This window comes from Pseudomonas kitaguniensis, assembly GCF_049199985.1.
In the GTDB taxonomy this organism is placed as follows: Bacteria; Pseudomonadota; Gammaproteobacteria; order Pseudomonadales; family Pseudomonadaceae; genus Aquipseudomonas; species Aquipseudomonas kitaguniensis.
This window is the reverse complement of the sequence record NZ_JBLZPT010000004.1, coordinates 225841-338367: the sequence shown is the minus strand read 5'-3', so window position 1 is coordinate 338367 and position 112527 is coordinate 225841. Positions and strand designations below refer to the sequence as shown.

107 protein-coding genes and 3 pseudogenes (2 of these 110 cut by a window edge) are annotated in these 112527 nt (G+C 58.4%); 65 read left to right on the top strand and 45 right to left on the bottom strand.

All coding sequences use genetic code 11. The features are described from left to right. On the bottom strand, positions 1 to 27 hold the 5' end (the start) of the coding sequence (locus tag ACOZK9_RS08760) for a TRZ/ATZ family hydrolase (protein ID WP_152751137.1). Its footprint begins 1305 nt before the window's first position; 27 of the gene's 1332 nt are visible here — the first part of the coding sequence; the start codon lies at positions 25 to 27; the stop codon falls past the left edge of the window. 109 nt (positions 28 to 136) lie between these two features. Between ACOZK9_RS08760 and mtnA the strand changes: the two genes are divergently transcribed. The 27 genes from mtnA to ACOZK9_RS08625 all read left to right on the top strand — a co-directional run bounded on the left by mtnA (position 137) and on the right by ACOZK9_RS08625 (position 32989). Beyond that, on the top strand, positions 137 to 1207 hold the full coding sequence (gene mtnA / locus ACOZK9_RS08755; protein ID WP_421555619.1) for an S-methyl-5-thioribose-1-phosphate isomerase: 1071 nt from the start codon (positions 137 to 139) through the stop codon (positions 1205 to 1207). A gap of 422 nt (positions 1208 to 1629) precedes the next feature. Next, positions 1630 to 4287 (top strand): DNA gyrase subunit A, encoded by a 2658-nt coding sequence (gene gyrA, locus ACOZK9_RS08750; RefSeq protein WP_122250455.1) that lies wholly within the window; start codon positions 1630 to 1632, stop codon positions 4285 to 4287. Positions 4288 to 4396: 109 nt separating this feature from the next. Further along, positions 4397 to 5482 (top strand): 3-phosphoserine/phosphohydroxythreonine transaminase, encoded by a 1086-nt coding sequence (gene serC, locus ACOZK9_RS08745; RefSeq protein ID WP_058412953.1) that lies wholly within the window; start codon positions 4397 to 4399, stop codon positions 5480 to 5482. Further along, complete coding sequence (gene pheA / locus ACOZK9_RS08740) at positions 5482 to 6576, top strand: prephenate dehydratase (protein ID WP_058412934.1); 1095 nt, start codon at positions 5482 to 5484, stop codon at positions 6574 to 6576. The genes serC and pheA overlap by 1 nt, the downstream gene beginning before the upstream one ends. 9 nt (positions 6577 to 6585) lie before the next feature. Beyond that, positions 6586 to 7698, top strand: a complete 1113-nt coding sequence (gene hisC, locus ACOZK9_RS08735; RefSeq protein WP_058412933.1) for a histidinol-phosphate transaminase — start codon at positions 6586 to 6588, stop codon at positions 7696 to 7698. Between the two features lie 28 nt (positions 7699 to 7726). Further along, positions 7727 to 9937, top strand: a complete 2211-nt coding sequence (locus ACOZK9_RS08730; RefSeq protein ID WP_259642492.1) for a bifunctional prephenate dehydrogenase/3-phosphoshikimate 1-carboxyvinyltransferase — start codon at positions 7727 to 7729, stop codon at positions 9935 to 9937. Continuing rightward, positions 9934 to 10623: a (d)CMP kinase gene (gene cmk / locus ACOZK9_RS08725; RefSeq protein WP_003172653.1), complete on the top strand. Its 690-nt coding sequence runs from the start codon at positions 9934 to 9936 to the stop codon at positions 10621 to 10623. Before ACOZK9_RS08730 ends, cmk begins: the two co-directional genes overlap by 4 nt. A gap of 119 nt (positions 10624 to 10742) precedes the next feature. Then, on the top strand, positions 10743 to 12437 hold the full coding sequence (gene rpsA, locus ACOZK9_RS08720) for a 30S ribosomal protein S1 (protein WP_017136102.1): 1695 nt from the start codon (positions 10743 to 10745) through the stop codon (positions 12435 to 12437). Positions 12438 to 12774: 337 nt separating this feature from the next. Continuing rightward, entirely contained in the window at positions 12775 to 13071 is a 297-nt protein-coding gene (gene ihfB / locus ACOZK9_RS08715) for an integration host factor subunit beta (RefSeq protein WP_017848846.1), read from the top strand. A 29-nt stretch (positions 13072 to 13100) separates the two neighbouring features. After that, positions 13101 to 13340: a lipopolysaccharide assembly protein LapA domain-containing protein gene (locus tag ACOZK9_RS08710; RefSeq protein WP_058412951.1), complete on the top strand. Its 240-nt coding sequence runs from the start codon at positions 13101 to 13103 to the stop codon at positions 13338 to 13340. 360 nt (positions 13341 to 13700) lie between these two features. Then, the gene (locus ACOZK9_RS08705) at positions 13701 to 15032 is read left to right on the top strand and encodes a Wzz/FepE/Etk N-terminal domain-containing protein (protein ID WP_172979941.1); all 1332 of its coding nucleotides are present in this window, start codon (positions 13701 to 13703) and stop codon (positions 15030 to 15032) included. A 304-nt stretch (positions 15033 to 15336) separates the two neighbouring features. Further along, entirely contained in the window at positions 15337 to 16152 is an 816-nt protein-coding gene (locus ACOZK9_RS08700) for a GNAT family N-acetyltransferase (protein WP_172979943.1), read from the top strand. A 45-nt stretch (positions 16153 to 16197) separates the two neighbouring features. Then, the gene (locus ACOZK9_RS08695; RefSeq protein ID WP_206670055.1) at positions 16198 to 17259 is read left to right on the top strand and encodes a DegT/DnrJ/EryC1/StrS family aminotransferase; all 1062 of its coding nucleotides are present in this window, start codon (positions 16198 to 16200) and stop codon (positions 17257 to 17259) included. 14 nt (positions 17260 to 17273) lie between these two features. Then, the gene (locus ACOZK9_RS08690; protein WP_421555618.1) at positions 17274 to 18422 is read left to right on the top strand and encodes a DegT/DnrJ/EryC1/StrS family aminotransferase; all 1149 of its coding nucleotides are present in this window, start codon (positions 17274 to 17276) and stop codon (positions 18420 to 18422) included. Next, on the top strand, positions 18419 to 19780 hold the full coding sequence (locus ACOZK9_RS08685) for a lipopolysaccharide biosynthesis protein (protein ID WP_153000275.1): 1362 nt from the start codon (positions 18419 to 18421) through the stop codon (positions 19778 to 19780). Before ACOZK9_RS08690 ends, ACOZK9_RS08685 begins: the two co-directional genes overlap by 4 nt. A 15-nt stretch (positions 19781 to 19795) precedes the next feature. Then, positions 19796 to 20803 carry a polysaccharide biosynthesis protein gene (locus tag ACOZK9_RS08680; RefSeq protein WP_058412928.1) on the top strand — a complete coding sequence of 336 codons (1008 nt, stop codon included), beginning with the start codon at positions 19796 to 19798 and terminating at the stop codon, positions 20801 to 20803. Between the two features lie 5 nt (positions 20804 to 20808). Beyond that, positions 20809 to 21987, top strand: coding sequence for a glycosyltransferase family 2 protein (locus ACOZK9_RS08675; protein WP_152751155.1), 1179 nt, complete (start codon positions 20809 to 20811; stop codon positions 21985 to 21987). A 151-nt stretch (positions 21988 to 22138) separates the two neighbouring features. Beyond that, positions 22139 to 23164: an EpsG family protein gene (locus ACOZK9_RS08670; RefSeq protein ID WP_058412926.1), complete on the top strand. Its 1026-nt coding sequence runs from the start codon at positions 22139 to 22141 to the stop codon at positions 23162 to 23164. A gap of 5 nt (positions 23165 to 23169) precedes the next feature. Beyond that, a complete protein-coding gene (locus ACOZK9_RS08665) occupies positions 23170 to 24174 on the top strand; it encodes a glycosyltransferase family 2 protein (RefSeq protein ID WP_152751157.1) in 1005 nt (334 codons plus the stop codon). A gap of 47 nt (positions 24175 to 24221) precedes the next feature. Further along, positions 24222 to 24779: an LbetaH domain-containing protein gene (locus ACOZK9_RS08660; protein ID WP_235592415.1), complete on the top strand. Its 558-nt coding sequence runs from the start codon at positions 24222 to 24224 to the stop codon at positions 24777 to 24779. Beyond that, on the top strand, positions 24776 to 25696 hold the full coding sequence (locus ACOZK9_RS08655) for a glycosyltransferase (RefSeq protein ID WP_122250464.1): 921 nt from the start codon (positions 24776 to 24778) through the stop codon (positions 25694 to 25696). Before ACOZK9_RS08660 ends, ACOZK9_RS08655 begins: the two co-directional genes overlap by 4 nt. A 13-nt stretch (positions 25697 to 25709) precedes the next feature. Beyond that, positions 25710 to 26675, top strand: a complete 966-nt coding sequence (locus tag ACOZK9_RS08650) for a UDP-glucose 4-epimerase family protein (RefSeq protein ID WP_152751161.1) — start codon at positions 25710 to 25712, stop codon at positions 26673 to 26675. Next, a complete protein-coding gene (locus ACOZK9_RS08645) occupies positions 26672 to 27691 on the top strand; it encodes an MraY family glycosyltransferase (RefSeq protein ID WP_152751163.1) in 1020 nt (339 codons plus the stop codon). Before ACOZK9_RS08650 ends, ACOZK9_RS08645 begins: the two co-directional genes overlap by 4 nt. Before the next feature lie 95 nt (positions 27692 to 27786). Next, on the top strand, positions 27787 to 29781 hold the full coding sequence (locus ACOZK9_RS08640) for a polysaccharide biosynthesis protein (protein WP_058412920.1): 1995 nt from the start codon (positions 27787 to 27789) through the stop codon (positions 29779 to 29781). Between the two features lie 184 nt (positions 29782 to 29965). Beyond that, complete coding sequence (locus ACOZK9_RS08635) at positions 29966 to 31399, top strand: hypothetical protein (RefSeq protein ID WP_421555617.1); 1434 nt, start codon at positions 29966 to 29968, stop codon at positions 31397 to 31399. A gap of 205 nt (positions 31400 to 31604) precedes the next feature. Further along, positions 31605 to 31937, top strand: a complete 333-nt coding sequence (locus tag ACOZK9_RS08630; RefSeq protein ID WP_058412918.1) for a helix-hairpin-helix domain-containing protein — start codon at positions 31605 to 31607, stop codon at positions 31935 to 31937. Positions 31938 to 32134: 197 nt separating this feature from the next. After that, complete coding sequence (locus tag ACOZK9_RS08625) at positions 32135 to 32989, top strand: urea carboxylase-associated family protein (protein WP_058412917.1); 855 nt, start codon at positions 32135 to 32137, stop codon at positions 32987 to 32989. On the opposite strand, the gene ACOZK9_RS08620 is transcribed toward ACOZK9_RS08625, so the two are convergent. Continuing rightward, entirely contained in the window at positions 32990 to 33157 is a 168-nt protein-coding gene (locus ACOZK9_RS08620; RefSeq protein ID WP_082649030.1) for a DUF2897 family protein, read from the bottom strand. Positions 33158 to 33267: 110 nt separating this feature from the next. Beyond that, entirely contained in the window at positions 33268 to 34632 is a 1365-nt protein-coding gene (gene eat, locus ACOZK9_RS08615) for an ethanolamine permease (protein WP_122250468.1), read from the bottom strand. Positions 34633 to 35044: 412 nt separating this feature from the next. On the opposite strand from eat, the gene kdpF reads away from it, so the two are divergent. From kdpF to ACOZK9_RS08585, 6 genes are all read left to right on the top strand, one after another. Beyond that, positions 35045 to 35134 (top strand): K(+)-transporting ATPase subunit F, encoded by a 90-nt coding sequence (kdpF, locus tag ACOZK9_RS08610; protein ID WP_003218754.1) that lies wholly within the window; start codon positions 35045 to 35047, stop codon positions 35132 to 35134. Between the two features lie 9 nt (positions 35135 to 35143). Continuing rightward, on the top strand, positions 35144 to 36838 hold the full coding sequence (gene kdpA / locus ACOZK9_RS08605) for a potassium-transporting ATPase subunit KdpA (RefSeq protein WP_058412915.1): 1695 nt from the start codon (positions 35144 to 35146) through the stop codon (positions 36836 to 36838). Between the two features lie 14 nt (positions 36839 to 36852). Then, entirely contained in the window at positions 36853 to 38910 is a 2058-nt protein-coding gene (kdpB, locus tag ACOZK9_RS08600; RefSeq protein WP_177445852.1) for a potassium-transporting ATPase subunit KdpB, read from the top strand. A gap of 64 nt (positions 38911 to 38974) precedes the next feature. Beyond that, positions 38975 to 39520 carry a potassium-transporting ATPase subunit KdpC gene (kdpC, locus tag ACOZK9_RS08595; protein WP_058412913.1) on the top strand — a complete coding sequence of 182 codons (546 nt, stop codon included), beginning with the start codon at positions 38975 to 38977 and terminating at the stop codon, positions 39518 to 39520. 97 nt (positions 39521 to 39617) lie between these two features. Beyond that, on the top strand, positions 39618 to 42269 hold the full coding sequence (locus tag ACOZK9_RS08590) for a DUF4118 domain-containing protein (RefSeq protein WP_421555616.1): 2652 nt from the start codon (positions 39618 to 39620) through the stop codon (positions 42267 to 42269). A gap of 37 nt (positions 42270 to 42306) precedes the next feature. Continuing rightward, complete coding sequence (locus tag ACOZK9_RS08585; protein ID WP_058412911.1) at positions 42307 to 42996, top strand: response regulator; 690 nt, start codon at positions 42307 to 42309, stop codon at positions 42994 to 42996. Between the two features lie 132 nt (positions 42997 to 43128). Here the strand turns inward: ACOZK9_RS08585 and ACOZK9_RS08580 are convergent, their stop codons facing one another. Continuing rightward, on the bottom strand, positions 43129 to 44166 hold the full coding sequence (locus ACOZK9_RS08580; RefSeq protein ID WP_058412910.1) for a patatin-like phospholipase family protein: 1038 nt from the start codon (positions 44164 to 44166) through the stop codon (positions 43129 to 43131). Between the two features lie 215 nt (positions 44167 to 44381). Between ACOZK9_RS08580 and ACOZK9_RS08575 the strand changes: the two genes are divergently transcribed. The 3 genes from ACOZK9_RS08575 (at position 44382) to ACOZK9_RS08565 (ending at position 46332) form a co-directional block, all read left to right on the top strand. After that, positions 44382 to 44660 (top strand): hypothetical protein, encoded by a 279-nt coding sequence (locus tag ACOZK9_RS08575; RefSeq protein WP_058412909.1) that lies wholly within the window; start codon positions 44382 to 44384, stop codon positions 44658 to 44660. Positions 44661 to 44683: 23 nt separating this feature from the next. After that, on the top strand, positions 44684 to 45445 hold the full coding sequence (locus ACOZK9_RS08570) for a CHAD domain-containing protein (protein ID WP_152749321.1): 762 nt from the start codon (positions 44684 to 44686) through the stop codon (positions 45443 to 45445). An 89-nt stretch (positions 45446 to 45534) separates the two neighbouring features. Next, a complete protein-coding gene (locus ACOZK9_RS08565; protein ID WP_421555630.1) occupies positions 45535 to 46332 on the top strand; it encodes an acyl-CoA thioesterase in 798 nt (265 codons plus the stop codon). Between the two features lie 33 nt (positions 46333 to 46365). Here ACOZK9_RS08565 and ACOZK9_RS08560 read toward each other — a convergent pair. The 10 genes and pseudogenes from ACOZK9_RS08560 to ACOZK9_RS08515 all read right to left on the bottom strand — a co-directional run. Beyond that, a pseudogene (locus ACOZK9_RS08560) lies at positions 46366 to 46596 on the bottom strand (DUF962 domain-containing protein); the annotation flags it as partial. Positions 46597 to 46745: 149 nt separating this feature from the next. Then, positions 46746 to 47147, bottom strand: a complete 402-nt coding sequence (locus ACOZK9_RS08555; RefSeq protein WP_152749320.1) for an Imm50 family immunity protein — start codon at positions 47145 to 47147, stop codon at positions 46746 to 46748. Beyond that, positions 47144 to 47248 (bottom strand): HNH/endonuclease VII fold putative polymorphic toxin, encoded by a 105-nt coding sequence (locus tag ACOZK9_RS08550; protein ID WP_421555629.1) that lies wholly within the window; start codon positions 47246 to 47248, stop codon positions 47144 to 47146. The genes ACOZK9_RS08555 and ACOZK9_RS08550 overlap by 4 nt, the downstream gene beginning before the upstream one ends. Before the next feature lie 188 nt (positions 47249 to 47436). Continuing rightward, positions 47437 to 47769 carry a hypothetical protein gene (locus ACOZK9_RS08545; protein ID WP_152749319.1) on the bottom strand — a complete coding sequence of 111 codons (333 nt, stop codon included), beginning with the start codon at positions 47767 to 47769 and terminating at the stop codon, positions 47437 to 47439. Between the two features lie 325 nt (positions 47770 to 48094). Then, positions 48095 to 48478 (bottom strand): hypothetical protein, encoded by a 384-nt coding sequence (locus tag ACOZK9_RS08540; protein ID WP_058412906.1) that lies wholly within the window; start codon positions 48476 to 48478, stop codon positions 48095 to 48097. A gap of 390 nt (positions 48479 to 48868) precedes the next feature. Further along, positions 48869 to 49034 (bottom strand): annotated as a pseudogene (locus ACOZK9_RS08535) (RHS repeat-associated core domain-containing protein); the annotation flags it as partial. Positions 49035 to 49368: 334 nt separating this feature from the next. Then, the gene (locus ACOZK9_RS08530) at positions 49369 to 49785 is read right to left on the bottom strand and encodes a hypothetical protein (protein WP_152749318.1); all 417 of its coding nucleotides are present in this window, start codon (positions 49783 to 49785) and stop codon (positions 49369 to 49371) included. Positions 49786 to 49792: 7 nt separating this feature from the next. Continuing rightward, positions 49793 to 54631, bottom strand: coding sequence for an RHS repeat-associated core domain-containing protein (locus ACOZK9_RS08525; protein WP_421555615.1), 4839 nt, complete (start codon positions 54629 to 54631; stop codon positions 49793 to 49795). A gap of 198 nt (positions 54632 to 54829) precedes the next feature. After that, positions 54830 to 56311, bottom strand: a complete 1482-nt coding sequence (locus ACOZK9_RS08520) for a methyl-accepting chemotaxis protein (RefSeq protein ID WP_152750377.1) — start codon at positions 56309 to 56311, stop codon at positions 54830 to 54832. Between the two features lie 95 nt (positions 56312 to 56406). Then, positions 56407 to 57213 carry a TatD family hydrolase gene (locus ACOZK9_RS08515; protein WP_058414690.1) on the bottom strand — a complete coding sequence of 269 codons (807 nt, stop codon included), beginning with the start codon at positions 57211 to 57213 and terminating at the stop codon, positions 56407 to 56409. A 236-nt stretch (positions 57214 to 57449) separates the two neighbouring features. On the opposite strand from ACOZK9_RS08515, the gene ACOZK9_RS08510 reads away from it, so the two are divergent. The 3 genes from ACOZK9_RS08510 to ACOZK9_RS08500 all read left to right on the top strand — a co-directional run bounded on the left by ACOZK9_RS08510 (position 57450) and on the right by ACOZK9_RS08500 (position 60001). Further along, positions 57450 to 58871, top strand: coding sequence for an MltF family protein (locus ACOZK9_RS08510; RefSeq protein ID WP_058414689.1), 1422 nt, complete (start codon positions 57450 to 57452; stop codon positions 58869 to 58871). Positions 58872 to 58974: 103 nt separating this feature from the next. Beyond that, entirely contained in the window at positions 58975 to 59409 is a 435-nt protein-coding gene (locus ACOZK9_RS08505) for a DoxX family protein (RefSeq protein ID WP_058414688.1), read from the top strand. A 283-nt stretch (positions 59410 to 59692) separates the two neighbouring features. Continuing rightward, positions 59693 to 60001, top strand: a complete 309-nt coding sequence (locus ACOZK9_RS08500) for a class I SAM-dependent methyltransferase (RefSeq protein WP_152750379.1) — start codon at positions 59693 to 59695, stop codon at positions 59999 to 60001. A gap of 18 nt (positions 60002 to 60019) precedes the next feature. On the opposite strand, the gene ACOZK9_RS08495 is transcribed toward ACOZK9_RS08500, so the two are convergent. From ACOZK9_RS08495 to ACOZK9_RS08485, 3 genes are read right to left on the bottom strand one after another with little or no spacing between them, the layout of a single operon-like run. After that, positions 60020 to 61738, bottom strand: coding sequence for a GldG family protein (locus ACOZK9_RS08495; protein WP_152750375.1), 1719 nt, complete (start codon positions 61736 to 61738; stop codon positions 60020 to 60022). Between the two features lie 15 nt (positions 61739 to 61753). Beyond that, positions 61754 to 62479: an ABC-2 transporter permease gene (locus tag ACOZK9_RS08490; RefSeq protein WP_058414686.1), complete on the bottom strand. Its 726-nt coding sequence runs from the start codon at positions 62477 to 62479 to the stop codon at positions 61754 to 61756. Further along, positions 62476 to 63402, bottom strand: coding sequence for an ABC transporter ATP-binding protein (locus ACOZK9_RS08485; protein WP_058414685.1), 927 nt, complete (start codon positions 63400 to 63402; stop codon positions 62476 to 62478). The genes ACOZK9_RS08490 and ACOZK9_RS08485 overlap by 4 nt, the downstream gene beginning before the upstream one ends. Before the next feature lie 240 nt (positions 63403 to 63642). On the opposite strand from ACOZK9_RS08485, the gene ACOZK9_RS08480 reads away from it, so the two are divergent. Together ACOZK9_RS08480 and greB are read left to right on the top strand one after the other, a co-directional pair. Continuing rightward, on the top strand, positions 63643 to 64638 hold the full coding sequence (locus tag ACOZK9_RS08480; protein ID WP_122250477.1) for a hypothetical protein: 996 nt from the start codon (positions 63643 to 63645) through the stop codon (positions 64636 to 64638). Positions 64639 to 64768: 130 nt separating this feature from the next. After that, positions 64769 to 65242, top strand: a complete 474-nt coding sequence (gene greB / locus ACOZK9_RS08475) for a transcription elongation factor GreB (protein ID WP_058414692.1) — start codon at positions 64769 to 64771, stop codon at positions 65240 to 65242. Positions 65243 to 65289: 47 nt separating this feature from the next. Here greB and ACOZK9_RS08470 read toward each other — a convergent pair whose 3' ends face one another. Next, positions 65290 to 67800 carry an ABC transporter permease gene (locus ACOZK9_RS08470; protein WP_152750373.1) on the bottom strand — a complete coding sequence of 837 codons (2511 nt, stop codon included), beginning with the start codon at positions 67798 to 67800 and terminating at the stop codon, positions 65290 to 65292. Next, the gene (locus tag ACOZK9_RS08465) at positions 67800 to 68483 is read right to left on the bottom strand and encodes an ABC transporter ATP-binding protein (RefSeq protein WP_053255138.1); all 684 of its coding nucleotides are present in this window, start codon (positions 68481 to 68483) and stop codon (positions 67800 to 67802) included. The genes ACOZK9_RS08470 and ACOZK9_RS08465 overlap by 1 nt, the downstream gene beginning before the upstream one ends. A gap of 10 nt (positions 68484 to 68493) precedes the next feature. On the opposite strand from ACOZK9_RS08465, the gene ACOZK9_RS08460 reads away from it, so the two are divergent. The 3 genes from ACOZK9_RS08460 (at position 68494) to ACOZK9_RS08450 (ending at position 70572) form a co-directional block, all read left to right on the top strand. Continuing rightward, positions 68494 to 69099: an arylesterase gene (locus ACOZK9_RS08460; RefSeq protein WP_058414682.1), complete on the top strand. Its 606-nt coding sequence runs from the start codon at positions 68494 to 68496 to the stop codon at positions 69097 to 69099. A 58-nt stretch (positions 69100 to 69157) separates the two neighbouring features. Further along, positions 69158 to 69448, top strand: coding sequence for a hypothetical protein (locus ACOZK9_RS08455; protein WP_058414681.1), 291 nt, complete (start codon positions 69158 to 69160; stop codon positions 69446 to 69448). A 152-nt stretch (positions 69449 to 69600) separates the two neighbouring features. Next, entirely contained in the window at positions 69601 to 70572 is a 972-nt protein-coding gene (locus ACOZK9_RS08450) for a L,D-transpeptidase family protein (protein WP_058414680.1), read from the top strand. 89 nt (positions 70573 to 70661) lie between these two features. Here the strand turns inward: ACOZK9_RS08450 and oprI are convergent, their stop codons facing one another. After that, positions 70662 to 70913, bottom strand: coding sequence for an outer membrane lipoprotei OprI (gene oprI / locus ACOZK9_RS08445; RefSeq protein ID WP_058414679.1), 252 nt, complete (start codon positions 70911 to 70913; stop codon positions 70662 to 70664). Positions 70914 to 71530: 617 nt separating this feature from the next. On the opposite strand from oprI, the gene ACOZK9_RS08440 reads away from it, so the two are divergent. Next, the gene (locus tag ACOZK9_RS08440) at positions 71531 to 71812 is read left to right on the top strand and encodes a GNAT family N-acetyltransferase (protein WP_058414678.1); all 282 of its coding nucleotides are present in this window, start codon (positions 71531 to 71533) and stop codon (positions 71810 to 71812) included. Positions 71813 to 71891: 79 nt separating this feature from the next. Here the strand turns inward: ACOZK9_RS08440 and ACOZK9_RS08435 are convergent, their stop codons facing one another. Together ACOZK9_RS08435 and ACOZK9_RS08430 are read right to left on the bottom strand one after the other, a co-directional pair. Continuing rightward, positions 71892 to 72968 (bottom strand): 3-deoxy-7-phosphoheptulonate synthase, encoded by a 1077-nt coding sequence (locus ACOZK9_RS08435; protein WP_058414677.1) that lies wholly within the window; start codon positions 72966 to 72968, stop codon positions 71892 to 71894. 131 nt (positions 72969 to 73099) lie between these two features. Continuing rightward, on the bottom strand, positions 73100 to 73534 hold the full coding sequence (locus ACOZK9_RS08430) for a PilZ domain-containing protein (RefSeq protein ID WP_122250478.1): 435 nt from the start codon (positions 73532 to 73534) through the stop codon (positions 73100 to 73102). On the opposite strand from ACOZK9_RS08430, the gene ACOZK9_RS08425 reads away from it, so the two are divergent. From ACOZK9_RS08425 to cysB, 5 genes are all read left to right on the top strand, one after another. Continuing rightward, positions 73533 to 73919, top strand: a complete 387-nt coding sequence (locus ACOZK9_RS08425) for a YbbN family protein (protein WP_058414675.1) — start codon at positions 73533 to 73535, stop codon at positions 73917 to 73919. The genes ACOZK9_RS08430 and ACOZK9_RS08425 overlap by 2 nt on opposite strands. Then, complete coding sequence (locus ACOZK9_RS08420; RefSeq protein ID WP_122250479.1) at positions 73916 to 74866, top strand: putative 2-dehydropantoate 2-reductase; 951 nt, start codon at positions 73916 to 73918, stop codon at positions 74864 to 74866. The genes ACOZK9_RS08425 and ACOZK9_RS08420 overlap by 4 nt, the downstream gene beginning before the upstream one ends. A 30-nt stretch (positions 74867 to 74896) precedes the next feature. After that, positions 74897 to 75814 (top strand): 5'-nucleotidase, encoded by a 918-nt coding sequence (locus ACOZK9_RS08415; RefSeq protein ID WP_058414673.1) that lies wholly within the window; start codon positions 74897 to 74899, stop codon positions 75812 to 75814. Positions 75815 to 75884: 70 nt separating this feature from the next. After that, positions 75885 to 76385, top strand: coding sequence for a universal stress protein (locus ACOZK9_RS08410; protein WP_058414672.1), 501 nt, complete (start codon positions 75885 to 75887; stop codon positions 76383 to 76385). A gap of 104 nt (positions 76386 to 76489) precedes the next feature. Beyond that, positions 76490 to 77464 carry an HTH-type transcriptional regulator CysB gene (cysB, locus tag ACOZK9_RS08405; RefSeq protein ID WP_058414671.1) on the top strand — a complete coding sequence of 325 codons (975 nt, stop codon included), beginning with the start codon at positions 76490 to 76492 and terminating at the stop codon, positions 77462 to 77464. A gap of 18 nt (positions 77465 to 77482) precedes the next feature. Here the strand turns inward: cysB and ACOZK9_RS08400 are convergent, their stop codons facing one another. Both ACOZK9_RS08400 and ACOZK9_RS08395 read right to left on the bottom strand, forming a co-directional pair. Then, positions 77483 to 77965, bottom strand: a complete 483-nt coding sequence (locus ACOZK9_RS08400; RefSeq protein ID WP_058414670.1) for a GreA/GreB family elongation factor — start codon at positions 77963 to 77965, stop codon at positions 77483 to 77485. 12 nt (positions 77966 to 77977) lie between these two features. Beyond that, on the bottom strand, positions 77978 to 78352 hold the full coding sequence (locus ACOZK9_RS08395; protein WP_122250480.1) for a hypothetical protein: 375 nt from the start codon (positions 78350 to 78352) through the stop codon (positions 77978 to 77980). Between the two features lie 132 nt (positions 78353 to 78484). Here ACOZK9_RS08395 and earP point away from each other — a divergent pair, with 132 nt between their 5' ends. Continuing rightward, on the top strand, positions 78485 to 79618 hold the full coding sequence (gene earP / locus ACOZK9_RS08390; RefSeq protein WP_421555614.1) for an elongation factor P maturation arginine rhamnosyltransferase EarP: 1134 nt from the start codon (positions 78485 to 78487) through the stop codon (positions 79616 to 79618). 49 nt (positions 79619 to 79667) lie between these two features. Beyond that, entirely contained in the window at positions 79668 to 80240 is a 573-nt protein-coding gene (locus tag ACOZK9_RS08385) for an elongation factor P (RefSeq protein WP_058414667.1), read from the top strand. Between the two features lie 65 nt (positions 80241 to 80305). Here ACOZK9_RS08385 and ACOZK9_RS08380 read toward each other — a convergent pair whose 3' ends face one another. The 3 genes from ACOZK9_RS08380 to ACOZK9_RS08370 all read right to left on the bottom strand — a co-directional run bounded on the left by ACOZK9_RS08380 (position 80306) and on the right by ACOZK9_RS08370 (position 82429). After that, positions 80306 to 80725: an organic hydroperoxide resistance protein gene (locus ACOZK9_RS08380; protein ID WP_058414666.1), complete on the bottom strand. Its 420-nt coding sequence runs from the start codon at positions 80723 to 80725 to the stop codon at positions 80306 to 80308. Between the two features lie 223 nt (positions 80726 to 80948). Further along, on the bottom strand, positions 80949 to 81398 hold the full coding sequence (locus ACOZK9_RS08375; RefSeq protein ID WP_152750364.1) for a MarR family winged helix-turn-helix transcriptional regulator: 450 nt from the start codon (positions 81396 to 81398) through the stop codon (positions 80949 to 80951). A gap of 80 nt (positions 81399 to 81478) precedes the next feature. Then, positions 81479 to 82429, bottom strand: a complete 951-nt coding sequence (locus ACOZK9_RS08370) for a LysR family transcriptional regulator (protein WP_421555613.1) — start codon at positions 82427 to 82429, stop codon at positions 81479 to 81481. Between the two features lie 107 nt (positions 82430 to 82536). Here ACOZK9_RS08370 and ACOZK9_RS08365 point away from each other — a divergent pair, with 107 nt between their 5' ends. Continuing rightward, a complete protein-coding gene (locus tag ACOZK9_RS08365) occupies positions 82537 to 83286 on the top strand; it encodes a sulfite exporter TauE/SafE family protein (RefSeq protein WP_122250482.1) in 750 nt (249 codons plus the stop codon). Here ACOZK9_RS08365 and ACOZK9_RS08360 read toward each other — a convergent pair. After that, positions 83276 to 84157, bottom strand: coding sequence for a LysR family transcriptional regulator (locus ACOZK9_RS08360; protein ID WP_122250483.1), 882 nt, complete (start codon positions 84155 to 84157; stop codon positions 83276 to 83278). The two genes, ACOZK9_RS08365 and ACOZK9_RS08360, sit on opposite strands and share 11 nt — an antisense overlap. 70 nt (positions 84158 to 84227) lie before the next feature. On the opposite strand from ACOZK9_RS08360, the gene ACOZK9_RS08355 reads away from it, so the two are divergent. Next, a complete protein-coding gene (locus tag ACOZK9_RS08355) occupies positions 84228 to 84434 on the top strand; it encodes a DUF1127 domain-containing protein (protein ID WP_235592453.1) in 207 nt (68 codons plus the stop codon). Positions 84435 to 84631: 197 nt separating this feature from the next. On the opposite strand, the gene ACOZK9_RS08350 is transcribed toward ACOZK9_RS08355, so the two are convergent. Then, complete coding sequence (locus ACOZK9_RS08350; RefSeq protein ID WP_058414660.1) at positions 84632 to 85978, bottom strand: class II 3-deoxy-7-phosphoheptulonate synthase; 1347 nt, start codon at positions 85976 to 85978, stop codon at positions 84632 to 84634. A gap of 124 nt (positions 85979 to 86102) precedes the next feature. On the opposite strand from ACOZK9_RS08350, the gene ACOZK9_RS08345 reads away from it, so the two are divergent. After that, a complete protein-coding gene (locus ACOZK9_RS08345; RefSeq protein WP_058414659.1) occupies positions 86103 to 86858 on the top strand; it encodes a spermidine synthase in 756 nt (251 codons plus the stop codon). A gap of 698 nt (positions 86859 to 87556) precedes the next feature. Here ACOZK9_RS08345 and ACOZK9_RS08340 read toward each other — a convergent pair. Both ACOZK9_RS08340 and ACOZK9_RS08335 read right to left on the bottom strand, forming a co-directional pair. Further along, positions 87557 to 87694 (bottom strand): hypothetical protein, encoded by a 138-nt coding sequence (locus ACOZK9_RS08340; RefSeq protein WP_421555612.1) that lies wholly within the window; start codon positions 87692 to 87694, stop codon positions 87557 to 87559. 42 nt (positions 87695 to 87736) lie between these two features. After that, positions 87737 to 88024 (bottom strand): annotated as a pseudogene (locus ACOZK9_RS08335) (crotonase/enoyl-CoA hydratase family protein); the annotation flags it as partial. Between the two features lie 423 nt (positions 88025 to 88447). Between ACOZK9_RS08335 and ACOZK9_RS08330 the strand changes: the two are divergent. After that, positions 88448 to 90121 (top strand): DEAD/DEAH box helicase, encoded by a 1674-nt coding sequence (locus tag ACOZK9_RS08330; RefSeq protein WP_058415870.1) that lies wholly within the window; start codon positions 88448 to 88450, stop codon positions 90119 to 90121. Positions 90122 to 90222: 101 nt separating this feature from the next. Here the strand turns inward: ACOZK9_RS08330 and ACOZK9_RS08325 are convergent, their stop codons facing one another. After that, a complete protein-coding gene (locus ACOZK9_RS08325) occupies positions 90223 to 90990 on the bottom strand; it encodes a DODA-type extradiol aromatic ring-opening family dioxygenase (protein ID WP_152751428.1) in 768 nt (255 codons plus the stop codon). A gap of 103 nt (positions 90991 to 91093) precedes the next feature. Here ACOZK9_RS08325 and ACOZK9_RS08320 point away from each other — a divergent pair, with 103 nt between their 5' ends. Further along, the gene (locus ACOZK9_RS08320) at positions 91094 to 91783 is read left to right on the top strand and encodes a thiopurine S-methyltransferase (RefSeq protein ID WP_152751430.1); all 690 of its coding nucleotides are present in this window, start codon (positions 91094 to 91096) and stop codon (positions 91781 to 91783) included. Between the two features lie 285 nt (positions 91784 to 92068). Here the strand turns inward: ACOZK9_RS08320 and htpX are convergent, their stop codons facing one another. Beyond that, positions 92069 to 92956 carry a protease HtpX gene (gene htpX, locus ACOZK9_RS08315; protein WP_058411777.1) on the bottom strand — a complete coding sequence of 296 codons (888 nt, stop codon included), beginning with the start codon at positions 92954 to 92956 and terminating at the stop codon, positions 92069 to 92071. A 303-nt stretch (positions 92957 to 93259) separates the two neighbouring features. After that, a complete protein-coding gene (locus tag ACOZK9_RS08310; protein WP_058411776.1) occupies positions 93260 to 94471 on the bottom strand; it encodes a pyridoxal phosphate-dependent aminotransferase in 1212 nt (403 codons plus the stop codon). A gap of 202 nt (positions 94472 to 94673) precedes the next feature. Between ACOZK9_RS08310 and msrB the strand changes: the two genes are divergently transcribed. Together msrB and ACOZK9_RS08300 are read left to right on the top strand one after the other, a co-directional pair. After that, entirely contained in the window at positions 94674 to 95066 is a 393-nt protein-coding gene (gene msrB / locus ACOZK9_RS08305) for a peptide-methionine (R)-S-oxide reductase MsrB (protein ID WP_058411775.1), read from the top strand. A 126-nt stretch (positions 95067 to 95192) separates the two neighbouring features. Beyond that, positions 95193 to 95678, top strand: a complete 486-nt coding sequence (locus ACOZK9_RS08300) for a glutathione peroxidase (RefSeq protein ID WP_122250633.1) — start codon at positions 95193 to 95195, stop codon at positions 95676 to 95678. A 44-nt stretch (positions 95679 to 95722) separates the two neighbouring features. Here ACOZK9_RS08300 and ACOZK9_RS08295 read toward each other — a convergent pair whose 3' ends face one another. Further along, positions 95723 to 98032, bottom strand: coding sequence for a hybrid sensor histidine kinase/response regulator (locus ACOZK9_RS08295; protein ID WP_152748474.1), 2310 nt, complete (start codon positions 98030 to 98032; stop codon positions 95723 to 95725). Positions 98033 to 98194: 162 nt separating this feature from the next. Here ACOZK9_RS08295 and ACOZK9_RS08290 point away from each other — a divergent pair, with 162 nt between their 5' ends. Beyond that, positions 98195 to 99085 carry an ATP-binding protein gene (locus tag ACOZK9_RS08290; protein ID WP_058411772.1) on the top strand — a complete coding sequence of 297 codons (891 nt, stop codon included), beginning with the start codon at positions 98195 to 98197 and terminating at the stop codon, positions 99083 to 99085. Further along, complete coding sequence (locus ACOZK9_RS08285; RefSeq protein WP_152748457.1) at positions 99082 to 99564, top strand: GAF domain-containing protein; 483 nt, start codon at positions 99082 to 99084, stop codon at positions 99562 to 99564. Before ACOZK9_RS08290 ends, ACOZK9_RS08285 begins: the two co-directional genes overlap by 4 nt. 25 nt (positions 99565 to 99589) lie before the next feature. Here ACOZK9_RS08285 and ACOZK9_RS08280 read toward each other — a convergent pair whose 3' ends face one another. The 8 genes from ACOZK9_RS08280 to ACOZK9_RS08245 all read right to left on the bottom strand — a co-directional run bounded on the left by ACOZK9_RS08280 (position 99590) and on the right by ACOZK9_RS08245 (position 108407). Further along, a complete protein-coding gene (locus ACOZK9_RS08280; protein ID WP_421555611.1) occupies positions 99590 to 103225 on the bottom strand; it encodes a transporter substrate-binding domain-containing protein in 3636 nt (1211 codons plus the stop codon). 8 nt (positions 103226 to 103233) lie between these two features. Further along, positions 103234 to 103860 (bottom strand): response regulator transcription factor, encoded by a 627-nt coding sequence (locus ACOZK9_RS08275; RefSeq protein ID WP_058411769.1) that lies wholly within the window; start codon positions 103858 to 103860, stop codon positions 103234 to 103236. 256 nt (positions 103861 to 104116) lie between these two features. After that, positions 104117 to 104512: a response regulator gene (locus tag ACOZK9_RS08270; protein WP_152748465.1), complete on the bottom strand. Its 396-nt coding sequence runs from the start codon at positions 104510 to 104512 to the stop codon at positions 104117 to 104119. Positions 104513 to 104685: 173 nt separating this feature from the next. Next, complete coding sequence (locus ACOZK9_RS08265) at positions 104686 to 106017, bottom strand: deoxyguanosinetriphosphate triphosphohydrolase (RefSeq protein ID WP_058411767.1); 1332 nt, start codon at positions 106015 to 106017, stop codon at positions 104686 to 104688. A 72-nt stretch (positions 106018 to 106089) separates the two neighbouring features. Next, complete coding sequence (locus tag ACOZK9_RS08260; RefSeq protein ID WP_058411766.1) at positions 106090 to 107253, bottom strand: EAL domain-containing protein; 1164 nt, start codon at positions 107251 to 107253, stop codon at positions 106090 to 106092. 93 nt (positions 107254 to 107346) lie between these two features. Beyond that, the gene (locus ACOZK9_RS08255) at positions 107347 to 107688 is read right to left on the bottom strand and encodes a hypothetical protein (protein WP_122252047.1); all 342 of its coding nucleotides are present in this window, start codon (positions 107686 to 107688) and stop codon (positions 107347 to 107349) included. Further along, positions 107685 to 108089, bottom strand: coding sequence for a phage holin family protein (locus tag ACOZK9_RS08250; RefSeq protein ID WP_058411764.1), 405 nt, complete (start codon positions 108087 to 108089; stop codon positions 107685 to 107687). The genes ACOZK9_RS08255 and ACOZK9_RS08250 overlap by 4 nt, the downstream gene beginning before the upstream one ends. 3 nt (positions 108090 to 108092) lie before the next feature. Then, a complete protein-coding gene (locus ACOZK9_RS08245) occupies positions 108093 to 108407 on the bottom strand; it encodes an ElaB/YgaM/YqjD family protein (protein WP_058411763.1) in 315 nt (104 codons plus the stop codon). Positions 108408 to 108751: 344 nt separating this feature from the next. Here ACOZK9_RS08245 and ACOZK9_RS08240 point away from each other — a divergent pair, with 344 nt between their 5' ends. The 4 genes from ACOZK9_RS08240 (at position 108752) to ACOZK9_RS08225 (ending at position 111684) form a co-directional block, all read left to right on the top strand. Next, a complete protein-coding gene (locus ACOZK9_RS08240; RefSeq protein ID WP_152747291.1) occupies positions 108752 to 109960 on the top strand; it encodes an ammonium transporter in 1209 nt (402 codons plus the stop codon). A gap of 115 nt (positions 109961 to 110075) precedes the next feature. After that, the gene (locus ACOZK9_RS08235) at positions 110076 to 110312 is read left to right on the top strand and encodes a glutaredoxin family protein (protein WP_421555610.1); all 237 of its coding nucleotides are present in this window, start codon (positions 110076 to 110078) and stop codon (positions 110310 to 110312) included. Positions 110313 to 110386: 74 nt separating this feature from the next. Continuing rightward, positions 110387 to 110722 carry a transcriptional regulator gene (locus ACOZK9_RS08230; protein ID WP_122252049.1) on the top strand — a complete coding sequence of 112 codons (336 nt, stop codon included), beginning with the start codon at positions 110387 to 110389 and terminating at the stop codon, positions 110720 to 110722. Positions 110723 to 110793: 71 nt separating this feature from the next. Then, complete coding sequence (locus ACOZK9_RS08225) at positions 110794 to 111684, top strand: pseudouridine synthase (protein ID WP_421555628.1); 891 nt, start codon at positions 110794 to 110796, stop codon at positions 111682 to 111684. Positions 111685 to 111739: 55 nt separating this feature from the next. Here ACOZK9_RS08225 and ACOZK9_RS08220 read toward each other — a convergent pair whose 3' ends face one another. Together ACOZK9_RS08220 and mobA are read right to left on the bottom strand one after the other, a co-directional pair. Next, positions 111740 to 111961 (bottom strand): YgdI/YgdR family lipoprotein, encoded by a 222-nt coding sequence (locus ACOZK9_RS08220; RefSeq protein WP_058411760.1) that lies wholly within the window; start codon positions 111959 to 111961, stop codon positions 111740 to 111742. A 79-nt stretch (positions 111962 to 112040) separates the two neighbouring features. After that, positions 112041 to 112527, bottom strand: partial view of a molybdenum cofactor guanylyltransferase MobA gene (mobA, locus tag ACOZK9_RS08215; protein ID WP_421555609.1) — the 3' portion only. The gene runs 116 nt beyond the window's last position; the window shows 487 of its 603 coding nt (coding positions 117-603); its start codon lies beyond the right edge, outside the window — the gene reads right to left on this strand; its stop codon occupies positions 112041 to 112043.

The window sequence follows — 112527 nt, the reverse complement described above, 5'->3', positions numbered from 1 at the left end:
GTCGAGCGGGGCGGCAGTGGGGGTCATCGCAGGCTTCTTCCCGAGGAACTATAAAAGAAGCGCGAAGTATACCCGAGCGCCTTGGCTGGCGGATCGCTATAATCGGCCGCTTTTGTTCATGAGTACGGGGTAAGGGATGCGCGACCGACTGTTGGCTGCGGAGAAAGTGAAGGCCATCGAGTGGCGTGATGGCGCACTGCACCTGCTGGATCAGCGTGCCTTGCCGTCCCGGGAAAACTGGGTGGTCTGCACCACGGTCGAGGCCGTGGCGGCGGCCATTCGCTCGATGGTGGTGCGCGGCGCAGCGGCCATCGGTATCAGCGCCGCCTATGGCTTGGTGCTCGCCGCCCGCGCGCGATTCGCCGAGGGCGGTGACTGGCAGGCTGCGTGGGAAGAAGACTACGCGCTGCTGGCCGAGGCCCGCCCGACTGCAGCGAACCTGTTCTGGGCGCTGAACCGCATGCGTGAGCGCCTCGACCGCCTCAAGCCACACGCCGACCCGCTGGCGGTGCTGGAGGCGCAAGCCATCGCTATTCATGAAAGCGACCGCGAAGCCAACGTCGTCATGGCTCAATTTGGGCTCGATCGAATTCGCAAGCACCAGGGTAACCCGCAGGCGATCCTGACACACGGCAACGCCGGTGCCCTGGCCACGGGCGGTGTCGGTACGGCCCTCGGGGTGATTCGCGCGGCCTTTCTGGAGGGGTTGGTCGAGCAGGTCTACGCCAATGAAACCCGCCCGTGGTTGCAGGGTTCGCGGTTAACCGCCTGGGAGCTGGCGGGCGAGGGCATCCCGGTCACGGTGAATGCCGACTCGGCCGGCGCGCATATTCTCAAGACCAAAGGCGTGACCTGGGTGATTGTCGGTGCCGACTGCATCGCCGCCAATGGTGATGTGATCAGCAAGATCGGCACCTATCAGTTGGCTGTCTGCGCCATGCACCATGGCGTGCGCTTTATGGTGGTGGCGCCGAGCTCAACGCTCGACCTGCTGATCGCCTCTGGCGATGACGTCGCCCTTGAAGAGCGTGATGCCGGTGAGTTGCTGGAGGTGCCGGGGCAGCGCCTGGATGTGGCGGCTTATAACCCGGTGTTCGACGTCACCCCGGCCGACCTGATTGATGTGATCGTGACTGAAAAAGGCATCGTCGAGCGGCCCGATGCGGCCAAATTGGCTAAGTTGATGTCCCGCAAGCGCTTGCATTGATCGCTGCGGCGCCTGTTGAATCGCTATCGCGAGCAAGCCCGCTCCCACACTGATGTGTGAACACATTCAACATGTGGGAGCGGGCTTGCTCGCGATAGGCCGTTAAGGCCAATAAACCTTTCGGATCTGCCCCCAAAAAAACGCACGACCCCACCTCTGAGCCCCTCTCGTCGCCCTCAAGCGTATTATCTGCCAACTTACTATGCTCCATGCGCATCAGGGGGATAGGTGCGTGGCGGCGATTGTGATAACATCCGGCGGTTTCCAGGGCTGCCCCGAGGGGTTGCCTGTAACGTGCAGATCCGTGTCATAACTCGTTGATTTGTCGTAAGTCGTTGTCAGGCACTCTGCCGGCAGCGGCGAGCTTCGTTTGTCCCATAGGATGTGACGAGGTTTCACCCGAAAAAGGAATCAGGCTTCTCATGGGCGAACTGGCCAAAGAAATCCTCCCGGTCAATATCGAAGACGAGCTGAAACAGTCCTACCTCGACTACGCGATGAGCGTAATTGTCGGGCGGGCACTGCCTGATGCGCGCGATGGCTTGAAGCCCGTGCACCGGCGTGTGCTGTTCGCGATGAGCGAGCTGGGTAACGACTGGAACAAGCCGTACAAGAAATCTGCCCGTGTTGTCGGTGACGTGATCGGTAAGTATCACCCTCACGGCGACACTGCGGTGTACGACACCATTGTTCGGATGGCGCAGCCATTTTCCCTGCGCTACCTGCTGGTAGACGGCCAGGGCAACTTCGGTTCGGTCGACGGCGACAACGCCGCGGCCATGCGATACACCGAAGTGCGTATGACCAAGCTGGCGCACGAACTGCTGGCCGACCTGCATAAAGAAACCGTGGACTGGGTGCCGAACTACGACGGCACCGAAATGATCCCGGCGGTCATGCCAACGCGTATTCCCAACCTGCTGGTCAACGGTTCCAGCGGCATCGCCGTGGGCATGGCCACCAACATCCCGCCACACAACCTCGGTGAAGTCATCGACGGTTGCCTGGCCCTCATCGACAATCCTGAGCTGACCATCGATGAGCTGATGCAATACATTCCCGGTCCGGACTTCCCGACCGCTGCGATCATCAACGGTCGCGCCGGTATCATCGAAGCCTACCGCACCGGTCGCGGGCGCATTTACATGCGTGCCCGCTCGATGATCGAAGACATCGACAAGGTCGGTGGCCGTCAGCAGATCGTCATTACCGAACTGCCTTACCAGTTGAACAAGGCGCGTCTGATCGAGAAGATCGCCGAACTGGTTAAAGAGAAGAAGCTGGAAGGCATCACCGAGCTGCGCGACGAGTCCGACAAAGACGGTATGCGCGTGGTGATCGAGCTGCGTCGTGGCGAAGTGCCCGAGGTGATCCTCAACAACCTCTACGCCCAGACCCAGCTGCAAAGCGTGTTTGGTATCAACGTGGTTGCGCTGATCGACGGCCGCCCGCGCATCCTGAACCTCAAGGACCTGCTGGAAGCCTTCGTGCGTCACCGCCGCGAAGTGGTCACCCGGCGTACCGTGTTCGAACTGCGCAAGGCGCGTGAGCGCGGGCATATCCTTGAAGGCCAGGCCGTTGCACTGTCGAACATAGACCCGGTTATTGCCCTGATCAAAGCCTCGCCGACCCCGTCGGAAGCCAAAGAGGCGCTGATCAAGATGCCGTGGGAATCCAGCGCCGTAGTGGCGATGGTTGAGCGCGCCGGCGCCGACTCTTGCCGCCCGGAGACCCTCGACCCGCAATACGGTCTGCGCGAAGGCAAGTACTTCCTGTCGCCGGAACAGGCTCAGGCCATTCTGGAACTGCGTCTGCACCGTTTGACCGGTCTTGAGCACGAGAAGCTGCTGGCCGAGTACCAGGAGATCCTTAACCAGATCGGCGAGTTGATCCGCATCCTCAACAGCGCCGTGCGCCTGATGGAAGTGATCCGCGAAGAACTCGAAGTGATCCGCGCCGAATACGGCGACGTGCGCCGCACCGAAATCCTCGATGCACGCCTCGACCTGACGCTGGGTGACATGATCCCGGAAGAAGAGCGCGTAGTGACCATCTCTCACGGCGGTTATGCCAAGACCCAGCCGTTGGCTGCGTACCAGGCCCAGCGTCGTGGCGGTAAAGGCAAATCGGCGACCGGCGTAAAAGATGAGGACTACATTGCTCACCTGCTGGTAGCCAACAGCCACACCACGCTGCTGCTGTTCTCCAGCAAAGGCAAAGTGTATTGGCTGAAAACCTACGAAATTCCGGAAGCCTCGCGCGCAGCCCGTGGCCGCCCATTGGTCAACCTGTTGCCGCTGGACAGTGATGAATACATCACCACCATGTTGCCGGTCGACGAATACACCGAAGGTCACTTCATCTTCATGGCGACCGCCAAAGGCACCGTGAAGAAGACCCCGCTGGAATCCTTCAGCCGTCAGCGCAGCGTGGGCCTGATCGCCCTCGAGCTGGACGAAGGCGACGTGTTGATTTCGGCCGCCATCACCGACGGCGAGCGTGAAGTCATGCTGTTCTCCGATGGCGGTAAAGTGACACGCTTCAAGGAATCCGACGTTCGCGCCATGGGCCGTACCGCCCGCGGTGTGCGCGGCATGCGCCTGCCGGAAGGGCAGAAGCTGATTTCGATGCTGATCCCGGAAGAAGGCAGCCAGATCCTCACCGCTTCGGCGCGTGGTTATGGCAAACGTACCGCTATCAGCGAGTTCCCGGAGTACAAGCGTGGCGGCCAAGGCGTGATCGCCATGGTCAGCAACGACCGCAACGGCCGTCTGGTCGGCGCGGTGCAGGTGCTTGATGGCGAAGAAATCATGCTGATTTCCGACCAGGGCACGCTCGTACGTACCCGTGTCGCTGAAGTGTCGAGCCTGGGCCGTAATACTCAGGGTGTGACGCTGATCAAGCTGGCCAAAGACGAAAAACTGGTCGGCCTGGAGCGTGTGCAGGAACCGTCGGAAGTTGAAGGCGAAGAGCTGGAAGACGATGAAGCGCTTGATGGCGAGGTCATCGCAACCGGCGATGAAAACGTCGACGAGCCAACCCTCGATGCTGCCGCAGACGAAGAAGAACCGCAGGAATAAGCGGACACACAGGGGGCGGATGAAGATTCGCCCCCTTGTTGTTTGTCCGCACGGAAATGTCGACCGAATATGTTTGCGTGACCACCACCAGATCAAAGTGAGATTGGATGTGAGCAAGAGAGCCTATAACTTCTGTGCCGGTCCCGCGGCGCTTCCTGAAGCAGTCCTGCAGCGTGCGCAGGGTGAACTCCTCGACTGGCATGGAAAAGGCCTCTCTGTGATGGAAATGAGCCATCGCAGCGATGAGTTCGTGTCCATTGCCACCAAAGCCGAGCAGGATCTGCGCGACTTGCTCGGCATCCCCTCCCACTACAAAGTGCTGTTCCTGCAAGGCGGCGCGAGCCAGCAGTTCGCCCAGATCCCGCTGAACCTGCTGCCGGAAGGCGGCACCGCCGACTATATCGACACCGGTATCTGGGGCCAGAAGGCCATTGAAGAGGCCTCGCGTTACGGCAACGTCAATGTGGCGGGCACCGCCAAGCCTTACGACTACTTCGCCATTCCCGGTCAGAACGAGTGGAAGCTGTCTGCGGATGCGGCCTACGTGCATTACGTAGCGAACGAGACCATTGGCGGCCTGGAGTTTGACTGGGTACCGCAAGTCGGTGACGTACCGTTGGTGTGCGACATGTCTTCGGACATCCTTTCGCGCCCGATCGATGTGTCCAAATACGGCATGATCTACGCCGGTGCCCAGAAGAACATCGGCCCGAGCGGCATTTTGGTCAACATCGTTCGTGAAGACCTGCTGGGCCGTGCGCGTTCGCTGTGCCCGACCATGCTCAATTACAAGGTCGCGGCCGACAACGGCTCGATGTACAACACCCCGCCGGCGTTCGCCTGGTACCTCTCCGGCCTGGTCTTCGAGTGGCTGAAAGAGCAGGGCGGTGTTGCCGCCATGGGCAAGCTTAACGAGGTGAAAAAGCGCACCCTGTACGACTTCATCGACGCCAGCGGCTTGTACAGCAACCCTATCAACGTGCCCGACCGCTCGTGGATGAACGTGCCGTTCCGCCTGGCTGATGACCGCCTGGACAAACCTTTCCTGGCCGGCGCCGACGCGCGCGGCCTGCTGAACCTCAAGGGCCACCGTTCGGTAGGTGGCATGCGTGCCTCCATCTACAACGCTGTCGACATCCACGCGATCAACGCGCTGGTTGCCTACATGGCGGAGTTCGAAAAGGAACATGGCTAATGTCTGATCAAGAACTCAAGGCTCTGCGTGTTCGCATTGACAGCCTGGATGAAAAAATCCAGCAGATGATCAGTGAGCGTGCGCGCTGCGCTCAGGAAGTTGCACGGGTAAAAATGGCATCGTTGGCGGAAGGCGAAGTGCCGGTGTTCTACCGGCCTGAGCGTGAAGCGCAGGTGCTCAAGCGCGTGATGGAGCGTAATCAAGGCCCGTTGGGCAATGAAGAAATGGCGCGCTTGTTCCGTGAAATCATGTCGTCGTGCCTGGCCCTGGAGCAGCCATTGAAAGTGGCGTATCTCGGCCCTGAAGGCACTTTCACCCAAGCCGCTGCGATGAAGCACTTCGGCCATGCGGTGATCAGCAAGCCCATGGCGGCAATCGACGAAGTGTTCCGTGAAGTGGCGGCCGGCGCGGTGAACTTTGGCGTGGTGCCGGTGGAAAACTCCACCGAAGGTGCGGTCAACCACACGCTGGACAGCTTTCTTGAGCACGACATGGTGATCTGCGGCGAAGTCGAGCTGCGCATCCACCACCACCTGCTGGTGGGCGAGAGCACCAAAACCGACAGTATCAGCCGTATTTATTCCCACGCGCAGTCGTTGGCCCAGTGCCGCAAGTGGCTGGACGCGCATTACCCGAATGTCGAGCGCGTGGCGGTGTCCAGCAACGCCGAAGCGGCCAAGCGGGTCAAGGGTGAGTGGAACTCGGCGGCGATTGCCGGCGATATGGCAGCGGGCTTGTATGGCCTGACGCGCCTGGCTGAAAAAATCGAAGACCGCCCGGACAATTCCACGCGCTTTTTGATGATCGGTAGCCAGGAAGTGCCGCCAACCGGCGACGACAAGACTTCGATCATCGTCTCGATGAGCAACAAGCCCGGCGCGCTGCATGAGCTGCTGGTGCCGTTCCACGACAACGGGATTGACCTGACGCGAATCGAAACGCGCCCTTCGCGCAGCGGTAAATGGACCTATGTGTTCTTTATCGACTTCATCGGCCACCACCGTGACCCGCTGGTCAAGGGTGTGCTGGAGAAAATCAGTCAGGAAGCCGTCGCACTCAAGGTGCTTGGCTCTTACCCGAAAGCGGTTTTGTGAGGCTTTAACATGAGTGGCAACTTCCTCGCCCTTGCGCAGCCGGGCGTGCAACAACTCTCGCCTTACGTTCCAGGCAAGCCTGTGGATGAGCTGGCGCGTGAGTTGAATCTCGACCCGGCCAGCATTGTAAAACTGGCCAGTAACGAAAACCCGCTGGGCCCAAGCCCCAAGGTATTGGCGGCGATTCGTGATGCGCTTGCCGAGCTGACGCGTTATCCGGATGGCAATGGTTTTGCCCTCAAGTCTTTGCTGGCCGAAAAGTGCCGCGTCGAGCTGAACCAGGTAACGCTGGGTAACGGTTCCAACGACATTCTCGAGTTGGTTGGGCGTGCTTACCTGGCACCCGGCTTGAATGCCGTGTTCAGCGACCACGCATTTGCGGTGTATCCGATCGTGACCCAGGCCGTCGGCGCCGATGCACGGGTTATTCCAGCCAAAGCGTGGGGGCATGACCTGCCAGCCATGCTGGCGGCGATTGACGCCCAGACCCGCGTGGTGTTTATCGCCAACCCGAACAACCCGACCGGCACCTGGTTTGATGCGCAAGCACTCAACGACTTCCTGCAAGACGTGCCGGAGCACGTGCTGGTGGTGCTGGACGAGGCCTACATCGAGTACGCCGAAGGTGGCGACCTGCCGGATGGCCTGGATTTTCTGGCGGCGTACCCAAACCTGCTGGTCTCGCGCACGTTCTCCAAGGCGTACGGCCTGGCGTCGCTGCGGGTCGGCTACGGCTTGTCGACGGCGGTGGTTGCCGACGTGCTGAACCGCGTGCGCCAACCGTTCAACGTCAACAGCCTCGCCCTGGCGGCGGCCTGTGCGGCGGTGCAGGATACCGACTACCTGGCAGAAAGCCGTCGCATCAACCAAAGCGGCATGCTGCAACTGCAGCAAGGCTTGCGTGAGTTGGGCCTGGGCTGGATTCCTTCCAAGGGCAACTTTATTTGCGCCGATCTCGGTCAAGTGGCTGCGCCGGTGTTTCAGGGTTTGCTGCGCGAAGGCGTGATCGTGCGCCCGGTGGCCAATTACGGCATGCCCAACCATCTGCGTATCACCATCGGCTTGCCGGCCGAGAATGCACGCTTCCTGGAGGCACTGGCCAAGGTTCTGGCTCGTGGTTGATGTCACTGCATTGCAACCTGCTGTGCCTATGATCGGTCGCCTGGTGGTGGTCGGTCTGGGGTTGATCGGCGGCTCCTTCGCCAAAGGCCTGCGTGAAAGCGGGCTGTGTGGCGAAGTGGTGGGTGTCGACCTGGACCCGCAATCGCGCAGGCTGGCGGTGGAGTTGGGGGTGGTCGATCGCTGTGAAGCAGACCTCGCGCTCGCGTGCCAGGGTGCGGATGTGATCCAGCTCGCCGTGCCGATTCTGGCGATGGAGAAGTTGCTCGCGCTGCTCGCCGGTATGGACTTGGGGCAGGCGATTCTGACGGACGTCGGCAGTGCCAAGGGCAATGTAGTGCGCGCGGCGCAACAGGCGTTTGGGGGTATGCCCGCGCGTTTTGTGCCGGGCCATCCGATTGCCGGCTCCGAGCAGAGCGGGGTAGAGGCGTCCAACGCGCAGTTGTTCCGTCGGCATAAGGTGATTTTGACCCCGCTTGCACAAACCGACCCTGCAGCCTTGGCCGTGGTGGATCGTCTGTGGCGCGAGTTGGGCGCGGATGTCGAGCATATGCAGGTCGAGCGCCACGACGAAGTGTTGGCGGCGACCAGCCATTTGCCGCATCTGTTGGCCTTTGGTCTGGTGGACTCTTTGGCCAAGCGCAACGAGAACCTCGATATTTTCCGCTACGCCGCCGGTGGCTTCCGCGATTTCACGCGCATTGCCGGCAGCGACCCGGTGATGTGGCACGACATCTTCCTCGCCAATCGCGAGGCGGTATTGCGCACCCTGGACACCTTCCGCAGTGACCTCGACGCCTTGCGCGACGCGGTTGATGCGGGTGATGGCCATCAATTATTGGGCGTGTTCACCCGTGCGCGGGTGGCGCGCGAGCATTTCAGCAAGATCCTGGCGCGCCGGGCCTATGTGGAAACTGCAGTGAACACCGATGAGCTGACCTTTATTGCCAACCCGGGTGGCCGCTTGAGCGGGCGTATTCGGGTGCCGGGTGACAAGTCGATCTCTCATCGCTCGATCATGCTCGGCTCGCTGGCTGATGGCGTGACCGAGATCGACGGTTTCCTCGAAGGCGAAGATGCGCTGGCAACCCTGCAGGCGTTCCGCGACATGGGCGTGGTGATTGAAGGCCCGCACCATGGGCGCGTAACTATTCATGGCGTGGGCCTGCATGGCTTGAAGCCAGCACCGGGGCCGATCTATTTGGGCAATTCCGGTACGTCGATGCGCCTGCTCTGCGGCGTGCTGGCGGCGCAACGCTTCGACAGTGTGCTGACCGGTGATGCATCGCTGTCCAGGCGCCCGATGAGCCGCGTGGCCGAGCCATTGCGGGAAATGGGTGCAGTCATCGACACCGCGCCGCACGGGCGTCCGCCGCTGACCATTCGCGGTGGTCAGGCGCTGAAAGGCCTGACCTATGCGCTGCCGATGGCCAGCGCTCAGGTCAAATCCTGTCTGTTGCTGGCGGGGCTGTACGCCGAGGGTACAACCGCGGTCACCGAACCTGCGCCGACCCGTGACCACACCGAGCGAATGCTCCGCGGCTTCGGCTATCCGGTGCAGGTACGGGGCGCTACGGCATCAGTGGCGTCAGGCCATGTGTTGAGCGCAACGCGTATCGAGGTGCCGGGGGATATTTCTTCATCGGCCTTCTTCCTCGTGGCGGCGTCGATTGCCGAGGGTTCCGAGCTGGTGCTGGAACATGTCGGTATTAACCCGACGCGCACCGGAGTAATCGATATTCTGCGGTTGATGGGTGCCGACATCACTCTGCAAAACCCGCGCGAAGTCGGCGGTGAGCCGGTTGCTGATCTGCGTGTGCGCGCCGCTGCGCTGCGAGGCATCGAGATTCCCGAGGCCTTGGTGCCGTTGGCGATTGATGAATTTCCGGTGCTGTTTATTGCGGCGGCGTGTGCTGAAGGGCGCACGGTGTTGCGCGGTGCCGCAGAGCTGCGGGTCAAAGAGTCTGACCGCATCCAGGTTATGGCCGACGGTCTGCTGGCGCTGGGCGTGAAGTGTGAACCGACGCCCGATGGGATTATCATTGACGGTGGCCCGATCAGCGGCGGCGACGTGCACGCTCATGGCGATCACCGGGTTGCCATGGCGTTCAGCGTGGCTTCCCTGCGGGCGGCGGCGCCTGTTCGTATTCGTGACTGCGCCAATGTCGCTACATCTTTTCCGAATTTTCTTACACTGTGTGCCGACGTCGGCATCCGTGTTGCCCAAGAGGCTCAATTGTGAATATCAAAGCACCGGTGATTACCATCGACGGGCCAAGCGGCTCGGGCAAAGGCACGATCGCCGGCATCCTGGCCAAGCGCCTCGGCTGGTGTCTGCTGGATTCCGGCGCGCTGTATCGCTTGTTGGCGTTTGCCGCACGCAACCACGGCGTCGACCTGACCAACGAAGAATCCCTGAAGCTGCTGGCAGCGCACCTGGATGTGCAGTTTGTCGGCGCGACGGAAGGTCATCCGCAACGCATCATCCTCGAAGGCGACGATGTGACCGATGATCTGCGCAACGAGCAAGTCGGCTCCTGGGCTTCCCAGGTGGCCGCGCTCCCGGCCGTGCGCGACGCCTTGCTGCAGCGCCAGCGGGCGTTTCAGGAGCCGCCGGGCCTGGTGGCCGATGGCCGCGATATGGGCACTGTGGTATTTCCCGAAGCGCCGCTGAAGATTTTCCTGACTGCCAGTGCCGAGGAGCGTGCGCGTCGCCGTTACTTGCAGTTGAAGGGCAAAGTCGATGGTGTTAGTCTGTCGAGTCTGCTAGATGAGATCCGTGCACGCGATGAGCGTGATACCCAGCGCGCGGTAGCCCCGCTTAAGCCGGCGGCTGACGCTATTCAGCTGGATTCCACGGAGTTGTCCATCGAGCAGGTGCTGGAACGCATCTTGAGTGAAATCGCCATTCGCGATATTGCCGGGTGACCAAGAAGGCTGCAGGGGACCAGTCATAGTCCTGCGGTGCTTCTTCTAATTGAAACTAACCCACACCGTCTGGGGTGTGGAGATGGGCGTATTCTTCGCCCTTATCAACAGGAATTAAAATGAGCGAAAGCTTTGCGGAACTCTTTGAAGAAAGCCTAAAAACCCTGAACCTTCAGGCAGGCTCCATCATCACCGGTGTTATCGTTGATATCGATTACCAAGCTCGCTGGGTAACCGTTCACGCTGGTCTGAAGTCTGAAGCTCTGATCCCGCTGGAACAGTTCTACAACGATGCTGGCGACCTGACTATCAATGTCGGTGACGAAGTTCACGTTGCTCTGGACTCGGTTGAAGACGGTTTCGGTGAAACCAAGCTGTCCCGTGAAAAAGCCAAGCGCGCTGAATGCTGGATTGTTCTCGAAGCAGCCTTCGCAGCTGAAGAAGTGGTCAAGGGCGTTATCAACGGTAAGGTTAAAGGCGGCTTCACTGTCGACGTTAACGGCATCCGTGCGTTCCTGCCAGGTTCTTTGGTCGACGTTCGTCCTGTGCGCGACACCACGCACCTGGAAGGCAAAGAACTCGAATTCAAGGTCATCAAGCTCGATCAGAAACGCAACAACGTTGTCGTTTCCCGTCGCAGCGTCCTGGAAGCAGAGAACTCCGCCGAGCGTGAAGCTCTGCTGGAATCCCTGCAGGAAGGCCAACAAGTCAAAGGTATCGTCAAGAACCTCACCGATTACGGCGCATTCGTCGATCTGGGTGGCGTCGATGGCCTGCTGCACATTACCGACATGGCTTGGAAGCGTATCAAGCATCCTTCCGAAATCGTCAACGTTGGCGACGAGATCGATGTAAAGGTTCTGAAGTACGATCGTGAGCGTAACCGCGTTTCCCTGGGCTTGAAGCAGCTGGGCGAAGATCCATGGGTTGCTATCAAAGCGCGTTACCCAGAAAGCACTCGCGTTACCGCGCGTGTTACCAACCTGACCGACTACGGCTGCTTCGCTGAGCTGGAAGAAGGCGTGGAAGGCCTGGTACACGTTTCCGAAATGGACTGGACCAACAAGAACATCCACCCTTCGAAAGTCGTACAAGTCGGCGACGAAGTGGAAGTTATGGTTCTGGACATCGACGAAGAGCGTCGTCGTATCTCCCTCGGCATCAAGCAGTGCAAATCTAACCCATGGGAAGATTTCTCTGGCCAGTTCAACAAGGGCGATAAAATCTCCGGCACCATCAAGTCGATCACCGATTTCGGTATCTTCATTGGTCTGGACGGCGGCATCGACGGCCTGGTTCACCTGTCCGACATCTCCTGGAACGAAGTTGGCGAAGAAGCTGTTCGTCGTTTCAAGAAGGGCGACGAGCTGGACACCGTTATCCTGTCGGTTGACCCAGAGCGCGAGCGCATCTCCCTGGGTATCAAGCAACTGGAAAGCGATCCGTTCTCCGAGTACGTTCAAGAGAACGACAAAGGCGCAATCGTTAAAGGCACTGTGAAAGAAGTTGACGCCAAAGGCGCCATCATCGTTCTGGCCGACGATATCGAAGCGACTCTGAAAGCCTCCGAAATCAGCCGTGACCGCGTTGAAGACGCGCGCAACGTTCTGAAAGAAGGCCAGGAAGTAGAAGCCAAGATCATCAGCGTTGACCGCAAGAGCCGCGTGATCCAACTCTCCATCAAGTCGAAAGACGAGATCGAAGAGAAAGAAGCTATTCAGAGCCTGCGCGACAAGCCAGCTACCTCTGACATCGCTTCGGGTCCGACCACTCTGGGCGACCTGCTGCGTGCACAAATGGAAAAACAGAACTAAGTTCTGTCAGACCATAGAAAAAGGGCGACTTCGGTCGCCCTTTTTTGTGCCTGAAATTTGGTGCGGGTTATCAATAAGGCGTAACGATCTGCTCTGGCGCGCTATGGCTGCGCTGGTCACGTGTGCGTGGTTATGGGCTCTATCTGGCGGTATTCTCTCTTTTGGCTGTCCTGCGGCCTTACATGCGAGCAAGGCGCAGGTGCACGCCCAGCCGTGGTTCTCGGAGCTGCGTCCTAACGCTTTGAATATAAGTCAATACTCGGGCTGTTCAAAATCCTCCGACCATGCTAAAACCTCGGAAGCGCTTTTCCTAGCTGCTTGAAAAAGAAGGGAAAATATGACGAAGTCGGAGTTGATCGAACGAATTGTCACCCATCAAGGGCTGCTCTCATCGAAAGATGTTGAGTTGGCCATCAAGACCATGCTTGAACAGATGTCGCAGTGCCTGGCTACCGGTGATCGTATCGAGATTCGCGGGTTTGGTAGTTTTTCGCTGCATTATCGTGCGCCGCGTGTTGGCCGTAACCCAAAAACGGGTCAGTCCGTCAGCCTCGACGGTAAATTTGTACCCCACTTCAAGCCGGGCAAAGAGTTGCGTGATCGAGTGAACGAAGACGAGGAAGAAAACGTCTGAGAGTGACTGGTTTTGAGGGAGAGATGATTATGCGTGGGGTTAAGCGCGTTTTTGCAGTGTTGATTGTGCTGGTTATCGCGTTCGCGGTTTTGGCGTTCGTGCTGGAAAACCAGCAACACACAGCTTTGTCGTTTATTGGGTGGGCTACACCGTCCTTGCCTGTTTCGCTGTTTGTGGTGTTGGCGCTGATCATTGGTCTGCTGGTGGGGCCTGCGCTTGTGTTGCTGAGCGGCCTAAAAAGTAGTCGGCGCCTGAAGCACAGGGCTTAGCATCCGGCCATTTCGATTGGCCCGTATCGTAAGGTGCCCGCTCATCCGTTCGTCGGGCAACTTGGCGTACTGACGATCAATTTGATCGAAGACTCCTCTCAAAACGCTGGCTGCATGTCATATTTGCGCGTATCGGAAATCTCCTTATAGGCGTAAGGAAATACCCTACATACTTGTCAAGACTTGTAATGTAGGCGATAGATGGCAAAATGCTCGGCATTCTCGATAACAGGCATTTTTGTGTGTTCCTGACCTAGCAGAGACGCCGGGTTGTGAGCGGTATTCACATAATTATAAATAAAGACCGCAAATCGTCTGCATAACGAGCCCGCAGTTTCTCCTTGAAGGCAGGTTTTTGTTGTGAGTAGTAATTTCCGCGCGCCATCGGTGCCCCCGTCCGACGAAATCGACCTCGTCGCGCTTTTTCAATCCGTCCTGCAGCAAAAAAAGCTCATCGCACTATTCGCCGCTGGCGCTGTGCTGGTGGCCGGCATTTACGCGTTTTCGGTGACCCCGGAATATCAGGTAAGCAGTGTTTTGCGTCCTGCCGCTATCAATGAGCTGGATGCGTTGAATCGGTCCGAGCTTTATAAGCTGTCTTCCGGTGAGGCGCTTTTAAAAGTGGGCGCGGCGCTGGAGTCGTACGAGACGCGCTTGGGGTTTTTTCGCGAGAATCAACAATTGTTCAAGAGCTTTGTTCGTCCAGGGCGCAGCCTTGAGCAAAGTTTCGAAGCGTTTAATCAAAACTCGATCAAACTCGTAATGCCCGACGCAAAGACGTCTAACTCTATCAGCGCTTTCATCAGGCTAGAGATGAATTATCCGCAAGGCGTTGATGGCGTTGCAATTCTTAACAATTTCGTGGGCTATGCCATCGCGTCTGAGCGTAAGCAAATTGCGGCTGACTTGACTGTCATCATACAAAATAGGCTCAATGAAATATCCGGAAAGCTCGACGCCGCACGGGCCAATTATCTCAATACCAAGGAAGCCAAGATCGCTTCTTTGCAAGAAGTAGACAGCCTTCGGCGTGCTCAATTGACGGACGAACTGAAAGCGCTTCGTGAGCAGCTGAAAATCCAGCGGGCTGACCGCATCGCTCAATTAAATGAGGCGATAGGCATCGCCAAATCGTTGGGCATAGAAAAACCTTCCTCGCCGACATCGTTGGGCGAGTCGCGCCGTGAAAGCGGTAGCATCATGCGAACAGAGATAAACAATCAGCAAATCCCGCTCTACTTTATGGGGGTTGAAGCGCTTCAAGCCGAGCGCGCTGCGTTGTTGGCGCGCAAGTCAGATGACTTTACTGAAGGGCGTATCGCTCAAATTGCCAAAGAGCTGCAGTTGCTCAAGGCCAACCGTGAAGTCGAAGTGCTGGGCCAGCGTAAAAATGAAGATATTTTTCTCGCGGGTGTAGAGCCGCTGCGTGCTGAAGTCGTACGGTTGAAGTTTTTCAACACAAATATGGATGAGCTCAAGCTCGCCGTTGTCGATCAGCAGGCTCTACAGCCACTGCGTCCAGTCAAACCGAAAAAATTGCTGATCCTTTTGATCGGTTTGATCGCAGGTCTTGCGCTAGGTGGTGCAGTGGCGGTCGCCCGCAGTTTGCTGCGGCGCCGGCCGGTCTTTTTTACCTCTGAGCCTGCGCTCGCGAAGGATAAAGCCACGCCGGCGCTGGCAAACAAGCCTTAGGTCGCTTTGAGCATTTTCCACCCTCGCTCACTTTTCGTAGCGTGAGCGAATTATCAGATGGCTAATCAGGTAATCTCTTTCAAGCGAGATCAACATATTCCGGCGCTGATACTGCTTCAGGCGCCAGGAACTGTGAATGGCTGAGAAGCTCCAATCGTCGGGTGGTTTGCTCAAGTTTTGCTTTATTGATCGTCAGGTTTTTTTGGCGGTTTGCCAGGGTTGAGGGTTTTGATACGGTGCCCCGACGGGAGCAGTGAATTCTGCCCGTTGCGTCGTGATGAGTTGAGAAATGGAGTTGTGTCGGATGGGTCTTACGTTGAAGCCAATTATCTCTTCAGGGGTCCCTGAATCTGCACGTGCGCTATTTTGGGAGGTTTTTTTTGCTTCCCGAGGGCGAGGCATCGACCTGGCTACCCATTTTCCGTGGCTGGCGTGCGACGAAAGTGTGTTCTGCATTGAATTCATCAACCCTGAAGCCGAGAACGAAACACTTGCCGCCCTGGTCGTAAGGTCTCTGGATAATGGTTCAGGCAACGCTATCGGGCTGGTAGGGCTCGTGTGTGTCGCCGAGCAGTGGCGTGGAAAAGGCTTGGCTTCACGTTTAATGGCCCGCGCTGTCGAGTTTGCCGAGAGCGAAAATTTGGCCGCCTTGGTGCTCTGGACGCAAAAACCGGAGGTTTACGTTAACCAAGGATTCGTCACCGACCAGGAAGATCGCTTCGGTTCTGTCGAATGCGCGCTCGATCAGCCTGTCAAACTTGCGTACACGACCCACGATTGGCCTGATTCAGCCAGTCGTTCGACCCGCGGTCTGCCGCCGTTTGCGGTGAGTGGGCAAGTCATATCGAGTGAAAAGGCGCGACTTGTTGTGCTGGCGTCACACAACGGCCTCACCGTCGCAGAGTGGGACGGGGACAGCAAAGATGTCGTCGAACTGATGATGGCGTGCCTGCCGGCTCGGTGGTCTCTTAATAGTGCTCAAGATGACCCTTTGATAGCTGAATTGGAAAAAAGTGGATTGGCGCTCAACTTGCAGCCAGCCGCCGTCAGAATGGTTAAATATTTAAGTGGCCGCACGGCGGTTAAGCTTCCGAACATCAAATTTCTTGATCGGGTCTGAAAAATGTCAACTACAACGTCACCGCTACCTCTCGTGAAAGTCGCAATGCCGCCCCGCGATATTCTGCTCCCTGCGTTGGAGTCGGTACTCTACAGCGGCATGATTTCTGAAGGGGAACATGTCTATCGTTTTGAAGACGTATTTGCTGAAACCTTCAAACTGAAAAATGTATTGGCAACCAGCAGCGGCACTGCGGCCCTTCATTTGTCGATGCTGTTGGCGGGCGTAGGTGCAGGTGATGAAGTCATCACCACCTCCATGACGGCAGAGCCGACCAATACGACTATTTTGCAAATGGGCGCGACGCCAGTATTTGCAGATGTTGAGCGCACGACCGGTAACCTTTGCCCTGACGCTGTAGAAGCTGCAGTCACCAAAAAAACCAAGGCCATCTGCGTTGTGCATTACGCCGGTTACCCTGCGCGTCTCAAAGAACTCAGAGCTATTGCGGATCGACACAATATCTCGCTGATTGAAGATTGCGCCCACGCCTTGGGTGCTGAGTATGGCGGCGAGCCTGTTGGCTCGATGGCCGACTACGCGATTTATTCATTTCAAGCCATTAAGCATATGACCACTGTAGATGGTGGGATGCTGGTAATGAAAGACCCTGCGCAAATGGCAGAGGCGCGCAAGCTGCGTTGGTTTGGCCTGGCGAAAGGCGTGCCGCGTACCGAAGTCGATATTACGACGGTAGGCTACAAATACAACATGCATAACGTCGCTGCCGTGATTGGGTTAAAGCAACTCGAAGGCATTTCGCCGTTGTTGAAAAAGCATCACGATAACGGGCGTTATTTTGATCAGGCATTAACCGGAATAGCAGGTATTGCGCCGGCGACTGTCGAGGCGCAAGCCAAACCGGCCTACTGGCTGTACACGCTGTTGGCAGATGACTCGGACGACATTGAGAAACTGTTAGCCGCTAATGGCGTGATGGCATCGAAACTCCACCGCCCAAACCATTTTCACTCGGTGTTTAAACCGTTTGCAGGCGCGATGCCCGGCCTGGACGATTTCTACAAGCGCCTGGTGCATATCCCATGTGGCTGGTGGGTGTCTGATGAAGATCGCGAGCGGATCGTCCATGTCCTCAAACGTGGTTGAGCGGAGCGCATCTGATGTCTGAAGTCATCCCGCTGTATGGCGTCGTCAGCCTGCCTGAAATGGAAGCTGTAGCGCTGGACATACTGCGTTCCGGGAGGATCGCTGGAGGCGAGTGGGTACCGAAGTTTGAGGAAAGCCTGAAACAACTCACCGGCCTGCCGCATGTTGTATCAACCGTCGATATGACCAGTGCGTTGTTTCTGGCTTTGCATCTGTCGGGGGTTGAGGAAGGTGATGAGGTGCTGACCACGGCCTTTGCATGCCTCTCAACCAACTCCGCCATTGCACAACACAAGGCGCTGCCCGTTTGGGTGGATGTGAGCCCTGGCACCGTGTCTATGGACCTCGCCGACCTGGAGTCGAAGATCACTGAAAAAACCAAAGCGGTGATCGTGTATCACGTTGCCGGCTATCCCGGACCGGCGAAAGAGATTAGCGAGTTGTGCAAAAAGCACAACATTGCGTTGATTGAAGACTGTGACAACGCACTGCTGGCCGAGCACGATGGCGTGCCGGTGGGTTCGCATGGGGATTTTGCGATTTACTCGTTTTATCCGAACCGGCAAATCAATACTACTGAAGGCGGTGCATTGGCTTGCCGCAGTGAGTCAATGGCTATCAAAGCGCGTCAGTTAAGGCGTTTTGGTATTGACTTCACCACCTTCAGAAGCAAGAGCGGTGAAATCAGCCCGGCCTCGGACATACCCGAGATTGGTTGGGGTATGACCCTGAATAACTTGTGTTCAGCGCTGGGCTGCGCGCAAATTCCGACCCTGCATGCCAGGCAAGCACGTACGGTCAGGAATGTGCAAACCCTGCGTTCGCTGTTGTCCGGCGTAGACGGTATAACACCCGTTGTGGTGTCGCAGTTCAGTAAGCCTGCGTACTGGGTGTTCTTGTTGTTTGTCGATAACCGAGAGCACGTACTCAGTGAGTTAAAGCGCAAGGGTGTAATGGCCTCTATCGTGCACCAGCGCAATGACATCTACAGCGGCTTCAGTGCGCAGGCCTGTGCGTTGCCCCATACCGATTATTTGCAGGCCAATGTGATCGGCGTGCCGTGCGGTTGGTGGCTGGAAGAGGATGATGTGATACAGGTCGCAAGCGCGTTGAAAGAAGCCGTCGGCGTTACAGTCATTAATCACGTCGACAGCGGCGCATGAACTGGCGCGTGCCTGCGATTGGGCGAATGTTAATGCTGTACGCGGGGAGGTCTTCCAGCTTGCTGGTGGCTTTCCTTTTTTTACCGTGGTACAGCCGATTACTGGGCAGCGCACAGTTCGGCGTCGTGGCAGTTATTCTGTCGCTTCAAGCACTGCTGGTCATGATGGATTTGGGTATGTCGACCCTGACCGGGAGGGAGGTTTCCGTTGCGTCCGACGACAGTCGTTCTCTGCGCACCTTGCTGCAAACAGCCGAACTAAGCCTTTCGGGCTTTTACGCGATTCTATTAGGCGTGGCAGTCGTGCTGAAGCTCGCCTACTTTGGTGATTCAGCCTCCTGGCTAGTGGTGATCGGCGCGGTCGTATTGTTTTGGCTGCTGGTCATGCAAAACCTCTACTACTGCAGTTTGATCGCGTGGCGAAAATACACCTTGGGCAGTGGTATCCAGATAGTCGGCGTGGCCGTTCGTGCGGGTGTAACAGCCGCTGCGCTTATGTATATAGCCGCGACGCTGGAAGTGTTCATCATCACTCAGTTGCTGGTCACCGCTGTGCACTGGTGGTGCTCACGGTTTGCTGTAATGCGGAAGATTTCTGCCCACAACACGCCGGCAGTCGAAGAAAAGCGGCCGACACTTAAAGATGCAATAGCACTGACCAAGACGGGTGGGGCGCTGGTTTTATTCTCCGCTGCAGGCGCTGCGGTGACGCAGTTGGATAAGCCCATCATATCCATATTCGCCTCCGCCAGCAGTGTAACGCCGTACTATTTGGCAAGCCTGTTATGCATGACGCCAATTTCTATTCTGGCAGGGCCCGTCAGTCAGTATTTTCAGCCGATACTCTTGCGCGAGGCGGCGCAGGGGATACTGGGTCAAGCACAGAAGACAGTGAAGCGCTTTGTGCTGTCGGTTTTTTTCGTCACGGCGTTGCCCACCTTCATACTGTGGTGGTTCCGCGCACCCATTATCGAGCTGTGGGTTGGACCCAGTGAAAGTAACCGCTTGATCGCAAGCTATATCGCGATATTGCTGCCTGGACTGGCCATTGGCGCGTTCGGTTTTATCCCTTATAGTTTGCTGATTTTTTCCAAGGATTATCGTTTTCAAGCAGCGATGTCTGCCTGCCTGACAGCAGTGACCCTGGTGTTGGCGACGGTCGCTGCCGTTGAGAAGAATATCGAAGCCGTCTGTTACGCCTACTCGGCCTACCACATTGCTTCGACCGTGGTTTCGTGGATAAGGGCGTCAAGGCTCCCGGAGGTCGGTGCCTACGCAAAAAGCGCGGCGCTACTGATGTCGGTGTTGATTGTCGCATCTGTCTCGGTGTTTGGCGTCGCGCTATATATATTTATTTAATAGGTGGATTCAACAATGTTTGATAATAAAGTTTTGATGATTACGGGCGGTACCGGTTCTTTTGGTAACACCGTACTGAACAGATTTTTGAACACCGATGTTAAAGAAATCATCGTCTTCAGCCGTGATGAAAAAAAACAGGAAGATATGCGGATTGCGTTAAACAATCCCAAAGTCAAGTTTCATATCGGTGATGTCAGAAATTATGAAAGTATTAATCGCGCCATGGCCGGTGTCGACTATGTTTTTCACGCGGCGGCACTGAAGCAAGTACCGTCCTGCGAGTTTTACCCAATGGAAGCGGTTCTGACAAACGTCACCGGCACCGAAAACGTACTGAACGCCGCGATTGATAATAACGTAAAGCGTGTGGTGCTCCTGAGTACCGATAAAGCCGTGTACCCGATCAACGCCATGGGTATTTCAAAGGCCATGGGCGAGAAGATTCTGATCGCCAAGTCGCGTACCGTTCGCGAAGGCGGCCCGGTCTTTTGCGCGACCCGCTACGGCAACGTGATGGCTTCGCGTGGCTCGGTCATTCCGCTGTTCGTCGATAAAATCAAAGCCGGTGTTCCACTGACCGTTACTGATCCGAACATGACCCGCTTTTTGATGAGCCTGGAAGACTCGGTCGACTTGGTACTGCATGCTTTCGAGCATGGCGAACAGGGCGATATCTTCGTGCAGAAAGCACCGGCCAGCACCATCGGTGACCTGACTGTCGCATTGAAAGAGTTGTTCGCCAGTGAAGCAGTGGTCAATATCATTGGTACGCGCCACGGTGAAAAACTGTACGAGTCGCTGGTGTCTCGCGAAGAAATGGCGAAGGCCAAGGACATGGGCCGGTACTACCGTATTCCTGCAGATAACCGTGATTTGAACTACGACAAGTTCATCATTGAAGGGCAGCCTGAAGCAAACGCGATTGACGATTACACCTCTCACAATACCGAGCTGTTGACGGTCGAGCAGATCAAGCAGCTGCTGCTGACGCTGACCTATATTCAACAGAATATCGGTTAATCAGCATGACCTTGTTAAGCGTGATTATACCCACTCACAACCGCGCCAAGTACGCGGTGCAGTCCATCAGGTCGATTTTAGAACTGTCGCCTGATATTCAAGTGGTGGTGTGCGACTCCAGCCCGGTTGATGAGATCTCTGGCCACTTCGTGGACAGTTACTCATCCGCGCGTTTACAGTTAATCAGGTCGGGCCAGGGCATCAGCGTGGTCGATAACTTTAATCTCGGGCTCGAGGCGGCGGAGGGCGAGTACCTGGTGTTCATCGGGGATGACGACTTCGTTGGTAAAGAGGTTGTGCAGGTCGCTGAGTGGGCGCGAGGCAAAAAAATTGATTCTGTGAAATTCAATTTTCCGGCCTTGTATTACTGGGATGACTTTAAGCACTCCACTCAAGGCGATGCTTATTCCGCGACCCTGCACATCACGCCCTTTAACGGCTCCGTAACGCCTCACGACTTGAAAGCATCCATGCGCCACGCGCTGGATAACTTTGGTGGTGGGGTTTTTGATATGCCCCGGGCCTATGCCGGTATGATCTCTGCAGATTTGGCACGCCGGATCAAACTGAAGTACGGTCACGTATTTGGCGGTGTAAGCCCTGACATATACAGCTCTTTTCTTATTGCCAATGAATCGAATGCCTGCGTACTGGTAGATTATCCGGTTATTATACCGGGCGCGTCAGGCATGAGTACCTCTGGGCAAAGCAGTTCAGGCGGGCATTACGGAAAGCTCAGGGACAACGCTCATATTGCCCCGTTTAAAAATTTGATATGGGATGAACGTATCCCGGAATTTTATTCGGTGCCGACCGTGTGGTCCTATTCGCTGTTGAAAGCTGTTGAAAAAGTAGAAGCGTCTGACGGCCTCGACATACAGCCAAATTTTGGCCGCGTGCTGGTAAAGTGTTTCGTGTATTTTCCGCGCTCCTATAAAGAAACGTTTAGTTCTTTTCGGCACACTGCAGCACGCTATGGTTACGCAAAGCTCATCACTCAAGTGGTTGGCGCTGTGTGGGCGGAGTTTATGTGGGTGTTGTCACGTGTTTCTACAAAGCTGTTTAAGTCCAAAGCAACAACTGATAGCTCAGTCTTGAAAGGGCTTGGAACGACGTACAGCGCCAGTCAGGGCTTGCAACAGTTTTTAACTGATTGCCCTGCAAAACTTAAGCTCCCCGCATGACGGGAGCGTGCAAAGTGTAAGGCGTTAGTGTTGATTTTTTAATAAGACTGACGCCGTTCACCGTAAAAGAACAGCAAGAGGCGTGTGGTTTAGCGTTAAATTTTTAAAGATGTATCTCAATAGTTAACGCGGTTAGGTGAATAGGTTTTTAATGGAATTTTATGTTTCGAGTACCTTGTTTTTTGTGATAGCGAGTTTGTTTGGTAGCTACACAAGGTGGCCGCGTACATTTTTTTTCATAGGCCTGCTCCCGATGATCTTGATCGCGTTGCTGAGAGGCAATGTCGGTATTGACACGGCTGTCTATTTGCAAGAAATACAACGCATCGCGGAGGCCGGCGAGTACACGCGTACGTTTGAGCCTCTGTTTGAAGGGCTGATTCTGTTCTTTTCCAGCTTCCTGGACTCTCCAAGAGCTGTATTGGCCGCGTTAGGCGCACTCACGACGGCTTTTTTAGTAATGGGTGCGACGCAGAAAAACCAATCGCTGCTGTTCTTTTGCGCCTTTATTATTCCCGTTTATTATTTTGACATGGTCATGAATGGGGTCCGCTATGGACTGTCGTTTGCGATCGTTTTTTGGGCGTTGATTTACTTAAGGGACGGCAAAGAGAAACGGTTCATCGCCTGGGTGGTGGTGGCCAGCCTGATTCAAAGTTCGGGCGGGCTGCTCGGCCTTATGTTGTATGTCCTGCACAGTCGGCGCTGGAGGGTGTTGATTGGTTGCTCGATTCTGTTCGCGGTGGGGTTTGTCGGCGCCTACCCGTATTTCATGGCTAAGCTTCAGAATTACTCCGAGATTTATACGGCGTCTATTTTTTCTGGGCTGTCGACTTTAATCGTCACCGTGGCGGCGCTTTTCATCTGGATGCTTGACCCCGGCACCCGAAAAAACACTTTCTCGGCCTGTTGTATTTTGCTCGGTGTCGCATGCTTGATGTTCGGCGTTGCGCAATTTTCATACGCAGGCTTGAGATTTTTGCAGTTAGTCAGCTTCGCGACGTTTCTCTACTTCATCATTTCGATGTCGAGCAATCGCGTCACGCTTTCCAACGTGTCCACCGCAGCGTTGTTGGGGATAGCGGTTATTGCATTCATTCTAAAAATGAAGAATTTCGCGGACAGCCTTAATGAAGGTCCATCGCCCTTTGTGCCTTACCTGTTTTTTTGGGAGTGAATCTTATGCCTGAGGCGATGTGCTCAATCATTGTCCCTGTGTTCAATGTGCGCGAATTTTTGCAGCGGTGTTTGCTGAGTTTGAAAGCGCAGACGTATAAAAATATCGAGATAATCATCGTTGACGACGGTTCCACCGACGGCTCGATGACGTTCTGCAAAGAATTTTTTGCGCACGACCAAAACGTCAAGTTTTTAGAACAGGTCAACAGCGGGCAAGGCGTGGCGCGCAATTTGGGTGTGAGCGTCGCCTCGGGGGAGTACATTGTTTTTGTTGACGCAGACGACTGGATTGATAAAGACCTGTGCTCAGACTTAGTCTCGCGCATGAACGAGGGGCTGTTGGATTTCATTAATTTTGGTCTTGATTTTGTCACGCAAGACGAAAAAGTTGTTCATGACATCAGCCGTTTCCGCTTTGAAACCTTGTCGGGAGATGCCATCTTCAAGGCCGCGATGTTAGATGACGCGGTGTTATCCAGCCCCGTCAACAAGATGTACCGTCGTTCATTTTTGCAGGAACACGCTATCGAGTTTCCAGCCGTCCGCGCCTGTGAAGACATGTATTTTTCCAGAGCAGTGTCTTTTTTCTCATCGAAGACAGCGTTTATTTCCAAAGTTTATTACCACGCCTTAATTAGAAATAACAGCACCAGCCGGTCTATCAGTGGCGTGTTTTTTAATGCGCTGATAGAGGTCATCCGATTGGAGTCTGTGTTTCTCGAACACAATGGCGTGGCGCAAAAATACCATCACTTATTCCTTGCTCATGTGTCCAAGCAAATTGCCCATGCGTTAGTGCTCGCCGCTTTCCGTATGCCGGTGTATACGGAGTACGAACACGTGGTGGTCAGGCTAATGGGGCTGCCCGAGATGAAGTCAGCCAATAGCCAGGACGTGCAGGCATTGCTTGGGGTTAAACACAAGGTGGTGTTGAGACTTGCCAAGTCTCCACGAATGCTGCGTTTAATGGCAAACACCTTAAAGCTTGTCAACTATTCTCCTTACTGATTTATAGGTTAAATACTGTGCTGAAAGTGTATGGTTTTAGAGGGCTCTTGAAGCTGCTCTGTGACGTGTTGTACAGCAGGCTGTTTTATCCGGGCGCGCGTATTGTGCGACGTCCGTTTTATATGCGCGGTGCGCGGCATGTGGCCATCGGTAAGGGTTTTACCACGGGCGTAGGCTGCAGAATTGACGCGTTCCCCGAACAGGCCGGCACGTGCATCCACATTGGTAACGATGTACAGATCAATGATTACGTGCACCTGGGCAGTGTTGAGTCGATCAAGATCGGCGACAGGGTGTTGATCGCGAGCAAGGTTTTTATCAGTGACCATAACCACGGTGTCTATAAAGGCAGCGAAGCCCATTCCTCGCCGTTTGAGAGCCCCATCGAGCGCAAGCTTGTGTCGGCACCTATCGTGATTGAGGAGGATGTGTGGCTCGGTGAGTTCGTGTGTGTGCTGCCGGGTGTGACCATCGGGCGGGGCAGCATTATCGGTGCGATGTCGGTGGTGACGCGCAACATTCCGCCAATGTGCATTGCGGTGGGGTCGCCGGCTAAAGTGATAAAAACCTATGACGTTGCCAGTTCATCGTGGGTGGCGGTATGAGCGCAGTGAGCACTGCACCAAGCAAGCCGCGCGTGGCAGTGTTAATGGCGGCCTACAACGGTACTCAATGGCTGCAAGAGCAGGTCGACTCGATTCTTGGTCAGCAAGGTGTCGACGTTACGTTGTTTGTGAGTGTGGATATATCGTCAGATAACACCGAGCAATGGGTGACTGCACTCAGTGAGGCTGACGCACGCGTTGTTCCGCTGCCGTATGGCCTTAAGTTTGGCGGGGCGGCGAAAAACTTCTTTCGCTTGATTCGTGATGTTGATTTCAGTGGTTATGATTATATTTCCTTCGCCGATCAAGACGATATTTGGGTCGCCGACAAACTCGTATCAGCGCATCAAACACTTTCCAATACCCGCTTTTCAGCTTACTCGGGTAACGTTACAGCGTTTTGGCCTGACGGCCGCCAGGTCATCCTGAATAAGGCACAAGCCCAACAAAAGTATGACTTCATTTTTGAGGCCGCAGGCCCAGGCTGTAGTTATGTGTTGAAGGTGGCAGAGGCGAGTGCTTTCAAACAGTTTTTGGTGGATAACTGGTCCGCAGCGAATAATGTTTCTCTGCATGATTGGTTGATGTACGCCTGGTTTCGCGCCCAGGGCTTGGCGTGGTACATCGACCCTTGCCCGAAGATACTGTATCGTCAACATGCTAATAATCAGGTAGGCGCCAATGAGGGCGTAAAAGCGCTTATGGCTCGCCTCTCCTTGATGCGTTCTGGTTGGTACAGAGCTGAAATAGCCAAAATTACCCAGCTGTTGTCGGCAGACTTGCCGACACTGCCTGCCGAGTTAAAGACTTCCGGGAAAGTTCCATTAACTTTCCTGGTGAAAAACTTCAATTGCACACGGCGTCGACTTCGTGATCGTTTTCTTTTAGCGATCGTGATCATTTTCGGAATTTATTAGTGCGAGGGCTACGCTGATGAACAGCGTATTTGTAACGGGTGCGTCGGGTTTTGTTGGCCGGGCATTAGTCGAGCGGTTAGTCGCCGACAACATTCCCTGCGTGGCGGCGGTACGACGACACGTTGATTCAATTCCTGCGTCTGTTAAAACGGTCAATTTTGACTCGCTGGACGAGTCGTTTGACTGGTCGACGGCGCTGGTTGGCCAAGCCGTTGTGGTTCATTGCGCGGCGCGCGTGCATGTAATGAACGATACCGTGGCCGACCCGCTTGCCGAGTTCCGTAAAGTCAACGTTGGCGGCACCCTGCACCTCGCGGCACAAGCTGCGGCGGCAGGCGTGAAGCGGTTCGTGTTTGTCAGTTCGATCAAAGTCAATGGCGACGGCACTCAGCCGGGCAGTCCTTACACGGCTGACGATGTGCCTGGCCCCACCGACCCCTATGGCGTGTCGAAGAGGGAGGCCGAAGACGGGCTGCGTGCCCTGGCTGAAAAGACCGGCATGGAGGTCGTCATTATTCGTCCGGTGCTGGTATACGGCCCCGGCGTTAAGGCTAATTTCCTCAGTATGATGCGTTGGTTGGATAAGGGCGTTCCTTTACCGTTTGGCGCTATTGGTAACAGCCGCAGCCTGGTCGCCATTGATAACCTGGTTGATTTGATCGTGACGTGTATTACACACCCGGCGGCGGCGAATCAGACCTTTTTAGCCAGTGACGGGCAGGATTTATCCACCACAGGCCTGCTGACTAAAATGGCCGAAGCGTTGAATAAACGGGCTTATCTTCTTCCCGTGCCGGGTTTTATGTTGAAAGTTGCTGCTGCGGCTGTCGGAAAAAAAGACCTGTCGCAGCGACTATTGGGTTCGTTGCAGGTCGATATCGCCAAGACCAAGGCGGTTCTGCAGTGGCAGCCGCCGGTGTCGGTTGACGCGGCGCTTAGAACAACGGCTTTACATTATTTGGAACGTAAAAATCAATGATCTACTGGTCTCTGGCTATCGTCGTTGTTCTGCTGTCGCTCGTGCTGACAGGCGCGTTAAGACGTTACGCTTTGTCGAGAAGCATTATGGACATCCCCAACGCCAGGAGCTCGCATTCGGTTGCGACCCCGCGCGGAGGAGGCGTTGCGATCGTACTGGCGTTTCTTTTGTGTTTGCCGGTACTCGGTTACGCCAACCTGGTTCCACTGCAGGTACTGATTGGCCTGGGTTGCGCGGCCGCATTGATCGCGATTATCGGGTTTATGGATGATCACGGTCATATCGCGGCACGTTGGCGCTTGCTCGGTCACTTCTGTGCGGCGGCGTGGGCGCTTTTTTGGTTGGGTGGGCTTCCGCCGCTTCAGCTAATGGGCGTCAGCATTGATTTTGGCTGGATTGGGCACATCCTGGCGGCGTTCTATCTGGTCTGGATGCTTAACCTCTATAACTTTATGGACGGCATTGATGGTATCGCCAGCGTCGAAGCTATTTGTGCCTGTCTTGGGGCTTGTTTAGTCTACTGGCTTGTCGGCCTGCCCCAGCTGATCTGGCTGCCGTTTTTACTGGCCATGGCGGTGACAGGTTTTCTGTTTTGGAACTTCCCGCCCGCACGAATTTTCATGGGCGACGCCGGCAGCGGGTTTCTAGGTCTTGTACTGGGCGTTATTTCGATTCAGGCGGCGTGGACGTCTTCACAGCTATTTTGGTCCTGGTTGATCCTGCTCGGGGTGTTTGTAGTCGATGCGACCTACACGTTGATCCGTCGCCTGATGCGCGGTGACAAGGTTTACGAGGCTCATCGCAGTCATGCCTATCAATACGCTTCGCGGCGTTTTGGGCGCCATCGCCCGGTCACAGTGGCGGTGGTGGTAATCAACGTGGCTTGGTTGCTGCCTTGGGCGATCGCTGCGGCGGTCTATCGGGTGGACGGCCTTGTGTGCCTGTTGCTGGCCTACCTGCCGTTGGTAGCGTTGGCGGTGAAGTTTCATGCGGGTAAGCTTGAGAACGCTGATTAGCAGCACGGTGATATTTTCAGTCAAAAACCGCCGAGAACCGTACAATGAGGGCTGGCGCTTAATTAGCAGGAGCAGTCTGGGTGGACGAAGGGGTTATGGAGAAATTACGGGCGATGCTTGTGGGTCTGCCGCGGCGTCAGAAACGCCTTATTCAGGTATCCACTGACGTATTTGTCGTGTGGGCGGCGTTGTGGCTGGCATTTGTCGTAAGGCTTGGCATCGATGACATGGTCGATCCGCTGCGTGACCATTTGTGGCTGTTCCTTGCCGCACCTATAGTTGCGATTCCGTTGTTCATTCGTTTCGGAATGTACAGGGCGGTCATGCGCTATTTCGGCAACGACGCTTTAATTGCGATTATCAAAGCCGTCAGCCTGTCGTCTCTGATCTTGGGTGTACTGGTGTATTGGTACAGCAATCACCAGACGGTTGTTCCGCGCTCGATTATTTTCAACTACTGGTGGCTCAGCCTGATCATGGTCGGCGGCCTGCGCCTGGCGATGCGTCAGTATTTCCTCCGTGACTGGTTTGCGGCGGTTCAGCATGTGCCCTTCACCAGCCGTGAAGACGGCCTGCCACGTGTCGCCATCTATGGCGCCGGTGCGGCGGGTAACCAACTGGTTGCCGCGCTGCGCATGGGTCGCGTGATGCGCCCGGTAGCCTTCATTGACGATGACACGAGTATTTCCGACCGTGTGATCTCCGGTTTGCAGGTGTACAAACCCAAGCACATCCAGCGCATGATCGACATAACCGGTGCCCAAGAGATTCTGTTGGCATTGCCCTCTTCAAACCGGGCGCGTCGTCGCGAAATTCTCGGCTTTCTGGAGGTTTTCCCGCTGCACGTCAGAAGCGTTCCCGGCTTCATGGACTTGGCCAGCGGGCGTGTAAAGGTTGACGATATTCAGGAAGTCGACATTGCCGACCTCTTGGGCCGCGACGCCGTACCGGCGCAGCACGAACTGCTAGAGCATTGCATCAAGGGCCAGAGCGTCCTCGTGACCGGCGCTGGCGGTTCCATTGGTTCCGAGCTTTGCCGGCAGATCCTGTCGCTGCGCCCGACCACGCTGTTATTGTTCGAACACAGTGAGTTCAATCTCTACAGTATTCTGTCTGAACTCGAGCAGTTCGTGGTACGAGAGTCGTTGCCTGTGAAGGTGTTGCCGATCCTGGGCTCTGTGCGCAACAAGGCCAAGCTCCTGGACGTGATGAAAACCTGGCATGTTGATACCGTTTATCATGCGGCGGCCTATAAGCACGTACCGATGGTCGAGCACAACATTGCCGAAGGCATCTTGAACAATGTGATCGGCACGCTGAATACAGCCCAGGCTGCGCTTCAAGTGGGTGTCGCAAACTTTGTATTGATTTCAACCGACAAAGCCGTTCGCCCGACCAACGTGATGGGCAGTACCAAACGCTTGGCCGAGCTGACGCTTCAGTCGCTCAGTCGCGAACTCGCTCCGGTGTTATTCGGCGAAAATTCCAACGTTTCGCACGTTAACAAGACCCGTTTCACGATGGTGCGTTTTGGCAATGTGCTGGGTTCTTCCGGTTCTGTGATTCCGCTTTTTCACAAGCAGATCAAGTCCGGTGGGCCGCTGACGGTGACCCACCCGAAGATAACGCGTTACTTCATGACCATTCCCGAGGCGGCCCAGTTGGTGATTCAGGCGGGTTCCATGGGCAGGGGCGGTGATGTGTTCGTGCTGGACATGGGCGAACCGGTAAAGATCGTCGAACTGGCCGAGAAGATGATTCACCTTTCCGGTTTTAGTGTGCGCTCTGAAAAGAACCCGCATGGCGATATTTCCATCGAGTTCTCCGGCTTGCGCCCGGGTGAAAAGCTTTACGAAGAATTGTTGATCGGTGACAACGTGGTGGCGACGCAACACCCGATGATCATGAGCGCCAACGAAGACTACCTGCCGTGGGATGTGCTTAAAGCCAAGTTGACAGAGTTACTCGCCGCGGTGGATCAGGATGATTACACGCTTGTTCGCCAACTGCTGCGTGACACCGTGAGTGGCTACGCACCTGATGGCGAAATCGTCGACTGGATTTACCAGCAACGTCGCCTGGAACCCTGAATGCGTCTGTACTCATCAACGTCTATTAGAACGTTGATGTGAAAAAAAAGGCCGACATTGATCGGCCTTTTTTTTTGACGCAAAACGCGCTGTTGAATCGAATTTTGTAAAAATACCGGCCGTAAAAGCTTCGCCAAATCGTGTTCGGGTATGATTGAACAATCGACTTTGAAGGAAATCATTGATGAAAAATTGGGCCGTTGCGTTGTTGTTGGGTGCCGTTCCTTCCGTGGTAGTTGCCGACGCTATCCCCGAAGTTACCGACCACCATGTAAATATCGTCACCGATGACGCTGTGGACAAGCCAAGTTCCTTGCGCGTGGTCAAGGATACGCACGGCGTATCTGATGCGGTGTTTGCGTACCACAATGCGATTGGCCCGCTAGCGTCCGGCTACGGTTTTCACGCGTTGGACGAAGGTGACGGTGGGGCAGGTGGTGGCGCGATAGGCGGTGCAACGACCAGGACGACTACGGCGGATGCGATCGTCGGCAACCGACGTGCTACCGGCCCCGGTAACGGCGTGATTGGGACTCGTTGGGAAAATGGTGACGGGTCGGGCGTTTATGGCCTGATGCGCGGTACAGGCACCGGCAGTGGCGTCACCGGTTACAAAATCCTGACGGGCGACGGCCATGGTGTTTATGGCAAAAACGAGTCAACTGACGGCTCCGGCGTTTATGGTGAGCGTTTGAACGGTGCCGGACCCGGCTATGGCGTGCTGGGTTATGCGAAAGGCGCGGTGGGCATTGATAATGCGTCGGTTGCCGGCCTGAAAAAGTCCGGCGATTGGGGCTATTCGATCCTCGCCGACTCCAGAGGGCGCGACTCGGCACTGAGGGCGTTCTCGGCAGCCAACGCAGCCAAAGCCGTGGACTCGCTGACTGACGCGACAAATAACTCGCCTGTGTCAAACACCTTCGAGCGCGCCAATGGGGCAATGGGCGTCGTCACGTCTTACTTCGTCTCGGGGGGGGGGTCGCGCACCGCGCCGCTGGTAGTCAGTGAGTCACGCATTGAGCCGAACGCGGCTTCAACAGGCGCCGCGCGGGTAACGGCTATCGATGCGCGAGTGAGTAACGCAGTGACTGGCTCCGATGATGTGCGCGGTGCCAGTTCGACGGTGCTTGCAACGGATGGCAAACAAGCGACGGGCTACCGTGCGATGGTCGACGGTCGAAACGACGCCAACTATGGTGTTTATGCCAACGCAGTCGGCGGCAAGAGCAACTACTCCGGTTATTTTGTGGGCGATGTGCAGGCTGGCCGCGTCATGACCCCAACCGATAGCAAGCTGCAAGAGGTACACGGTGAAGTGGATTACGCCAAAAGCATGCAGCGTGTCCTGGCCAACAAGATCTATGTGTCTGACCGTTATATCGTGTGGAAAGAAACCGACGCAAAAGGTGTAGTCACAGAGAAACGGCAGAAGATTGCCAGTAACGAAACAGGTAACTTGGCCCAGGATATTCAAAAGACTAACCCGGATGCCGTGGCGGTCAATCCTGATGGCTACCTCTCGGTGTCTGACCGCGAAGAGCTTTATCAACTTAAAGCCGCAGTGATCTATTTAACCCGCCAGCTTAAAGCCAAAGGCATTGATGTAGCGCCACAGTAATCAGCCACGCGTCTTGTCCGCTTAATGAACGCATTGTTCATGGCGGATAAGATGACAGCGTGTGAAGTGTTTATGATTAAGTGTTTAAAGTATTGAACTCATGTTTTGTAACTTAGCTGTTTTTGACTAATCCATGAAATTGCCTAGATTTGAGAGGCAGCTTCGGAAAGCTGCTTTCTTTTAACGATGTCATGGAGCGTCACCAATGCAAAACACTTACTTGTCCTCGCTAATGTTCGCCTTGCTCACCACGCTCTCCGTCGCCGCTAACGCAGCCCCGGCCATCAAGCCGGAAGCGCCAACACCTATCACTGCTCAAATGAACAAGGTCGAGCAGTTTACCAAGGTCAACCTCAACGCCGCCGACGCCGACGTCTTGCGCCGTGACCTCTTCGGTATCGGCGCCGCAAAAGCCAAGGCGATCATCGCCTACCGGGAGAGCAATGGCCCGTTCACGGCGGTGGATGAGTTGTTGGAAGTAAAGGGCATCGGCAAAGCGTTGCTGGAGAAAAATCGCGACAGGCTGATTATTAATTGAGGATGTGAAGTTAGCCCAGAAGGCCGGTCGTTGACCGGCCTTTTGTTTTTCTGAAACCCGAGACGTTGGCACGAAAACTGATTACGGTTTTCAGTGAAAATTGATTCAACAATCACGCAGCCATGAGCCTGTACCTGAATGATTCGGAGCGCCTGTCCTTGGCGCTGTTTACCTAACCCTGATCGAGGATTCGCACCATGTATAAAGACTATCCGGCCGCTTACCAGGTCAGCAAAGGTTCAGCGCTGCAGGTAGACACGGCGTTCTATGAGCGCATTCGTGACCACGCCGATAAACGCACGTTGATCGAACAGTTTGAAGTGCCGATTCGCACGGGCAGGGCGTGGAAGGTGCCGGCCGGGCATGTGTTCCGCGTCACTACCCCGGTGGGCCCGCAGGTGGGTGACTTCAACGTGTGGAACGCGAATGACCCGCGCGAGCGGCTATGGGCGGCGCGCACGCGGCAGTTGCAAGGCGCGCATGTCAGCACGCATGACCGGTTGTGGTCGAACCTGCCGTTTTTGCGGCCTATGGTGACGATTACCGATGACAGCCTGGCGGGGTACGGTATCGATGAGCACGGCGGGCGCTTGCACGATTTGCTCGGCACGCGCTGCGATCCGTATGTGAACCGCATGCTGACCGGCGAAGACTTTCATCACCATTGCCATTCAAACTTGACTCGGGCGGTGCTGCCGCATGGCCTGACCGAATTCGATGTGCATGACGTGCTGAACATCTTCCAATGCACCGGCCTGAATCATGACGACATGTACTTCATGAAAGCTTGCCCGGCGCAAAAGGGCGACTACCTGGAGTTTTTTGCCGAGATTGATCTGCTCTGCGCGCTGTCGACGTGCCCGGGTGGGGACTTATCGCTGCCGATGTGGGGGCCGGACGCGCAAGACCCGCTGACGGTGTGTCGTCCGCTCGGTGTCGAAATTTATCGGTTGGAGGGTGAGTTGCTACAGGGCTGGAGCTCGCCTGAGCGTGCTGCCTACAACGGGCAGCACGGCTTGCAGATTGCCAAAGCGGCGTGGGAGTCAGCGTAACTAGCGGTTTTGCGCGTCGTTGGCGTCGGCCTGAGCATTGCGCTCGGCCACACGCTTGCGCTGCTCATCGGTCAGTTCAACCTTGTTGGCGCTGTCGCGCAGCATTAACAGACCACCGACAATCGAACCGATCGCGACCACTAAAATCAACCAGGCATACCACGGCATAGGGCTCTCCTTGGAGCAGCAAACCGTGGGAGAATTTCCCACGGTCATTGCTGCTTTGAGCAACGGGCTTTATGAGTAGTTCAGTGTAGCTCCGTTCTGCCCCGATACGCTCATTGCCCGGTCAACATCGCATCCGCCGGTGCGTCGGCGCGGTCTTGCGCGGTCAACTGGAAGTAGATGAACCCCACTGCCATAAAGCCCAGGAAGATCAGCCCGATCAGCGCGTTGAACCAGGCCATGGCCACCAGGCACACCACCGCCAACACCAGCGCGATGCCTGGCACGATCGGGTAGCCCGGCGCACGAAAGGTACGTTCCAGCAGCGGTTCGGTCTTGCGCAGTTTAAACAGGCTGAGCATGCTCATGATGTACATCACGATGGCGCCGAACACCGCCATGGTGATCATCGCAGCGGTCAACGTCATACCGCCCAGGTTGATCAGGCCGTCGCTGTAGATGGCCGCGATGCCGACCACGCCGCCGGCGATGATTGCCCGGTGCGGTGTTTGAAAACGCGACAGTTTGGCCAGGAAAGCCGGCAGGTAACCGGCGCGCGCGAGGGCGAAGAACTGGCGCGAGTAGCCCAGGATGATCCCGTGGAAGCTCGCCACCAGCCCGAACAGGCCGATCCACACCAACATGTGCAGCCAGCCGGAGCTGTCACCCACGACGGTTTTCATCGCTTGCGGCAATGGGTCGTTGATGTTCGACAGGGTGCGCCAGTCGCCCACGCCGCCGGCGAAGAACATTACGCCCATGGCCAGCACTACCAGGGTCAGGATGCCGCTGATGTAGGCTTTTGGAATGGTGCGCTTGGGGTCTTTGGCTTCTTCGGCGGCCATGGCGGCGCCTTCAATGGCGAGGAAGAACCAGATGGCAAACGGAATCGCGGCGAACATCCCGGCAATCGCCGGCGCGCCGAAGGTGTCGGAACCGGCCCAGCCATTCATGGCAAAGTTGCTGAAGCTGAACGCTGGCGCGACCACGCCCATAAACACCAGCAGTTCGGCGACGGCGAGCACGCACACCACCAGTTCGAAAGTGGCCGCGAGTTTTACCCCAAGAATATTCAGGCCCATAAACACGATGTAGGCACCGACGGCCGCGTGTTTCGGGTCGAGTGCCGGAAACTGCACGTTGAGGTAAGCGCCGATGGCCAAGGCGATCGCCGGCGGCGCGAATACAAATTCGATCAAGGTGGCCAGCCCGGCGATCAAGCCGCCTTTCTCGCCAAAGGCTCGGCGGCTGTAGGCAAAGGGGCCGCCGGCGTGGGGAATCGCAGTTGTCAGTTCGGTGAAACTGAATATAAAGCAGGTGTACATCGCGGCGACCATCAACGAGGTCACCAAAAAGCCCAGCGTACCGGCGACGCCCCAGCCGTAGCTCCAGCCAAAGTACTCGCCGGAAATCACCAGCCCTACAGCAATGCCCCACAAATGCAGGGTGCCCAAGGTAGGTTTGAGTTGTGTGTTCATTGTGTTGCTCTCCCTGAACGGTTCGGAATGATTCAAGGTGTTGCAGCGGCCATGCCAGCCTGAGAATCATTGTCGTAAAGCCGCACGGGTGTCGTTTGGGGAATGGTTTGGCGTTTGAACGTCGCTGAAGGCGCACCAGATAAGTGCGAGGGTGCCTTGACTGGCGCCATCGGGAGCAAGCCCCCTCCCACATGATGATCCGTGCGTGGCATCCCAACCCGGTCACATGTGGGAGGGGGCTTGCTCCCGATGAGGCCCACCCAGCCACCACAAATCCCCCTGTAAACCCCGCATAAACCCACTCTTTACGCCGTCTTTACGCCCCACCCACACCCTCGCTCTCGTTCCTTTACACCACTCCTGCCGACAATTGACCCACACGCGGCAACCGCCGCAAAACGGGGAAACTTCCATGAGCGTTCTGGACGGGGTGTCACTGCTATTGGCCGTGGCGCTGTTCATTTATCTGCTGGTTGCGCTGTTACGCGCGGATCGAAACTAGGAGCAGGCTATGCACAGTTATGACTATTGGCTGATCATCGCCTTCTTTGCCGTGGTGCTGGTGCCGGCGCCGTTTCTGGGGCGGTTCTACTACAACGTGATGGAAGGTCAGCGCACCTGGCTTACGCCGGTGTTCGGCCCCGTCGAGCGCGCGTGTTATCGCCTGTCGGGCGTGGATGAACATCAGGAACAGAGCTGGCAGAAATACGCGCTGGCGTTGCTGGTGTTCAACCTCGCAGGGTTTGTGCTGTTGTTCGCGATCCTGTTGTTCCAGGACTATCTGCCACTGAACCCGCAGAAATTGCCCGGCCAGGAATGGACGCTGGCCTTCAATACCGCGATCAGTTTCATGACCAACACCAACTGGCAGTCCTACAGCGGTGAGGCGTCCCTGAGCTACCTCAGCCAGATGGTCGGCCTGACCGTGCAGAACTTCGTCAGCGCGGCCACGGGCCTCGCCGTACTGGTCGCCTTGTGCCGTGGCATCGGTCGCAAGTCGACCCAGACCTTGGGCAACTTCTGGGTCGACATGACCCGCGCCACCCTCTACGGCCTGCTGCCGTTGTGCCTGGTGTTGGCCTTGTTCCTGGTGTGGCAGGGCGTGCCACAAACCTTCGCGCATTATGTGAATGCGGTGACCCTGCAAGGTGTTGATCAGGTGATCCCGCTCGGTCCTGCGGCCAGCCAGATAGCAATCAAGCAACTGGGCACCAACGGCGGCGGCTTCTTCGGCGTCAACTCGGCGCATCCGTTCGAAAACCCGACTGCGTGGGCCAACCTGTTTGAGCTGGGCGCGATCATTCTGATCCCGGTGGCGCTGGTGTTTACCTTTGGCCACTACGTGAAAGACCTGCGCCAGAGTCGGGCTATCCTCGGTTGCATGCTGGCACTGTTCCTGATCGGCGGCGCCACCTCGCTGTGGGCCGAATACCAGCCCAACCCGACCCTGAACAACCCGGCCGTAGAGCAGACCGCACCGCTGGAAGGTAAAGAGGCGCGCTTCGGTACCACCGCCACAGTGCTCTGGTCGGTGACCACCACCGCAGCATCGAACGGCTCGGTCAACGGCATGCACGACAGCCTCAACCCCCTGAGCGGGATGGTGGCATTGGTCAACATGATGGTCGGCGAAGTGATCTTCGGCGGCGTCGGCGCCGGCATGTACGGCATGTTGCTTAACGTGTTGATCGCAGTGTTCCTCGCCGGTTTGATGATCGGCCGCACCCCGGAATACCTCGGCAAAAAGCTACAGGCCAAGGAAGTGCAATTGCTCGTGGTGACGTTGCTGGTGATGCCGGTGGGCACGCTGGTGCTCGGCGCTATTGCCGCCAGCCTGCCTGGCCCGGCGGGTGCGATCAGCAACCCTGGCCCGCACGGCTTCAGCCAGTTGCTCTATGCCTACACCTCGGCCAGTGCCAACAACGGCTCGGCGTTCGGCGGTTTCAGTGCCAACACCGCGTTCCACAACCTGATGTTGAGCCTGTCGATGTTGCTTGGCCGTTTTGGCTACATCCTCCCGGTGCTGGCCCTGGCCGGCAGCCTGGCGATGAAGAAGACCGCACCGATCGGCCAGAACAGCTTCCCGACCCATGGCCCGCTGTTCGTGACTCTGTTGACCGTGACCATTTTGCTGGTGGGCGGCCTGACTTTCCTGCCAACGCTGGCGCTGGGCCCCATCGCTGAACACTTGAGCATGGGCTTCTGAAGGGGGATATGAAAATGAATATGCCTGCAAAAAATGCTGCCCCGGTGAAAACCCAGGACCCGCAAAAAACCTCGATTTCCGCCCTGTGGCGCCCGGCGCTGGGCCAGGCGTTCGTCAAGCTGGACCCGCGCCAACTGCAACGCTCGCCGGTGATGCTGGTGGTCGAACTGACCGCCATCCTCACCACCGTGCTGTGCTTTGTGCCCGACACTGCTGTACCGACCTTTGTGGCGGTGCAAATTGCCGTGTGGCTGTGGTTTACCGTGTTGTTCGCCAACTTTGCCGAAGCCTTGGCTGAAGGTCGCGGCAAGGCCCGCGCCGACAGCCTCAAGGCTGGCAGCGAAGGCCTCAGTGCACGCCGCAAAGAGGCCGATGGCAGCTTCAAAGTCGTGCCCGCCACCAGCCTGCGTAAAGGTGACGTAGTGCGCGTGGTCGTCGGGGAAATGATCCCCGGTGACGGCGAGGTCGTCGAAGGCATCGCGGCCGTCAACGAGGCCGCGATTACCGGCGAATCGGCACCGGTGATCCGCGAGTCCGGCGGCGACCGTTCGGCCGTCACCGGCAACACGCGCCTGGTCTCGGACTGGTTGTTGATCCGCATCACCGCCAACCCCGGCGAGTCGACACTGGACCGTATGATCGCCCTGGTAGAAGGCGCCAAACGCCAGAAAACCCCCAACGAAGTCGCGCTTGATATTCTGCTGATCGGCTTGACCCTGATCTTCCTGTTGGTGGTTGTCACCCTGCAGCCGTTCGCCCACTTCGCCAATGGCAGCTTGCCGCTGGTGTTTCTGGTCGCGCTGCTGGTGACACTGATTCCGACCACCATTGGCGGCTTGTTGTCGGCCATCGGTATTGCCGGTATGGACCGCCTGGTGCGCCTCAATGTGATCGCCAAGTCGGGCCGTGCGGTGGAAGCGGCGGGCGACGTGCATGTGTTGCTGCTCGACAAAACCGGCACCATCACCTTCGGTAACCGTCGCTGCACAGCGGTGATTGCAGCGCCGGGCGTGAGTGGCCGCGAGTTGGCCGAAGGCGCGCTGTTGGCCTCGCTGGCGGACGACACGGCGGAAGGTAAATCCATTGTCGAATACCTGCGCAGCCAACACCCGCAGGCCGAGCCTGCCGTGGAGCAACTGACCTCGGTGCCGTTCAGTGCCGAAACGCGCCTGTCCGGCGTCGACTACCAGGGCCGGGTGTTCCGCAAAGGCGCGGTCGATTCGCTGCTGGCGTTTATCGGCCAACAGCGCCGCGACCTGCTGCCGGCGCTCTCACGCGAAATCGACAAAATCGCGCAGAGCGGCGGCACCCCATTGCTGGTGTGCGCCGATGGCAAGTTGCTCGGTGCGATCCACTTGAAAGACGTGGTCAAGCCGGGCATTCGTGAGCGCTTCGCCGAGCTGCGCAAACTCGGGATTCGCACGGTGATGGTCACCGGCGACAACCCGCTGACCGCGGCCGCAATTGCTGCCGAAGCCGGTGTGGATGACGTGTTGGCCGAAGCCACGCCGGAGAAAAAACTCGCGCGCATTCGCCACGAGCAGAACGACGGCCGCCTGGTTGCGATGTGCGGCGACGGCGCCAACGACGCCCCGGCACTGGCCCAGGCCGACGTCGGCATGGCGATGAACGACGGCACGCAAGCGGCGCGCGAAGCCGCCAACATGGTCGACCTCGACAGCGACCCGACCAAACTGCTGGACGTGGTGCAAATCGGTAAGGAATTGCTGGTCACGCGTGGCGCGCTGACAACGTTTTCGATCGCCAACGACGTGGCCAAATACTTTGCGATTCTGCCGGCGCTGTTCGCCTCGATCTACCCGCAATTGGGTGTGCTCAACGTGATGCACTTGCAGAGCCCGCAAAGCGCGATTCTGTCGGCCATCGTGTTTAACGCGCTGATCATCGTGGTGCTGATTCCGCTGGCGCTGCGCGGTGTGCGCGTGCAGGCCGCGAGCGCGGCGGCGTTGCTGCGGCGCAACCTGCTGATCTATGGCTTGGGCGGGCTTCTGGTGCCGTTCGTGGGCATCAAGGCCATCGACATGTTGCTGACTGCGCTGCACCTGGTGTGACCCGAATCCTGTGGGCGCCAGGCCGGTGCCCACAGGTTGCAATGACCGAATTGAGGAACCTGAAATGTCCAACATGATCCGCCCGGCCCTGAGCCTGCTGGTTCTCATGAGCCTGATTACCGGCGTCGCGTACCCATTGGTGGTCACCGGCGTCGCCCAAGTCGCTTTCCCGGACCAGGCCAACGGCAGCTTGGTGCACGACGCCGAGGGCAAGGTGCGCGGCTCGCGTTTGATCGCCCAGGATTTTACCGGTGACAACTGGTTTCACCCGCGCCCCTCGGCCGGCGCGTTTGCGACGGTTTCCAGCAGTGCGAGCAACTTGAGCCCAAGCAACCCGGCCCTGGCGACGCGTATTATCGAAGATGCCAACAAGCAATTCGTGCCAGGCCAGGGGCCGGTGCCTTTGGCCTTGCTGACTACCTCCGGCAGCGGTCTTGATCCACACTTGCCACCACCGGCGATTGCCTATCAACTGGCGCGGGTGGCGGCAGCGCGCAATGTGCCGGTGGCTACATTGCAGCGCCTGCTCGATGAACACACCGAGAGCCCGCTGGTGGGGCCGCCAGTCGTCAACGTGCTGGCGTTGAACATGGCGCTGGAAAAGTTATAGGCCGTGATGTCGCCATCGCGAGCAAGCCCGCTCCCGCCGGTGGAATGCATTTCACCGGTGGGAGACTCGACATAAACACCTGAAGGATGCCCAACGCATGAGCGACTCCGGCCGCGCCGATGCCCTGTTAGCCGACCTGCCACGCGATGGCCGTGGCCGGCTCAAAGTGTTCCTCGGCGCTGCGCCGGGTGTGGGCAAGACCTACGCGATGCTCCAGGCCGCCCACACGCAACTGCGCCAGGGCGTGCGGCTGATCGCAGGGGTGGTCGAAACCCACGGCCGCGCCGAGACCGAAGCCTTGCTCAGCGGCTTGCCGCAGCAACCGTTATTGCGCAGCGAATACCGCGGTGTGATGCTTGAAGAAATGGACCTCGACGGCCTGCTCGCGGCCAAACCCAAGTTGGTGTTGGTCGACGAGTTGGCGCACAGCAACGCGCCGGGTAGCCGGCATGAAAAGCGTTGGCAAGACATCCAGGAACTGCTCGCCGCCGGCATCAACGTGTTTACCACGGTCAATGTGCAGCACCTCGAAAGCCTGAATGATCAAGTGCGCGGTATCACTGGCGTGCAGGTGCGTGAAACCCTGCCGGACTGGGTGCTGCAAGAAGCCGATGAACTGCTGCTGATCGATTTGCCGTCGCGTGAACTGCTGGAGCGCCTGCGCGACGGCAAGGTCTATGTGCCGGAACAGGCACGCGCCGCCATCGACGCGTTTTTCACCCAGACCAACCTGATGGCCCTGCGTGAGCTGGCGATGCAAACCGCCGCCGCCCACGTCGACGACGATTTGGCCCAAGGCTATCGCCAACTCGGCCAGGCCGCACCCGCGGTGCGCGGCCGCTTGCTGGTCGGTGTGGACGGCGATGCGCAAGCCGAACGGCTGGTGCGGCACGCCAGCCGCGTGGCCCAGCGTCGGCATTTGCCGTGGAGCCTGGTGCATATCGATAACGGCAGCGCGCGCGATGAGCAATCGCGCCTGCGCCTGCAAAATGCCCAGCAACTGGCCGAACGGCTCGGCGGCGAAGTGGTGTTGTTGCGCGCGGGCGAGGTGGCGAAGACGCTGATCCAGCACGCCGCTGAACGCCGCGCCAGCCTGCTGTTGGTTGGGCAGTCGCGCATGCGCTGGCGCCGCCGTTTGTTCGGCGGCGGGTTGGCGGCGCGCTTGCTGCGCAATGCACGCGGCCTGGAAATCAACGTCCTCGACAGCGACGACATGCCCGCACCGCCGCGTATGCCGGATGTGCGCGGCCTGGTGTGGTTCGATTACGGCCTGGCGGTGGTGGCAACCGTGGTAGCGGCGGCGGTGGCGTGGGCGGTGGCCAGCGTATTGCCGTTGCCGAATATCTCGCTGGTGTTTCTCGCGGCGGTCTTGCTGGTGGCCGTGCGCAGTAGCCTCGGGCCGTCGCTGGTGTGCGCCGCGCTGTCGTTTTTGGCGTATGACTTTCTGTTTATTCCGCCGAATTTTTCCTTCGCCATCCAGCGCGAAGAAGACGTGTTGACGCTGTTGTTTTTCCTGCTGATGGCGGCGCTGACCGGTAACCTGGCCGCGCGCCAGCGTCGGCAGTTGCAAGCGTTGCGCGATACTCAGGAGGAAACCAGCGAACTGCTCGACCTGTCGCGCAAACTCACGGCCGCTACTGACCGGCAGGCGGTGATCAGCGCGGCGGCGCATCATCTGCAAGGCTGGAGCGACCTCGATCTGTGCCTGGTCAATCGTGACGGCCAGGGCGGCTGGAAGGTCGAGACCGGCGCGGCGCTGAACCTCACCGAAGCCGAAAGCGCCGCCGCCGAGTGGGCCTGGCAACACGATCAACCGGCCGGCATGGGCACCGGCACCTTGCCGTTCGGGCGTTGGTGGTGGTGGCCGTTGTCGGGCGAAGAGGGGCCGCTGGGTTTGCTCGGCGTCAGCCCCAAACCCGGCCTGGAATTGACCGGCCAGCGCCGGCGTTTGCTCACCGCCTTAAGCCAGCCGCTGGCGCAGGCCTTGGCTCGCGCGCAACTGGCGCAGGAGCTGGAGTCGGCGCGCCTGCACGGCGAAACCGAGCAACTGCGCAGCGCCTTGCTGGCCTCGGTGTCGCATGATTTGCGCACACCGTTGACCTCGATGCGCGGCAGCATCGACAGCTTGTTGGCGCTTGGCGAAGCGATCCCGCTGGAGGACCGCCGCGAATTGCTCGAAGGCACCCGCGATGAAGCCGAACGCCTCGACCGTTATATCCAGAACCTGCTCGACATGACGCGACTCGGCCACGGCGCGCTCAAGCTGGCGCGCGACTGGGTCTCGCCGGGCGATATTGTCGGCAGTGCGCTTGGCCGTTTGCGCGCGGTGCTGGCGCCGTTGCAGGTGGCGACGCAAGTGCCTGCGCAATTGCCGTTGCTGTACGTGCACGCCGCGTTGATCGAGCAAGCCTTGGTTAATGTGCTGGAAAACGCCGCGCGGTTTTCGCCGCCCCAAGGGCGTTTGCAGGTGAGTGCCGGGGTGGCCGATGACCAGGTATTTTTCGCGGTGGCCGATGAGGGGCCAGGGATTCCCGAGGACGAGCGCGCAAAAATTTTCGATATGTTCTACACCGCCGCGCGCGGTGATCGGGGCGGGCAGGGCACCGGCCTCGGCCTGGCGATTTGCCAGGGCATGGTCGGCGCGCACGGTGGGCATATCAGCGTCGCCGAGGGCATTGAAGGGCGGGGCACCTGCATCAGCTTATTCCTGCCCTTGCCAACCCAGCCTGGCCTGGAGCGCGAGCCTTGAGCTACCCTGTTTTCTACACGCATTTTGATGGGGCACCATGAGCCAGACTGCGACGATTTTAGTCATCGACGACGAGCCGCAAATTCGCAAATTCTTGCGCATCAGCCTGGCCTCCCAAGGCTACAAAGTCATCGAAGCCGGCACCGGCAACGAGGGCCTGGCCCAGGCCGCCTTGAGCAAACCGGATTTGCTGGTGCTCGACCTTGGCCTGCCCGACATGGACGGCCAGCAAGTGCTGCGCGAATTTCGCGAGTGGTCGACGGTGCCGGTATTGGTGCTGTCGGTGCGCGCCAGTGAAGGGCAGAAAGTGGAAGCGCTGGACGGCGGCGCCAATGACTACGTGACCAAACCCTTCGGCATCCAGGAGTTTCTCGCGCGTGTTCGCGCGTTGCTGCGCCAGGCGCCGACGGGCGAGGCCCAGGAAGCGGCGTTGAGTTTTGGCCCATTGACGGTCGACCTGGCCTATCGCCGGGTGCTGCTCGACGGCGCCGAAGTGGCGCTGACTCGCAAGGAATACGCCGTGCTGGCGCAACTGGCGCGACACCCCGGCCGAGTGATTACCCAGCAGCAATTGCTCAAGGACATCTGGGGGCCGACCCACACCGAAGACAGCCATTACCTGCGCATCGTCGTGGGCCACCTGCGCCAAAAGCTCGCGGATGATCCCACACAACCACGGTTTATCGTGACCGAGCCTGGGGTTGGCTATCGGTTGTTGAATGCCTGAATGCGTCGGCGCCTGGGCTGGCCTCATCGCGAGCAAGCCCGCTCCCACAGTTGACTGAGTTCCAACTATGGGATGCGCTCGAATGTGGGAGCAGGCTTGCTCGCGACGAGGCCATCAGCCCCACCCGCAAACTCAGCCCTGCTCACGCTCATACCGATCCAGCGTATCACTGGCAATTTCGCGCCCCAGCGCGATCAACTCCGGCGCCTTGTAAAACTCGAAAAACCGGCACACCCGCTTCGGCACATTGATCAGCACATCCGGCGGGTAACCGGCAATTTTGTACTGCGCCAGCGAGGTCTGCATCACCTCAAAACTCTGGTTGATCAGGTCCAGCAACGACGCCGGGCCGACGTTATCGATGATGAACGAACCGGTGGCCGACTTCGGCGCCCCGGGCTTTTCCGGCGCGGCGGCGGGCTGCTGGATTTGTGGCTCGGCCGAGTCCAGCCACGGGTTGAACTCGGCGGCCTGAGCGTGCAATGCCTCTTGTTCGAGCTTCATCAATTGCTCGGCTTGTTTACGGCGAAACGGCAGGTGTGAACCCAATGATTTCGCCAGGCTGTTAAAGCGACTCTTGAACGCTGGCGGGCGTTGGATCACCGGCAGTTGGTAATGCTTTTGATGGGTGGCGTTGAGGTTGACCGCGATGATCAAGTCGCAATGGCTCGACACCACCGGCACGATCGGCAACGGGTTGAGCAGGCCGCCGTCCACCAGCATGCGGTTGCCTTGCATCACCGGCGTGAACAAGCTGGGAATTGCCGCCGAAGCCCGCATGGCCTGGTGCAGGCAGCCTTCCTGAAACCAGATTTCCTGCTGGTTGGTCAGGTCCGTGGCCACGGCGGTGTAGGGAATGCGCAGCGCTTCGATGTTGATCTCGCCGACGATCTTGCGGATCTGCCCGAAGACTTTTTCGCCGCGAATCGCGCCCAGCCGAAAACTCACGTCGACCAGGCGCAGCACATCCAGGTAATCGAGGCTTTCGATCCAGTTTCGATACTCGTCGAGTTTGCCGGCGGCGTAGATCCCGCCCACCACGGCGCCCATCGAGCAACCGGCAATACAGGCGATGTCGTAGCCGCGTCGTTCGAGCTCTTCGATCACGCCGATATGGGCATAGCCCCGGGCACCACCGGAGCCCAGCACCAAGGCAACACGTTTCTTCATGGTCCAGTCCTTCGCAAGGCAGACGCCCACAATGCACCCTTTAAGGGGGCCGCTTCAATCTTCGTCGGCGACTGCAATATTTTTCCAGGATTACGCCGGTGCTCGGGTATGCTTTGGCTATAAGCGCTTTTGATTTGAGGCTGTGTACAAGGCACTTTTCGGTGTAGGCAACGTCTACACGCTACGACAATTTTTGTTAATTTGAGGTGTCATCGATGAAAGCCTGGATGTGTGTGCCTGTGATCATGTTGGCCCTGGCGGGTTGTGCCGGGAAAACCGCATACCGTGACAGCTGTGGCACGCAATTGGACGCGGCGTGGCATGAACTGGACTTGGCCAAGGCCGAAGGTTTCGCCGGTACCGTGAGCTACTCCAAGGCCCTGTCGCTGTTGACCGGCGCCAAGACCCAGCAGCAATTCGAAGCCTTTGAAGGCTGCTCCAACAAGGCCGAGAAAGCCCGCTTCTATATTCGTGAGTCGCGCGCCGGGCGCTAAATTTCATCGTCGGAGGAACCGCAATGTCAGCGTTGGTTGATCAGTTAGTCGCTCAGGTCATTGGCCTGGAAGTAGGGTTACTGAGCTGCCAGGCTCGGCTCGGCGCCGTCACCGACGATGAAGCCCTGCATGATCTGCGCACCACCGTGCGCCGCTTGCGTAGCCTGTTACGCCCTTTGCGTGGCTTGCCCGGTGTCGAACAGCTTGAAGTCTCGGCGCGCGCGGTCGGCCAATTGACCACGCCGCTGCGCGACCGTGAGGTGCTGGCGGCGTATTTGCACGCGCAGGGCCATCACGCTGCCGCCGACCGGCGCCAGCGCTTGCAACCCGATGCCTATCGCCACGTTGCGCAAAGCGCGGAACTGGCGCATCTGTTGTTGATTCTCGATGCATTCCCACGCTTTATTCGCGCCTCGGAACACCAGAAATTGCTCAAGGGCTTACGCACTCGCATCAAGAAGCGTCTGACTAAACAAGCGCAAAAACTCGCTGAAGCCTTGCAGGAAGAAGGCCATGATCGCCACCGCCTGCGGCTGCTGATCAAGCGCGTGCGCTACGCCGCCGAGGCCTACCCGGAACTGGACAAGCTGCCTGCTGACGCGACGTCGCAACTGAAAAAAGCCCAAGGTGTGTTGGGCGATTGGCACGATTGCTGGCAGTGGTTGGCGCAGGCCGAGCACCAGCCAGACTTGCAGCCGTGCGTTGCGGTATGGCATCGCACCATGGCCAAGGCTGAAGGCCGAGCGGATCGGGTGCTCGACAAACTCAGCGCGGATTTTTTCTAGCCCGGTCCGGTTTTTGGCCGGAATAGGCGCTGTACCGGATTGACCTGATGGTTAAGATCCTCGCATCGGTATTCTTCTGTGAGGTCGCCATGCGCTTTAGTGATTTACTCGACGCCGCCCGTCGCAACCCGTTGGACGTGACCATCCCCGCCGACTGGGCGCAGGGCCGCGCGACCTTTGGTGGCCTGGTTGCCGCGTTGCAATACGAAGCCTTGCGCGCCCAAGTGCCGGCAGAGCGCCCTTTGCGCTCGATGGCCGTGACCTTTGTAGGCCCCGTTGCGCCGCAGGTGCCAGCCAGTTACCAGGTTGAAGTGCTGCGCGAAGGCAAGGCCGTCAGCCAGTTGCTCGGCCGCGTGGTGCAGAGCGGCGAAGTGGCGACGCTGGTACAGGCCAGCTTTGGCTCGGCGCGTGAGTCGCAGATCGTGGTTGCCGGCGAGGCACCGCCGACCTTCAAACATTGGGACGAATGCCAGGAATTGCCCTATATCAAGGGCGTCACGCCGGAGTTCATGCGGCACCTGGCAATGCGCTGGAGTGTCGGCGGGCTACCGTTTACCGGCAACAAATCACGCGAGATGGGCGGTTGGGTGCGCCTGCGTGGGGATGTTAAGGAAGAACCGCTGAGCGTGTCGCATATTCTTGCACTGGTAGACGCCTGGCCCCCGGCCTTGCTGCCTCACCTGACCCAACCGGCGCCAGGCAGCACACTGACCTGGACCGTCGAATTCATCCAGCCGCAGCCAAACCTGACCACCCTCGACTGGTGCCAGTACCACGTCAACATCGAACACGCCCGCGACGGCTATGGCCATGCCGCCGCCGCACTGTGGAGCCCGACCGGCGAACTGATCGCGATCAGCCGCCAGGCCGTGGTGGTGTTCGCCTGACCCTAATGGCTAAACCGCCAAACGGTCGTTGGTTGATTCCAGACGATGGCCCTGACGCTGCAACGCCAGACCCGCCAGCAGGCCGACAACGCCGACGGCAAAACTCGCCAGGCTTGGGCTGAATGCCGCAGACACAATCAACAGAAACCCGATGATAATCAGCGGCACGGCAATCAGTTGCAGCGCCAGATTAGTCGGGTGCTGGTGACTTTGCGGGTAGGTACGCCATTGCCAGGCGGGGAGATTAGGATGACGTTTGCCCATGATGGTGAATCCTCTGTCCGGTAAAACAACTCGTTGGGCAGAGTTTAGGCGGCGGGTGAGCGGGGCGGCGAATTGGCGTTGGCTATGGGGCTCATAGGTATCGTTCTGTGGACCCTATCTCATTTTTACGGAACCTCGTCCGACCGGTTTTAATCCTCTGGTTCAGGGCCGTTCATATAGGCGGATGGGCCAGACAGTGTTAACCACTTACTCTTGAGTTCAACGGATGCTGATTTCGATTTTGCAGTGAAAAAAAAGTAGCCGTCCTCCTCTTCTATTTTTACGCTGAAAAGTTCTTTGCAAGGGAGGTTTACTATTTGTAGGTTGCTTACTTCGAAGCAGGTCAGCCCAATTCTGCACGTGTTGTAACCTTCGTCTTTCCATTTTTCGGGCAAACGATCAGGGAATTCGGGTATGTCAAAGCCAATACCGAAGAGCGGTTGATCATTTTCTAGACGTAATGTGCGTATAAGGATTTCACCGATTTCTATGGGTTGGCTGAAAATTTTGTTAAAGAAAATGGTTCCGTCAAGATCATTCCAATGTTTCATTTTTTATCCTTGAAGGAGTAGTGATCTTTCGTTCCAGGGACGTTGCCGGTGCGCGGTGCCTCAAGAGGGCGTAAATTAAAGTGGGCTCCTTGATCACCTATTCTGTTTTTACTCCGAATTTATGACCGGCAGAATGATCTTGGAGTATCCAGCCATTGGGCTCTGCGGTGAGCCGGTTTTGTGCGCCAAATTTGGTGTGGCGAGCGAGCTTGCTAGCGTTGGGCTGCGTAGCAGCCGCAAAAACCAAAACGCGAATTACCTGATCAAGCGCGGCGCGAGAAAAAAACCATTAGTTAATTTTTCTAGCGCTGTAGCTGGCTGCAATCACGATAAAAATAACTTCTCTACCATTGCTTGATGTGAAACTGTAGCTCGTTCCAGTTTCGCTAAGCCCTTGTCTTTCAGCCTCTTGCGAAAGACTGGAAGATTTTTCTTCGTACATATCACATATTTCTGCTCCGACAGCACCTATGCCATGAAAAGCAATCAAGCCATCAAACGTGATCTCCCATGATTTTTCTTGCCAGTCTGTGAATTTCACTACCAGTGTGTTCCTGGTGCAAATTAATTTTTCAATTTTTCCATCGGAGATCGGAAATTTTGTCACGTTAAATTCCGGCATGCTTTTCGTCTGGTAAAAAACGGTTCCGTGTCCGTGTTCATGGGTTTCTGGTTTGCTTTCATTAAAGGCATTTTTCAGCCTGCCTCCTGTTCAAACTATTTGGTTTAAGTTTTATGTGAACGTGCATGCCCATGATGCTTTGGTGCATGAGGCCCTTGATCTTCAGGGCGTCTGAGTAGGTAAGTACTGTAGCGCGGCTAGGTCATTGGGTATGGAAATCATCCATTAACGGACGATCGAAAGTACATTGGTTTAGGGTAGAGGTGACGAGATTGGAGAGATATTCTCATTCGTCGTTGTATTCGGCGTGGCACTGGGGTGATGCCTAAAAATTAGTTGGGTATAGGTGGATTTTTTTTGCTCTTATCTCAACAAAACCTGATTTTTGAGGAATCGGCTCGTCAAGTTCAATAAGGATAATTGAGTCGCCGAATTTTAACGCTGCACATTCCTCGTCTGCGCCGTGGATAATCTCGGCAGTTATTCGGGTAACTTCGTTTATAACTGTGATGTGTGGAGTGTTGCGAAGCGAAGATATTAAGTTTTCCCCCCAGGAAAAAACTTCATCAAGGTCTAGCTCTACATCCACCTCATCGCCGATTTTAGGCTGAGTGCCAATCCATAAAGCTTTACCATTTCCAGCAGACGAACGAAAACCCACAAGTAAAGTGTCGTCAGTAAAAAGGGCTTCGGTAATTCGTATTTTCATTTCATTTCTTCGGTAGTGGGACTCTTACTACGGTATTATCCACGTTCATAATGTTGGTTCTAAGCTCAAGCGTCCATGTCTCCTCATGGTAGTGATGCTTGCTTGGCTTGCTGTTCATTTCATGAGAACCATACCGGATACTTCTTTTGGCGTCGCTGGAAACGATTCTGTCTTGATCGGCCTTACCTGTCCGTGGGTTGGTATTTGTATGAGGGCTTGGCCCTAGAAACTCATCCCACTTTTGGATGGTGTGTTCGGGTTTAACTGGTCTCTTAGCATAAGTTTCTCTGTTATATCCCATTTCAGAAGGGGCATTTGAGGTCGTAGGGCTGAGTGGCTCGCCTTCATTGGCCTTTGCCTTGGCTCTTGGGTCTTCAACTTCTATATTTGGCTTGCACTTATCTCCACCTGGACAACCACTCAAGCCCAGCGGATCAACCCACCCCGTAGGGTTGGGCACATACTGATACGCGTTGATCCCGCCCGCCCGCTTCACCGGGTCCGGCGTCAGGTAGCGGCCGCTGTCTGGATTGTAGTAGCGATGGCGGTTGTAGCGACGTCGAGTCTTCTGCGCCGCGCCCCGGATCACACCCCCCGAAAAATATGCCGAGTTGGGAAGCGTGTGGCCGCCTATATACCTGCCTAACCGGATATTTATGCAACCGGCCAAGCGCTGATACACTGCTCACCGGTTAACGTTGGGTGAACACACCTTTATGACTGACGCGCTCCCTATGGCAAGCGGAGTGTTGTGGCTAGCGGGCTTGCTCGCTTTGGGCTGCGCAGCGGCCCCAAAACTCAGACCGCCGATTTATCTGACCGAGCGTGTGGCCCCAATGAGCAAGCCCGCTCCCCACCGGATAAGGAGTGGCCGGTGAGACAAGTGTTTTTTACCATGTAGAGGGGTCTTCAAGGCTTGCTTTTTGGAGGTCTTCTTTCCAGACCTCGCTGGCGAGCCGGTAAATGTCGGCAAAGAAACCACGCGGGTCTGCTATTTCAGTTTCATCCCAAGCCATCGTCGTGTATCGGTCGTGGTCGCTTTCGAATTCTTTGGCAAAGTCAAAATTTGGGTCAGTTAATGCATCTTGCAACATTGAAATTAGTACGAATCGATGTTTATAAGGGAGATACATGAGTTCTTTGAGTATGAAGCACTTAATAATCGTCTCCCGATCTTCATTTTTATTAGGGTCGTATTGCCACAGTGCTTCACCTTTGGTTTCTTCGAGATCGTATATTGACAGTGCTGCCAAAATATAAGAAATCGTTGGGGTGAAGGGTGTGTCGCCAAATGGTGATTTCAGCATTTTAAACTCAATATGGAAAAGCAGTGAATGGACGGCTGATGTCATTTTTATCAAATCTAACTTCTACGTGATTCATTTGCTCTACATATTTTGGATTGTTTTTGTTCTTCTTGTTAGGTTTGTAGCCATGCCCCGAGTCAGGCATTTCCATTTTTACCACAGGGTTGCCGAACGCATCGTAGCCTGTATGTGAGGGGGGTTTTCCTTGCATTTTTGGTATGGCTTTATTTAGGGCGTGAAGGTGTATTTTCCAGCTTTTAAACTGAGAGCTTGAGCTTACTTTCCCTCTTTTGCCATTTGCGGGGTTAGTCCCATCTATTGATCGTTTTTGCATGGCCGTACTTGGTATCTCCTTGCCATGTTTGGCGACAGTATGCATGTCGTATTTATCCTCCAGTTCCATTACGCGCCGTTTGGCGTTTGCCTCAGTTAGATCCTCTATTCGTTCACGTCGCTGTTCTCGCGACGTCTGAGGTACTGCGGGCTGTCGCTCCTCGACCCTAGCCTTTCCAATTGGGTTCTCGGCCCTGTTAGCGGGTTTACAACCGTCCCCACCCGGACATGTGTTCAACCCCAGCGGATCAACCCATTCCGTAGGGTTGGGCACATACTGATACGCGTTGATCCCGCCCGCCAGCTTCACCGGGTCCGGCGTCAGGTAGCGGCCACTGTCTGGATTGTAGTAGCGATGGCGGTTGTAGTGCAGCCCGCTTTCTTGATCGAAGTATTGGCCCTGAAAACGCAGCGGGTTGTCGATTTTTTCCATGTCCAGGCGAGCGACCTGGCCGTAGGCGCGGTAATGCGCGGACCAGACAATTTCGCCGTCAGGCGCGGTGAGTTCTTGCGGTGTGCCAAGGTGGTCGAGTTGATAGTGGAAAGCTTTGGTTTCACTCGGACCAAACCCTTCCAGCAGCGCCAACGGCCGAAAGCTGTCCGGCTCGTAGATATAACTGCGATGCCGATCAGCGTGATGTTCGGCAATCAGCTTGTCGCCTTGCCAAAAAAACTCTGTGGTCTTTTCGTCCACGGTTTTGCTGATGCGCCGCCCAAACGGGTCGTAGCGATAGCGAGCGGTTTGCCCGTTGGGTTGGGTAATGCCAGTCAGCCGGTGCTGGCAGTCGTAGCGATATTCGGTGACGAGTTGATGGCCTTTACCGCGCCTTTCGCGGATCAGGTTGCCGAAGGCGTCGTAGTCGTAATGGTGGTCGCCCTGGATCATCAGGCGGTTGCCGGCAACGATGTCGGGGCCGGGGCGGTCTTGCATCAGCAGGTTGCCGGCCGGGTCGTGACCGAAACGTTCTTTTACGTCTTGTGAGTGGTCGGCGTGGGTCAGGCGGGCGAGGGGGTCGTAGTGGTAGTCGTGTTGGCCCTTGCGGGTGTCTAGAATTCGGCTGAGGTTGCCGCTGTTGTCGTAGTCGTATTGGCGCTGGTAGAGGGGGTGTTCCTGTTGGCTGACCGCGTGGGCGTGCAGGCGGTTTTGCTCGTCGTAGTGGTAGTGGCTGAGCAGTTGGCCTTGCTGGCGTTGGCGCTCGCGGCCAGCACTGAACAGGTGCGAGGTCAGCAACGCGCCGTTTAATTCGACGGTGGCGAGTTGACCGCCTTTGTCGTGATTGAACACCAGGCGGTTGTTGTCTGGCAGACGCAAGTGTTGCAACTGACCGCACGCATCGTAGCCATAGCGCAGAGTGCCCCAGCCTTGGTGCTCGGCGGTGAGGCGGTTTTGCGTGTCGTATTCGTAGGCCAGCGCCCAGTGGTTGTCGTCGACGCTGAGGAGATTACCTTGGCGGTCGTAGGCGTAATCAACAGTCGTACTGTCGGGCAGGGTTTTTCGTACAAGGCGCCCGGCGTGATCGCGTTCGTAACAGGTGATTAGCTGGCTGTCATCGTCGCCATGCTCGGTCTTTTCCAGCAGGTTGCCGTTGAGGTCGTAGACGTAAGCCGTGCGCTGGCCGTCAAAGCCGGTTTCCTGTTGGATCAGCCCGTTAGGGTGGTATTGCAACCCATAAACTTCACCAACTTCGTTTTCAATGTCTGTCAGCAACAACCGCACGTTGTCGTAGCGGTATTTGACTTGGGTGCCGTCGGCGTTAATGCGGCGGCTGATCAGGTGCAGGCCGTCGCCGTATTCGTAGCGGGTAACGTGGCCCAGCTCATCACGCTCGGAGGTGATTTTTCCGTAGGCGTTGTAGCTGTATTCCCGCGTTGCGCCGCCGGGTAACACCACGCGATTCAACCGACCCACGCCGTCCCACTGATACTGGGTCAGTGCGCCATGTTCATCCTCGCGCGCAACCTGGCGTCCGAGATCGTCGTAGCGGTAGCGCTGGCTACTGCCGTTCGGAAATAACGCCTCAAGCAGTTGCCCATGGTCATTCCAGACCAGCCGATGACAACTGCTATCGGGATGCCAAACGCCAGTCAGTTGCCCATGTTTGTTGTAGCTGTAGTCCGTAACGTTGCCGTCGGGATCAGTCTTGCGCGTGACGTCGCTTTGGTCGTTACGCTCATACTTCCAAACTGCCCCGCCACGGCGCACGACACGTACGAAGCCGTTGTCATGCTCGTAGGAAGTCGGCTCATCGTCCCCCGGAAACAGCGCGACCAAGCGTCCGGCTTCATCGTACTGATACGCCGTCACCGCCCCCAGCGGGTCTTGCTCGACCGTCAGCCGGCCCTGGTCGTCATAGGATTTGAAATGCTCAGCGCCATCGGGATCAATCCGCTGCACCAGCCGTGCGCGCTGGTCATGCACGTAAACTTCCTGGCTGCCATCGGCGTTGTGAACCGTGACCCTGCCGTTGTCATCCCAGGCATAACGCGTGTCCATCTGTGAAAAGCTGGCCCAATGCCGAACACACCGCGCCGCCTTGCCTGATCGCTCCCACGCCCAAAAGAAACGCGCGCCACCGGCCAACTGCCGCTCAAGAATGACGTGCTGCTCGTCGTACCGATAAAACTCGGTTTCGCCTACGGCATTGGTCGCTGAAAGCAGTCGTCCAGCGTCGTCGTAGGTGTAGAAAACAACTTGCTGTTCAGTAATCCATTCGAAAGGTTCATGGCCTTGGGCGCGCTGAACCTGATAGTCCACCGCCACGATGTGGCCAGACGCGTAGCGTAAAAACAGCGACCGGCCTACACCATTGTCCAGCCGCTCAATGCGCCCCGAAAAGTCACGGGAGATTCGCAGCCGGTTGTCGTAAGCATCGCTGATCGCAGTCAGCACACCGTCGCAGAAGTGATAAAAACGCGAAGCCTGAGCCAGCACTAATTCACCGGGCAAATCACCCCAATAAATCGCCGCTTCGGCCAAGCTGTTGGTAATCGCCGGTCGAGAAACGCTGGGTAACGGAAACTCGGTCGACCGATTCTCATGGTCCGTCCACACCACCGAATCACCGTCCACCACCAGCCGTTGCGCCAGCGAATGACTCCAGCCAAAGCCCAGCCCGCCATCCACGTCCACCGCACTGGTGCGGTACACCCGCGTCCACTCAAACGGCAAAAGCCCGTCCAGTGCGCCGTCGGTGAGGGTCAGCAATTCTTCCCCGGTGACCATCGACACCGGGCAACCGTGGGTGACGGTTTTATCGGCGCTGGCCGCGGCATCACCGTTCGGGTTCTTGCTTGCAGCGGGCACATCGTCGACGTGCTCTTGGCGCACCAATGTGGTCTTCTGCGTCTTGCCGCGAACCGCAGGCACCGGGTTCGCCACCAGGTGCTGCCCAGCCTTCAACGGTGCAACCGGCACCGCCTTGATCGGTAGCGCCGCGCTGCCCAGCAACAACGGCTTAACCGCCGCAGTATGTGCATCCAACTTACCCACTAAGAGCTGCTCGGCGAGCAACGCCAACCAACCCCGCGCGCGTGCAGATTTGATAGGGCTCAACACCTGAGCGCCCAGGCGCAGACCCACACCCATCACACCCGCCACCCTGATCAGCAGCAGGTTAATCAACACATCGCCGGTGATTTCCCCCATCAGCTCATTCATTTCTTGCGGTGGCAGCATGCGCATCCAGCTGACCATCGCCGACACATAGATAAACAACAGCGGTTCATCGCTGAGTACCAGCAGGCCGTTGGCGATCGCCTCGTTGCCCAGCGTCAAGAGTTCATCAAGTTCGGCTTGTGAGACGTATTGCAGTAACTTTTGGCTGTTGGGCTTGATGTCCGCCAACAGGTCAAACAGTTGCGTTAAGTTGTCCCACAGACTGTAAAGCGCCTGCACCATGCCACCGAGAAATGCCGATTCCAGCAGCCTGCGCCGGTCAAGTGGGCTGGCGTTTGTATAGTCGTTCCATTGCGTTTTGAACGTGCGGTTCCACTCTTCGCGCAGACGCACTTCCAGCCCCGAGATAACTGACTGATAGGACGCATACAGCGCCTTGACGTGATCCTTGGAAACGTTGGGATAGAAGTTGATTCGGTACTGTTGATTGCGATCACATTCAGTGATTTCGAGAATGCCGCTGGGGCCGATGGTCTTGTGGATCGGCTCGCCCAGTGGGCCACCGTTCGGGTCGATACGTTGCAGTACCACCGGCGTGTTGCCGATGGGCACAAAGCGTGTGCTCTGGAACATGTGCACGAGGGTTAACGTGCCGCTGGCCTGGCAGGTGGCGACGGTGCTGCTGGGAAACAGCGAGCGGTTGATCGGCGCAACCAGCGCCACTTCATCGCCTACCTTGAATACCTGCTCGACATCCAGCGCGGAGAAGCTGAAAAAGCTTTCGGCCCATTCGTCAAAGGTATTCAAGCACTCGCGGAACTCACGCAAGACGGCTTCCACATCGACCGTCTTTGCATCCAGTGGGGTCAGGGCCAGCGAGGCAATGGCCGGGTTCAAGCGGCAGCCCCTGCGGGTGTGGCATTAATGGAGAAATACATTGGCGGTCCCTCGCACTGGATGATCAGGCGAGAGACTTTGCAGAGGTTCGTCAGATAAAGAAGTCGGCGCTATTCGCCAGGATGTGCAGGACGTTTCGTCAAAACATCAGGTAAGTGGAGGTGTGAGTGTAGGAGTCAGATTACGGATTGAAGAATCCTACAGCTTCAACTGCCCAATCGCCTTGCTCAACTCCCCGGCCAGGCTTGCCAGTTGGTTGCTGGTGGTGGCCGAATCGACGGTCTGCTGCACCGTGGTGTCGGTCACGTCGCGAATGCTCACGACCGCGCGGTTCATCTCTTCGGCGACGTGGCTTTGCTGTTCGGCGGCCACGGCGATCTGGGTGTTGCTCTCACGCATTTGGGCCACGGCGCCGGTGATTTCGGCGAGTGCGGCACCGGCGTCCTGGGCTTGTTGCACGCAGTCGTCGGCCTTGAACGAGCTTTCTTGCATGAAGTCCACCGCGTCGCGGGTGCCGGCTTGCAGCGCCGAGACCATGTGGGTGATTTCGTCGGTGGAGTTTTGCACGCGCTTGGCCAGGTTGCGTACTTCGTCGGCGACCACCGCAAAGCCGCGGCCCATTTCGCCAGCGCGGGCGGCTTCGATGGCGGCGTTGAGGGCGAGCAGGTTGGTCTGTTCGGCAATGCTGTGAATCACGCTCACCACGCCGTTGATTTTGTGGCTGTCTTCGGCGAGTTTCTGGATCATCTGCGCGGTTTGTTGCACACCGGTGGACAGCCCGGCAATTGAGCGCTGCACCCGGCTGACCACTTCGCGGCCGCTGCCTGCGAGGCTGTCGGCAGTTTGGGAGAGGTCGCGCGTAGCACCGGCATGCTGGGCAATGTGGTAGACAGTGGCGGTCATTTGATTAATCGCGGTGGCCGCTTGGTCGGTTTCGCTTTGCTGGCCGAGCATGCCGTGTTGCACCTTGTTCATGCTGCTGGCCAGGCGGGCGGCGCCTTCGTCCAGCTGCTGTGCGGTATGGGCCACGGTGTTGACCACCCGTTGATAGCCGGCCTGCATGGCATTAAAGGCACTGGCCATCTGGCCGACTTCGTCCTCGCAGGCGAGTGGCACGCGGGCCGAGAGGTCGCCGGTTTTCTCCACGTGCAGCATCACGTCCTTGAGGGTGTTGAGTTGGCTGAGCAGGAAGCGGATCAGCAACTGCGACGCGCCGAGCATCGCCAGCATGAGGATCAGCACCGCCACCGCATAGTTGGCGAAACGTTCGCCGAACACTTGGCTGAGGCTAGGGCTGTAGGCCAGCACCGCGACCTGTTGACCGTCGGCGCGGGCTACCACGTGCGCACCTGTCAGCGGGTTTTCGCCGAACAAGGGCCTATGATTAAGTTCGACCCAACCCGTGGCTGTGCTCAGGGCTGACAGATCCTGGCCGGCCAATTGTGGGACTTGGCCGCGTGTAAAGGTAAGCCAATGCTCGCCCTTGGGCAGGGCGCTGTTGGCCGGCCAGTCACCGAGCAAGCGTGCTTGCGCCTGCGCCGAGGCTTGTGACGCATCGCTGCGGGCCTGTTGTTCGAGCTGCACCGCGTAGAGCACCAGCAGCAGGGTGGTGATGAAGGCGACCGCATTGACCGCCCAGAATTTGTATTTCAGCGAGATATTGCTAAGCCAGGCACCCATGGAAGGTTTTCTCTGATAGCGGAACAGCATTGGCAAGGTGCCATTATTGTGCCGCTACTCAGGATTGCCGTTTTGACATGGGTCAATGCGCCGCATCAATCAACCATCGGCAGCGCAAAAAATGCGCGGGCGCAGGCGCTGCTGTGCTCGGCCAAGTCTTCTTCGGTTTCGTTACGGTGCAGCGCCACTTCGCGCAGCACGTCGGGCAGGTAGGCCGGTTCGTTGCGGCCATTTTTGGGCTTGGGGCGCAAGGTGCGCGGCAACAGGTAGGGCGCATCGCTTTCCAGCATCAGACGGCCGCGCGGAATTTCCCTGACCAGCGGGTGCAGGTGCGTGCCACGCCGCTCATCGCAGATCCAACCGGTGATGCCAATATGCAGGTCGAGGTCGAGGTAGCTGAACAGCGCCTGTTGCTCGCCCGTGAAGCAATGCACCACGGCGGCGGTCAGGTGGTCGCGGTAGTCCTTGAGAATTTCCAGCAAGCGCTGGTTGGCGTCGCGTTCGTGCAGAAACACTGGCAGTTTCAGCTCGACCGCCAGCGCCAGGTGTTCTTCGAGGACCTTTTCTTGCTGCGGGCGCGGCGAAAAATCGCGGTTGAAGTCCAGCCCGCATTCGCCTACCGCCCGCACCCGGCTTTCGCTGAGCAAACTGCGCAAGCGCCGTGCGCTGTCGCCGTTCCAGTCGCTGGCGGAATGGGGGTGGATGCCGGCAGTGCTGAACAGGCGTTGGCCGCTTTCATCGAGTTTTACACACAGCTCCAGGGCCTGTTCGCTGCCGTCGACATCGGTGCCGGTGAGCACCAATTGCTGCACGCCGGCAGCATAGGCGCGGTCGAGAACGGCCTGGTGCCTCTCGTCGAAACTGGAGTGGGTCAGGTTGACGCCAATATCAATGAGTTGCATGGTGCTATCTCCGCCTGCGGCCGGAAAGCATATCAGAGCTGTAGATTTATAAGAAAAACCAAGAACTACAAAGAGTTGTAGCTGTCTTTGAACGTCGCAAGTGACATTGTGGCTGGCCGGTTGCCAGCCGCGATGCCGCCGCTGCTCACAAAGCCTGCGCATAAAGCGCTCTGTTTATGACCTCCAGCACTTCGTCTTGCGCGAAGGCGCTGGCCAGTATTCTTTCCGGAGAGCGGATGATCCGACCCTCGGCGTTGCTTTTAGTGTGCCTGACGTTACTGCTGCCCACGGCGGCGGTCGCACGTTTGGACGGGCCGCTGGAAGTGACCAAGCCCGGCAAAGTGCGTGACCTGGCGCAGATTCGCTCCAGTCGCACCCTGCGTGTGCTGGTCAACCAGAGCCGTAACAGTTCCGGTGAAGTCGAAGGCCAGGCCATCGGTGTTGAATACCATCGCCTGCGCGCCTTCGAGCACTACCTGAATGGGCATGCCCGTGAGGGTGAAGCGATCACCCTCAAAATTATTCCCAAGGCCAAAGACCAACTGCTCGGCGCGCTGGCCCGGGGTGAAGGCGACTTGGTAGCGCCGGGTGAATTGCTCGATGTGAAGGCCGCGCACAAAATCAGCAGCAGCGACCCGATTGCCAGCGATGTGCCGTTATGGCTGGTGGGCGTGAAAGGTGAGCGGCGCTTTACCAGGCTGGAGCAACTGTCAGGGCGCACGCTCGCGTTGACCACCGGCAGTGCGGCGGCGGATGCGATCAGCCAGGCCAACCAGAAACTGGCGCTGCACAAGCAGCCGCCGATAAAGGTGGAGTGGGTTGACCCGACGTTGGCCGTGGAAGATGTGTTGGAGATGGTCCAGGCCGGGATCTTCCACCTCACCATTGTCGAAAAGCCGATTGCCGAACGCTGGTCGAAAATCCTGCCCAAACTGCGCTTTGACCGGCAGGTAGTCATCAACGCACCGGGCGATGAATATTGGTTCGTGCGCCAGGACGCCTCGATGCTGCGCGCCAGTATTGATCGTTTTCTCAAGACCTATCGAACCCCCTCCGACCAGGACGTGGCGTTCCAGCGAATCTACCGACGCCTCTACCAGGTGCGTAACCCACTGGCCCGCGCCGACCGCCAGCGCCTCGAAAAACTGCGCCCGGTGTTGCAAAAACACGCGCGTGAACAGGGCATGGACTGGTTGAACCTGGCAGCGCTGGCGTTCAAGGAATCGGCACTGGACCCCGGCGCGCGCAACAGCGGCGGCCCGACCGGGCTGATGCAGATCACGCCGTCGGCGGCGCAACGGGTGGGCGTAAATAACATCGAGAATCTCGACAGCAATGTGCAGGCGGGCGCGCGTTACCTGGCGATGATCCGCCGTAAATTCTTCGCCAGCCCCAAACTCAACGAGCGTGAACGCATGGCGTTTGTGCTGGCGGCTTACAACATGGGGCCGGAGCGCGTCCAGGGCATGCGCGCAGAAGCCCGCCGGCGGGGTTTGAACCCCAATCAGTGGTTCTTCCAGGTTGAGCGTATTGCCATGGAGCAAGTGGGCATGGGCGGCGTCAGCTATGTTAATAGTGTCAACAAGTACTACTTGGCATTTGATCGGGAGCGCGGGTCTTTGGAGCCGAATGCGCCGAAAGTGGCCTCGCGAAAATAATCGGTTTTATCGATAAGTATTAGGCATTTTTTCGGCTTTTATCATTGTTTAATCCGATTAATATAGCGGCCAACCACCCCTACTTTGAAAAAGGATTAGCAGCATGAGCCCATTGATCAAACGCATCCTGTCTACCCGTGCCGGTTATGGCCTGACCGTCCTGCGAATTTTTGTCGGGATTATTTTCGCTGCGCACGGTTCGCAGAAACTCTTCGGCTGGTTTGGCGGCTACGGCCTGGCGGGCACTGCGCAGTGGATGGAGAGCATCGGCCTGGCGCCCGGAACCCTGATGGCGGTGTTGTCGGGTGGTACGGAGTTCTTTGCAGGCTTGGCGTTGATCATCGGTTTGCTGGCGCGCCCGGCGGCGTTGGGCCTGACCTTCCTGTCGCTGGTGGCGATCTTCACGGTGCATATTCATAACGGCTTGTTCATGGCCAACAATGGTTATGAGTTCGCACTGGCCTTGCTCGGCGGCTCGTTGGCGGTGTTGTTCGAAGGCGCCGGCAAACTGTCTGCCGACCGTGCGATCGCCCGCTGAGACCTGCCACGGTCTTGCAGTAATACCTTGGAGAGCCCCGCCATGCGCGGGGCTTTTCCTTGCCCGGGATTCTTGACAGCGCCCTATGCGCTTCTCTAGGATGCTGCTCATGCGCCGATTTAAACAGCTAATTGCGGGGCGCCACCGGGACTCAATGCAGCCCGACAGAAGCATGCACTCATCGCGAGTCAGGTTTCGAAATTCCGCTAAAGCGCTGGTTCGGTGTTGCCTCTCACCTGCCCGCAGACTTTTGAGGCAGAGACACGACACGATGAATGCACCCCTGAATTCACCACGCCCCCTCATACGCCTGGCCCCGATCACTGCGGACCTGACTCAACGCAATCCTAAAATCCTGCTCGGCGGCAAACACCAGCCGACGCTGTTGCGTTACCTCGATGGTTGGCCGCGTCGTACGGGTCGGCCTTCGGCGTTCCTGATCCAGTTTGTCGAAGACGGCGACTCCCTGACGCGCTTTGCCAGCAACAGCTTTGACCTCGCGGTTATCCAGGCGCCGAGTGCCGACGATGCCGCTGAAGTGATTCGCCACCTGACACGCATTGCTCGCCAAGGGCTGATTGCGCGTCGTTGAGTGTGGGTTATTGAGGGATCAGTTAAACGACGCCGCCTGCAGTGCTCGACGACGGCGGTGGTAGAGCAACACTGCGCAGGCGATCAGGCATAAAAGCAGTGGCACCGCGACAATCATCAGCAGCTTCAGGTATCGCTCCGCTCGATGCACCTGCGCGTAGGCCTCGACCTTAAGCGCCTGCAACTCTATGGGCAGTCGCAGGCGTTCCTTATTGAGCGCCTGCAATTGGGTACTGCTAACCACCGCTTGGGTGCCGAAGCCTGTGCTCGGCGGGTTCAAGCGTTGCCACTCCTGCTCCGTTTGCGCAAGTCGTCGCTCAAGCTCCAGCGCGTTTTGCGTGTAAGCGAGTGCTGCCACCTCGCGCATTTGCTCCAGCGGGTTCGTCGACTGGCTAGCCGTGGCGCGTGGTCGAATGCTTGCGAGAATATCGGCGGCGGCCAAGTTATCCAATGTGTTCAACACAAACAGCGCGTTGCTGTTGGGCGCAGAACCGATGACGGCGTCCATGAGTAAATCCGTGTCGGCGACCACCACCACCTGGATGTTGTTGGCTTTTTGCAGTCCGGGCGCCTGCCCCCGAATGCCGTCGGGAAACACGGAATAGGCCGGCCCGTCGATTCGACCAGCTATCACCTGGCGTTGCCCACGTGCAGGCGTCTCGTCAAGAGGCTCAGAGGCTGCGCGCCGAACGTCGAGCAGCGCAGATTGCCCGGAGCTTTGCAGCAGTGGCGTCAGTGTCGTACGGCCCTTTCTTACGCGCGAAAGCGTGCCGCTGCTGGAGACCAGTAGTGTGTTGAGTTTCCAACTACTAATATCATTCGCCGTCATCGCGTGCCTTGGCAGGGTTAACCGGGTCATCTGCAGTGCGGTCGACTCTGCGGCAGGGGAGGCGTAAAGCGTATCGACCACAAGTTTGTCCGTCGGCATCTGTATGCCCCAAGCCGCCAGCAGTGCTTCAAGCCTGGGGTTTGGTGATGCAGTGCCCGCATCCACTTCACTCAGCGGGTCGATAAAGATCATCAGTTTGCCGCCCCTCAATACGAACTGTTCAATTGCGTAGAGGGCTTGGTCTGGCAGTGCGCGAGGGTGCACGACCATGAGCGTTTCGATCGACTCTGGCACCTGGTCAGTGGTCGATGCCAGGCCGACAAGTTTGAAGTGCTGGTGCATTTGCCCCAGCAGTTGCGTGGCGGACTGGTTCAGCGAAAGCCCGGTCAGCACGCCGACAGTCGGGGGCGCCGGGTGCATCAGCGTGTAGATCAGGTGGCTGATTTCATACTCAAGCAATGGCTCGCCATCCAGGCTGATGACGTCCATACGCTGGGCAGCCTGGCCTGCTCGTGTACCAATCAGGCCAAGAAAGCCTTGTGTGTCGTCAAGGCCGAACAGGCCGGCTTTGTAGGCATCCTCAGAATAAGGTGCCGGGTCAATAACATGCAGGTTAAGCATGCCCTTGGCGGCTTTTTCGTACTCTTTGAGCAGGTCTTCAACGCGCTCGCCATAGCGGTCCAGCGCTTGGCTTCTGTTCGGATGATTGCTTGAGTTGAAGTAATAAATGTCCAGTGGATGTTCAAGTGTCGCGAGCAGTTGGCGTGCCGGTGGCGATAAAGTGTGAATTTTTTTTTGTGAAACGTCCCAGCGTATATCCGGAAGATTGTTTACCCACGCCAGATTAAACGCCAGAAAGAGCAACAGGATGACCATAAGTGTCATGCCCGCAAGAAGAACGGATCGCATAGTGTGCTTTCCTGCTTAACTATTTTTATAGTTGAGCGTGACCGTCGATGCCGAGAGGAAGGCAAGGATCATGCTGATGAAGTACAAGCTGTCACGGAGTGACAATTTGCCGTTGTTGATCGTGCCAAAACGCGAGAGTGGGTTCAGCGCGACCACACTGTCGACCACCCAAACGGGTGCCTGATGTTCCAGTGCGTCCAGCACCGAGGAAAGCCCGCTGGCGGCCAATAACAAACCCAGGGTCAACAAAAAGACCACGACGCGTTGGCGTGTCAGTGTGCAAATAAAACAACCCACCGACAGGTAACTTCCCGCCAGTAACCAACTGGCCAGAAACTGTGAGGCGATCACCTGATTGTCCACCGTGTCGAGGTAGTTGGCGGCGACCGCTATCGGAAACGTCAGCATCAAGGCGACCGCACACACGGTCCAGGCCGCCAGAAATTTTCCGATAACACGTTCTACCGTCGTGATCGGCAGTGTCTTCATCACATCGCGCAGGCTCGGGTTGTGTTCGTCCGACCACAGTTGTGTTGATAACGTGGGTATCAGCAGCAAATAGAGCCAGGGGTGCCACTGAAAAAACACCTGTAAGTCGAGGCTCTCGCGTTCCAGCCACTCGCCTGTATACACGCCCAGGGTTGCACACAGCAGCAGAAAAGCGGCAACACTCATGTAGGTGCTTGGCGTGCAGGCATAACTGGCGAGTTGACGCTTGAAAATCACCGGCAGCAGCTTCAAGGGGATACCTCTTGGCCCAGACGTTGAACCACTTCGTTCAAGCGTCCGGGCTCCAGGTTGAGTGAAGTTATGTTCCATTTGCGGCTGGCGATCAGGGCGTTTATGTGCGGATAAATCGCGTGCCCCGGCATAGCAAGAACCGTCACCGTGCCGGGTGTATGCCGGTCTTCTTCGATACCTGCAACGCCGGGTAATACCGCCAGTGCGAGTAAATCCAGCGGCGACTCTGCGGCCAGCGTTACGGCTCGGTAATGGCGGGAGTTGCGTTGCAAATCGGACAGTTGGGTGTCGGCCATCAGTTGGCCTCGGGCAATCACCAGAGCACGCGTGCAGAGACTGGACAGCGCGTCGCAATGCCGGGAGGCGATAATTACCGTCATCTCGTCGCTCAAGGACTGGATAAGTGTTCTGAACTTGAGCAGTTGACCGGGCGCCAAGCCTTCGGCGGGTTCATCGAGCAAGAGCAGCCTGGGTGAATGCAGAATGGCTTGGGCGATGGCGAGCTTGCGCTTCAAGCCAACGGACAGTGTGTCGACCGGGTAATTCAGCACCGGCAGTAACTCCAGACGTGCCGCTGCCCGATTCACCCGTTTGCGTTTTTCGGCGCCGCTGAAGCCGCGAATGGCGGCGATGAAATTAAGCACGCCGCTGACCGACATCGTGTGATGGTTGAGGCCGCCCTGGAGCTGATAGCCAATGGCTTTTCGTGCTTGAAGTGCATGCGTCTGTGTATCGAACCCCTCAACCGTGATGCGCCCGGAGGAGGGTTTGACTAAGCCGGAAATCAAATTCAACAAGGTGGTTTTACCCGCGCCATCCTCGCCGAACACACCTATGCATTCTTTGCGTTGTGCGCAAAACGACAGGTCGGTAATCACGGTTTTTTTGCCCGAGTGCTTGGTCAGGCTGCTTATCTCGAGCATTTTTTTCCCGAATATCTCTGCAGAGCATATGAAAAATAAGTTCGTAACGAACGTTTGAGCGCTAAAAAGATTACGTTCAATAGGGGTGGTTGGGAACGCGGCAGGGCATTTATAAGAAAAGTCCTACGTCGAGCGGGATAACTTGCTGAAACAATTATGTTGTTTCAAGGCTTATTAATGCTCGGATATTTATCTGGCATTTATATAAGGTTTGCTCTTGTTTAATGAGACCTGATTATCATGATGCTACTACGTACGCTTGTTCTTGAACGCAGCGGTGAGGACGCTCCGGTTAACGGTGCATTGCTCTGCGGTTTCGCTGTCGCGCAAAGTGATTCCAACTTTCTGGTCTACAGCCTGGATGAAGAGGTTGAGCCCGGTAATTCCAGGGTTTATATCGCTGCGTTGCGTAAAAAACTTGACCGGTATTTTTTAGGCGGTGTTGAGTCCACGGAAGACTTGCAAGTGGCCATGCAAGTCTTTAAGCAAATTCTGATGACGGCGGCAGCATCCGGCACCAAGACCGGCGCGGTGATCGAGGCCTCGATCGATTTTCATTTTATCGATTTAAAAGGGTGTAAGTTGCCGCCTGCGCGGCCCGAGGATCATCATTCAATGATCATCAAGAAGGCGTTGGTGATGAAGGTGATTACCTTGGGCATGTCGGCGCCTGTGTTGCCGGCGATCGAAAGTGCTGCGCTGATCGTGCCGTCCATTCGCTTTTCGTCGCAAATGGTCTCGCCGCCCAAAATCACCCGGCAGCCCAAGCCCGCCGAGCAGCCAGTGCATGAGTTTGTTATGGCAGAGCCGTTGGAAGCTCCCATTGCGATTGCGCAGGCAGTCGAACAGGTCGAGTTCAATGAGGCCCCACCAGCGCCACCGAGGCCGCCTGCGCCGTTGAAACTGCCGGCGCCGGCGGAACACGCTTCGCTGCATGAGGTGGACAGCACACTGACCAGCCTTGCGAAAATCGCTCAAGACCTGACGCAACAAAAACGTGCGGTCGTTGAGCGCGAGGAAATGCTCGAGCAATGGCAAGCCCGACTGGAGCAGGCGCAGGGCGAGATCGAGGAAAAAAGCCGTGAGTTGGCGCAGCGCGGTACGCAACTGCAAAACCAAGCAGCGGAGGTTGCCCATAAGACCGAAAAGATGACGCTGGCGATGACGCACCTTTCGGCTATGCGGCAGCGCTTGCACGGCGCGCTGGTGGAGCTGGATCAGGCCCTGGAAGGTTAGGGCTGAGCGGATCTGTTCGCGGGTATGGCTACTTTTCAGGGTTCATTTATGATCAACCCCTGCCAGTCGACGCCAAGGCATGAGGCCCGGCGTATCGGCATTATTGGACATTGCCTGGGGATGCAAGCGTTTGAGTACCAAGCTGATAACCAAAGAAGGTCATGAAGCGCTGAAAAAAGAGCTGGATTACCTGTGGCGGGAAAAGCGTCCGGACACCACACGCAAGGTGACTTGGGCAGCTTCGCTGGGGGATCGCAGCGAGAACGCGGATTATCAATACAACAAGAAACTGCTGCGTGAGATTGACCGGCGCGTGCGCTATTTGCGCAAGCGCCTGGAAGACATGCGGGTAGTGGAATACATGCCCGAGCAAGAAGGCCGGGTATTTTTCGGTGCCTGGGTCGATATCGAAAATGAGCAGGGCGAGACCAAGCGTTTTCGCATTGTTGGTTATGACGAAATTTATGAGCGTATGGACTACATCTCCATCGACTCACCGATGGCCCGTGCGTTGCTGCGTAAACAAGTTGACGACGAGGCCATGGTGCAGACCCCGACCGGCGAAGTGTGTTGGTGGATTACCGGTATCGAGTATGTGAAGTAGGCGAGGGTCGGCACGCCAGGGCTGGCGCGTGCCGACCCTCGGTTGCGTCAGCCTTCGCGCAGTACTGTCAGCGGGCTGGCATTCAGCGCGCGACGCGTACCGAATACCCCGGCACCGCCGATCAGCACGGCACCGATTACCGGCAGCAGTAACAGCCACGCGTGAGGGTGCCAGGCCAAGTCGAACGCGTAGCGGTACAGCACCCATGTCACCAGTTCTGTGCCGAGCGCAGCGAGCAGGCCGCTGACCGCGCCCAGCAAGCCAAACTCGATGCGCCGCGCCTTTACCAACAGCTTGCGTTCGGCCCCCAGTGCGCGCAACAGCGCACCCTGGCGAATCCGCTCATCCAGAGTGGCCTGCAGGCCGGAGAACAGCACGGCCATGCCCGCTGCCAGCACAAACAGCAACACGTATTCCACCGCCAGGGTCACTTGCGCGAGGATGCTGCGTAACTGCTCAAGCAAAGCCTCGACCTGCAGAACGGTGACTGCCGGGAACGCGCGGGACAGGTCGACGATCTGCTGGTCATGCCCTGGCGCCAGGTAGAAGCTGGTCAAGTAGGTCGCGGGCAAGTCTTTCAAGGTGCCCGGTTGGAAGATCATGAAGAAGTTGGGCTGGAAGTTATCCCAGTTGATGGTTCGCAAGCTGGTAACCCGTGCTTCGCGATTCTCGCCGGCGATGGTGAACACCAGATGATCATCCAGCTTGAGCTTCAAGCTTTCAGCGACTTTGGCCTCCACCGATACCCCGGGTATGTCATCGCCCGGTTGTTGCGACCACCATGTACCTGCGGTCAGCACGTTGCCCGGCGGCAGGTCGGCAGCCCACGTCAGGCTCAAGTCACGCTGCACCGCACGGTCACCGCTGGAGTCTTTGCTGACGACCTGCTGCACCGGCTCGCCATTGATGCTGATCAACCGGCCCGGCACCACCGGGTACAGCGGCGCCGATTGCGCTTGCAACTCCAGCAGACGGGCGCTGAAGGCATCTTTGTCGGCCGGCAGAATGTTCAGCGCAAAATAGTTGGGCGCGTCCTTGGGCAACTGGTTTTGCCAGGTGTCGAGTAACTCGCCGCGCAGCAGTGCGATCAAACCCATGGACAGCAGGATCAAGCCAAACGCCAGGGATTGCCCGGCCGCTGCCAACGGGTGGCGCAGTAACTGGCCCAGGCCCAGGCGCCAAGGCAGTGAAGCACGCGCCAACAGCCGCCGCAGGCTTTGCAGCAACAACAACAGCAGGCCGCCGAGGATCAGCGCCGCCACCACGCCGCCGCCCAGCAACGCGAAGGTCAGCACCAGGTCGAGGCTCAGGCGCCACATGATCAGGCCGAGCGCGAACAACGCGGCGCCATACACCATCCAGGTACTCGACGGGATGGGCAGCAGGTCTCGACGCAAAACCCGCAACGGCGGCACGCGGCCGAGCGCCGCTAACGGCGGCAGGGCGAAACCTGCCAGCGCGACCATGCCGGTGCCAATGCCTGCAACGGCCGGTAGCAGCCCGCCGGGCGGCACGTCTGCAGGCAACAAATCGTGCAGGAAATAAAACAGGCCAAACTGCGCCAGCCACCCGAGCAAGGCGCCGGCCAGGCTCGCCAACACACCGAGTACGCTCAGTTGCAGGCTAAACAACAACATCGCTTCGCGCCGTGACAAGCCAAGGCAGCGCAGCAGTGCACTGGCGTCGAAACGTCGGCTGGCAAAACGGTTGGCCGAGAGTGCTACCGCTACGCCCGCCAGCAGTACCGCCACCAGGCTGGCCATATTCAAGTAACGCTCGGCCTTGCCCAAGGCGCCACCGATTTGCTGGTTACCGTCGCGCGAATCCTGCAAGCGCTGGTTGGCGGCGAGCCCCGGTTTGACCAAGTCACGATAGGTTTGCAGCGCCGTGCTGCCTTGGGGCGCGCGCCACAGTTCGCGGTAGCTCACGCGGCTGCCGGGCTGCACCACGCCGGTAGCGTCGAGGTCTGCCAGGTTGATCATCACCCGTGGCGTGAGGCTGTAGAAGTTACCGGCGCGGTCAGGCTCATAGGTCAATATGCGCGCCAGGCGCAGGGGCTTCATGCCCACGTCGATGCTATCGCCGACGTTCAGGCTCAGCGCGGTTAACAGCCGTGCTTCTACCCAGGCTTCGCCGGGTTTGGGGCCGCCTCCGGGCGTTTCTGCCCCGAACGCTTCGGCAGCACTTTTCAGCTGACCGCGCAGTGGGTACTGCTCGTTGACCGCCTTGATGCTGGAGAGCTGAATGCCGTTATCGGTGGCGATAACGCTGGAGAACTCGACGATGCGCGCGTGATCGAGGCCCAGCTCGGTGCCGGATTTGATTTGCTCGGGGCGTGCCGGTGAGCTGCCTTCGAGTACCAGGTCGGCGCCCAGAAACTCGGTGGCCCGCAACAGCATGGCGCCGTTGAGGCGCGCGCCGAAGTAACCGATGGCAGTGCTGGCGGCAACCGCCACCACCAGGGCGAAAAACAACACGCGCAATTCGCCCGCGCGGGCATCGCGCAGCAATTGACGCATGGCAAGGCTGAACAGGCGCAACAGCGGCAAACGTGCCATCAAGGCTCCAGGGGCGCGACCATAAGGCCCGCTTCAAGGCGGATCAGGCGTCGGCAACGGTGGGCCAGGCGCTCGTCGTGGGTGACCAGCACCAGGGTCGTGCCGCTTTCTTTGTTGAGTTCGAACAGCAGGTCGCTGATGCGCTCGCCGGTGTGGCTGTCGAGGTTGCCGGTGGGTTCATCGGCAAACAGCACGTCCGGCTCGGCGGCGAAGGCGCGGGCAATGGCTACCCGTTGCTGCTCGCCACCGGAAAGCTGACGCGGCGAATGCGTAAGGCGCTGGCCCAGGCCCACACGCTCCAGCAAGTACCGGGCACGCTCGCGGGCGTCTTTGCGACCGTCCAGTTCCAGCGGCAGCATGACGTTTTCCAGGGCGTTAAGGCTGTCGAGCAGTTGGAATGACTGGAAGACGAAACCCACGTGCTCGGCGCGTATGCGCGCACGCTGGTCTTCGTCGAGCGTACTCAAGGCCTGACCTGCCAGGGTGACTTCGCCGCTGCTGGGCAGGTCGAGGCCGGCGAGCAGGCCGAGGAGGGTGGATTTGCCGGAACCGGAGCTGCCGACGATAGCCAGGCTATCGCCCTTGTTCAGTTCCAGGCTCAGTTCGTGCAGGATAGTCAGTTCACCTTCCGCGCTGGGAACCACTTTGCTAAGGTTCCGCGCGGTGAGAATGCTTGCGCCCATGGAGAATCCGATGCGAATGTGGTTTTTGAGTGCTGGCCTGGCCTTGATGTGCATGGCCCAGAACGCAGCGGCGGGTACAGTCCTGATCGTTGGCGATAGTATCAGTGCCGGTTTCGGCCTGGATACCCGCAAAGGGTGGGTCGCGTTGCTGGAGCAACGGCTCAAGCAAGAAGGTTTCGACGATAAAGTGGTTAATGCGTCTGTCAGTGGCGACACCAGCGCCGGAGGCCTTGCGCGGCTGCCTGCGGCGCTTGCAGAGCATAAGCCTGAGCTGGTTATTCTCGAGTTGGGCGGTAATGACGGGTTGCGCGGGCAGCCGCCAGCTCAATTGAAACAAAATCTTGCATCGATGATTGACCAGTCCAAAGCTGCGGGGGCCAAGGTGTTGCTGTTGGGCATGCAGTTGCCGCCCAACTATGGCCCCAAATACACCACGGCGTTTGCCGAGGTGTATGGCGCTTTGGCCAAGGAGAAAAGTGTGCCGCTGGTAGGGTTTTTCCTTGAAGGCGTTGGCGGTCACCCGGAACTGATGCAGGCCGATCAATTGCACCCGGCGGTCGGCGCGCAAGGCAAGTTGCTGGAAAATGTCTGGCCGACGCTAAAACCGCTGTTATGACGCTTTTCTACCGGCAGGCTTTCGGCTAAGGTGGCGCCCCCCCGATCTGGAGCCCCCGATGTCGCGCCCTGCCTGGTCCCTGTTCAACTACCAACTGATCGAGCCCGACGAGCAGCTGGATCTGTTCGCCTGCCAGGAAGTTCGGGTACATCTGGTCGCACGTCAGTTGGAGTTGGGCGGCTCGATTGACCGCACGCTTTGCGGCACTTTATTGCCGGCGCAACCGCGCTGGTCGTCGGTGGATCGCTCGATCTTCCAGGACCAGCGGCTGTGCCCGCTGTGCCGGGCGATTCTCGAATCGCAAAAGCGCGGCACGCCGCTGATCTGGCCGGAGCTGCGCTTTGAGTAACAGGGCAGTTGCAAGCTGTAAGCTGTAAGCTATAAGTTGCAAGCTGCAAGCTGCAAGCTGTGGCTTCGGCTTCGGCTTTTAACTTGAAGCTTGAAGCTTGAAGCTTGCCGCTCAAAGCTCTCTTTCCAATCGTTCTGCGAAGGATTTTCCGGATGTTGTCGCGCCTTTCCGTCGTTACCTGCTGCCTGTCTCTCGCTGCCCTCGGTGCTGCCGGTTCGGCGTCAGCCTTGCAGTTGCCCCTGCCGCCGCCAGGCGAGGACATCGTCGGTCAGGTACAGGTGATCAAGGCCAAGTACGAAGACACCTTCGCCGACCTCGGCACCACCTATGATCTGGGCTATTCGGAAATGGTCGCGGCCAACCCTGGCGTTGACGCCTGGTTGCCCGGCACCGGCACCGAGATCGTGCTGCCCACGCGGTTTATCCTGCCGCCTGGCCCGCGCGAAGGCATCGTGATCAACCTGGCGGAATACCGGCTTTACTACTACCCCAAGGGCCAGAACGTGGTGTACACGTTCCCGTTGGGCATTGGCCGTGAAGGCTGGGGTTCGCCGGTCGCCCACACCACCATCACCGGCAAGATCCCTAACCCTACCTGGACGCCGCCCGCATCGATCAAGGCCGAACACGCCGCCAATGGCGACCCGCTGCCCAACGTGGTGCCTGCCGGGCCGGACAACCCGCTGGGGCCGTTCAAATTCACGTTGGGCACGCCGGGTTATTTGATTCACGGCTCGAATATGAAGTTTGGTATCGGCACGCGTACCAGCCACGGCTGCTTCCGCATGTTCAACAACAATGTGCTGGAAATGGCCGACATGGTGCCGGTCGGTACGTCGGTGCGCATCATCAGCGATGCTTACAAATTCGGCAGCAGTGGCGGCAAGGTCTACCTTGAAGCGCATACGCCGCTGAACGATGACGGCACGCCGTCGGTGGTCGACAAACACACCGCCGTCATCAATGCCCTGCTCAAGCGCGAAGACCTGGCCAATAACCTGCGGGTGAACTGGGATCAGGTGCGGGATGTGGTCGCGGCCGAAGATGGCCTGCCGACAGAGATTGGTGTGCCGGGTGGTAACACGCCGGTCGCGTCCAGCACGCCGGTCGACCTGCAGCAGTAAACCCTGTGGGAGGGGGCTTGCTCCCACATTCAGGCAATAAAAAAGCCGATCCAAAAATGGATCGGCTTGATAACAACCCCGAGGGATTATTACTTGCGGCTTGCTTTTTCAAGCATGCGCAGAGCGCGCTCGTTAGCTTCGTCAGCAGTCTGTTGTGCTTTTTGAGCAGCAGCCAGAGCGTCATCAGCTTTGCGGTAGGCTTCGTCTGCACGGGCCTGGGAGCGAGCTGCTGCGTCTTCAGTTGCAGTCAGACGTGCTTCGGTTTCTTTGGAGACGCTGCTGCAACCGGTAGCCAGAACTGCGGCCAGAGCCAGAGCAGAGAATTTCAGAACGTTGTTCATCGTGTTCCCCTTCAAGGACTTTCTATTAAATTAAATGGCTACTTTCTCAAAGTGAGCGGATAGCCGGCGTACATACTACTCATTACTTGTAGTAAGTAAACTGACGCAACGCAAGAAGCAAAAAAAATTCGTGCAGCGAATCTATTTTGGCTAATCTTTGGCAGGTGTGTATAAATTCTGTGCAGAATTTTTCCTTTTCAAGGGAACTGGATCGACGCTGAAAGGTCCGGCCCGCATGACTTGCACCGGGTAACCCGGTAAAGATTTATATATCCACCGCCACACTTGTTTTTGCCTCGTCTTTACCCCGCCCAGCATCTTTTGCGCATGTAGAGGTGACTTTAACAACGGCAGTTCGTCTCAAGCTTCAACTGCCGGCAATGTTCAGGCTATCGATCAGTGATTGATCGGAGCCCTTTCTGTAACCACCCGCCGCAGCGGATGACGCGTGCACCTTGAGCTATTGCAGGTTTGGTGCCTACTATTCCCTGCGTGCTGGTTGTGAGCGCTACAGGTTTTCTCGTTGTCGACACCGGCACGGGGTGGCGTAGATGTTCCTTCGCCGGAAAAACATCGGTAAGGTAGGGGTCGAAATCCAAGACCCGCGAGGAGTAGTGATGAGCGAGGCGTTGTCCATCCACCATGACCAGGCAGGTCATCAATTCGAGACCAATGTAGACGGTCATCGTGCCTACCTGACCTACATGGACCTCGGGAAACAAACCCTGGATATTTATCGGACCTTCGTGCCCAACGCGCTGCGCGGACGCGGTATTGCTGCCGCATTGACCGAAGAAGCCTTGAAGTTTGCAGAGGCGGCCGGTTACACGGTGATCCCGTCGTGCTCTTACGTAGAGCGCTACATGGAGCGCCACCAACGCCATGCGGCGAAGTTGTAACGCCGGCAACGGTGACACCGCAGCATAAAAAACGCCGGGCTAAGCCCGGCGTTTTTGTGTGTGCAAATCAGCCACAGGTTCAGCTGCGTTTGCGTTTCGGCAACACGTCCTTGAGCTTGGCGTGCATGTTGCGCAGGGTGGTCTCGGTGGCGGACCAGTCGATGCACGCATCGGTGATCGACACGCCGTACTGCAAGTCGGCCAGGTCCGCTGGAATGGCCTGGCAGCCCCAGTTCAAGTGGCTCTCGACCATCAAGCCGATAATCGATTGGTTGCCTTCGAGAATCTGGTTGGCGACGTTTTCCATTACCAGCGGCTGCAAGGCCGGGTCTTTGTTGGAGTTGGCGTGGCTGCAGTCGACCATGATGTTCGGTTTGATGTTGGCCTTGTTCAGCGCCTGCTCGCACAGCGCAACGCTGACCGAATCATAGTTGGGCTTGCCGTTGCCGCCGCGCAATACCACGTGACCGTAGGCGTTGCCTTTGGTCGTGACGATGGACACGCCGCCTTCCTGGTTGATGCCGAGAAAACGGTGCGGGCTGGAAACCGATTGCAGTGCGTTGATTGCAACGGTCAGGCCGCCGTCGGTGCCGTTCTTGAAGCCCACAGCCGAAGACAAGCCGGAAGCCATTTCACGGTGAGTCTGCGATTCAGTGGTGCGCGCGCCGATCGCCGACCAGCTGATCAGGTCCTGCAAGTACTGCGGGGAGATCGGGTCGAGGGCTTCGGTGGCGGTGGGCAGGCCCATCTCAGCCAGGTCCAGCAGCAACTGACGACCGATGTGCAAGCCGTCCTGAATCTTGAACGAGTCGTCCAGGTACGGGTCGTTGATCAAGCCTTTCCAGCCGACGGTGGTGCGCGGTTTTTCGAAGTAAACACGCATCACCAGGTACAAGGTGTCGGACACTTCAGCCGCCAGCACTTTGAGGCGCTCGGCGTATTCGTGGGCCGCCTTGAGGTCATGGATCGAGCACGGCCCGATCACGACGAAGAGGCGGTGGTCGCGGCCGTCGAGAATGTCACGGATGACTTCGCGGCCCTTGGTGACGGTCTGCAGGGCAGCGTCGCTCAAAGGGATTTCGCGCTTGAGCTGATCGGGTGTGATCAGGGTCTCGTTGGATGCGACGTTTAGGTCATTGATCGGTAAATCAGCCATCGTGTTACTCGTCAGGGTCACGGGTGCCGGCCGCCAGCCATCCCCGTGCGGCGGAGCACAGCATGATTTGAATGCAGGGGAGCGGAACCTTAGCGCGTAACACTGGCCCGCGACAATGGGCAAAGCCGGCTTTAATCCAGCGCCGGCGCCACAAACGCCTCGCGGGAGAACTCGCCGGCATGGCGCGCGACCCACTCGCGGGCGAGGGTTTCGAGTTGCAAGGCGGTTGGCGCGGCGTTTTCGTGCATGCGGCAGTAGCGTTCGATCTGGCACACTTGCTCACCCATTCGCGCACCGAACAAGGCGTGCTCGTCGGTAAACGAAATGCCGATGCGGTAGCCATTTTCGACTGTGCGGCACCACGCTACATAGCCCGGGTAGCGGGCGCTGGCGCCCAGCGACGGGATACTCAAATCGACCGCTGTACCCTGGCGCCAGGCGCGCGGGCAATTGCAGGCGACGCCGCCCAGGCCGATAGTGTGCAGGCGCTGACGGGAAATGGCAGGTGAAGGGCGTTGTATCAACAGAACGGCAACATCATCAGGGTGAGGTAAAAAACGACCCATGTACACGGACTCCGAGCACCGTCCAATAGACGGCGGCAGCAGCAGCAGGGTGAAGGAGCAGGCATTGACCGACCTGGATATTGACCAGCAATTGCTGGGATTGCCAGGTATTTCGCTGGTAGTGTTTACCAGCGCTGGTTGTTCCAGTTGCCGCTGGGCACGCCAGCAACTGCCCGGCTGGCAGTTGCCGGTGGACCGCGTGTGTTGGGTCGATGCCGGGGACAATGGCGGCGCGGTCGAGCGCTACCAGATCTTTCATTTGCCGGCGTTGTTTGTGGTGTGCGAGGGTCAATTCTTCGGGCAACTGCACACACGCCTTGGCGCCGCTGACCTTTCAGACGCGATTAATCACGCGCTTACCCGCACTCCAGAGGATTTGCCATGACCGCACAATCGCCACGTATTGGTATCGTCGGCACCGGTGCCATCGGTGGTTTCTACGGCCTGATGCTGGCGCGCGCCGGGTTCGATGTGCACTTCCTGCTGCGCAGCGAATATGCAGCGGTCAGTGAACGCGGCCTGCACCTCAACAGCTACGTGCATGGCAGCGTGCATCTGCACCCCGTGCAGGCCTATGCGCGCGCCGCCGACATGCCGGCGTGCGACTGGTTGCTGGTGGGCACCAAGTCCACCGGTAACGTGGAGCTGGCGCCGACGCTGGCTCAGGTCGCGGCGCCGGATGCCAAAGTGATCTTGCTGCAAAACGGCCTCGACGTAGAAGACAGCCTGCGCGAACACCTGCCGCCCTCGCTGCATCTGCTGGGCGGCTTGTGCTACATCGGCGTGCACCGCTCGGCGCCAGGCGTGGTCGAGCATCAAGCGTTGGGTCGGGTTAATTTGGGCTATCACAGCGGCACTGCGGCCGACGACGAAACCCGCCGGCAAGCGATTGTCGAAGAGGGCGCCGCGTTATTTCACAAGGCCGGCATCGAGTCCCAGGCCATGGCCAATGTGCATCAGGCGCGCTGGCACAAGCTGGTGTGGAACGTGCCCTACAACGGCCTCTCCGTGCTGCTGGGTACGGGCACTACGGCAATGATGGCGGACGAATCCAGCCGCGCGCTGATCCAGGCGCTGATGGCTGAAGTGGTCGAGGGCGCCAATGCCTGCGGCCATGCTATTGCAGCCAGTTACGCCGAGCAGATGTTTGCCATGACCGAAACCATGGCCGACTACCTGCCCAGCATGTACCACGACCACGTGCACAAACGCCCGCTGGAGCTGGCAGCGATTTACGCCCGGCCCTTGGCGGTGGCCAAAGCGGCGGGCTGCGAAATGCCACGCGTACAGGCGCTTTACCAGGCCTTGAGTTTTATTGATCGGCACAATTGATCGGCGCAACCGCTGATCAGGGGGAACACCATGGCGAAGGGATTGGACGACAAACTGGTGCTGGCGATTTCGTCGCGGGCACTCTTCGACCTGGGTGACAGCCACAAGGTCTACCTCACCGAAGGTGTCGAGGCGTACCGCAAATACCAGATCGAACACGAAGAAGAGACCCTCGAACCCGGCGATGCTTTCCCGTTGGTGAAGAAGCTTCTTAGCCTGAATGCCAGCCTGGGCCGTGCTCGCGTCGAGGTGGTGCTGGTGTCGCGCAACAGTGCCGACACCGGCTTGCGGGTGTTTAATTCGATCCAGCATTACGGCCTGGATATTTCGCGTGCCGCGTTCGTCGGCGGGCGCAGCCCTTATCCTTACCTGGCCGCCTTTGGCTGCCATTTGTTTCTGTCGACACACGCTGAAGATGTGCGCAGTGCCCTGGATGCAGGCTTTGCCGCCGCGACGATTTTGTCGGGCGGTGCGCGTCGCGCGTCGAGTGAAGAGCTACGCATTGCGTTCGACGGTGACGCCGTGCTGTTTTCCGATGAGTCGGAGCGTGTGTACCAGGCCGGTGGTTTGGCGGCGTTCCAGGCCAGCGAGCGCGAGTCGGCACGCCAACCGTTGCACGGCGGCCCGTTCAAGGGTTTCCTGGCGGCGCTCAACCTGTTGCAGCGTGAGTTCGCTGACGACGCCTGCCCGATCCGTACCGCGCTGGTCACGGCACGCTCCGCGCCGTCGCATGAGCGGGTGATTCGAACGTTGCGTGAGTGGGACATCCGCCTGGATGAGTCGCTGTTCCTTGGTGGCCTGGAAAAGTCGGCGTTCCTGGAAGCGTTTGCCGCCGATGTGTTTTTTGATGACCAGGCCGGCCATTGTGAGAAAGCCCGCGAGGTGGTGGCCACGGGGCATGTGCCCCACGGCATCAGCAATGAATTGAAAACCCACAGCGAAAGCTAAGTCAGCCGAACTCTTTGAGGCGCTGCTAAGCTGAGTCAATCTCCGCCATCCTGGCAGCCCAGGAGGTTCTATGATTCGTTCGATGCTGTACGCCACCGACCTCGGTGTGTATGCGCCGTATGTCATGCAACATGCGCTGGCACTGGCCCGAACGTTCAAGGCGCAGCTGTATGTGATACACGTGGTTGAGCCCATCGGGCTGTTCGCCGAATCGGTATTGCAAAGCTACCTGGATGAGGAGGCCCTGAGCGAGTGGCAAAGCCAGGGGCTGACCACGCTGATGGCATCGATCGAACAACGCGTGCTGGACAGTTTTCGCGAGGAGTTGGGGGAGGGCGAGCAAGACTTGCAGTTGATTCATTCGGTGCGCGTGATCCAGGGCAAACCGTGCGAGGTGATTCTCGAACAACTGCGTAAACTTTCCGTCGACCTGTTGATTGTAGGAAGTCACAGCCATGCAGCCGCAGCGGCCATACCGCTCGGACGCACCGCTGCGCGGGTGTTGCAGTTGTCCAGTGTGCCGGTTTATCTGGTGCCGTCGTTACGCGGCCTGCGCGGTGATAACGTGTGATGCTCAAGAAAGGATAAAAAGTTCTAGATTTATCCGTCTAACCTTTAATATAGTTATATACCGTCGCTGATACCCGTGGCGTCTACCCGCTGTGAGGGACACCTATGAAGCTTCAACAACTGCGCTACATCTGGGAAGTGGCGCACCACGACCTCAACGTTTCCGCTACCGCTCAAAGCCTCTACACCTCGCAACCCGGTATCAGCAAGCAGATCCGCCTGCTCGAAGACGAGCTGGGCGTTGAAGTATTCGCCCGCAGCGGCAAGCACCTGACCCGCGTCACCCCGGCCGGCGAGCGCATCATCACCACCGCTGGCGAGATTTTACGCAAAGTCGAAAGCATCAAGCAGATCGCCCAGGAATTCTCCAACGAGAAGAAGGGCACGCTGTCGATCGCTACCACTCACACCCAAGCCCGTTACGCACTGCCGCCGGTGATCCGCGACTTCATCAAGCAATACCCTGACGTTGCCTTGCACATGCACCAGGGTTCGCCGATGCAAATCGCCGAGATGGCCGCTGATGGCACCGTCGATTTTGCCATCGCCACTGAAGCCCTTGAGCTGTTCGGCGACCTGGTGATGATGCCGTGCTATCGCTGGAACCGTTGCGTGGTCGTACCGCAAGGGCACCCGCTGGCCAAGCTGTCGAAGTTGACCCTGGAAGCGCTGGCTGAATACCCGATCGTGACCTACGTGTTTGGTTTTACCGGCCGCTCCAAGCTCGACGAAGCATTCAGCCATCGCGGCCTCACGCCTAAAGTGGTGTTCACCGCTGCCGACGCCGACGTGATCAAAACGTATGTTCGCCTGGGCCTGGGTGTGGGCATCGTCGCCAAGATGGCGGTCGATACCGTGCTCGACAAGGACCTCGTGGTGCTCGACGCCAGCGAGTTGTTCGAGTCCAGCGTGACCAAGATCGGCTTCCGTCGTGGCACGTTCCTGCGCGGCTTCATGTGCGATTTCATCGAGAAATTCGCGCCGCACCTGACCCGCGAAGTCATGGCCAAGGCGATTCAATGCCACAACAAGCAGGAACTCGAAGAGCTGTTTGCCGGCGTGGAACTGCCGGTTCACTAAGCTGACGCCTGCAGCGGTCTATTTAGCCTCGGTAACCGTAAAGTGTTGCCGAGCGCCCGCCACCACAATCTGCACCTCATCACCTTCGAACTTGCCCAGCAGGCTTTTGCCCAACGGCGAGCGCGGGGTGATGACGGTTACGGGCTGGCCAACCACATCGACTTTCAAACCCGCCGCATCGGGTGCCAGGAACAGCCACTGCTGGCGACCGTTCTCGTCCTCCAGGCCGAGTAGCGCGCCGACCTGTATGCCGCGCTGATCATCGTAGGCCTGCAGTTGCATCGTGTGGCACAGCGTCAATGCCTGTTTGATTTCCTCGACGCGCCTGGCTTGCCCGGCGGCCAGGTAGGACGCCTCCAGCCCCAGCGTGTCGTATTTGTTTTCGGCGATGTTTTCTTCGTGGGTTGCGGTTTCGTAGGCGGTTTGCGCGGCACGTTGAGCGACGTCGAGGTCGACGCTGAGCTTTTCCAGAACCAACTGGTGGACGGCGTGTTTATTCATGGCTGTGCTGGGTCATTCGCAAAATTGCAGGACATTCGCCTTGCTCTTTTCAGTGGGCGCGTTCTGGTCCTGCTGCAGCCAGAACTGGCATTTTGGGTTGGCCAGGTTGCGCGCATTATTGTTGCGCGCCTGCTCCAAGCGTTGTTGCTGTTCCTGTTGGCGCAGGTTTTGTTCGTACTGCTCAAACATACGGTTGGGCGCCTCCGGTGGCGCGACGGCAGCCGGCTTGCCTAACTGTTGAACCGCTTGGGCGACCGGCGCCAGGCTTTGCGGGAACAGGTAGCGCGAGGCCAGCCATGTGGTCAATGCAATCGCAATAAATCCCAACCACACGCCCATGGCGATGGCGACACTGAGCTTGAGCAGCGACAACGGACGATCAGACATGGCGGCCTCCTGGCAGGCATTTGCGGCGTGCTGGCGATTGTCGCACAGCCACGCTACAGAATAATCGTGATCAAGCCTTCTGCATCAGCGCATTTATGCGGACAATCGAACCTTTGAGCGTTGGAGCCCGGAATGAAAGCCCGCTGGGATATTTTTTGCAGCGTCGTCGACAATTATGGCGACATCGGCGTGACCTGGCGCCTGGCCCGGCAATTGGTGGTGGAGCACGCCTGCGAAGTGCGCCTGTGGGTCGATGACCTGCGCGCGTTCGAGCGCATGTGCCCGCAGATTGAGGTGCAGCGCGACCAGCAATGGCAAGAGGGCGTCGACGTGCACCACTGGCCGGCGCAGTGGCGCGATACGCCGTCTGCCGATGTAGTGATCGCCGCCTTCGCGTGCCAATTGCCGCCCGATTATATGGAAGCCATGGCGGCACGCGCGCGCGCGCCGTTATGGATGAACCTGGATTACCTCAGCGCTGAAGAATGGGTGGTGGGCTGTCATCGCCTGCCCTCGGTGAAGTTCAAGGGCGTGCAGAAGTACTTCTTCTTTCCTGGTTTTCGTGCAGGCACCGGCGGCTTGTTGCGTGAGGCCGGGTTGTTGGAACAGCGTCTGGCGTTTCAGCAGGACGCCGTTGCGCAGCAACACTTCCTGCAAGCCTTGGGCGTGTTTCCTGCAGGCGGTGCGCGCTTGATGTCGTTGTTCGCGTACGAAAACGCCGGGCTCGCGCGTTGGCTGGACGTACTTGCGACAGATGGGCGTGCCACTCATCTGTTGGTGCCGGAGGGTCGCATCCTTGGCGACGTGCAGCGCTGGCTCGGTGTGGAAGGGCTGGCGGCGGGGGATGTGCATCAACGCCAAGCCCTGACGGTGCAAGTGCTGCCGTTCGTACGCCAGGAGCAATACGACCGCCTGCTATGGTGCTGCGACTTCAATGCGGTGCGTGGCGAAGACTCGTTCGTGCGCGCGCAGTGGGCGGGACGGCCGTTGCTGTGGCACATCTACCGTCAGGACGAAGACATCCATCTGGACAAGCTCGACGCCTTCCTGGCGCTGTACACCGCGGCCTTGTCACCCGCCGCCAAAGCCTGCGTTGTCGCACTGTGGCAAGCCTGGAACGCTGATGGCGATATGGCACAACCTTGGAAAATGCTGCTGGAGCACTGGCCAGAGGTCAGCCGGCACGCGCAAACGTGGTGTCTGGAACAGGGCTTGCAGGCCGATCTTGCGACGGCGCTGGTACAGTTTTATGAAAGTTGGATATGATACGCCACCTTGATTTTTGTAAACCCCATCCAAATTTCGGATATACGCAATGAAAACTGGTAAAGAACTGAAACCCGGTACAGTGATCCGTCTCGAAAACGACCCTTGGCTGGTTCAGAAAGCTGAGTTCACCAAGTCTGGTCGTAACAGCGCAATCATGAAGACCAAGCTGAAGAACCTGCTGACCGGTTACAAGACCGAGATCGTCTACAGCGCCGATGACAAATTGGACGACGTAATCCTCGACCGCAAAGAAGCGACCCTGTCCTTCATCAGCGGCGACACTTACACGTTCATGGACACTTCCGACTACACCATGTACGAGCTGAACGCTGAAGATATCGAAGCCGTTCTGCCGTTCATCGAAGAAGGCATGGAAGACGTCTGCGAAGCTATTTTCTTCGAAGAGCGCCTGGTGTCCGTAGAGCTGCCGACCACTATCGTGCGTCAGGTTGACTACACCGAAGGTTCCGCTCGCGGCGACACTTCGGGCAAGGTGATGAAGCCTGCCAAACTGAAAAACGGTACCGAGCTGCAAGTAGCGGACTTCATCGAAATCGGCGACATGATCGAGATCGACACCCGCGAAGGTGGTTCGTACAAAGGTCGCGCCAAGAAGTAATTCTGGCCCCGCCGATACGAAAAAAACCCGACCTGGCGTCGGGTTTTTTTATGCGCGTCGTTTAATCAGACGGTGACGTGCAGGCGCACATCAACGTTGCCACGGGTGGCGTTGGAGTACGGGCAGACTTGGTGTGCAGCGTCGACCAGGCTTTGCGCATCGTCTTGGGCCAGGCCCGGCAGGCTTACGTGCAGGTCGATGTCGAGGCCGAAACCACCGGGGATTTGACCGATGCCGACGTGGGCGGTGATCGAGGCGTCATCCGGGATTTTGCGTTGGGTCTGGCCGGCAACGAACTTCAAGGCGCCGATAAAGCAGGCCGAGTAGCCAGCGGCGAACAGTTGCTCAGGGTTGGTGGCTTGGCCGCCCGCGCCGCCCAATTCTTTAGGGGTGGCGAGTTTGACGTCGAGGATGTTGTCGTTGGAAACAGCACGACCATCACGGCCGCCGGTGGCGGTGGCTACTGCGGTATAGAGCGTTTGCATGGTGTCGTCCTTTGAGTGTGTAGTGCTAAATGTTTGTGTGCTAAGTAGTTGGTGAGGCGAATGTATCGCGCTAATGTTTAGTGCGCAAGATAAATTTTAGAAAATGTGGGAGCGGGCCGCTCGCGATGCAGGCACCTCGGTACGTCAGGAATACCCGGTTGATGCCATCGCGAGCAAGCCCGCTCCCACACAGGCACTTTTGATGTGTGGGGGCTGTGGCTTTTTAGTTGGCCTGCAAGTTGGCGCGCAATGCAATCAAATCAGCCTGCAATTTGCGCAACTGCTCAAGCGCCATGCCACTGGCGCCGAGGATGCACTGTGGAACGCCCTTCGCTTTTTCCTGCAAGGCACGCCCAGCCTTGGTCAGCTCCACCACCACCACGCGCTCGTCTTCGCGGCTGCGGGTGCGGCTAAGCAGCCCTTCGGCCTCCAGGCGCTTGAGCAGTGGCGTGAGGGAGCCTGGATCGGTCAGCAAGCGGCTGCTGATTTCGCCGACGGTCAAGCCATCCTCTTCCCACAGCACCATCATGGCCAGGTACTGCGGGTAGGTCAGGCCGAGGGCTTGCAACAGCGGCTTGTAAACCTTGGTCATCAGCAACGAGGTGGAGTGCAGGGCGAAACAGAGCTGGTTGTCGAGCATCAGGGATTCGCAAGCGTTGGGATTTTTGCTCATGGCGGTGCCTCGAAAAAGCGTGTCTGGGCTGGAATCTAGCGGTCAAACCTTTAACGCGCCAGATAATTCTGGCCGTACGGTCAGACCAAGCCGCTTTGCAGTGCCAGATCCCAGGGCGGAACCGGGCTGAAACGTGATTTCAGGTATTCCAGCAGCAAGCGGCTGCGCGCGTTAGCCTGTTGTTCCAGGCGCAACGCATAGATGCCGGTGGTTTCCGGCGTGGGCAGGCCACTTTGGCAAAACAGTGGCAACAGTTCGCCGCGCACCAGGTATTCGCTGGCCAGCCACGTGGGCAGGTGCGCGATGCCCAGCCCGGCCAAGGCGCCGGACAGTAAGGCCTCGGCGTTATTGGCGCTCATGCGGATGCGCTGCGGGCGATAGGTGGCGCGGCGCCCGTCGAGCTCGAAGCGCCAGGCGAACATGGGCGCCAAGCCGTCCCAGTCGAGGCCGTCATGCTCACTCAGCTCGCGTGGATGGCGTGGCGTGCCCCGGCTTTTCAAGTAGGCCGGGCTGGCGCAGGCGATACGCACGATACTCGCCAAGGGCGTAGCGATCAGCCGAGTGTCGACCCTATGCCCAGCGCGCAACACCAGGTCGACCTTGCCCAAGTGGGCGCCCTGCATATCGACAAAGCTGTCGATCAAATGCAGGTGCACATCAAGGCCTGGGTACACGTTTAGAAAGTCGGCGATCACCGGCGCCAGGTGCCGTCGACCAAACGCCGCCGGTGCGTCTACACGAATCAAACCTTCCGGCGCATGGCTCAACGAAACGGCCTCCGCGCGGGCCAATTGCAGCTCGCTGACGATACGTCGCGCGCGCTCGGCAAACGCCAGGCCTGCCGGTGTTGGCACCACCGCGTGGGTGCTGCGCTGAAACAAGCGGCTGCCCACCGAGTTTTCCAGGCTGTCGATACGCCGGGCTACCGCTGAGGGCGTCAGCGGATGGCGGCGGGCGGCGGCGGAAAAACTGCCGGTCTCCAATACATCCAGGAACAGGCTCAGTTGATCGGTCAGGGTATTCGGGTTCATGGGCGGCGCTTATGCAAGATCGGCACAGCCATTGTGCGTTGCTGTGCGTTTCCGCGCCAGAGCCGACTGCGTAGCATGCATGGCCTGGGCTTTTGGAGTAATCAGCGGTGTTGGATTTAGCGATGTACCTGGTATTAGGCGCCGCCTTGGGCACGGTTGGCGGCCTGTTTGGCATTGGTGGCGGGCTGATTGCGATCCCGGTGCTGGGCGTGTTGTTCGGCCTCGATCAGCAGCTTGCGCAGGGCACGGCGCTGGTGATGGTGGTGCCCAACGTGATGCTGGCTTTGTGGCGTTACCATCAACGCAACCGCATCGAATTACGCCACGCGCTGCCGCTGGGCATCATGGGCTTCAGCTTTGCCTGGCTCGGTTCGATCTGGGCGGTGGGCCTGGACGCAGGCGCCATGCGTTTAGGCTTTATTGCCTTTTTGCTGGTGCTTTCGGCCTACAACCTGTTGCGCATGTTCACCCGCAACGCGCCGCCGACTGCGCAGATGCGGTACTCCTGGCCGTGGCTCGGGGTGCTCGGCGCGGTTTCCGGCTCGATGGGCGGGTTGTTTGGGGTCGGCGGCGCAGTGGTGGCCACGCCGGTGTTGACCAGCCTGTTCGGCACCACCCAAGTGGTCGCGCAAGGCTTGTCGCTGGCCTTGGCGTTGCCCAGCACCAGCGTAACGCTGGTGACTTACGCCTGGCACCACGAGGTGGACTGGATGATCGGCGCGCCGTTGGCCGTCGGCGGCATGCTCAGCATCAGTTGGGGCGTGAAAGTCGCCCATGCGATGCCTGAACGCCTGTTACGCGGCCTGTTCTGCGGCTTTCTGGCCGTGTGCGCGGTGATGCTGACCTTTAAAGTCTGAAGCCTTCAACGATGTAGTCCGCCAGGCATTCAGTGATCGGCGAGGTCATGCCCGGGTTGCGCAGCAAGTGCAGGTTCATTGAGGGCAGCGGCGGAAAACCTTCGTCGCTGCCAAGCACCCGCAAGTCGTCGGTCAGCAGGCTTTCCATGCACACCATCACCGCGAGGCCCGCGTTAACCACCGCCTGAATCGCCGCCACGTTGGAGCTGTGATACGCCATGCGATAGTCGCGCCCGGCGGCATCCAGCGCGGCGCGCGTCCACTGGGTATACAGGCAGTCGGTGCCGGAAATCGCCAGTGGCAGCGCATCGTGTTCGTCCGCGCAGAAACCCGTCGACGCCGCCCACACCATGCGCTCGGTGCGCAACAACTCGCCGATTTCATTGCCGGGCTCGCGGCTGACGACGGTCAGCGCCAGGTCGCGGCGCTGCATCAGCACGGTGGACGACTCGCAGTGCATCTCGATCTGAATCAGCGGGTACGCCTTGGAGAACGGCTTGAGAATGCCCGGCAGGAAGCGCATCACGTAGTCGTCCGGCGTGCCGATGCGCACCAGCCCCACCATGTGCGGCTCGCGCAGGGTGTTAAAGACCTCGCTGTGCAGCTTCAGGATGCGCCGCGCATAACCCAGCAGCACCTGGCCTTCGGGCGTCAGGCGCACTTGGCGGCCGTCGCGCTCGAACAGCTTGCGCTGCAACACGTCCTCTTCCAGGCGCTTCATTTGCATGCTCACCGCCGATTGCGTGCGGTTGACCGCCTCGCCGGCACGCGTAAAGCCGCCTTGATCAGCGATTGCGACGAAGGTGCGCAGCACGTCGGTGTCGATGCTCGGGTAGTCGGGCAATTGATCAATTCCTGAGATGTGTTGCATAAGAAACATTCGTTGGATTGATCTTAGTGCCAGGCACACACTTTCGTCATCCCCACTGGAGGGCGAAAAGATGAAAGGTCAAAAAGGGTTTGTATTGATGACGAAGCGCCCGGTTTTTGGGCTCCTTCGGGTGATTGCCCGCTGGCGGGCGCTGCTGCACGAGCGTCATCAGTTGGCGAGCTTGAGCGATGGCGCGCTCAAGGACATCGGGCTTAAACGCGCCGACGTGGAACAGGCGCGGCAGGTGCATTTTTGGCAAGATCCGCTGCGCAAGTGACGCTGGATGCTTGTCGGGTGGTCGGCGCGCCCTTGAGGATAAAACCATGCCCGCCGACCTGTGTTTTTCAATCAAGCAAGCGCGCCGCATGGCGCTGGCGGCCCAAGGTTTTTCCCGGCGTCAGGGGCCTGCCTTGAACAAGTTGCCGCGCTTCCTGTTGAGGCAAGCTGGCTCGCCACAGCGCTCAATCCAGCGTTTTAGCGCTTCACCTGCTTTAGCGTTTCGGCAATCAAAAACGCCAGTTCCAGCGACTGGTCGGCATTCATCCGCGGGTCGCAATGCGTGTGATAACGGTCCGACAAGCCATCTTCGGTGATCGGCCGCGCGCCGCCGATGCACTCGGTGACGTTCTGCCCGGTCATCTCGATATGAATCCCGCCAGCATAGCTGCCTTCAGCCTGATGGACCTGGAAGAACTCCTTCACTTCGCCAAGGATCTGCGCAAAGTCGCGGGTCTTGTAGCCGCTGCTGGCCTTGATGGTGTTGCCATGCATCGGGTCACTGCTCCACAGCACTTGCTTGCCTTCGCGCTGCACGGCGCGAATCAGCTTGGGCAGGTGTTCGCCGACCTTGCCGGCGCCCATGCGCGCGATCAGGTTGAGGCGGCCGGGGTCATTGTGCGGGTTAAGAATATCGATCAGGCGGATCAAATCATCGGGGTTCATGCTTGGGCCGACTTTTACGCCAATCGGGTTGTTCACCCCGCGCAGGAATTCGACGTGGGCGCCATCCAACTGACGAGTGCGGTCGCCGATCCAGAGCATATGCGCCGAGCAATCGTAGTAATCGTTGGTCAGGCTGTCGCGGCGTACGAAGGCTTGTTCGTAGTTGAGCAGCAGCGCTTCGTGGGCGGTGAAGAAGCTGGTTTCGCGCAGTTGCGGTGAGCTGTCCATGCCGCAGGCGCGCATGAAGGCCAGGGTTTCGTCGATGCGGTCGGCCAGTTGGCTGTACTTCTCGGCCAGTGCGGAGTTGGCGATAAAGTCCAGGTTCCACTGATGCACTTGGTGCAGGTCGGCGAAACCGCCCTGAGCAAATGCGCGCAGCAAATTGAGGGTGGCAGTGGACTGGTGATACGACTGCAACAGGCGGTCCGGGTCCGGCACGCGGTTTTTTTCGTCGAAGCCGATGCCGTTGACGATGTCGCCACGGTAGGCGGGCAGGGTGATGCCGTCGATGGTTTCATCGTTGGAGGAGCGCGGCTTGGCGAACTGACCGGCCATGCGCCCGACTTTCACCACCGGGCAGCCGGCGGCAAAGGTCATCACGATCGCCATCTGCAGCAGCACCTTGAAGGTGTCGCGAATTTTTGCAGCCGAGAACTCGGCGAAGCTTTCGGCGCAGTCGCCGCCCTGCAGCAGGAACGCGCGGCCGTGGGTCACTTCGGCAAACTGACGACGCAACTCGCGGGCTTCCCCGGCAAACACCAGGGGCGGGTAGCTGGCCAGGGTTTGCTCCACGTGCAGCAAGTGCGCCGCGTCCGGGTACTGGGGTTGTTGCTGAATAGGCAGGGCGCGCCAGCTGTCGGGGCTCCAGGGTTGGCTCATCATGAACTCGATTGGTTGATTGTCGATCGGGCGCCAATGTTATCAGCAATTAGTGCGTGACCTGTTGCCGCCGGTTGGCTGACAATCGCGCTTTTGCCGTGCGGTAAACCCTTTAGGAGTAGTGATGAGCGAGGAGCGTGTCGAGCGCCTGCTGGCCGAAGTGCATGATGATTTCGGCATGATCCGTGTGCTCGAAGTGGCCGATTACCGGTTTCTCGAATTTGGCGACGCCATCGAGCAAAGCTGCGTATTTACCGCCGACCCGAGCTGGCTGGAGTACGACTACACCCGCGCGATGTTGATTGGTGCGTTGTGCCACGAGCTGCCGGAGAGCGCGCTGTTCCTTGGCTTGGGCGCTGGCACGCTGACGCAGGCGTGCCTCAAGTTTTTGCCGCTGGAAGACGTCGAAGCCATTGAACTGCGCCCGGATGTGCCGCGCCTGGCCATCGAGTACCTCGGGCTGGACGACGACCCGCGCCTGTACATTCGAATTGGTGACGCGCTGCAATTGCTCGACAGCGCCGAATCGGCCGACTTGATTTTCGTCGACCTGTACACCGATGTCGGTCCCGGCGTTGGGCACCTCGCCTGGACCTTCCTGGAAAACTGCCAGAAGAAACTCAACCCCGGCGGCTGGCTGGTGATCAACCAGTGGGCGACCGACGATGGTAAACCGCTGGGTGCGGCGTTGCTGCGAGGGTTGTATCACCGGCATTACTGGGAACTGCCGGTGAAGGAGGGCAATGTGATTCTGCTGGTGCCTGCGGATCTGGATCAGGCGTTGGACCTTGAGGCACTCACCGCGCGCGCTGAAGCCTTGGCCCCGCGCCTGGGGTACTCGTTGCAAGCGCTGATCAAGGCGATTCGGCCAGCCACTTAGGCGCCTGTGCCGACGCCATCGCGAGCAAGCCCGCTCCCACAGGGGAATGCATTTCAACTCAGGGAGCCAGCCAGTACTCACAGGGAGATGCATTTCAACTTGTGGTGCCAAACCGGCCCTCACAGGGGAATGCATTTCAACCCAGGGAGCCAGCCAGTGCTCACAGGGAGATGCATTTCAACCTGTGGTACCAAACCGGCACTCACAGGGGGATGTATTTCAACTCAGGGGTGCCAGCCAGTGCTCACAGGGAGATGCATTTCAACCTGTGGTACCAAACCGGCACTCACAGAGGAATGCATTTCAACCCAGGGAGCCAGCCAGTGCTCACAGGGAGATGCATTTCAACTTGTGGTACCAAACCGGCACTCACAGGGGAATGTATTTCAACTCAGGGAGCCAGCCAGTGTTCACAGGGAGATGCATTTCAACCTGTGGTATCAAACCGGCACTCACAGGGGAATGCATTTCAACTGTGGGGGCCAGCCAGTGCTCACAGGGAGATGCACTTCAACTTGTGGTACCAAACCGGTACTCAAAGGGGAATGCATTTCAACTGTGGGGGCCAGCCAGTGCTCACAGGGAGATGCACTTCAACTTGTGGTACCAAACCGGCACTCACAGGGGAATGCATTTCAACTGTGGGAGCGGGCTTGCTCGCGATGAGGTCATCACAGGCGGCGGCCAATTCAGGCTATTCAGATACCCTTGAACACACTGATCATTGCCAGCATGCATTGCCTGGCATCTTCGCTGTTGAGCAACTTCTCGACCAGCGCTTGCAAACCCGCTGCCGCAACGGCCTTGCCTTGCAGGCGCGCCTGACGGGTGGACATCTACCTCGTCTGCATGCCGAGCAGCGCCCGGCAGGCACTACGGCCAGCGAATACACCCCACGGATCGCAGCCGTCCAAGGGCGGTGGCCAGCCTGCGGCCATCACGGCGCCTACGTTGGCCAAGTCCAGCCCTGCGGTAAAATGCTCGCTGTGTGCTTACACCACGACGACACGTGCTTCGTCGTTTCGATCAAATTCGCGATAAGCCAGGCTTGGCGCGCTGAGCAAATCCAGGTCAAAGGCATTGCGCTTGGCTACCCGTTCCAGACCCAAAAGCAGAACAGGGCCCTGTAATTCAAGGCTGACGCGACTGCTGCCGGGTTGATTCATCGGGTATGCCGTCGGGCGCGGAGCAAGCTTTCGGACCAAAGGGTCTCAGGGTCGAGGTGAAACGTTTAAGCTTTCTGACCAACGGGGCCGGGCCTTTGAAAAACAGACCCTGCAGGTGTTATCTGCAAAGGCCATGACGCGGCGCAGTATCTCAGCGGTTCAGGATAAAAAAAGCTCCCTTTTTCAGCTATTTCCGGTATAGTGCGCGCCGGCCTTTAACCGGGCCGCGTTTAGGTAGCGCAATTCCCCGAAGTCAGCTTCGGCTGCACGTCCGCACAGCGGACTCTCCCTTGACGAATCTTTTTCATTCATTCGTTTTCGCAAATCCCCGCCGACAAAGCAGCCAGGGCGACTCTTGAGTCTCAACACGGCATGCGCAGCTTTGGAGCATGGGTCTTTGCGGATGCACTTAGAGGCAGACCCATGACCCAGGAAACCGGCGGCTTCGCCGCTTTTAATCTTAACCCGAACATTCTTGCTGCCGTCATCGCGACCGGCTACGAAGAACCTTCGGCTATTCAGCAGCAATCGATCCCGATCATCATGGCCGGCCAGGACATGATCGGTCAGGCGCAAACCGGTACCGGTAAAACCGCCGCGTTCGCGTTGCCTATCCTGCATTGCATCGATCCTGCCAAGCGCGAGCCGCAAGCCCTGATCCTGGCGCCAACCCGTGAGTTGGCGCTGCAAGTAGCAACCGCCTTTGAAACCTACGCCAAGCAAATGCCGGGCGTCACTGTTGTGGCCGTTTACGGCGGCGCGCCCATGGGCCCACAACTCAAGGCAATCCGTAACGGCGCACAGATCGTTGTCGCCACTCCGGGCCGTCTGTGCGACCACCTGCGTCGCGACGAAAAAGTGCTGTCGACCGTGAACCACCTGGTGCTCGACGAAGCTGACGAAATGCTCAAGTTGGGCTTCATGGATGACTTGGAAGTCATCTTCAAGGCGCTGCCTGCGACCCGTCAGACCGTACTGTTCTCGGCCACCCTGCCACAGTCGATCCGTGCCATTGCCGAACGCCACTTGCGCGATCCGCAACACGTTAAAATCCAGACCAAGACTCAGACCGTTACCGCGATCGAACAGGCTCACCTGTTGGTTCACGCTGACCAGAAGACCTCGGCTGTATTGAGCCTGCTGGAAGTCGAAGACTTCGACGCCCTGATCATGTTCGTGCGCACCAAGCAAGCGACCCTGGACCTGGCCAGTGCCCTGGAAGCCAAAGGCTACAAAGCCGCTGCGCTGAACGGTGACATCGCCCAGAACCAGCGTGAGCGCGTGATCGACTCCCTCAAGGATGGCCGTCTGGACATCGTTGTGGCGACCGACGTTGCTGCCCGTGGCCTCGACGTTCCACGTATCACTCACGTGTTCAACGTTGACATGCCGTACGACCCCGAGTCCTACGTTCACCGTATCGGCCGTACCGGCCGTGCGGGCCGCGAAGGTCGTGCACTGCTGCTGGTGACTCCACGTGAGCGCCGCATGCTGCAAGTGATCGAGCGTGTAACCGGTCAAAAAGTTGCCGAAGTCCGCCTGCCGGATGCTCAGGCTGTTCTCGATGCCCGCATCAAGAAACTGACCAACAGCTTGTCGCCGCTGGTGGCTGACGCTGAATCGACCCACGGCGAATTGCTTGACCGCCTGACTGCCGATATCGGTTGCACCCCGCGTGCCCTGGCTGCAGCCCTGCTGCGCAAAGCTACCAACGGTCAGGCCCTGACCCTGGCAGCCATCGAGAAAGATCGCCCACTGGTGCCGAACAACGCACCACGCGGTGATCGTCCAGAGCGTACTGGCGACCGTCCAGACCGTGGTGATCGTGAGCGTCGCGCTCCGGTTCCATTGGCTGAAGGTCGTGCCCGTTGCCGTACCGCGCTGGGCGCGCGTGATGGTATCGCCGCCAAGAACTTGCTGGGCGCTATCCTCAACGAGGGTGGCCTGGCACGTGAAGCGATTGGTCGCATTCAGGTGCGTGACAGCTTCTCCCTGGTGGAGCTGCCGGAAGACGGTCTGGAAAAACTGCTGACCAAGCTGAAAGACACTCGCGTTGCCGGCAAGCAGTTGAAGCTGCGTCGCTACCGCGAAGATTGATCCGCCCTTGGGCTGATTGATCGCCAATAAAAAATCCCCGACTGGTTCGGGGATTTTTTTTGCCTGATCAGAACCCATTCCACTGTGGGAGTTGGCCTGCGTCAGCCAAAGCGATAGATGTCCATGCCCAGCGCGCCCAGGGTGAACCCTTGGTGCGCCACGCTGAAGTCACCACCAGCGCCGCGTGCAAAATACAGCGGCAACAAGTGCTCATCGCTCGGATGGTTGCGTACGGCATGCGGCGCCTGGCGGCGGTAGTCGTGCAAGGCTGATTCATCGTTGGCGGTGAGTTTGGCCACCACCCAATCGCGAAAATCGCGTGCCCACGGCTCGATGCTCTCAGGGCCGGCCTGCCAGTCCAGCTCACCGAGGTTATGCGTGATGCTGCCGGAGCCGATCAACAGCACGCCTTGCTCGCGCAGGCTGGCCAGCGCCTGGCCCACGCGTGTCTGCAGGGCAGGGCCCATGTGGCTGGGCAACGACACTTGAACCACAGGGATATTCGCAGCCGGATACATCAGCGACAGCGGCACCCAAGTGCCGTGGTCGAACGGGCGGCGATTATCGATGCGCGCAGTCAAGCCATCGGCGTTGAGCAACTGCACAATCTCGATCGCCAACGGCGGGTCGCCTGGCGCCGGGTATTGCACGGCGAACAGTTCACGGGGGAAACCGCCGAAATCGTGCCAGGTTTCCGGGGCGGCGCTGCCGCTGACCAATAACTCGTGGCTCTCCCAGTGCGCCGACACCACCACAATCGCTTTGGGCTGCGGCAGTTCGGCGGCCAGACGCCGCAGCGCGGGGCCGCTGGCACCGGGTTGCAAGGCAAGCATGGGCGAGCCGTGGGAGATAAACAGGCTGGGGAGCATAGGTGGGGTCCTGAGCGTTAACATGGGCCCATCTTCAATCAGATCATTGATCTAAATCTAATATAAGTTTTAGCGTGTAGTGATCGATTTTTCAGGAGGGTTTATGGATTCTGAGTTTTGGCGGGAGCGCTGGGCGCGTAATCAGATCGGCTTCCATTTGCCACAGGTCAATCCCTATCTGCAGCCGCATTGGCCGACGCTGGGCCTGGCCGATGGAGCGAAGGTGCTGGTGCCGTTGTGTGGCAAGAGCCTGGATTTAATCTGGCTGGCCAGTGCCGGGCATCGCGTACTGGGTGTTGAGCTGTCGGAGCAGGCGGTTGATGCGTTTTTCAGTGAGCAGGGGCTTGTGCCGAGGGTCAGCCAGCGGGGTGTGTTCAAGGTGTACCAGGCGGGTTTGGTCGAGGTGTGGTGCGGTGACTTTTTTGCTTTGGGCGCCGATGCGGTGGCCGATTGCACCGCGCTCTACGACCGTGCGGCGTTGATCGCGTTGCCGCCGTTGATGCGCGTGCACTATGCCGAGCATCTTAATGCGCTGCTGGGGCCGGGCTGTGAGGGGCTGTTGATCACGCTCGATTACGACCAGACGCAAAAGGCCGGGCCTCCCTTTGCGGTGAGTGATGAAGAAGTGAGGGTCTTGCTGGGGGCGAACTGGGCTGTGCGAGTGGCGCAGGAGCAGGACATTTTGGGCGAAAGCTGGAAGTTTGTGCAGGACGGCGTGACCCGTCTGGAAGAGCGGGTCTACCGGCTCACCAGGCGCTCCCAAGATCCAGAGCACTGCGGCCTGAGTGGTTAAAGCGGATCAAAAGCGGATTTGGAGTACACAGCAGATCTGCTTTTTTTGCTTTCTGTGGGAGCGGGCTTGCTCGCGATTGCAGTGTGTCAGCTGAAAAATATTTATCTGATACACCGCAATCGCGAGCAAGCCCGCTCCCACAGTTGACCGAGTTCGGTTTGAGGGATTGGGTCGGCTTTTGGGCCGCCTGCTTTTGATCTTGATCTGGAAGCGCCCCGTTAAATTAAAAAAATGCCACAAAAAAGGGGCGATCAGATCGCCCCTTCGAGTATGACTACCCAGCTATCAGCCCCGACGGCGCAGCGCGTCGATTCGCTCTTCCAGCGGTGGGTGGCTCATGAACATACGCGCAAAGCCCTGCTTGATACCGCCGTTGATGCCAAACGCCGTCAGGCTGTCGGGCATGTGCACCGGCAGGCCCTGTTCGGAGCGCAAGTGTTGCAGCGCTGCAATCATCGCGCCGGTACCGGCCAGGCGGGCACCGGCTTCGTCTGCGCGGAACTCGCGTTTGCGCGAGAACCACATGGTGATTGCGCTGGCCAGGAAGCCGAGTACCACTTCAGCGAAAATGGTCGCTGCGAAGTAGGCAATGCCGCGGCCGCCTTCGTTTTTGAAGATGACCTTGTCGACGAAGTTGCCGATGATGCGCGCGAAGAACATCACGAAGGTGTTCACCACGCCTTGCACCAGCGCCAACGTGACCATGTCGCCGTTGGCCACGTGGCCGATTTCGTGAGCCAATACCGCCTTCACTTCGTCATACGAGAAGCGTTCCAGCATGCCCTGGCTGACCGCGACGAGCGCGTCGTTTTTGTTCCAGCCGGTGGCAAAGGCGTTGGCTTCATAGGCCGGGAAGATCCCGACCTCGGGCATCTTGATTCCGGCTTCGCGGGACAACTGCTCCACGGTCTGCAGCAGCCATTGCTCATGGCGGGTGCGAGGCTGGGTGATCACCTGGGTGCTGGTGCTCATCTTCGCCATCCACTTGGAGATGAACAGCGAGAACAGTGAGCCGGCAAAACCAAAGACTGCACAGAAGACCAGCAACTGGTTAAGGTTCAGATCGACCCCGTTGGCCGCCATGAACCCGTTGAAGCCGAAAAGGCTCAGGGTGATGCTGGCAATCAGCACGACCGCCAGGTTAGTGGCCAAGAACAGCAGGATGCGCATCATGGTTGTAGAGTTCTCCTCATGCTTAATATGTCGCGTACTGCGGGGTATATAAGGTGCGGCATGGGGTGATTCAACCGAGCGACTATTTCAAACTGTGTCCTACAGCAAAAATGTAGAGGCTTGAGGGAATTTTCCGATCCGCAACGCTGGCCGTGATCAGCCGATTGTTGCCGTGGCGTCCCGTAACTAAAGGGGCGGGCCGCTCCGTAGTGTGCCGCGATAGGTGAACGGAGGGGCAGGGCAGAGAAGTGTTGCCAGATAATCGCTGTACGACCGAAACTCGGTCGTACAGCGCCATTTTCGTTACTGACGATAGGACTTGAGGAAGTTGCCGATGCGACCGATAGCCATGTCCAGGTCATCCACGCGCGGCAACGTGACCACACGGAAGTGATCCGGCCACGGCCAGTTGAACGCCGTTCCCTGTACCACCAACAGTTTTTCCGACAGCAGCAGGTCGAGCACGAATTTCTCGTCGTTGAAGATCGGACAGACTTTCGGGTCGATCCGCGGGAACGCATACAGCGCGCCCATGGGCTTCACGCAACTGACGCCGGGGATTGCGTTGAGCAATTCCCACGTGCGGTTACGCTGTTCCAGCAGGCGGCCCTGCGGCAGTACCAGGTCGTTGATGCTCTGGTAGCCGCCGAGCGCGGTCTGGATCGCGTGTTGGCTCGGCACGTTGGCGCACAGGCGCATGTTGGCCAGCATATCGATGCCTTCGATGTAGCTTTGCGCATTGTGCTTGGGCCCGGAGATGGCTATCCAGCCTGAGCGGAAACCCGCCACGCGGTAGGATTTGGACAAGCCATTGAAGGTCAGGCACAGCAGGTCCGGGGCCAGGGAACCGGTGCAGATATGCACGGCATCATCGTAGAGGATCTTGTCGTAGATCTCGTCGGAGAACACCACCAGGTTGTGCTGGCGCGCCAGTTCAAGCATGCCCAGCAGCACCTCTTTGGAGTACACGGCGCCGGTGGGGTTGTTCGGGTTGATGATCACCAGGGCCTTGGTGTTCGGGGTGATCTTGGCCTTGATGTCGGCCAGGTCCGGGAACCAGTCGGCGCCTTCGTCGCACAGGTAGTGCACCGGGTGGCCGCCGGCCAGGGTCACGGCGGCGGTCCACAATGGGTAGTCCGGTGCCGGCACCAGTACTTCGTCGCCGTTGTTGAGCAAGGCCTGCATGGACATCACGATCAGCTCGGACACCCCATTGCCCAGGTAGATGTCTTCGATGCCGACACCTTCAACCTGCTTTTGCTGGTAGTACTGCATCACCGCCTTACGCGCGCTGAACAGGCCTTTGGAGTCGCTGTAGCCTTGGGCGGTCGGCAGGTTGCGGATCACGTCCTGGAGGATTTCGTCCGGTGCTTCGAAACCAAAGGGCGCGGGGTTGCCAATGTTCAGCTTGAGGATGCGATGGCCTTCCTCTTCCAGGCGCTTGGCGTGCTTGAGCACTGGGCCGCGAATGTCGTAGCAGACGTTGGCGAGCTTGTTCGATTTGCTGACCTGCATGGCGATGTGATCCTGAAAATGAACGATCCAGACGGCGTGGACACTACCGTACTGCGAATCCTGCGAGGCCTGCACCCAAAAATGCGTTTGAATGCCGATAGCGCGGGTGCCAGACTGGCGTTTTGAAGAGGCGCAATCATACGTGCCGCCTGATCCATGGAAAAGACACAGATCAGGCTTTTTCAGTTGCCGAGGTGTACCGATGGAAAAGCTGCAGAAAACCATTGATGAATGGAAAGCGATGCTCGACCCCGAACAATACAATGTGTGCCGCCTCAAAGGCACCGAGCGGCCGTTTTCCGGCAAGTACAACGCCACCAAGACCGACGGCGTGTACCACTGCATTTGCTGTAACGAGGCGCTGTTCGATTCGGCCACCAAGTTTGACTCGGGCTGCGGCTGGCCCAGCTTCTATGCGCCGATTGCCGACAGCGCGATGATCGAGATCCGTGACGTCAGCCACGGCATGATCCGCACCGAAGTGACCTGCGCGAAATGCGATGCGCACCTGGGGCATGTGTTCCCGGATGGCCCGCCGCCAACCGGCTTGCGGTATTGCATCAACTCGGTGTGCCTGGACCTGGTGCCGCGTTAAGCCGTGAGTGCTCCGCGCAGGGTGCGCGGGGCGCTGTATGACGAGGTATAAGCCCCATCAATTAAATTGTGCGCAATTAAATTGCGCACTATTTTTTCGTCCTTTCCCAACCGTCGAGGCACTGCCATGAGTGACACATTGCTGCGCATTCCCTGCACCACCCTCAAGGGTGAGCAAAAGACCTTGGCTGATTTCGCCGGCAAGGCCATTTTGGTCGTCAATACCGCCAGCAAATGTGGTTTCACCCCGCAATACAAAGGGCTGGAACAACTCTGGCAGCAGTACAAAGACCAGGGTTTAGTAGTGCTGGGTTTTCCCTGCAACCAGTTCGGCAAGCAGGAACCGGGTAATGAAGCCGCAATTTCCGAGTTCTGCGAGCTCAATTTTGGTGTCAGCTTCCCGCTGTTCAAGAAGGTCGACGTGAATGGCAGCGCTGCCCATCCGCTGTTTGTGCAGTTGAAAAAGCAGGCGCCCGGGTTACTTGGGTCCAGAGGCATCAAGTGGAACTTCACCAAGTTCTTGATCGGTCGCGACGGCAACGTGGTCAAGCGCTTTGCGCCGACCACCAAACCCCAGGACCTGACGACGGAGATTGAAGCCCTGCTCAAATGAGCGATGCACGCGGCTCAAGCGCCTGGCCCCGTTGCTGGCGCAGATCAATGGCTGGTCGTCTTCGGCACCCACAGGTCCAGCAGCCCCTTGAGTTCCTCGCGACGAAACGGCTTGGCCAGGTAGTCATCCATGCCCGCTGCCCGGCAACGCTCGCGTTCTTCCGACAGCGCGTTGGCGGTTAGCGCGACGATGGGCAGGTCCGGCCAGCGCCCGCTGCGGCGGATCTGCCGGCTGGCCTCGTAGCCGTCCATCACCGGCATATTGCAGTCCATCAACACCATGTCAAAACGCTGTTCCTCAAGGAACTTGAGCGCTTCGCCGCCATGTGCGGCGACGATCACTTCGCAGCCGAGCTTGCTCAGCATGCCCTTGGCCACCAGTTGATTGACCGGGTTGTCCTCCACCAGCAGGATGCGCGCCTGATGCGCGAGCGGCGCGGCTTCGCTTTGGGCTGCATCAAGGATCAGTTGTGCGTCGCTGCGCAGGTTGCGCTGCAGAATCTGGTACAACGCGTTGCGGCTCAACGGGCGGGCCTGTTGCTGTAACGGCGCCAGGGCCGCGACTTCTTCGCCGGGCATGAAGTTGCCATAAGCGGTGACCAGCAGGATCGGCGCGTTGATCGCCGGGCGCAGGCGGAACAAGCACTCCGGGCAATCGGTGATGAGCAGGTCGGGCGTTTGGCCGCTCAAGTCGTCGTCCTGTGAATAGCAGCGCGGTGTCAGCCCCCAGTGGGGCAGCAGCGTCGTGAGCAGCTCGGTCAGGCCATTGCGGCCGCTGGTGATGACGATAACGTCACCCGCCAGGGGCGTCATTCGGGCCGCTGGCAGGTGCATGGGCAGCGGCAGGTCGGCACTGAACTGGCTGCCAAAACCGACCTCCGAGCTGATACTCAAGCGGCCCTTCATCGCTTCACACAGGTTGTGAGTTAACGCGAGCCCTAACCCCGTGCCACCAAACTGGCGAGTGATACCCGCGCCCGCCTGCGTAAACGGTTGGAATATCTTTACCTGAGCTTCCAGGGCAATGCCGATACCCGTGTCACAGACCTCGATTATCACCCGGCCCTCGTGGGCGCGCAGGCGCACGTCGACGCGGCCGAAGCGGGTGAACTTCAAGGCGTTGGAGAGCAGGTTGCTGACGATCTGCCGTACCCGCGTCGGGTCGCCAACCACCTGGGCCGGAAACACTGGGTCAATCAGGCAGGTCAACTCGACGCTGGGCGCCGCGTTCTGTGACAGCAGGTTGGCGGTGTCTTCGACCAAGGAGCCCAGATCGAACGGGATATGCTCCAGCTCCAATTGGCCGGCATCGAACTTCGACAGGTCGAGAATATCGTTGAGCAATTCCACCAGGACCTTGCCCGAGTCGTGGGCAATCGACAGTTGCTGGCGTTGTTCGGCGTTCAGCGTGCTGTCGAGTGACAACGCGATCATCCCCAGCAAGCCATTCAGCGGCGTGCGGATCTCGTGGCTCATATTGGCCAGGAACGCCGCCCTGGCCTGTGCCATCGATACGGCGGTCAACTTTGCCGCCTCCAGTTCGTCGTTCGATTGGCTCAAGCGCTGGTTGCTGGCCTTGAGCTCAAGTGTGCGCGCAGAGACGATATTTTCCAGTTGGCCCAGGTATTCGGTGAGGCGGTCCTCGGCGTGACGCCGTTGTTGGATTTCGGTCTGCATGGCGTCGAATTGCTGGTTGGCAACGTTCACCAGCACGCCGATTTCGTCATTTTCATGCCCCGGCGGGCAATCCAGGCGGGCCTGCTCGCGGGTGCTCAGCGCGCGAATAATGCGCACCAGTGGTTGCGTCAGCATCACGTAAAACAGGCCCAGCAAGATGCCCGTCAGCAGCAGGCTACGGGCAAAACCATTGAGCAGGGTGATCTCGGCGCGGTGCAGAAAACGGCTGCCGAAGGCGTAGGTGTCGACGTCCAGGCGCAGCATGCCGAGGGAATCGTTGGGCATGTGGCTGAGAAACAGCCGGTCTTCAAACTGGCGGTTGGCGCCAAACAGAAAGTCGCTGATGGGCCGGTACGTGCTTTCCTTGCGCGGCCGATTGACGTCGGCCAGCACCACGCCATTGTTGTCGATCAATTGCGCGTGGGTGATCGCTGGCGAGTGCAGCAGGCCAAGGGTCAGCTCTTGGGCAAGTTCGGCATCAATGTTGTACGCGATACGTGAGGCAGGGTTGTGGCTGATTTCGATCAGTGAACGTATTTCACGGTTGATCGAGGCGTCTTCGCTGGCATAATCAATGCCGATTTGGATCAGACTGAGCAAAGTTCCCAAGGCGAAACCGGCGAGCACGGCTAATTTCGCTTGTTTATAAGACAAGCGGTGGGCGAATTTTATATCCATCGGTTGTTGAACCACTTCACGTTTCCCTTCGCCCGGCAAGCATAGCTGAACATCTACACGCTCTGGCTTGGCCGGTATAAATCGTTTTTACGCAGCGTCTGACGGTCTGCCACAGGGTTGCCAATACGCCATCTTTTGCAAGAACTTGCCAGAGGAATAATCGTGGATTCTCGATTGAACGCCTTTCTGGAGCGGGCCGATGCGGTACTTGCTCGCCTGGAACCGCTGTTACCGGCACCGCGCCAGGCCATCGACTGGCACCAGTGCCTGGCCGCCCGTTGGCAGCGCGAAGGCCGCAGTGGCTTTTTATTGCCGCTGGAAGTCAGCCTCGACATGCGCTTGTCCGACCTGATCGGCATAGACAAACAACGTGAACAACTGGCGCGTAATACCCGGCAATTTCTAGACGGGCTGCCCGCCAACCATGCGTTGCTGTGGGGCTCACGCGGCACCGGCAAATCGTCGATGGTGCGCGCTTTGCTGGCCCAGCATGCCAACGCCGGTTTGCGCCTGATTGAAATCGAGCGCGACCACCTGGCTGACTTGCCGCGCGTGGTCGAGCAACTGCTCAAGCTGCCGCAGCGTTTCATCCTGTTCTGCGACGACCTGTCGTTTGAGGCAGGCGAGGGCGATTACCGCGTACTCAAGAGCGTGCTCGACGGCTCGCTGGAGCAAGCGCCGGAAAACGTGTTGCTGTATGCCACATCCAACCGTCGTCACCTGGTGCCGGAAAATCAGAGCGACAACGATAACTGGAAACGCGTGGACGGCGAACTGCATCCCAGTGAGGCCGTGGAAGACAAGATAGCGTTGTCCGACCGCTTTGGCCTGTGGCTGTCGTTCTACCCGTTCAGCCAGGAACACTTTTTGGAGGTGGTCGAGCACTGGATCGGCGAGCTGGCAAGCAAGGCCGGTTTGCAGTGGCAGCGTGATGAAGCCCTCGACATTCTGGCGGTACGCTGGGCCACCGGGCGTGGCAACCGCAACGGCCGTTGCGCGTATCAGTTCGCCCGTTACTGGGTAGGTTTAAAATTGTTGGAGCGTCAACCATGATTGATTTGCAACAGGCCGGCACCGGCCTGGATGGCTATGCCATGCTCTGCGCGCAGTTGGAATCACTGCTCGCCGATGAGCGTGACTTTATTGCTAACAGTGCGCAGTTCTCGGCGTTTTTGTTTAACCAGCTGGATGACCTGAACTGGGCCGGCTTCTACCTCAATCGCAACGAAGAACTGGTGCTTGGGCCGTTCCAGGGCCAGATCGCCTGCGTGCGTATTCCGTTCGGTCGCGGCGTGTGCGGGGCTGCTGCGGCGTCCCGGCAAACCCAACGGGTGGAAGATGTTCACGCGTTCCCCGGCCATATCGCCTGTGACAGCGCCTCTAACAGCGAACTGGTAGTGCCGCTGGTCAAGGCGGGCGTGTTGATCGGCGTGCTCGATTTGGACAGCCCGTCCCTGGCCCGTTTCAGCCTTCAGGACCAGTCGGGTATCGAGCAGTTGGTAGCGATTTTTCTGCGCTTGACCGACTGCTGATCAGTGCGCAGAGGGCTGGCCGGTGTTATTGGTTATCCAGTGTGTGGAGTTGCAGTTGCAGCGTCCTCTCCAGTTCCAGCATGAGCTTTTCCAAAGAATGCATGCAGGCCTCGATTATCGCGCGATCATCGCTGTGAGCGCAGGCTTGCTCGAGCGCTTCGCATTGCGCGGCCAGTGAAGTTGCCTGAACGATGCGGGCCGCGCCCTTGATCTTGTGGGCTTGCTCAATGATCTCGCGGGGCTGGGCCTGTCGGGCCAACAAGGCCATCAGGTCCTCGCGGTCATGACGGCTGCTGCTCAGTAGTTCTTCCAGCAAGCGCCGGCTCAATAACGGGTCGCCGCCGGTCAATGCGTCCAGGCAGTCCAGGTCTAACCGCAGGCTCGCCGCTTGCGGCCTGATCTGCGCCAGTTGCTGCTCCAGCGCCGTGAGGCTGATGGGTTTGAACAGGCAGTCATTCATGCCCGCCTGCGCGCAGCGATGGGTCTCCTCGGGTTGGGCATTGGCGGTGAAACCGAGTACCACGCAGGGCGCCCGTTGCTCTCGCTGCTCGTATTCGCGGATCGAACGGCTTAACTCATAGCCATTCATGACGGGCATGTTGCAGTCGGCTATGACCAGGTCGAAGTGCTCCTGGCGCCACGCCTGAAACCCTGCAGCGCCGTGTTGAGCGGCGGTGAACTGATGCCCCAGATACCCCAATTGCTGGCACATCAGCAGGCGGTTCGCCGGGTGGTCATCTACCACCAGCACGTTAAGCACTGCCGCCGCAGCGGGCACCTGCGACGTGAGTTCGTCCACCGCCTCGATCGGTTGCAGGCGAGTCATCTTCAGGCTGACATGCACTTGGGTGCCGACCAAGGGCACGCTGCTCAGGCTGAGCTGGCCACCCATCATCTCGCACAGGCTGCGACAGATCACCAGCCCCAGGCCCGCGCCGCTCCTGGCCAAATGCCCGGAGTTGTCGGCCTGGGCAAAAGGTTCGAACAGCCGCAATTGGTCGTCCCGGCTGATGCCGATGCCCGTGTCTTCAACCACCAGCTTCATCTGCAGCTCTTGCGGCAGTTCGGTGGGTTGCACATGCACCTTGATCTTCACTTCGCCACGCTCGGTGAATTTAATCGCGTTGCTGATCAGGTTGGACAGCACCTGCTTGAAGCGCAATGGGTCGATCAGCACGGCGGTGTCGTCGAGGTCGGGGTTGAACTGGAGCACCAGGCTGAGGGTTTTCTGGCGGGCCAGGCCGTCAAAGACGCGCACCACCGACTCGATCACTTCGCGCAGATTCACGCGTTCCGGTGACAGGCTCAGGCGGCCGGACTCGATGCGTGCAATATCAAGAATGTCGCCGATCAACTCCAGCAGGTCCTTGGCCGAATTGTAGGCCACCTCAATGGCGGGGCGATCTAGATGGCCCTGGTCGGCGCGCTTGAGGGTCAGTTCCAGCATGCCGATCACCGCGTTCATCGGCGTACGGATCTCATGGCTCATCGTCGCAAGGAACGTGCTTTTGGCCCGGTTCGCCTCATCGGCAAGCTCCTTGGCAGTGCGCAGCTCTTCGAGCAATTGGCGCCGTTCACTGACGTCGATCCAGCCACCGATGATGCCCTGAACCTCACCATCCGAGTCGCGATAGGGAAGAATCCAATGGTAGATCGTCAGTTTTTTGCCTTGAATATGCAGGGTGCGATCAAGGATCAACGGGGTACCTTCCGCCACCACCCGCTGGTAGTCGGCATGGTAGCGCGCCGCCTCCGCATCCAGGTCCATGTTCATCTGGAGCGCGCTTTTGCCCACCACCTCTTCGCGCTTGACCTCGAATACTTGCAGGTAGCTGTCATTACAGGTTTGCAGCAAGCCCTGGCGGTCGCGCACATAAATCGGGTGCGGCGTTTCATTGACCAGTGCGCGCATGAACTCGAATTGATCGTTAAGGGCGCGCTCGGCCATTTTTCGGTGCTTGATCTGGCGGCGCATGTAGGCGTTCCAGGTCAGCGAGATCATCAGCAAAAGCCCGGTGCCGATGACGATTTGCACGATCAACTGGTGGTAATTGCGCCAATAGCTGTCGGAGGCGGCGGTGTAACCGCGCCAGCGGCTGTTGATCACGCCCATTTCGTCCGGGGCAATGCTCAGCAGCGCCTTGTCCAGAATTGAGCTCAGTTCTACCGAGCGGCGCGGCGTCGCCAGTGCGAACGTGGCCGGCAGTGTGCCGATGCTGGTGCTTATCTGCAGTTTGTCCTGGAACATTTGCGAGGACAGCGAGTAGTTGGCGACCACCAGTGAATTCACCGCCCCCTCAACACTCCCTTGAGCCAGCAGTTCCGATGCCTTGAAGGTATCACTGACGTACACCAGGCTAATCAGCGGGAAATCCTGACGCAGGTTTTTTTCCAGAGGGCTGCCCTCGGTGATTGCCAGGCGCTTGCCCGCCATTTGCTCCAGGTTTGACGGTGCGTTGGGCTCCTTGCGCGTGAGTAGAACGTAGGAGTTTTCCAGGTAGGGACGACTGAAATTCAGCTGAGCCTCCCTTTGAGCGCTTGGGACGATGGCGCCAATAATATCGGCTTTACCGCTGGTGACCTGGTCGATCATCGTACTCACTTCGCGACTGCGCTGGATCTCGAAGCGCAAGCCGGTACGCAGGCGAATCAGTTCCAGCAAGTCTGCGGTGATACCGCGAAAATTGCCGTCGGCATCGAAAAACGTCACCGGCGCGAAGGTCTCGTTTACAACGACTTTTACCACCGGGTGGTCTTTCAGCCAGCGCTCTTCGCGTGGGCTCAGTTGCAGCTTTTTATCGGTCAGCAAGATGTCGCTGCCGGCGCTCCAGCGCTTGGCGATGTTGTCGCGTGCATTGAGCGGGACGGCAGCCAGTACCGAGTCAACAATGCTCAAAAGAACGTGTTGGTCGTGGCGCAGCGCAAAGCTGAAGCCATAGGCTTCGTGTTTGCTGAAGTTGGCCATGCGGATGTTCTTCAGGTAGCCCTTGTTGATCATGTAATGGGTGGAAATGGTATCGCCAAGAAACACATCCGCCTGGTCGAACGCCACGGCGTTCAAGGCGTTTTGATACGAGGGGTACGTGCGGATGCTCGCCTGCGGGTACAGCTTTTTCACTTCGCTCAGCGGCAGGTAATGGTAGACCAGGCTCAAGCGCAGGCCTGCCAAGCCATTGTTCAAGCTGCGCGTTTCACCCTCGCGCGTCACTAAAACCGGTTGGTCCACTGCATACGGCACCGACATTATCAGGTTCGGGTTGGCAGCCTCAAAGCCGTTGGAGGAGCCCAATAAGTCGATATCGCCCGCCTCCAGGGCCTGTATCGCCGCCGTCCGCGACGGGTAGCGCAGCACTTTGACCGGCAAGCCCAGGGCGCTGGCCAACAGCCCTGCGTAATCTGCGGTAAGGCCTTCATAGTCGCGGCCGCTTGAGGTCAGGTCGAAGGGCGGGTAGTCAGGTGTCGCGGTGCCCAGCACCAGTTCACGCTTGTTGCGCAACCAGTGGCGCTGGGCCTTGTCCAGTTGAGTCTCCAATTGAACGGCCCCCGCGCGGCTCAACAAGCTGAAATGTTCCGGGTCGGCGTGCGGGGCTGCGGGCGCGGCGGCGCTGAAGCACACACCGGCGATTAATATAATTAGATAGTCCTTTATACGCCTTGGCATCCGCTTTCTCACACTAGCGCGTTTCGTTTTGCCATCTCGATAAGTTCTACCAACGATTTGGCTTTAAGTTTTTGCATCAGCCTTTTTTTGTAAGTACTGACTGTCTTGTTACTTAAGAACATACCTTTGGCGATTTCCTTATTGGTACGGCCTTGTGCAAAAAGTTGCAAAACCATCAATTCTCGGTCGTTCACCGTTTTGAACAGTTCAAGTTCTACTGAGCTCTTGCCATCCGCACCCGTCGCATTCAAGGCCTGGCTGGGGAAGTAGTTATAGCCGGAGAGTACCGCACGGATGGCACTCAGCAGCTCGCTCAGGTCACCTTCCTTGCATACATAGCCATCGGCACCGGAGCGCATGCAGCGCGTGGCGAACAGCGTTGGGCATTGGGCGGTGAGGATCAGCGTTTTCATCGATGTGTTCATGGCGTTGAATCGGCAGAGCACTTCGAGGCCGTCAAGTTTCGGGATACTGATGTCCAGGATAATCAAGTCCGGCAGGCATTCACGCACCATCTGAATGGCATCGCAGCCATTGTCCGTTTCACCGACGACTTTATAACCTTCATGCTCCAATAACATGCGAATCGCCAGCCTGATAACGGGGTGGTCATCAATGATAAAAACTGTGTTCATAATCACATTCCATGCAAGTGCAAGTAAAGCGGGCACATTAGCTCAGAAGCTGAGGCAAGAGCATGAGGCATGAGGTGAGTAGCTATAAAACAGGAGAATTCCTACATAAAAAAAGGTAGTTGCCTACCAGAGCTAAAGTCTTTGTTACGTCAAAAGTAGGCAAATCATGAATCAATACAATCATTGACGGAGCCACGGCTTTAGCTGTGGTGCTTAGGTAATTTTTCGTAGGCGGGCGATGTTTAAAGTCCTACATTTATAGATGAAGTAATGGCGCCATTAACGCTGCCAGTTCTTCTCTATTCAGGGGTTTCAATAAATAACCCAAAAGCGGCAGGTCGCGTTGCAGGGCTTGGGCTGTCAGGTGGGACAGTTCCGCCGCAGGGAGCCCGCTCAGTAGAATGGCGTTGATGATGAAGTGCCGTCGACTGGCAATTTCGACCAGTTCCAGGCCTTCTAAATCAGGCAAACATTGGTCGCACAGCATGAGGTCGAACGGGCGCGTGGCTTCGGACATCAAACGGATGGCTTGCTCGGCATCTTCTGCGAGCGTCAGTTGCTCGAAGCCGAAGGTTTTAAGCAGGCACTGAGTGGCCAGGAGCTGAAAGGGGTGATCCTCCACCAATAGGATTCGAAGGGCGGTTCTGGGCATAGAAGGCACACGGGTGAGTCAAGCGTCGATGGGGTGGGACGTAGGAATTGCTCGCCAAGTCCGCCAGAAGCGTGTGTGATTATTCCTTGAATGGGGGGGCGAATTCGATCAGGCCGCTCTGTTCCCGTTGTAGGCAAATTCTGTTCGGGGAACAGGCGGCGCGGTCAGTGTCTTTACTGCGGGCTGGAGCGCCCGGTCATCTCCCGTGCCATCTCGGTGGCGTAGCTGTCGGTCATGCCGGCAATAAAGTCGATCATGCGCAGGAACGAGGCGTGCAACGGCCAAGCCGGGTCGGGGGCGCTGTTACCCAGCAGGTCCAGGATACGCCGGTTCTTGAACGATGGCGTGCGCCCGCCATGCTGCTCCAGGGCCGCACCGCAAAACGCGTTCAAAAGGATTTCCAGTGTGGTGTAGGCGCCGATTTCGTGCAGGGTTTTGCGCTTGTCCTGGAAGATTTTTTTACGCGCCATGTCCTTGGCATCCAATACACAACGCTTGGCGGGGCCGTGCATGTGTTCAACCAAGTCGCCCGCTAGTGTGCCGGCGAGCAAGGCGTCCTGCTGGTCGACAAATGCTCTGGCTGCCGCGTTGGTCAGGTGCTCGATGGCTTTACCGCGCAGGATTGCCAACTTGCGCCGGCGCGAATCCTGCGCGCCCAGTTGCCGATAAGTCTGGGGCAGGTCGTCACCCACCAGGTCGAGCAACAGTGACTCGACCTCGGCATAGTCGAGCAGGTCCATTTCCAGGCCGTCTTCAAGGTCGATCAAGGCGTAGCAAATATCGTCTGCCGCCTCCATCAGATAGACCAGCGGGTGACGCGCCCAACGTTGTTCTTCAAGCTGCGGCAGGCCGAGTTTGTGGGCGATCTGCTCGAGGATAGGCAGCTCGCTCTGGTAGCAGCCGAACTTGTGTTTCTTGTAACCCAGTGCGTCGGCGTGGCGAGCGGTCCAGGGGTATTTCAGATAGGTGCCCAAGGTGGCGTAGGTCAGGCGCGTGCCGCCATCGAACTGGTGGTACTCAAGCTGGGTGAGCACGCGAAAGCCTTGGGCATTGCCTTCGAAATTGAGGAAATCATTGCGCTCGGCACTGCTCATATCATCCAGCCAACCGCGGCCTGCGGCCTGTTGGAACCAGTGGCGAATGGCGTCTTCACCGGAATGCCCGAACGGCGGGTTACCGATGTCGTGGGCCAGGCAGGCCGATTGCACCACCATGCCCAAGTCGCTCGGGTCGCACCAGTCGGGCAGGGCGCTGCGCAGGGTTTCGCCGACACGCATGCCGAGGGAGCGGCCGACGCAACTGACTTCCAGTGAGTGGGTCAGGCGGGTATGGATATGATCGTTGCTCGACACCGGGTGCACTTGGGTCTTGCGGCCCAGGCGGCGGAAAGCGCCGGAGAAAATAATCCGGTCGTGGTCTTTGTGAAAGGGGCTACGGCCAAGTTCTTCCGGGCTGTGCAGGGGCTTGCCAAGGCGTTCGCGGGTAAGCAGGGTGGGCCAATCCAAGGCGGGTACTCTCCGTGCGGTGAATGACACCGCCCAGCTTCCCGGTTCCGCCTTGGCTGAGCAAGCGAAAATCTACAGGCCGGCCGCGTCGATGTCGATTAACAGCAAACGCTGACCGTTATCGAAGAATTGCCCTGCGGTCAGGCAGTACTGATTGGTGGTGGCATCGCGATAGGTCGAAGAGAGGATAAGGCGCCGTTCCTCCCAACCCTCGGCGAGCAGATGATAGAAGTACGGCCGCCACGACCAGTTGTGGCCCAAGTAGCGGTTGTCGCTTTGCCAGGCGTCCTGACGCCATTCGAAATTGGGCGTCAGTTGGGTGCCATGCCGGTCGCATTGGTAGAAGCGCAGTAACCAGGGGAAATCCGGCAACTGCGGCAATTGATCGAGCGGCGCGTGGCCCTGCGCCCAGGTTTGCAGGATATTCATCAATTCGATCAGTTGCCGGCGTAACAGCATGACGCGCCCGCGCTCGGCCAGTTTTTGCTGAACGTACGTGGTGCGCAATTGGGCAAAGCGCGCCACGAAGGCATCGGTGGCAAACCAATCAAGCTGTGCCTGGGCGAACAAGTAGCCCTGCACATACCGCGCGCCGCATTCCAGGGCGAAGCTCAACTGCGTCTCGGTTTCCACGCCCTCGGCGATGATCCAGCAGCCGGTTTTTTCCGCCATTTGCGCCAAGGCCCGCACCACGTCACTGCTCGGGCCGCCCTTTGCAGCCTCTTGAAACAGGCGCATGTCCAGCTTGAGAATGTCCGGCTGCAATGCCAGCACCCGATCGAGCTGGGAATAACCAGCGCCAAAATCATCGATGGCGATCCGTGCGCCAGCCTCGCGATAGCGCGCCACCACCGTGGCCAGCCGCTGGATGTCACCGCCCAACTCGGTGATCTCGAACACGATGCGCCTCGGGTCGACGCCATGCGCGTGTAGCTGCTTAAGGCTCGGCAAGGCTTGGCCGGGGCGCAGGCGGTTGATCCAGCGAGGCGAGATGTTCAGGCTGAGAAACCAGTCGTCGGGCGCTTCATGCAGGCGACTCAAGGCATCGTCACGGATCTGCCGGTCGAGGCGGCGCAGGGGCGCGCCCGGCGTGCGCGGGTCGGCAAACAGCGGGCCTACAGACTGCAAGCGGCCATCTGCCTGGCGCAAGCGGCCGAGGGCTTCTACGCCGGCTATGCGCCCGGTGGCGGTGTCAATGAACGGCTGGAAACAGGCGAGCGGTTGCCCGTCAATCACAGGGCCTCCTTATTGAGCTGGCGAAAAAAAGGCCCGGCCCTCAATAACGAGGGCCGGGCCGATTCTGTTTGCAAGAATGCAGCCAGCGCGGGTTCAACCTTTACGCGAAGCGCCCTGCATGGCCAACTTGATCAGCGGGATCAAACCGGCACCCAGCCGCACCAAGCCCGTGACTTTGCCGAGACTGCCGCCCTTGGCGCCCTTGCCGGTGAAAAAGCCCATAAGCGTCACCGCTGCCACGCCCCAAAGCGGCGCGTGTTTGATGCCCAGGCTGTCCTGCCAGTTGCTGCCCATGTTGCGCACTTTGTGCAGGGGCAGCATCAATTGGTGCGACTCGTGGCGGATTTCCTGGCGGTGCATTTCCATGCGCAGGCGAATCAACGCCTTGCGCATTTCCCGTCGGGAGTTGGTATGTGGGACTTCAGTGATGCTCATGGCAGCAGGCGCTCCCGATCATTGGCCAGCTCTTCAAGGGTGGCGTGGAAGGGCGTGGACTCATCGAACACGGCCGCTTTCAAGCGCACACCACAAAAAGCGGCGGCGAGGGTATAGAACACGCAGAGGCAGATGATCCCGGTCAGACGATAGCCGGTGTCCCACACCAGAATCATCACCAGTGTCGACAGCCCCACCAGCAACAGCAGCGCAAACACCAGCGCCAAGCCTGCAAACAACAGCAGGCTGACGGTGCGAGCTTTCTGTTCCTGCAGTTCGATGCCAAACAATTCGACGTGGCTGTGCAGCAGGCCCAATACGGCCGCGCCCAAGCGTCGGGAGGTAGAGCCACTGCCTGAAGACTGTGTGCCCGTGGACGAGCCGGATTCGCCGATAGCCATAATTTAGCGCCTTGTAGCCAGCAGGCCGATCAGGAAGCCCACGCCGGCGGCAATGCCGACCGACTGCCAAGGGTTGGCCTGCACGTAATCTTCGGTAGCGGTGACGGCCGCCTGGCCGCGCTCACGCAGAGAGTCTTCGGTCAGTTGCAGGGTTTCGCGGGCTTTGAGCAGGCTGTCGTGGATCTTGGTGCGCAGCTCATCGGCCTGATCACCGGCCAGTACGGCGGTGTCATCCAGCAACTTTTCGGTGTCGCTGACCAAGGTTTGAAAATCCGCCATCAATATTTCTTGAGCGGTCTTTGCAGTTCTTCTGGCCATGGTTATCTCCGTGATTGGCTGATCTGTGAATGTGGTTTCGAGTCACCGGTATCGGTGAAGGTTCACTGCAATTGTTTGGTACAGCTTTTGCTTTGCCATGGTGCGCGCGCCGATGGCCTGCGCCGAATCCGGGCGGCCCGAGGCAATGCCTTGAAAAACCTTACCCTAAATACGTAAAACTCGCGGAAAAACCCTGTCGGCAACAGCCTGTTAAGTCGATCGCTGCGCTAAAGCGGTTCACGCCCTCGAAGACGGGTGGGACCGGCGGTGCCAATTTAGTGCGCGAAATACTGGCTTGAACCGCTTTGGTGCTTTTTGCCTTTAATGCAGGCCTGCCAACCTCCATGGAAAATTTGCAAAGCGCGGTGGACACACTCGTCCACAGCTCCAATACCCTGTTTATCCTGATCGGTGCGGTCATGGTGCTGGCCATGCACGCAGGCTTCGCGTTTCTTGAAGTCGGCACCGTGCGGCAAAAAAACCAGGTCAACGCACTGTCGAAAATCCTCAGCGACTTCGCCATTTCCACACTGGCCTATTTCTTTATAGGCTATTGGATCTCCTACGGCGTCAGCTTCATGCAACCGGCGGCGGTCATCAGCGCCGATCATGGCTACGGGCTGGTCAAGTTCTTCTTCTTGCTGACGTTTGCAGCGGCGATCCCGGCGATTATTTCCGGCGGGATTGCCGAGCGTGCGAAGTTCGCCCCACAGCTGTGTGCCACGGCGTTGATCGTAGCGTTTATCTATCCGTTTTTTGAAGGCATGGTGTGGAACGGCAATTTCGGCGTACAGGCTTGGCTGCTCGCGACCTTCGGCGCCAGCTTTCATGACTTCGCAGGTTCCGTGGTGGTCCACGCCATGGGCGGCTGGCTCGCGTTGGCGGCGGTGTTGTTACTGGGGCCACGCAACGGCCGATACCGCGAGGGACGGCTGGTGGCCTTTGCGCCGTCGAGCATTCCGTTTTTGGCGCTGGGCTCGTGGATTCTGATCGTCGGCTGGTTCGGCTTTAACGTGATGAGCGCGCAAACCCTGAATGGCGTCAGCGGGCTGGTGGCGGTGAACTCGCTGATGGCCATGGTCGGTGGCACCGTCGCTGCCTTGGTGATCGGCCGCAATGACCCAGGCTTCCTGCACAACGGCCCGCTGGCCGGGCTGGTGGCGATCTGCGCCGGTTCCGATTTGATGCACCCGGTGGGCGCTCTCGTTACCGGCGCCGTCGCGGGTGCCTTGTTTGTGGGGTTCTTCATTGCCGCGCAGGACCGCTGGAAGATCGATGATGTGTTGGGTGTGTGGCCGCTGCACGGTTTGTGCGGCGTGTGGGGCGGTATCGCCTGCGGTCTCTTCGGCCAGACGGCCCTTGGCGGTTTGGGCGGCGTGAGCCTGATCAGCCAGTTGCTCGGCACCGCGCTCGGCGTAGCCGTGGCACTGGTTGGCGGGCTATTGGTGTACGGCGTGATCAAACGCGTCTGCGGGCTGCGCTTGAGCCAGGAACAAGAGTATTACGGCGCAGACCTGTCGATTCACAAGATCGGCGCGGTCAGCCAGGATTGATCGGCGAGCAGGCCCACTGTGGCAGGTGGGCTTTTTGTGGCACGCGGGCTTGCTCGCCACAGTTGATAGTGCGGGCATAGAATAATGGCCTACTTGCTGATCAGGCCGATTCGTCATGCTTCCTGAATGCCAGTTGTTCGGCACCCTGGGTTGCCACCTTTGTGAAATAGCCGAAGCCGAAATCATGCCGCTCGTCGAACACGGGCTGCTGGTGGAGTTGGTGGATATTGCCGATCCCGAGGATCTCACCGAGGCCTACGGCCTGCGGATTCCGGTGCTGCGCCGGGTCGACACAGGGGAGGAACTGGATTGGCCGTTCGACACTGAACAGGTGGTTGCCTTCCTTCGTTAGGCTTTATCCGATAGCGGGTTTTCAAATATTAAGTTACTGTATGTTTGTACAGTGACTGGATAGAGGGAAGCCCCGTGGTGAATGTTGAACAACTGAAAAGCAGCGTCAATCGCATGTCCGCCGAGGTCGTGCGCGGCGCGGTGAACGAGCTGCGCCTCGACGGCCTGGTCACGGAAGGCAAGACGCCTTTTAACAAGGTGCATTTTAATACCTGCTTCGCCGAGATCGAAGCGTTGTTCCAGCGCGCCGGTTACCACAAGCAGTTAGACGTGGTGGGTTATCAGGGCTTGTTATACGCGCTGTATGACCCGGGCCGCTGGGAAGCGGTGGACGTGCTGCGCTGGCTCAAGGAATTCACCGAAGCGGCCAGCGCTTCGCCGATCCTGCGCGCCGAATTGGTCAAGGCCTGAGATCCGCCCTAGGCTCAATCGCGCGCCATGCGCGATAATGCTCGCCTGTTTCCCAGGCGTTGAGCATGTTCATGTCCACTTCCGGTTTTTGTGCGTCCGAGCACCAAGCCAGCACGTTGTATTTGCCCCCTGGCCCTTGGGCGACGGTACTGGATTGCCTGTGCGAGCATTTCCAGGCCATCAGTCGCGAACACTGGCAGGACCGCATCGCCCGTGGCCGTGTACTCGACAGCAATGGTCAGCCGATCAGCCAGCACTTGGCCTACAAAGAAGGCCTGTGCGTTTACTACTTTCGTGAAGTGCCGAACGAGAAAGTGATACCGGTTGAGGAAACCATTCTGTACGCCGACGAGCACTTGGTGGTAGCCGACAAACCGCACTTTTTGCCGGTGACACCGGCGGGTGAATACGTCGAACAGACCCTGCTGCGCCGCCTGATTCGGCGCCTCGGCAACCCCTCGCTGGTGCCGCTGCACCGCATCGATCGGCATACCGCCGGGTTGGTGCTGTTTTCCGCCAACCCGCAAAGCCGTTCGGCGTATCAACAGCTGTTTCCCACGCGGCGCATCGACAAATTCTACGAAGCCATCGCCCCTGCCTTGCCTGAGCTGACCTTCCCCAGAGTGCACAAAAGCCGTCTGGTGGAAGGCCAACCGTTCTTTCGCATGCAGGAAGGGCCAGGCGCCAGCAATACTGAAACCGCCGTGGAAGTGCGCGAAAAAAATGGCGACAGGTGGCGCTACGGCCTGTTTCCCGTGACCGGCAAGAAGCATCAGTTGCGGGTGCACATGAGCGCGCTCGGGGCGGGCATTTGCAATGATCCGTTCTACCCCGACGTGGTCAAGGATGCCGAGGACGACTACGCCAACCCGCTCAAGCTGTTGGCCCAAGGCGTGCGTTTTATCGACCCGGTCAGCGGTGAGCAGCGCGACTTTCGCAGCCGCATCACCCTCGACTGGTAACCGCCAGACATGACAAGGCCCGCGCGAGGCGGGCCTTGTGGGCAAACGCTAAGACTTACAGGTCTTTAACGGTGCGAACCTGATCTTTGTTGATACGGGTTTGCTTGCCGTCAAGCTGTTGGAACTCGTAGAAGCCCGAAGCCTTGTCGTATTTAGGCGTGTCGACGGCCTGGATTTCGCGACCGTCATTCAGGGTGATCACTGTAGGCGAGGCGCAACCGGCAAGGGTAGCGAGGCCCAGTGCAAGCATGAGAGCGGCGATGGTCCGTTGAGTCATGAGTTTGTCTCCGAGAGAATTCTTTTAAATTACTGACCCTGTGACGCGCGCGGCGCCGACAAAGTTCCTTAAGCGAGGTTCATTCTGACACGCCGAAGCCTGTGTGCAATAGCTCGGGCGTATTCAGGTTGGCCAACCTCGGGTCATTTGCCGCATATTCCTGGGCCACGCCGCCGAGTTGCACGAGGATGTTGCGTGGGCTCCGCTCACCGGCTTCCCACGCCTGTTCTACCTGGCTTCGCAGGTGGGTTGGAATGATGCAAATCAACGGTTCCCAGAAGTTGCCGTGGCGCACCATCACGGGCAACAGCGGGTTTTGGCGTGCAGTCTCACGCAGGTCGTAGAGCAGCCCTACGTCGATGTTCGGTACATCGCACGGCAATATAAGCAGATGCGCGTGATGCGCGGCGGCAAGTCCCGCGCGGATGCCAGCCAGCGGGCCGGGGAAGTCCGGGCTGTCGTCACTCACCAATTGGTCGGCATACGGCGCGTACAGGTCATGGTTGCGGTTGCACGAGATAATCAGGTCATCCGTCAGCGGCCGGGTCAGGCGCTGCAAATGGGCG

Excerpts from the sequence above, each read along its gene's own strand:
- ACOZK9_RS08440 (WP_058414678.1), top strand. The coding sequence starts at position 71,531 with ATGAGCGAGGCGTTGTCCATCCACCATGACCAGGCAGGTCATCAATTC.
- pheA (WP_058412934.1), top strand. The coding sequence starts at position 5,482 with ATGTCTGATCAAGAACTCAAGGCTCTGCGTGTTCGCATTGACAGCCTG.
- ACOZK9_RS08710 (WP_058412951.1), top strand. The coding sequence starts at position 13,101 with ATGCGTGGGGTTAAGCGCGTTTTTGCAGTGTTGATTGTGCTGGTTATC.
- mtnA (WP_421555619.1), top strand. The coding sequence starts at position 137 with ATGCGCGACCGACTGTTGGCTGCGGAGAAAGTGAAGGCCATCGAGTGG.
- ACOZK9_RS08495 (WP_152750375.1), bottom strand. The coding sequence starts at position 61,738 with ATGCGATCCGTTCTTCTTGCGGGCATGACACTTATGGTCATCCTGTTG.
- ACOZK9_RS08400 (WP_058414670.1), bottom strand. The coding sequence starts at position 77,965 with ATGAATAAACACGCCGTCCACCAGTTGGTTCTGGAAAAGCTCAGCGTC.
- ACOZK9_RS08425 (WP_058414675.1), top strand. The coding sequence starts at position 73,533 with ATGTACACGGACTCCGAGCACCGTCCAATAGACGGCGGCAGCAGCAGC.
- ACOZK9_RS08320 (WP_152751430.1), top strand. The coding sequence starts at position 91,094 with ATGGATTCTGAGTTTTGGCGGGAGCGCTGGGCGCGTAATCAGATCGGC.
- ACOZK9_RS08655 (WP_122250464.1), top strand. The coding sequence starts at position 24,776 with ATGAGCGCAGTGAGCACTGCACCAAGCAAGCCGCGCGTGGCAGTGTTA.
- kdpF (WP_003218754.1), top strand. The coding sequence starts at position 35,045 with ATGAGCGTTCTGGACGGGGTGTCACTGCTATTGGCCGTGGCGCTGTTC.
- rpsA (WP_017136102.1), top strand. The coding sequence starts at position 10,743 with ATGAGCGAAAGCTTTGCGGAACTCTTTGAAGAAAGCCTAAAAACCCTG.
- ACOZK9_RS08510 (WP_058414689.1), top strand. The coding sequence starts at position 57,450 with ATGATCCGACCCTCGGCGTTGCTTTTAGTGTGCCTGACGTTACTGCTG.
- ACOZK9_RS08240 (WP_152747291.1), top strand. The coding sequence starts at position 108,752 with ATGGAAAATTTGCAAAGCGCGGTGGACACACTCGTCCACAGCTCCAAT.
- ACOZK9_RS08465 (WP_053255138.1), bottom strand. The coding sequence starts at position 68,483 with ATGGGCGCAAGCATTCTCACCGCGCGGAACCTTAGCAAAGTGGTTCCC.
- ACOZK9_RS08555 (WP_152749320.1), bottom strand. The coding sequence starts at position 47,147 with ATGAAACATTGGAATGATCTTGACGGAACCATTTTCTTTAACAAAATT.
- ACOZK9_RS08565 (WP_421555630.1), top strand. The coding sequence starts at position 45,535 with ATGCGCTTTAGTGATTTACTCGACGCCGCCCGTCGCAACCCGTTGGAC.
- ACOZK9_RS08460 (WP_058414682.1), top strand. The coding sequence starts at position 68,494 with ATGCGAATGTGGTTTTTGAGTGCTGGCCTGGCCTTGATGTGCATGGCC.
- oprI (WP_058414679.1), bottom strand. The coding sequence starts at position 70,913 with ATGAACAACGTTCTGAAATTCTCTGCTCTGGCTCTGGCCGCAGTTCTG.
- ACOZK9_RS08670 (WP_058412926.1), top strand. The coding sequence starts at position 22,139 with ATGGAATTTTATGTTTCGAGTACCTTGTTTTTTGTGATAGCGAGTTTG.
- ACOZK9_RS08570 (WP_152749321.1), top strand. The coding sequence starts at position 44,684 with ATGTCAGCGTTGGTTGATCAGTTAGTCGCTCAGGTCATTGGCCTGGAA.
- ACOZK9_RS08640 (WP_058412920.1), top strand. The coding sequence starts at position 27,787 with ATGGAGAAATTACGGGCGATGCTTGTGGGTCTGCCGCGGCGTCAGAAA.
- earP (WP_421555614.1), top strand. The coding sequence starts at position 78,485 with ATGAAAGCCCGCTGGGATATTTTTTGCAGCGTCGTCGACAATTATGGC.
- ACOZK9_RS08410 (WP_058414672.1), top strand. The coding sequence starts at position 75,885 with ATGATTCGTTCGATGCTGTACGCCACCGACCTCGGTGTGTATGCGCCG.
- ACOZK9_RS08590 (WP_421555616.1), top strand. The coding sequence starts at position 39,618 with ATGAGCGACTCCGGCCGCGCCGATGCCCTGTTAGCCGACCTGCCACGC.
- ACOZK9_RS08255 (WP_122252047.1), bottom strand. The coding sequence starts at position 107,688 with ATGAGCATCACTGAAGTCCCACATACCAACTCCCGACGGGAAATGCGC.
- ACOZK9_RS08270 (WP_152748465.1), bottom strand. The coding sequence starts at position 104,512 with ATGCCCAGAACCGCCCTTCGAATCCTATTGGTGGAGGATCACCCCTTT.
- ACOZK9_RS08470 (WP_152750373.1), bottom strand. The coding sequence starts at position 67,800 with ATGGCACGTTTGCCGCTGTTGCGCCTGTTCAGCCTTGCCATGCGTCAA.
- ACOZK9_RS08345 (WP_058414659.1), top strand. The coding sequence starts at position 86,103 with ATGAGCGAGGAGCGTGTCGAGCGCCTGCTGGCCGAAGTGCATGATGAT.
- ACOZK9_RS08325 (WP_152751428.1), bottom strand. The coding sequence starts at position 90,990 with ATGCTCCCCAGCCTGTTTATCTCCCACGGCTCGCCCATGCTTGCCTTG.
- gyrA (WP_122250455.1), top strand. The coding sequence starts at position 1,630 with ATGGGCGAACTGGCCAAAGAAATCCTCCCGGTCAATATCGAAGACGAG.
- htpX (WP_058411777.1), bottom strand. The coding sequence starts at position 92,956 with ATGATGCGCATCCTGCTGTTCTTGGCCACTAACCTGGCGGTCGTGCTG.
- ACOZK9_RS08575 (WP_058412909.1), top strand. The coding sequence starts at position 44,382 with ATGAAAGCCTGGATGTGTGTGCCTGTGATCATGTTGGCCCTGGCGGGT.
- ACOZK9_RS08585 (WP_058412911.1), top strand. The coding sequence starts at position 42,307 with ATGAGCCAGACTGCGACGATTTTAGTCATCGACGACGAGCCGCAAATT.
- ACOZK9_RS08275 (WP_058411769.1), bottom strand. The coding sequence starts at position 103,860 with ATGAACACAGTTTTTATCATTGATGACCACCCCGTTATCAGGCTGGCG.
- ACOZK9_RS08355 (WP_235592453.1), top strand. The coding sequence starts at position 84,228 with ATGAAAGGTCAAAAAGGGTTTGTATTGATGACGAAGCGCCCGGTTTTT.
- ACOZK9_RS08680 (WP_058412928.1), top strand. The coding sequence starts at position 19,796 with ATGTTTGATAATAAAGTTTTGATGATTACGGGCGGTACCGGTTCTTTT.
- ACOZK9_RS08730 (WP_259642492.1), top strand. The coding sequence starts at position 7,727 with ATGATCGGTCGCCTGGTGGTGGTCGGTCTGGGGTTGATCGGCGGCTCC.
- ACOZK9_RS08235 (WP_421555610.1), top strand. The coding sequence starts at position 110,076 with ATGCTTCCTGAATGCCAGTTGTTCGGCACCCTGGGTTGCCACCTTTGT.
- ACOZK9_RS08220 (WP_058411760.1), bottom strand. The coding sequence starts at position 111,961 with ATGACTCAACGGACCATCGCCGCTCTCATGCTTGCACTGGGCCTCGCT.
- ACOZK9_RS08430 (WP_122250478.1), bottom strand. The coding sequence starts at position 73,534 with ATGGGTCGTTTTTTACCTCACCCTGATGATGTTGCCGTTCTGTTGATA.
- ACOZK9_RS08545 (WP_152749319.1), bottom strand. The coding sequence starts at position 47,769 with ATGCCGGAATTTAACGTGACAAAATTTCCGATCTCCGATGGAAAAATT.
- ACOZK9_RS08625 (WP_058412917.1), top strand. The coding sequence starts at position 32,135 with ATGTATAAAGACTATCCGGCCGCTTACCAGGTCAGCAAAGGTTCAGCG.
- ACOZK9_RS08300 (WP_122250633.1), top strand. The coding sequence starts at position 95,193 with ATGAGTGACACATTGCTGCGCATTCCCTGCACCACCCTCAAGGGTGAG.
- ACOZK9_RS08310 (WP_058411776.1), bottom strand. The coding sequence starts at position 94,471 with ATGCAGGTCAGCAAATCGAACAAGCTCGCCAACGTCTGCTACGACATT.
- ACOZK9_RS08480 (WP_122250477.1), top strand. The coding sequence starts at position 63,643 with ATGATGCTACTACGTACGCTTGTTCTTGAACGCAGCGGTGAGGACGCT.
- ACOZK9_RS08450 (WP_058414680.1), top strand. The coding sequence starts at position 69,601 with ATGTTGTCGCGCCTTTCCGTCGTTACCTGCTGCCTGTCTCTCGCTGCC.
- ACOZK9_RS08330 (WP_058415870.1), top strand. The coding sequence starts at position 88,448 with ATGACCCAGGAAACCGGCGGCTTCGCCGCTTTTAATCTTAACCCGAAC.
- ACOZK9_RS08645 (WP_152751163.1), top strand. The coding sequence starts at position 26,672 with ATGATCTACTGGTCTCTGGCTATCGTCGTTGTTCTGCTGTCGCTCGTG.
- cysB (WP_058414671.1), top strand. The coding sequence starts at position 76,490 with ATGAAGCTTCAACAACTGCGCTACATCTGGGAAGTGGCGCACCACGAC.
- ACOZK9_RS08580 (WP_058412910.1), bottom strand. The coding sequence starts at position 44,166 with ATGAAGAAACGTGTTGCCTTGGTGCTGGGCTCCGGTGGTGCCCGGGGC.
- ACOZK9_RS08420 (WP_122250479.1), top strand. The coding sequence starts at position 73,916 with ATGACCGCACAATCGCCACGTATTGGTATCGTCGGCACCGGTGCCATC.
- ACOZK9_RS08455 (WP_058414681.1), top strand. The coding sequence starts at position 69,158 with ATGTCGCGCCCTGCCTGGTCCCTGTTCAACTACCAACTGATCGAGCCC.
- ACOZK9_RS08485 (WP_058414685.1), bottom strand. The coding sequence starts at position 63,402 with ATGCTCGAGATAAGCAGCCTGACCAAGCACTCGGGCAAAAAAACCGTG.
- ACOZK9_RS08380 (WP_058414666.1), bottom strand. The coding sequence starts at position 80,725 with ATGCAAACGCTCTATACCGCAGTAGCCACCGCCACCGGCGGCCGTGAT.
- ACOZK9_RS08415 (WP_058414673.1), top strand. The coding sequence starts at position 74,897 with ATGGCGAAGGGATTGGACGACAAACTGGTGCTGGCGATTTCGTCGCGG.
- ACOZK9_RS08700 (WP_172979943.1), top strand. The coding sequence starts at position 15,337 with ATGGGTCTTACGTTGAAGCCAATTATCTCTTCAGGGGTCCCTGAATCT.
- ACOZK9_RS08375 (WP_152750364.1), bottom strand. The coding sequence starts at position 81,398 with ATGAGCAAAAATCCCAACGCTTGCGAATCCCTGATGCTCGACAACCAG.
- ACOZK9_RS08370 (WP_421555613.1), bottom strand. The coding sequence starts at position 82,429 with ATGAACCCGAATACCCTGACCGATCAACTGAGCCTGTTCCTGGATGTA.
- kdpA (WP_058412915.1), top strand. The coding sequence starts at position 35,144 with ATGCACAGTTATGACTATTGGCTGATCATCGCCTTCTTTGCCGTGGTG.
- kdpB (WP_177445852.1), top strand. The coding sequence starts at position 36,853 with ATGAATATGCCTGCAAAAAATGCTGCCCCGGTGAAAACCCAGGACCCG.
- ACOZK9_RS08340 (WP_421555612.1), bottom strand. The coding sequence starts at position 87,694 with ATGTCCACCCGTCAGGCGCGCCTGCAAGGCAAGGCCGTTGCGGCAGCG.
- hisC (WP_058412933.1), top strand. The coding sequence starts at position 6,586 with ATGAGTGGCAACTTCCTCGCCCTTGCGCAGCCGGGCGTGCAACAACTC.
- ACOZK9_RS08350 (WP_058414660.1), bottom strand. The coding sequence starts at position 85,978 with ATGAGCCAACCCTGGAGCCCCGACAGCTGGCGCGCCCTGCCTATTCAG.
- eat (WP_122250468.1), bottom strand. The coding sequence starts at position 34,632 with ATGAACACACAACTCAAACCTACCTTGGGCACCCTGCATTTGTGGGGC.
- ACOZK9_RS08360 (WP_122250483.1), bottom strand. The coding sequence starts at position 84,157 with ATGCAACACATCTCAGGAATTGATCAATTGCCCGACTACCCGAGCATC.
- ACOZK9_RS08385 (WP_058414667.1), top strand. The coding sequence starts at position 79,668 with ATGAAAACTGGTAAAGAACTGAAACCCGGTACAGTGATCCGTCTCGAA.
- ACOZK9_RS08520 (WP_152750377.1), bottom strand. The coding sequence starts at position 56,311 with ATGGGTGCCTGGCTTAGCAATATCTCGCTGAAATACAAATTCTGGGCG.
- ACOZK9_RS08675 (WP_152751155.1), top strand. The coding sequence starts at position 20,809 with ATGACCTTGTTAAGCGTGATTATACCCACTCACAACCGCGCCAAGTAC.
- ACOZK9_RS08685 (WP_153000275.1), top strand. The coding sequence starts at position 18,419 with ATGAACTGGCGCGTGCCTGCGATTGGGCGAATGTTAATGCTGTACGCG.
- ACOZK9_RS08505 (WP_058414688.1), top strand. The coding sequence starts at position 58,975 with ATGAGCCCATTGATCAAACGCATCCTGTCTACCCGTGCCGGTTATGGC.
- ACOZK9_RS08620 (WP_082649030.1), bottom strand. The coding sequence starts at position 33,157 with ATGCCGTGGTATGCCTGGTTGATTTTAGTGGTCGCGATCGGTTCGATT.
- ACOZK9_RS08665 (WP_152751157.1), top strand. The coding sequence starts at position 23,170 with ATGCCTGAGGCGATGTGCTCAATCATTGTCCCTGTGTTCAATGTGCGC.
- msrB (WP_058411775.1), top strand. The coding sequence starts at position 94,674 with ATGGAAAAGCTGCAGAAAACCATTGATGAATGGAAAGCGATGCTCGAC.
- ACOZK9_RS08515 (WP_058414690.1), bottom strand. The coding sequence starts at position 57,213 with ATGCAACTCATTGATATTGGCGTCAACCTGACCCACTCCAGTTTCGAC.
- ihfB (WP_017848846.1), top strand. The coding sequence starts at position 12,775 with ATGACGAAGTCGGAGTTGATCGAACGAATTGTCACCCATCAAGGGCTG.
- kdpC (WP_058412913.1), top strand. The coding sequence starts at position 38,975 with ATGTCCAACATGATCCGCCCGGCCCTGAGCCTGCTGGTTCTCATGAGC.
- ACOZK9_RS08635 (WP_421555617.1), top strand. The coding sequence starts at position 29,966 with ATGAAAAATTGGGCCGTTGCGTTGTTGTTGGGTGCCGTTCCTTCCGTG.
- ACOZK9_RS08540 (WP_058412906.1), bottom strand. The coding sequence starts at position 48,478 with ATGAAAATACGAATTACCGAAGCCCTTTTTACTGACGACACTTTACTT.
- ACOZK9_RS08630 (WP_058412918.1), top strand. The coding sequence starts at position 31,605 with ATGCAAAACACTTACTTGTCCTCGCTAATGTTCGCCTTGCTCACCACG.
- ACOZK9_RS08285 (WP_152748457.1), top strand. The coding sequence starts at position 99,082 with ATGATTGATTTGCAACAGGCCGGCACCGGCCTGGATGGCTATGCCATG.
- ACOZK9_RS08225 (WP_421555628.1), top strand. The coding sequence starts at position 110,794 with ATGTCCACTTCCGGTTTTTGTGCGTCCGAGCACCAAGCCAGCACGTTG.
- ACOZK9_RS08295 (WP_152748474.1), bottom strand. The coding sequence starts at position 98,032 with ATGGATATAAAATTCGCCCACCGCTTGTCTTATAAACAAGCGAAATTA.
- ACOZK9_RS08280 (WP_421555611.1), bottom strand. The coding sequence starts at position 103,225 with ATGCCAAGGCGTATAAAGGACTATCTAATTATATTAATCGCCGGTGTG.
- ACOZK9_RS08695 (WP_206670055.1), top strand. The coding sequence starts at position 16,198 with ATGCCGCCCCGCGATATTCTGCTCCCTGCGTTGGAGTCGGTACTCTAC.
- ACOZK9_RS08435 (WP_058414677.1), bottom strand. The coding sequence starts at position 72,968 with ATGGCTGATTTACCGATCAATGACCTAAACGTCGCATCCAACGAGACC.
- ACOZK9_RS08690 (WP_421555618.1), top strand. The coding sequence starts at position 17,274 with ATGTCTGAAGTCATCCCGCTGTATGGCGTCGTCAGCCTGCCTGAAATG.
- ACOZK9_RS08530 (WP_152749318.1), bottom strand. The coding sequence starts at position 49,785 with ATGCTGAAATCACCATTTGGCGACACACCCTTCACCCCAACGATTTCT.
- ACOZK9_RS08245 (WP_058411763.1), bottom strand. The coding sequence starts at position 108,407 with ATGGCCAGAAGAACTGCAAAGACCGCTCAAGAAATATTGATGGCGGAT.
- ACOZK9_RS08395 (WP_122250480.1), bottom strand. The coding sequence starts at position 78,352 with ATGTCTGATCGTCCGTTGTCGCTGCTCAAGCTCAGTGTCGCCATCGCC.
- ACOZK9_RS08250 (WP_058411764.1), bottom strand. The coding sequence starts at position 108,089 with ATGGCTATCGGCGAATCCGGCTCGTCCACGGGCACACAGTCTTCAGGC.